This window comes from Pseudomonas sp. PDM27, assembly GCF_019219205.1.
Lineage (GTDB): Bacteria > Pseudomonadota > Gammaproteobacteria > Pseudomonadales > Pseudomonadaceae > Aquipseudomonas > Aquipseudomonas laurylsulfatiphila.
The window spans coordinates 57672-173014 of sequence record NZ_JAHUWF010000004.1 but is presented as its reverse complement, the minus strand read 5'-3'; the positions used below and the strand labels follow the sequence as shown (position 1 = coordinate 173014).

Annotated in this window: 92 protein-coding genes and 3 tRNA genes (2 of these 95 cut by a window edge); 33 read left to right on the top strand and 62 right to left on the bottom strand. The window is 59.6% G+C overall.

Going from position 1 to position 115343, the window contains the following annotated elements; translation table 11 throughout:
• The 8 genes from tldD to mreB form a co-directional block, all read right to left on the bottom strand.
• Positions 1 to 1380, bottom strand: partial view of a metalloprotease TldD gene (gene tldD, locus KW838_RS10910; RefSeq protein ID WP_007970251.1) — the 5' portion only. The gene continues 63 nt to the left of window position 1, outside the view; 1380 of the gene's 1443 nt are visible here — the first part of the coding sequence; the start codon lies at positions 1378 to 1380; its stop codon lies off the left edge, out of view.
• A 12-nt stretch (positions 1381 to 1392) separates the two neighbouring features.
• Positions 1393 to 2247 carry a carbon-nitrogen hydrolase family protein gene (locus tag KW838_RS10905; RefSeq protein WP_102702299.1) on the bottom strand — a complete coding sequence of 285 codons (855 nt, stop codon included), beginning with the start codon at positions 2245 to 2247 and terminating at the stop codon, positions 1393 to 1395.
• Between the two features lie 156 nt (positions 2248 to 2403).
• Positions 2404 to 6207 carry a YhdP family protein gene (locus KW838_RS10900; protein WP_218501078.1) on the bottom strand — a complete coding sequence of 1268 codons (3804 nt, stop codon included), beginning with the start codon at positions 6205 to 6207 and terminating at the stop codon, positions 2404 to 2406.
• A 75-nt stretch (positions 6208 to 6282) separates the two neighbouring features.
• Positions 6283 to 7740: a ribonuclease G gene (gene rng / locus KW838_RS10895; RefSeq protein ID WP_007970246.1), complete on the bottom strand. Its 1458-nt coding sequence runs from the start codon at positions 7738 to 7740 to the stop codon at positions 6283 to 6285.
• Between the two features lie 57 nt (positions 7741 to 7797).
• Positions 7798 to 8394 carry a nucleoside triphosphate pyrophosphatase gene (locus KW838_RS10890; protein WP_218501077.1) on the bottom strand — a complete coding sequence of 199 codons (597 nt, stop codon included), beginning with the start codon at positions 8392 to 8394 and terminating at the stop codon, positions 7798 to 7800.
• Positions 8395 to 8426: 32 nt separating this feature from the next.
• Positions 8427 to 8918 carry a rod shape-determining protein MreD gene (mreD, locus tag KW838_RS10885; protein WP_007970244.1) on the bottom strand — a complete coding sequence of 164 codons (492 nt, stop codon included), beginning with the start codon at positions 8916 to 8918 and terminating at the stop codon, positions 8427 to 8429.
• Positions 8918 to 10054: a rod shape-determining protein MreC gene (gene mreC, locus KW838_RS10880; RefSeq protein ID WP_102702302.1), complete on the bottom strand. Its 1137-nt coding sequence runs from the start codon at positions 10052 to 10054 to the stop codon at positions 8918 to 8920. Before mreC ends, mreD begins: the two co-directional genes overlap by 1 nt.
• Positions 10055 to 10197: 143 nt before the next feature.
• A complete protein-coding gene (gene mreB / locus KW838_RS10875) occupies positions 10198 to 11235 on the bottom strand; it encodes a rod shape-determining protein MreB (protein ID WP_002555108.1) in 1038 nt (345 codons plus the stop codon).
• 211 nt (positions 11236 to 11446) lie between these two features.
• Here mreB and gatC point away from each other — a divergent pair, with 211 nt between their 5' ends.
• The 7 genes from gatC to KW838_RS10840 all read left to right on the top strand — a co-directional run bounded on the left by gatC (position 11447) and on the right by KW838_RS10840 (position 18348).
• The gene (gene gatC, locus KW838_RS10870; RefSeq protein ID WP_007976465.1) at positions 11447 to 11734 is read left to right on the top strand and encodes an Asp-tRNA(Asn)/Glu-tRNA(Gln) amidotransferase subunit GatC; all 288 of its coding nucleotides are present in this window, start codon (positions 11447 to 11449) and stop codon (positions 11732 to 11734) included.
• A 16-nt stretch (positions 11735 to 11750) separates the two neighbouring features.
• Positions 11751 to 13202 carry an Asp-tRNA(Asn)/Glu-tRNA(Gln) amidotransferase subunit GatA gene (gene gatA, locus KW838_RS10865; protein ID WP_007976467.1) on the top strand — a complete coding sequence of 484 codons (1452 nt, stop codon included), beginning with the start codon at positions 11751 to 11753 and terminating at the stop codon, positions 13200 to 13202.
• A gap of 10 nt (positions 13203 to 13212) precedes the next feature.
• On the top strand, positions 13213 to 14658 hold the full coding sequence (gene gatB / locus KW838_RS10860) for an Asp-tRNA(Asn)/Glu-tRNA(Gln) amidotransferase subunit GatB (RefSeq protein ID WP_102702303.1): 1446 nt from the start codon (positions 13213 to 13215) through the stop codon (positions 14656 to 14658).
• Positions 14659 to 14806: 148 nt separating this feature from the next.
• Positions 14807 to 15181, top strand: coding sequence for a septal ring lytic transglycosylase RlpA family protein (locus KW838_RS10855; RefSeq protein ID WP_218501076.1), 375 nt, complete (start codon positions 14807 to 14809; stop codon positions 15179 to 15181).
• A 50-nt stretch (positions 15182 to 15231) separates the two neighbouring features.
• Positions 15232 to 16293 (top strand): calcium/sodium antiporter, encoded by a 1062-nt coding sequence (locus KW838_RS10850; RefSeq protein WP_218501075.1) that lies wholly within the window; start codon positions 15232 to 15234, stop codon positions 16291 to 16293.
• A complete protein-coding gene (locus tag KW838_RS10845; protein WP_007976475.1) occupies positions 16290 to 16670 on the top strand; it encodes a carboxymuconolactone decarboxylase family protein in 381 nt (126 codons plus the stop codon). The genes KW838_RS10850 and KW838_RS10845 overlap by 4 nt, the downstream gene beginning before the upstream one ends.
• 232 nt (positions 16671 to 16902) lie before the next feature.
• Positions 16903 to 18348: a PhoPQ-activated pathogenicity-related family protein gene (locus tag KW838_RS10840; protein ID WP_256358804.1), complete on the top strand. Its 1446-nt coding sequence runs from the start codon at positions 16903 to 16905 to the stop codon at positions 18346 to 18348.
• Here KW838_RS10840 and KW838_RS10835 read toward each other — a convergent pair.
• The 9 genes from KW838_RS10835 to KW838_RS10795 form a co-directional block, all read right to left on the bottom strand.
• Entirely contained in the window at positions 18345 to 19286 is a 942-nt protein-coding gene (locus KW838_RS10835) for an AEC family transporter (protein ID WP_102702308.1), read from the bottom strand. The two genes, KW838_RS10840 and KW838_RS10835, sit on opposite strands and share 4 nt — an antisense overlap.
• 159 nt (positions 19287 to 19445) lie before the next feature.
• A complete protein-coding gene (garD, locus tag KW838_RS10830; RefSeq protein ID WP_218501073.1) occupies positions 19446 to 20999 on the bottom strand; it encodes a galactarate dehydratase in 1554 nt (517 codons plus the stop codon).
• Positions 21000 to 21010: 11 nt separating this feature from the next.
• The gene (locus tag KW838_RS10825; RefSeq protein ID WP_218480192.1) at positions 21011 to 22453 is read right to left on the bottom strand and encodes an MFS transporter; all 1443 of its coding nucleotides are present in this window, start codon (positions 22451 to 22453) and stop codon (positions 21011 to 21013) included.
• Between the two features lie 128 nt (positions 22454 to 22581).
• Positions 22582 to 24027, bottom strand: a complete 1446-nt coding sequence (locus tag KW838_RS10820; protein ID WP_102702310.1) for an aldehyde dehydrogenase family protein — start codon at positions 24025 to 24027, stop codon at positions 22582 to 22584.
• Positions 24028 to 24086: 59 nt separating this feature from the next.
• Positions 24087 to 24998 (bottom strand): 5-dehydro-4-deoxyglucarate dehydratase, encoded by a 912-nt coding sequence (gene kdgD, locus KW838_RS10815; protein WP_102702311.1) that lies wholly within the window; start codon positions 24996 to 24998, stop codon positions 24087 to 24089.
• A gap of 413 nt (positions 24999 to 25411) precedes the next feature.
• Entirely contained in the window at positions 25412 to 26161 is a 750-nt protein-coding gene (locus KW838_RS10810; RefSeq protein WP_015093478.1) for a FadR/GntR family transcriptional regulator, read from the bottom strand.
• Between the two features lie 187 nt (positions 26162 to 26348).
• On the bottom strand, positions 26349 to 28076 hold the full coding sequence (locus KW838_RS10805) for an ABC transporter ATP-binding protein/permease (protein WP_218501072.1): 1728 nt from the start codon (positions 28074 to 28076) through the stop codon (positions 26349 to 26351).
• A gap of 97 nt (positions 28077 to 28173) precedes the next feature.
• A complete protein-coding gene (locus tag KW838_RS10800) occupies positions 28174 to 28734 on the bottom strand; it encodes a response regulator transcription factor (protein ID WP_007973041.1) in 561 nt (186 codons plus the stop codon).
• Positions 28727 to 29989, bottom strand: a complete 1263-nt coding sequence (locus KW838_RS10795; protein WP_102698840.1) for an ATP-binding protein — start codon at positions 29987 to 29989, stop codon at positions 28727 to 28729. Before KW838_RS10795 ends, KW838_RS10800 begins: the two co-directional genes overlap by 8 nt.
• 402 nt (positions 29990 to 30391) lie before the next feature.
• Between KW838_RS10795 and KW838_RS10790 the strand changes: the two genes are divergently transcribed.
• The 10 genes from KW838_RS10790 (at position 30392) to KW838_RS10745 (ending at position 43752) form a co-directional block, all read left to right on the top strand.
• A complete protein-coding gene (locus KW838_RS10790) occupies positions 30392 to 31108 on the top strand; it encodes an SIMPL domain-containing protein (protein WP_218501071.1) in 717 nt (238 codons plus the stop codon).
• Between the two features lie 447 nt (positions 31109 to 31555).
• Entirely contained in the window at positions 31556 to 33181 is a 1626-nt protein-coding gene (locus KW838_RS10785) for an ABC transporter substrate-binding protein (RefSeq protein ID WP_007973045.1), read from the top strand.
• 303 nt (positions 33182 to 33484) lie between these two features.
• On the top strand, positions 33485 to 35086 hold the full coding sequence (locus KW838_RS10780) for an ABC transporter substrate-binding protein (RefSeq protein WP_218501070.1): 1602 nt from the start codon (positions 33485 to 33487) through the stop codon (positions 35084 to 35086).
• 175 nt (positions 35087 to 35261) lie between these two features.
• Positions 35262 to 36695 (top strand): OprD family porin, encoded by a 1434-nt coding sequence (locus KW838_RS10775; RefSeq protein WP_102698845.1) that lies wholly within the window; start codon positions 35262 to 35264, stop codon positions 36693 to 36695.
• Positions 36696 to 36773: 78 nt separating this feature from the next.
• On the top strand, positions 36774 to 38369 hold the full coding sequence (locus KW838_RS10770; protein ID WP_102698846.1) for an ABC transporter substrate-binding protein: 1596 nt from the start codon (positions 36774 to 36776) through the stop codon (positions 38367 to 38369).
• 73 nt (positions 38370 to 38442) lie between these two features.
• Positions 38443 to 39453, top strand: coding sequence for an ABC transporter permease subunit (locus KW838_RS10765; protein WP_015093471.1), 1011 nt, complete (start codon positions 38443 to 38445; stop codon positions 39451 to 39453).
• Positions 39454 to 39463: 10 nt separating this feature from the next.
• Positions 39464 to 40375, top strand: coding sequence for an ABC transporter permease subunit (locus tag KW838_RS10760; RefSeq protein WP_102698847.1), 912 nt, complete (start codon positions 39464 to 39466; stop codon positions 40373 to 40375).
• Positions 40376 to 40385: 10 nt separating this feature from the next.
• On the top strand, positions 40386 to 41354 hold the full coding sequence (locus tag KW838_RS10755) for an ABC transporter ATP-binding protein (protein ID WP_007973051.1): 969 nt from the start codon (positions 40386 to 40388) through the stop codon (positions 41352 to 41354).
• Positions 41354 to 42334: a peptide ABC transporter ATP-binding protein gene (locus KW838_RS10750; protein WP_007973052.1), complete on the top strand. Its 981-nt coding sequence runs from the start codon at positions 41354 to 41356 to the stop codon at positions 42332 to 42334. Before KW838_RS10755 ends, KW838_RS10750 begins: the two co-directional genes overlap by 1 nt.
• A gap of 230 nt (positions 42335 to 42564) precedes the next feature.
• A complete protein-coding gene (locus KW838_RS10745) occupies positions 42565 to 43752 on the top strand; it encodes a hypothetical protein (RefSeq protein ID WP_218501069.1) in 1188 nt (395 codons plus the stop codon).
• A 199-nt stretch (positions 43753 to 43951) separates the two neighbouring features.
• On the opposite strand, the gene KW838_RS10740 is transcribed toward KW838_RS10745, so the two are convergent.
• The 3 genes from KW838_RS10740 to KW838_RS10730 form a co-directional block, all read right to left on the bottom strand.
• The gene (locus KW838_RS10740) at positions 43952 to 44206 is read right to left on the bottom strand and encodes a hypothetical protein (RefSeq protein WP_218501068.1); all 255 of its coding nucleotides are present in this window, start codon (positions 44204 to 44206) and stop codon (positions 43952 to 43954) included.
• A gap of 146 nt (positions 44207 to 44352) precedes the next feature.
• Positions 44353 to 45588 (bottom strand): MFS transporter, encoded by a 1236-nt coding sequence (locus KW838_RS10735; protein WP_218501067.1) that lies wholly within the window; start codon positions 45586 to 45588, stop codon positions 44353 to 44355.
• Positions 45589 to 45943: 355 nt separating this feature from the next.
• Positions 45944 to 47527: a peptide chain release factor 3 gene (locus tag KW838_RS10730; RefSeq protein WP_007973058.1), complete on the bottom strand. Its 1584-nt coding sequence runs from the start codon at positions 47525 to 47527 to the stop codon at positions 45944 to 45946.
• Positions 47528 to 47972: 445 nt separating this feature from the next.
• Between KW838_RS10730 and KW838_RS10725 the strand changes: the two genes are divergently transcribed.
• From KW838_RS10725 to KW838_RS10705, 5 genes are all read left to right on the top strand, one after another.
• On the top strand, positions 47973 to 48662 hold the full coding sequence (locus tag KW838_RS10725) for an ABC transporter permease (protein WP_218501200.1): 690 nt from the start codon (positions 47973 to 47975) through the stop codon (positions 48660 to 48662).
• A gap of 20 nt (positions 48663 to 48682) precedes the next feature.
• Entirely contained in the window at positions 48683 to 49576 is an 894-nt protein-coding gene (locus KW838_RS10720; RefSeq protein WP_102698852.1) for a glycine betaine ABC transporter substrate-binding protein, read from the top strand.
• A 12-nt stretch (positions 49577 to 49588) separates the two neighbouring features.
• Positions 49589 to 50242 (top strand): ABC transporter permease, encoded by a 654-nt coding sequence (locus tag KW838_RS10715; RefSeq protein WP_102698853.1) that lies wholly within the window; start codon positions 49589 to 49591, stop codon positions 50240 to 50242.
• On the top strand, positions 50239 to 51396 hold the full coding sequence (locus KW838_RS10710; RefSeq protein ID WP_218501066.1) for a betaine/proline/choline family ABC transporter ATP-binding protein: 1158 nt from the start codon (positions 50239 to 50241) through the stop codon (positions 51394 to 51396). Before KW838_RS10715 ends, KW838_RS10710 begins: the two co-directional genes overlap by 4 nt.
• A 655-nt stretch (positions 51397 to 52051) precedes the next feature.
• Positions 52052 to 53215 carry a type III PLP-dependent enzyme gene (locus KW838_RS10705; RefSeq protein ID WP_217837179.1) on the top strand — a complete coding sequence of 388 codons (1164 nt, stop codon included), beginning with the start codon at positions 52052 to 52054 and terminating at the stop codon, positions 53213 to 53215.
• 159 nt (positions 53216 to 53374) lie between these two features.
• Here the strand turns inward: KW838_RS10705 and KW838_RS10700 are convergent, their stop codons facing one another.
• Together KW838_RS10700 and KW838_RS10695 are read right to left on the bottom strand one after the other, a co-directional pair.
• The gene (locus KW838_RS10700) at positions 53375 to 54136 is read right to left on the bottom strand and encodes a tetratricopeptide repeat protein (protein ID WP_218501065.1); all 762 of its coding nucleotides are present in this window, start codon (positions 54134 to 54136) and stop codon (positions 53375 to 53377) included.
• Entirely contained in the window at positions 54137 to 54817 is a 681-nt protein-coding gene (locus KW838_RS10695; protein ID WP_007973074.1) for a Fe2+-dependent dioxygenase, read from the bottom strand. It abuts the gene before it with no gap.
• A gap of 207 nt (positions 54818 to 55024) precedes the next feature.
• Between KW838_RS10695 and KW838_RS10690 the strand changes: the two genes are divergently transcribed.
• Positions 55025 to 57349 carry a TonB-dependent siderophore receptor gene (locus tag KW838_RS10690; protein WP_218501064.1) on the top strand — a complete coding sequence of 775 codons (2325 nt, stop codon included), beginning with the start codon at positions 55025 to 55027 and terminating at the stop codon, positions 57347 to 57349.
• Between the two features lie 254 nt (positions 57350 to 57603).
• Complete coding sequence (locus tag KW838_RS10685) at positions 57604 to 60132, top strand: sulfite reductase flavoprotein subunit alpha (protein ID WP_218501063.1); 2529 nt, start codon at positions 57604 to 57606, stop codon at positions 60130 to 60132.
• Between the two features lie 38 nt (positions 60133 to 60170).
• Here the strand turns inward: KW838_RS10685 and KW838_RS10680 are convergent, their stop codons facing one another.
• From KW838_RS10680 to ptsP, 6 genes are all read right to left on the bottom strand, one after another.
• Positions 60171 to 61070, bottom strand: a complete 900-nt coding sequence (locus KW838_RS10680; RefSeq protein ID WP_218501062.1) for a hypothetical protein — start codon at positions 61068 to 61070, stop codon at positions 60171 to 60173.
• A gap of 105 nt (positions 61071 to 61175) precedes the next feature.
• Positions 61176 to 63422: an alpha-xenorhabdolysin family binary toxin subunit A gene (locus KW838_RS10675; protein ID WP_218501061.1), complete on the bottom strand. Its 2247-nt coding sequence runs from the start codon at positions 63420 to 63422 to the stop codon at positions 61176 to 61178.
• Between the two features lie 281 nt (positions 63423 to 63703).
• Positions 63704 to 65293: an alkaline phosphatase gene (locus KW838_RS10670; protein ID WP_218501060.1), complete on the bottom strand. Its 1590-nt coding sequence runs from the start codon at positions 65291 to 65293 to the stop codon at positions 63704 to 63706.
• A gap of 176 nt (positions 65294 to 65469) precedes the next feature.
• Positions 65470 to 67209 carry a PTS fructose-like transporter subunit IIB gene (locus KW838_RS10665; RefSeq protein WP_218501059.1) on the bottom strand — a complete coding sequence of 580 codons (1740 nt, stop codon included), beginning with the start codon at positions 67207 to 67209 and terminating at the stop codon, positions 65470 to 65472.
• Between the two features lie 11 nt (positions 67210 to 67220).
• Positions 67221 to 68162, bottom strand: coding sequence for a 1-phosphofructokinase (pfkB, locus tag KW838_RS10660; protein ID WP_218501058.1), 942 nt, complete (start codon positions 68160 to 68162; stop codon positions 67221 to 67223).
• Complete coding sequence (gene ptsP / locus KW838_RS10655; protein WP_218501057.1) at positions 68162 to 71023, bottom strand: phosphoenolpyruvate--protein phosphotransferase; 2862 nt, start codon at positions 71021 to 71023, stop codon at positions 68162 to 68164. The genes pfkB and ptsP overlap by 1 nt, the downstream gene beginning before the upstream one ends.
• 290 nt (positions 71024 to 71313) lie before the next feature.
• Between ptsP and cra the strand changes: the two genes are divergently transcribed.
• Both cra and KW838_RS10645 read left to right on the top strand, forming a co-directional pair.
• Positions 71314 to 72309 carry a catabolite repressor/activator gene (gene cra / locus KW838_RS10650; RefSeq protein WP_218501056.1) on the top strand — a complete coding sequence of 332 codons (996 nt, stop codon included), beginning with the start codon at positions 71314 to 71316 and terminating at the stop codon, positions 72307 to 72309.
• A 3-nt stretch (positions 72310 to 72312) separates the two neighbouring features.
• Positions 72313 to 73089: a TatD family hydrolase gene (locus KW838_RS10645; RefSeq protein WP_218501055.1), complete on the top strand. Its 777-nt coding sequence runs from the start codon at positions 72313 to 72315 to the stop codon at positions 73087 to 73089.
• Between the two features lie 116 nt (positions 73090 to 73205).
• On the opposite strand, the gene KW838_RS29875 is transcribed toward KW838_RS10645, so the two are convergent.
• From KW838_RS29875 to KW838_RS10625, 4 genes are all read right to left on the bottom strand, one after another.
• A complete protein-coding gene (locus KW838_RS29875) occupies positions 73206 to 73910 on the bottom strand; it encodes a methyl-accepting chemotaxis protein (protein ID WP_371317833.1) in 705 nt (234 codons plus the stop codon).
• 1638 nt (positions 73911 to 75548) lie between these two features.
• On the bottom strand, positions 75549 to 76385 hold the full coding sequence (gene ampE, locus KW838_RS10635; RefSeq protein WP_102698869.1) for a regulatory signaling modulator protein AmpE: 837 nt from the start codon (positions 76383 to 76385) through the stop codon (positions 75549 to 75551).
• A complete protein-coding gene (ampD, locus tag KW838_RS10630) occupies positions 76382 to 76942 on the bottom strand; it encodes a 1,6-anhydro-N-acetylmuramyl-L-alanine amidase AmpD (protein ID WP_102698870.1) in 561 nt (186 codons plus the stop codon). The genes ampE and ampD overlap by 4 nt, the downstream gene beginning before the upstream one ends.
• A gap of 62 nt (positions 76943 to 77004) precedes the next feature.
• Positions 77005 to 79191, bottom strand: coding sequence for a DUF1631 domain-containing protein (locus KW838_RS10625; RefSeq protein ID WP_218501053.1), 2187 nt, complete (start codon positions 79189 to 79191; stop codon positions 77005 to 77007).
• A 262-nt stretch (positions 79192 to 79453) separates the two neighbouring features.
• On the opposite strand from KW838_RS10625, the gene nadC reads away from it, so the two are divergent.
• The gene (gene nadC, locus KW838_RS10620; protein ID WP_218501052.1) at positions 79454 to 80302 is read left to right on the top strand and encodes a carboxylating nicotinate-nucleotide diphosphorylase; all 849 of its coding nucleotides are present in this window, start codon (positions 79454 to 79456) and stop codon (positions 80300 to 80302) included.
• A gap of 131 nt (positions 80303 to 80433) precedes the next feature.
• Here the strand turns inward: nadC and KW838_RS10615 are convergent, their stop codons facing one another.
• Complete coding sequence (locus KW838_RS10615) at positions 80434 to 80739, bottom strand: DUF6388 family protein (protein ID WP_015093442.1); 306 nt, start codon at positions 80737 to 80739, stop codon at positions 80434 to 80436.
• A gap of 302 nt (positions 80740 to 81041) precedes the next feature.
• On the opposite strand from KW838_RS10615, the gene KW838_RS10610 reads away from it, so the two are divergent.
• Entirely contained in the window at positions 81042 to 81368 is a 327-nt protein-coding gene (locus tag KW838_RS10610) for a hypothetical protein (protein WP_178085957.1), read from the top strand.
• Positions 81369 to 81380: 12 nt separating this feature from the next.
• Here KW838_RS10610 and KW838_RS10605 read toward each other — a convergent pair.
• From KW838_RS10605 to rlmE, 16 genes are all read right to left on the bottom strand, one after another.
• Positions 81381 to 81456: transfer RNA gene (locus KW838_RS10605), tRNA-Thr, on the bottom strand.
• Between the two features lie 139 nt (positions 81457 to 81595).
• Positions 81596 to 83701 (bottom strand): polyribonucleotide nucleotidyltransferase, encoded by a 2106-nt coding sequence (pnp, locus tag KW838_RS10600; protein ID WP_056854971.1) that lies wholly within the window; start codon positions 83699 to 83701, stop codon positions 81596 to 81598.
• A gap of 206 nt (positions 83702 to 83907) precedes the next feature.
• Entirely contained in the window at positions 83908 to 84177 is a 270-nt protein-coding gene (gene rpsO / locus KW838_RS10595) for a 30S ribosomal protein S15 (RefSeq protein ID WP_015093441.1), read from the bottom strand.
• Positions 84178 to 84320: 143 nt separating this feature from the next.
• On the bottom strand, positions 84321 to 85238 hold the full coding sequence (gene truB / locus KW838_RS10590) for a tRNA pseudouridine(55) synthase TruB (protein WP_007973105.1): 918 nt from the start codon (positions 85236 to 85238) through the stop codon (positions 84321 to 84323).
• 3 nt (positions 85239 to 85241) lie between these two features.
• Positions 85242 to 85643, bottom strand: a complete 402-nt coding sequence (gene rbfA / locus KW838_RS10585; protein ID WP_007973108.1) for a 30S ribosome-binding factor RbfA — start codon at positions 85641 to 85643, stop codon at positions 85242 to 85244.
• 159 nt (positions 85644 to 85802) lie between these two features.
• Positions 85803 to 88328, bottom strand: a complete 2526-nt coding sequence (gene infB, locus KW838_RS10580; protein ID WP_007973110.1) for a translation initiation factor IF-2 — start codon at positions 88326 to 88328, stop codon at positions 85803 to 85805.
• A gap of 27 nt (positions 88329 to 88355) precedes the next feature.
• Positions 88356 to 89837, bottom strand: a complete 1482-nt coding sequence (gene nusA / locus KW838_RS10575) for a transcription termination factor NusA (protein WP_007973112.1) — start codon at positions 89835 to 89837, stop codon at positions 88356 to 88358.
• A 59-nt stretch (positions 89838 to 89896) separates the two neighbouring features.
• Positions 89897 to 90355 (bottom strand): ribosome maturation factor RimP, encoded by a 459-nt coding sequence (gene rimP / locus KW838_RS10570; protein WP_007973115.1) that lies wholly within the window; start codon positions 90353 to 90355, stop codon positions 89897 to 89899.
• Between the two features lie 138 nt (positions 90356 to 90493).
• Positions 90494 to 90570: transfer RNA gene (locus tag KW838_RS10565), tRNA-Met, on the bottom strand.
• Between the two features lie 97 nt (positions 90571 to 90667).
• Positions 90668 to 90753: transfer RNA gene (locus tag KW838_RS10560), tRNA-Leu, on the bottom strand.
• Positions 90754 to 90775: 22 nt separating this feature from the next.
• Positions 90776 to 91159 (bottom strand): preprotein translocase subunit SecG, encoded by a 384-nt coding sequence (secG, locus tag KW838_RS10555; RefSeq protein ID WP_017336473.1) that lies wholly within the window; start codon positions 91157 to 91159, stop codon positions 90776 to 90778.
• A gap of 4 nt (positions 91160 to 91163) precedes the next feature.
• The gene (gene tpiA, locus KW838_RS10550) at positions 91164 to 91919 is read right to left on the bottom strand and encodes a triose-phosphate isomerase (protein WP_095965943.1); all 756 of its coding nucleotides are present in this window, start codon (positions 91917 to 91919) and stop codon (positions 91164 to 91166) included.
• A 66-nt stretch (positions 91920 to 91985) separates the two neighbouring features.
• Positions 91986 to 93323 carry a phosphoglucosamine mutase gene (glmM, locus tag KW838_RS10545; RefSeq protein WP_102698875.1) on the bottom strand — a complete coding sequence of 446 codons (1338 nt, stop codon included), beginning with the start codon at positions 93321 to 93323 and terminating at the stop codon, positions 91986 to 91988.
• A 16-nt stretch (positions 93324 to 93339) separates the two neighbouring features.
• Complete coding sequence (folP, locus tag KW838_RS10540; RefSeq protein WP_102698876.1) at positions 93340 to 94191, bottom strand: dihydropteroate synthase; 852 nt, start codon at positions 94189 to 94191, stop codon at positions 93340 to 93342.
• Between the two features lie 8 nt (positions 94192 to 94199).
• Complete coding sequence (gene ftsH / locus KW838_RS10535; RefSeq protein WP_015093436.1) at positions 94200 to 96110, bottom strand: ATP-dependent zinc metalloprotease FtsH; 1911 nt, start codon at positions 96108 to 96110, stop codon at positions 94200 to 94202.
• Between the two features lie 199 nt (positions 96111 to 96309).
• Positions 96310 to 96942 carry a 23S rRNA (uridine(2552)-2'-O)-methyltransferase RlmE gene (rlmE, locus tag KW838_RS10530; RefSeq protein WP_007988685.1) on the bottom strand — a complete coding sequence of 211 codons (633 nt, stop codon included), beginning with the start codon at positions 96940 to 96942 and terminating at the stop codon, positions 96310 to 96312.
• A 105-nt stretch (positions 96943 to 97047) separates the two neighbouring features.
• On the opposite strand from rlmE, the gene KW838_RS10525 reads away from it, so the two are divergent.
• Positions 97048 to 97356, top strand: a complete 309-nt coding sequence (locus tag KW838_RS10525; protein WP_007942889.1) for a YhbY family RNA-binding protein — start codon at positions 97048 to 97050, stop codon at positions 97354 to 97356.
• A gap of 9 nt (positions 97357 to 97365) precedes the next feature.
• On the opposite strand, the gene KW838_RS10520 is transcribed toward KW838_RS10525, so the two are convergent.
• The 8 genes from KW838_RS10520 to grpE all read right to left on the bottom strand — a co-directional run bounded on the left by KW838_RS10520 (position 97366) and on the right by grpE (position 107833).
• Positions 97366 to 97770, bottom strand: a complete 405-nt coding sequence (locus KW838_RS10520; RefSeq protein ID WP_218501199.1) for an MFS transporter — start codon at positions 97768 to 97770, stop codon at positions 97366 to 97368.
• Between the two features lie 28 nt (positions 97771 to 97798).
• The gene (greA, locus tag KW838_RS10515; protein ID WP_032829443.1) at positions 97799 to 98275 is read right to left on the bottom strand and encodes a transcription elongation factor GreA; all 477 of its coding nucleotides are present in this window, start codon (positions 98273 to 98275) and stop codon (positions 97799 to 97801) included.
• Between the two features lie 2 nt (positions 98276 to 98277).
• Positions 98278 to 101499, bottom strand: coding sequence for a carbamoyl-phosphate synthase large subunit (carB, locus tag KW838_RS10510; RefSeq protein ID WP_102698878.1), 3222 nt, complete (start codon positions 101497 to 101499; stop codon positions 98278 to 98280).
• A 117-nt stretch (positions 101500 to 101616) separates the two neighbouring features.
• The gene (gene carA, locus KW838_RS10505; RefSeq protein WP_095965946.1) at positions 101617 to 102753 is read right to left on the bottom strand and encodes a glutamine-hydrolyzing carbamoyl-phosphate synthase small subunit; all 1137 of its coding nucleotides are present in this window, start codon (positions 102751 to 102753) and stop codon (positions 101617 to 101619) included.
• 259 nt (positions 102754 to 103012) lie between these two features.
• Positions 103013 to 103816, bottom strand: coding sequence for a 4-hydroxy-tetrahydrodipicolinate reductase (gene dapB, locus KW838_RS10500; protein WP_007973131.1), 804 nt, complete (start codon positions 103814 to 103816; stop codon positions 103013 to 103015).
• Positions 103817 to 103826: 10 nt separating this feature from the next.
• The gene (gene dnaJ, locus KW838_RS10495) at positions 103827 to 104951 is read right to left on the bottom strand and encodes a molecular chaperone DnaJ (protein WP_007973132.1); all 1125 of its coding nucleotides are present in this window, start codon (positions 104949 to 104951) and stop codon (positions 103827 to 103829) included.
• A 296-nt stretch (positions 104952 to 105247) separates the two neighbouring features.
• Entirely contained in the window at positions 105248 to 107164 is a 1917-nt protein-coding gene (dnaK, locus tag KW838_RS10490) for a molecular chaperone DnaK (protein ID WP_102698879.1), read from the bottom strand.
• Between the two features lie 102 nt (positions 107165 to 107266).
• The gene (gene grpE / locus KW838_RS10485) at positions 107267 to 107833 is read right to left on the bottom strand and encodes a nucleotide exchange factor GrpE (protein WP_007973134.1); all 567 of its coding nucleotides are present in this window, start codon (positions 107831 to 107833) and stop codon (positions 107267 to 107269) included.
• Positions 107834 to 108073: 240 nt separating this feature from the next.
• Here grpE and recN point away from each other — a divergent pair, with 240 nt between their 5' ends.
• On the top strand, positions 108074 to 109747 hold the full coding sequence (gene recN / locus KW838_RS10480; protein WP_218501051.1) for a DNA repair protein RecN: 1674 nt from the start codon (positions 108074 to 108076) through the stop codon (positions 109745 to 109747).
• 180 nt (positions 109748 to 109927) lie between these two features.
• On the opposite strand, the gene fur is transcribed toward recN, so the two are convergent.
• Entirely contained in the window at positions 109928 to 110332 is a 405-nt protein-coding gene (gene fur, locus KW838_RS10475; protein ID WP_003197684.1) for a ferric iron uptake transcriptional regulator, read from the bottom strand.
• Positions 110333 to 110429: 97 nt separating this feature from the next.
• On the opposite strand from fur, the gene KW838_RS10470 reads away from it, so the two are divergent.
• Positions 110430 to 110957, top strand: a complete 528-nt coding sequence (locus KW838_RS10470) for an outer membrane protein assembly factor BamE (protein ID WP_057716485.1) — start codon at positions 110430 to 110432, stop codon at positions 110955 to 110957.
• Between the two features lie 64 nt (positions 110958 to 111021).
• Here KW838_RS10470 and KW838_RS10465 read toward each other — a convergent pair whose 3' ends face one another.
• Genes KW838_RS10465 through KW838_RS10455 form a run of 3 tightly spaced genes read right to left on the bottom strand, consistent with a single transcriptional unit; the run spans position 111022 to position 113171 of the window.
• Positions 111022 to 111333, bottom strand: coding sequence for an RnfH family protein (locus KW838_RS10465; protein WP_218501050.1), 312 nt, complete (start codon positions 111331 to 111333; stop codon positions 111022 to 111024).
• Positions 111326 to 111760: a type II toxin-antitoxin system RatA family toxin gene (locus tag KW838_RS10460; protein ID WP_046038689.1), complete on the bottom strand. Its 435-nt coding sequence runs from the start codon at positions 111758 to 111760 to the stop codon at positions 111326 to 111328. Before KW838_RS10460 ends, KW838_RS10465 begins: the two co-directional genes overlap by 8 nt.
• Before the next feature lie 7 nt (positions 111761 to 111767).
• Positions 111768 to 113171, bottom strand: coding sequence for a sodium-dependent transporter (locus tag KW838_RS10455; RefSeq protein ID WP_102698882.1), 1404 nt, complete (start codon positions 113169 to 113171; stop codon positions 111768 to 111770).
• Positions 113172 to 113289: 118 nt separating this feature from the next.
• Here KW838_RS10455 and smpB point away from each other — a divergent pair, with 118 nt between their 5' ends.
• Positions 113290 to 113772 carry an SsrA-binding protein SmpB gene (gene smpB, locus KW838_RS10450; RefSeq protein ID WP_007933497.1) on the top strand — a complete coding sequence of 161 codons (483 nt, stop codon included), beginning with the start codon at positions 113290 to 113292 and terminating at the stop codon, positions 113770 to 113772.
• A 116-nt stretch (positions 113773 to 113888) separates the two neighbouring features.
• On the opposite strand, the gene KW838_RS10445 is transcribed toward smpB, so the two are convergent.
• Positions 113889 to 114656: a GntR family transcriptional regulator gene (locus KW838_RS10445; RefSeq protein ID WP_102698883.1), complete on the bottom strand. Its 768-nt coding sequence runs from the start codon at positions 114654 to 114656 to the stop codon at positions 113889 to 113891.
• Between the two features lie 261 nt (positions 114657 to 114917).
• On the opposite strand from KW838_RS10445, the gene KW838_RS10440 reads away from it, so the two are divergent.
• Positions 114918 to 115343: the beginning of a lactate permease LctP family transporter gene (locus tag KW838_RS10440; RefSeq protein ID WP_102698884.1), read on the top strand. Its footprint extends 1269 nt past the window's final position; only the first 426 of its 1695 coding nucleotides appear in the window; it begins with the start codon at positions 114918 to 114920; its stop codon lies off the right edge, out of view.

Genomic DNA, 115343 nt, shown 5'->3' with positions numbered 1-115343 from the left:
CGGCACCGACTGCCCATCCTTGCCACATGTGCCCACGCCGCTGTCCAGCGACAGATCATTACCGACCATCGACACCTTGCTCATGGCTTCCGGCCCATTGCCGATCAGGGTCGCACCCTTGACCGGAGCGGTGATCTTGCCGTCCTCGATCAGGTACGCCTCGCTGGTGGAGAACACGAACTTGCCGCTGGTGATGTCCACCTGACCGCCGCCAAGGTTGGCGCAATAGATGCCGCGTTTCACCGAGGCGATGATTTCTTGCGGATCGCTTTCGCCGGCGAGCATGTAGGTGTTGGTCATGCGCGGCATCGGCAGGTGCGCATAAGACTCGCGACGACCGTTACCGGTACGCGCCACACCCATCAGACGGGCGTTGAGCTTGTCCTGCATGTAGCCCTTGAGTACGCCGTTTTCGATCAGCGTGGTGCACTCGGTCGGGGTGCCTTCGTCATCGACGCTCAGCGAACCGCGACGACCGGCCAGGGTGCCGTCATCGACGATGGTGCATAGCTTGGAGGCAACCATCTCGCCCATGCGACCGCTATAAGCCGAACTGCCCTTGCGGTTGAAGTCGCCTTCCAGACCGTGACCGACGGCTTCGTGCAGCAGCACGCCCGACCAGCCGGAGCCGAGTACCACCGGCAAGGTACCGGCAGGCGCCGGAATGGCTTCAAGGTTGACCAGCGCCTGGCGCAACGCTTCACGGGCATAACCCATTGCGCGGTCTTCACCAAGGAAATAGCGGTAATCGGTCCGGCCGCCACCGCCATGACCGCCGCGCTCGCGGCGACCGTTCTGCTCGACGATCACGCTGACGTTGAAACGCACCAGCGGGCGTACATCCGCCGCCAGGCCGCCGTCGGTGGACGCCACCAGAATCCGCTCCCAGACACCGGCCATGCTCACGGTGACCTGCTGGATGCGTGGGTCGAGGGCGCGGGTCGCGGCGTCGACGCGCTTGAGCAAATCGACCTTTTCGGCACGGGTCAGGACTTCCAGGGGGTTGTCCGGCGCATACAACTGCGCGACATCCTGGCTGGTGAATGCCTGCACCGTACCGTGCTGCCCGGCCCGGGAAATCGAACGGGCGGCACGCGCCGCCGCGCCCAGGGCTTCAAGGGTGATGGCATTGCTGTAGGCAAAACCGGTTTTCTCACCCGATTGCGCACGCACGCCAACACCCTGGTCAAGGTTGAAGCTGCCTTCCTTGACGATGCCGTCTTCCAGCGCCCAGGACTCGGAGATCTGCCCCTGGAAATACAGGTCGGCAGCATCGATGCCCGGCCCGGCCAGATCGCCGAGCACGCCTTGCAGGCTCTCGATCGTGACGCCACCGGGCGCCAGCAGGTGTTCACTGACTGAGGACAACAACTCGCTCATATGCTTTACGCCTTAAATTCGTGTTTCTGATGCAGGCCGCTGGGCGCCCTGCGAGAAAAAGCGCCGGTGACTGGACACCGGCATCCGCGCCCGGATGGACGCCTGTTCGCTGCTGTCGCGTTCGGCCAGCAGCACGGCCTCGCCTTGATCCTGTTGTGCCAGCACACGGCCCCACGGGTCGACGATGGCGGCATGCCCGAAGGTTTCCCGCGGTCCCGGATGCGTGCCGCCCTGGGCAGCCGCAAGCACATAACATTGGGTCTCGATGGCTCGCGCACGAATCAGCACATCCCAATGCGCCGCTCCGGTCACCGCCGTGAAGGCCGAGGGAGCGGTTATCAGCTCCGCGCCGGCAGCGCGCAGTTCGCTGTACAGCTCGGGAAAGCGCAGGTCATAGCAAACCGTCAGGCCGACCCGACCGACCGGTGTGTCCGCCACGACGACTGCGCTGCCATAAGCATAGTCATCGGATTCACGGTAACGGCCACGATTGTCCGCCACATCCACATCGAACAGGTGCAGCTTGTCGTAGCGCGCCACCGTTTCGCCCTGGTCATCGACCAGCAACGAACAGGCATGCGCCTTCGCCGTCGGCTGATCCACCGGCGGCAACGGCAATGTGCCGGCCACTATCCATAACTTGAGGTCGCGTGCGGTCTGTTTCAACCAGGGCAGGATCGGGCCTTCGCCCAAGGCTTCGGCGCGCCCGATGTCGGAAACGTCGCGCCGGCCCATGGCGGCGAAATTTTCCGGCAATACCGCGAGTTTCGCACCGCCAGCGGCTGCTTGTTCGAGCAGTCGACGGGCCTGGGCCAGATTGGCCAGCACATCGCTCTGGCTGACCATTTGAATCACCGCTACAGACATGGCCTTTTCCCTATTGAAACAATGCGTTCCTGTAGGAGCTGCCGCAGGCTGCGATCTTTGATCTTGAAAAATAAAGGTAAAAAGATCGCAGCCTGCGGCAGCTCCTACAGGTGAACCGTACGGCCATGCTACTCCATAGGTCTGGAAAATGGTTTTTCAAAAAGCCTTGTCGAAGGTGATTTTCGGTTCTTTCCACGGCCCTTTGACGGTGTACTTCACACTGGCGAAACGAGAGACCCGGTCACCGATCAGCTTGTCGATCAGGAACAACGCCCCGCCAACCGCCGGTGCGCCGACGATCAGCGCGGCAATCGGCAGGTTATTGGTCACCGGCAAGGTCACCATCAGTTTCGCATCGATCTGATCGGCCACCATGTTCAGCGTGCCGTCGAGTTCGATAGTGCTCGATGGGCCAGTCAGCTGGATCGGCTGACGGGTGACATACACACCATTCGTCCCGACCAGCAGCCCCTTGACCCGGTCATAACTCAGGCCTTTACCGAACAGGTCGGAGAAATCCAGGCGCAGGCGCCGGCCGATGGAGTTGAAGTTGAGCAAACCAAATACCCGCAGCGCCTGGGCACTGCCTTCGACTTCGACGAACTGGCCCTGATTGAGTGTCGCATCGAGCGAGCCGGAGAAACGCTTGGTCGCCACCCACGCCGGCGAACCGGGCCAGCGGCCATCGACATCCATATAGAAGTCCTTGCTGGTGACGCTCGGCGCAAAGCCCCAGCCCTTGAGCACATCGGCCAGGTTCTTGCCGCTGATGCGGCCCTTGTACCAGCTGTTGCTGGCGCCGGGTACGCCTTCCCAGCCACCACTGCCCACCAGCAGCATGCCCTTGAGTCCCAGATCCAGCGAGTTGAACACAATGCCCCTGGGCGTCGGGCGAACCTTCAGCGACCAGGTACCGACCAGATCCTGGCCCTGGAATAACTGATTGATCGCGATGTCCATCGCGGGGATTTTCGTCGGGTCCACCGACGCCAGCGGGTCCGGCGAGTTCTCATCGGCCAGTACGGTCGGGTCCGGTGCCGGCAGGCGCACGGTTTGCAGATTGATCGCGATTGGCGTGGCCTTCGAATCGGGCAGGTTGGCGCTGCCCTTGACCTGCTGGCTGTCGAGTTGCAGCGCCCAGGCGGAGGGTTTGCGCGCCAGCTGGATCGAAGCCTGATCGAGCGTGGTGCCGATACCGCTGAGTTTGCCCACCTTGAAATCCGCACCGCTGAGCAATTGCTTGGCGCTGCCGCCGGGGTCCTGCCCGGCGTATTTATCCACCAGATCCTTCCACGGGCCTACGTCCAGTTCCGACAACACGCCCCGTACTCGCAGGCCTTTGGTGCCCGGCAACACAGCCTCGCCGCCGCCGAGGAACAAGTCCCCGCGACCGTCGGCGAAATTGTTGGCCGGGGCCGCAAAGGTGAAACTCGCCAGATCCCCGTAGTTGACCCAATAGCGCCGCTCGTCGCCCTGCAACGTCATGCGAAACATCGTGTCGCGCCCGGCATCGGCGGCCATGCCGAAGGGCGCAGGCAAATCGACCGCCACGCCCCTGAGGTTGGAGTTGACCAGCAATTGGCTGTCGGGGCCAGCGAGGGTCAGTTGCAGGTGATAAGGGATCACGCCACTCACCGGCAGAGGCTGGGTCACCTTCAGCCATTCGGTCAATTTCTTCACCTCGACCTGGCCCGACGCGGTCACCCGGGTATTGAGCTTACCGGGGCTGCCATCGGCAAAAATCTGTGCGGTGACCGGCTTGTCGAATGCCCGGGCGCTGATGTGCTCCCCGCTCAGGCCTTTGGCGCTGTCGAAACGGAAGTCACCTTTGAGCTGGGTCAGCTCCAGCACCGGTTCGGCGAGTTTCAAGCGAGCCTTGGCCGTCTTGAAGTCGACGAGGATCTTCGGTTCCTCGCCTTTTGCCAGCGGAATATCCAGCTTCAACTTGCCTGTCAGCTCACCCTCGCCTTCCCAGCCGGCAAAGGTCGCCCCAGTGCCGATTGGCGCTTCCTGAAGGATTTTCAGGCCATCGCCCAAACCACCGGCAAATCCGCCATCGAGGAACAAATGAACGTTCTGCCCGGCAGGCACATGGGGGATGTTGACGTAAACATCCCTGACCTGGGTATCGAGCAATTGGCCTTTGCTGGCCAGGATCCGCACGCCGCTGTCTTCGACAAACACATCGCCGCTGACCTTGCTGACATGGGGCCAGCCCGGCTGGAAGGCCAGTTCGGCATCGTGAACCTTGAAGTACAGGCTGATGCTGCGATCGACGTCTGCGGCACCGTGGCTGAGCGACCCTTGATACTGGAAGAAGCCCTGGTCCACCGCGCCCTTGAGAATCGCCGTACGCAGCCATTCATCCAGCGCCGGGCTGAGGACCGTCGGCAGGTATTTGGCGGTGTAGCGACCGTCACCGTCCACCAGGCCAACCCGCAGGTCCATGTAGTCTTCCTGGGAGTCATCGAAATGCAGGCGAATCAGGAAGTCGCCGGCAATCTTGCCCTCCTCGCCCAGCACCTTCAGATACGGCGCAATCAGGGTGAAACCTTCTTTATCGAGTTTCCAGGTCAGCCGCGCGTTAGCCTGAATATACTGCCATGGCTTGGCGAAAATCGGGTCCAGGTGCAGCATGAAGTCCTTGCTGTCCATGCGCAGCTCGCCGTGCCCCAGGTCACCGCTGATGCTGCCGCTGACATTTCGCGCCGCCGGCGCACCGTGATAGGCATCGAAACCCACCTGGTCGAGGTTGGCGGCAAAGCTGAACTTGCTGTCGTCGGTGGCATTGGGTCGCACGTCGATCAATACATTGCGCAGTCCGCCCTGCACCTTGAGCCGCTCGACAACGGTGGCAAAGCCTTGCGGAAACGGCGCCAGGGCATTGAGCAGCGGCGTGAGCGGGGTCAGGTCGACCCGGTCGGCCTGTAGATGCCAGAGTTCTTCGGTCTTGTCGGTGGCGGCGCTTTGCTTGAGCTGCAAATGCGTTTCCCAGCGGACGTCGCCCAGATTCATTGCCAGGGAATCCAGGGTCACCTGCATGCCTTCGGCACTGCGCTGGAAGTAACCATTGAGCGCCAGGTTGTTGATCTGGATCGGCTTGCGCTCGGCGTAGGCGCCCTTGAGTTGTGGCGCGTTCAAGCGCACTGCAGCGCTTTGCAAGACGCCTTTGCCCCAGGTCAGCCAAAGCTCGCCGCCGGCCTTGATCTCGGAGAAATTCCATTGCTGGCTGACGCGCTCGGGCAGCCACTTCGACCAGTCGCTTTGCGGCAGGCTCAGGTAGAACTCGGCTTCACCGTCCTGCCATTGACTGGCTCGAATGCGGGTACGCAGGCTCATGGCCACAGGCTGGCCGTCGGGCAGGGTCAGGCGGGCGTCGAGACGCTGCCGCGACGCACCGGTTTTCAGATTCAGGCCGACGTAGGTCAGGGTCAGCGGCGACCGTGCAAAGGGCTGCAAGGTCACCTGGCTGTCGAGTACCGACAGTTGCTGGATCATCTGCATGCGATTGAGCAACTGTTGCGGATCGACCGGTTGATCCTGTTGCATCGGCAAACCTTCCAGCGCCCATTGACCATCGTCGCCCTCCTTGACGCTGATCTTCAGGCCACTGAGTTCCAGATGAGCGATGCGTACCTCACGCGCCAGCAGACTGGCCCAAAGGTCCGGCACCGCGCGCACCTGATCCAGGTGCAGGGCATTGGCGCCCTCGCCGACGGTCACGTCGTGCGCCATCAATATGGGGGCGAATCCACTCCAGTTGCCTTCCAGTTCGCCGATTTGCAGCGGCATGCCCAAGGCATCGCTGGCTTTGGTTTCGATATCGGCACGGTACTCGGCGACCAGCGGAGTCAGTTCCCGGCCAAGGCTGACGTAGAGCGCCATCAACACCAAAACCAACGCGCACAGGCCCAGACCCCAGCGGGTCAGTGCGGCCAAAATGCGTGTCAGACGGTCCATGTCAGATGGCCCCCATGGCAAAAGTTTTGCAAAAAGCCGAGGCCAGCCATTCTGGAATAATCAATACGAAATGCTTCAGAGCAGCACCACGTCGTATTGTTCCTGGGAATACATGGTTTCGACCTGGAAACGGATGGTGCGCCCGATAAACCCTTCCAGCTCGGCGACGTTGCCCGACTCTTCATCGAGCAGGCGGTCGACAACTTTCTGGTTGGCCAATACACGATAGCCCTCCGCCTGATAGGCGCGAGCCTCACGCAGGATTTCGCGAAAGATTTCGTAGCACACTGTTTCCGGCGTCTTGAGCTTGCCGCGCCCCTGACAGGCATTGCACGGCTCGCACAAGACCTGTTCAAGGCTTTCGCGGGTGCGCTTGCGGGTCATCTGCACCAGGCCCAACTCGGTGATACCGATGATGTTGGTCTTGGCGTGATCGCGTTCCAGTTGCTTCTCGAGCGTGCGCAGCACCTGGCGCTGGTGCTCTTCATCTTCCATGTCGATGAAGTCGATGATGATGATGCCGCCGAGGTTGCGCAGGCGCAATTGACGGGCGATGGCCGTCGCGGCTTCGAGGTTGGTCTTGAAGATGGTTTCTTCGAGGTTGCGATGGCCGACGAACGCCCCGGTATTGACGTCGATGGTGCTCATGGCTTCCGCAGGGTCGACCACCAGATATCCGCCGGACTTGAGCGGGACCTTGCGTTCGAGGGCCTTCTGGATTTCGTCTTCGACGCCATACAGGTCGAAAATCGGCCGCTCGCCCGGGTAATGCTCCAGACGGTCGGCAATCTCCGGCATCAATTCGGCGACGAATTGCGTGGTCTTCTGGAAGGTTTCCCGGGAGTCGATGCGGATCTTCTCGATCTTCGGGCTTACCAGGTCACGCAGGGTGCGCAGCGCCAGACCGAGGTCTTCGTAGATCACGCTGGGCGCGCTGATGGTTTTGATCTGGGCGCTGATCTGATCCCAGAGCCTTCGCAGGTAACGGATGTCCATGAGGATTTCATCGGCGCCGGCGCCTTCGGCTGCCGTACGCAGGATGAAACCGCCAGCCTCCTTGATACCTTCCTTGGCCACGCAATCGGTGACCACTTGCTTGAGACGTTCGCGCTCGGCTTCGTCTTCGATCTTCAGGGATATCCCGACATGGGCCGTGCGCGGCATGTACACCAGGTAGCGTGAAGGGATCGACAGCTGGGTGGTCAGGCGTGCGCCTTTGGAACCGATCGGGTCCTTGGTCACTTGCACCACCAGGCTCTGGCCTTCGTGCACCAGTGCGCTGATGCTCTCGACCGCCGGGCCTTCGCGCAGGGAAATTTCCGACGCGTGAATGAACGCCGCACGATCCAGGCCGATATCGACGAATGCCGCCTGCATCCCCGGCAATACCCGCACGACTTTGCCTTTATAGATGTTGCCGACGATCCCGCGCTTTTGCGTACGCTCGACGTGGACCTCTTGCAGGACACCGTTTTCGACCACCGCCACGCGCGACTCCATCGGCGTGATGTTGATCAGGATCTCTTCACTCATGGCAGGGTCTCGTTCAGGCATGTTCACGATAATGGCCGCATCTGTTCAGAACGTTGCTTAGTGTGCGTTCCGGGTTTGCCAACAGGGTATGCCGAAATGGCCGAGCAGTTCCGCGGTTTCGCAAAGCGGTAGTCCGACCACCGCTGAATAACTTCCATTGAGCCCGGCGACAAACACCGCACCCAGTCCTTGAATGCCATAACCGCCCGCCTTGTCCTGTGGTTCACCGCTGGCCCAGTAGGCCACGGCTTCATCGCGACTGATATCCCGAAAGCGCACGAGACTGGTGACAACCCGGGACTCGCAGCGTTCGCCATCAAGCACCGCAATCGCAGTCAGGACTTCATGCTCACACCCTGACAACATCATCAGCATGGCGCAGGCATCCGCTTGATCAACCGGTTTGCCGAGAATTTTTCCATCGAGCACCACGGCGGTATCGGCGCCGAGCACGCAGAACGGTTCGTCAGACACGACGCTGCCGCGCCCGGCCTCGGCCTTGCCGCGCGCCAGACGCTCGACATAGGCCGACGGGGATTCTTGATCTATAGGAGTTTCATCGATGTCCGCACTGACGGCGGAGAACGGAACGCCGATCTGCGTGAGCAATTCACGCCGGCGTGGCGAGCCAGAGGCGAGGTACAACCGTTTCATCAAGACCTCTCCCTGTCTAATGCCTGAGCGAATTAATTGATTTTGTAGCGTCGACGCAATCCGCGCAAACCGAAACTGATCCAGGGCCAGAGCAATGCACTGACCAGTGCCGGCAATACCAACGCCAGCGTCGGCTGACGATTGCCGGTCAAGGCACTGAGCCAGAGTTGTACAAGCTGGGCGAGGCCGAAGATCACCAGGATCACCAGGCTCTGCTGCCACATCGGGAACATCCGCAGGCGTTGTTGCAGCGCCAGCACCAGATAGGTGATGAGCGTCAGGATCAAGGCATTCTGACCCAGCAAGGTACCGTAGAGCACGTCTTCAGCCAGCCCCAGGCAGAACGCCGTCACCATCCCGACGGTCTGCGGCAGGTTCAACGCCCAGAATGCCAGCAACAGGGCCAGCCACAGCGGGCGCAGGATTTCCATGAATTGCGGCAAAGGCGAAACGCTGAGGAGTAGACCGACGGCGAACGTCAGCCAGACTATCCAGCCGTTTCGGGATGCTTTTACACCGCCCATTATTCTCTTCCCACTGGAGTGGCCGGCGCGGAGACTGGCGGTTTGGCGGCAGGCTTCGCGGCAGCGGGTTGCGCCGCCGGCGGTTTAGCCGCCGCAGGATGCGTGGCCGCAGGCTTGGCTGGCGTGGTGGCTGGCTTGGCGGGGGCAGTCGCTGCAGGCGCCGCCGTGGCAGGTATCGCCGGTGCGGCGGCCGGTGCAGCGGGGACCGCGGGGCTGACCAGCTTAGGAACCGTCGCCGGCATGGTCGGCCCACCGCCCTGTGCATCCAGGCTTTCCTGGGCCTGGGCGGCAGCGTTGACGCGCTCTTCGGCAGTCCGGTTGTCGCTGAACACCAGCAGCAGGTAGCGGCTGCGATTCAAGGCGGCGGTCGGAACGGCTCGGACAATGGCAAACGGCTGGCCGGAATCGTGAATCACTTCCTTGACCGTCGCCACCGGGTACCCGGCCGGAAAACGCTGACCGAGACCGGAGCTGACCAGCAAGTCGCCTTCCTTGATGTCGGCGGTATCGGCCACATGCCGCAACTCGAGGCGCTCCGGGTTGCCTGTGCCGCTGGCAATCGCCCGCAAACCGTTACGGTTCACCTGCACCGGAATGCTGTGGGTGGTGTCGGTCAGCAACAGGACACGGGAGGTGTAGGGCATCAACTCGACCACCTGGCCCATCAGGCCGCGGGCGTCGAGTACCGGCTGACCGAGGACCACGCCGTCGCGCTCACCTTTGTTGATGATGATGCGATGGGTGAAGGGGTTGGGGTCCATGCCGATCAACTCGGCCACTTCGACCTTCTCGTTGACCAGTGCCGAAGAGTTGAGCAACTCGCGCAGCCGAACGTTCTGCTCGGTCAGGGCGGCAAGCTTCTGCATGCGCCCCTGCAACAGCAGGTTCTCGGTCTTGAGTTTTTCGTTTTCGGCGACGAGTTCGGTCCGGCTGCCAAACTGACTGGCAACGCCTTCCCAGAGTCGTCCGGGCAGGTCGGTGATCCAGTAGGCGTCCATCAGCACCAGCGACATCTGGCTGCGTGCAGGCTTGAGCAGACTGAAACGGGCATCGACCACCATCAGCGCGACCGATAGCACGACCAGCACCAACAGGCGCACGCCCAGTGAAGGGCCCTTGGTGAAAAGCGGTTTAATAAGCCGCTCCTCCCAGGCAAATGTTCTGTTTATTCATACGGCAGCAATCCGGCCTGGATGCAGACTGACAGAAGATAAACGCGAACAGGCAGCACTGCAAAGTGCCGCCTGCGCGCTCAACAGCATAGAAGCGATCCGGCAACTTATTCGCTGGAAAGCAGATCCATGGTGTGTTTATCCATCATTTCCAATGCACGGCCACCGCCGCGAGCAACGCAGGTCAGCGGGTCTTCGGCAACGATCACCGGCAGACCGGTTTCCTGGGCCAGCAATTTGTCCAGGTCACGCAGCAAGGCGCCACCACCGGTCAGTACCAGGCCGCGCTCGGCGATGTCGGAAGCCAGTTCCGGAGGCGATTGCTCCAGGGCGCTTTTCACGGCCTGAACGATGGTTGCCAGGGACTCTTGCAGAGCTTCCAGCACTTCGTTGGAGTTCAGGGTGAATGCACGTGGAACGCCTTCGGCCAGGTTACGGCCACGAACGTCGACTTCGCGAACTTCGCCACCCGGGTAGGCCGTACCGATTTCCTGCTTGATGCGCTCGGCGGTGGACTCACCGATCAGGCTGCCGTAGTTGCGACGCACGTAGGTGATGATCGCTTCGTCGAAGCGATCGCCGCCAACGCGTACGGATTCGGCGTAAACCACACCGTTCAGGGAGATCAGCGCGATTTCGGTGGTACCGCCACCGATATCCACGACCATCGAGCCGCGGGCTTCTTCAACCGGCAGGCCGGCACCGATCGCAGCGGCCATTGGCTCTTCGATCAGGAACACTTCACGGGCACCGGCACCAAGGGCCGATTCACGGATGGCGCGACGCTCAACCTGGGTGGATTTGCATGGAACGCAGATCAACACGCGCGGGCTAGGCTGCAGAAAGCTGTTTTCGTGAACCTTGTTGATAAAATACTGCAGCATTTTTTCGCACACGCTGAAGTCGGCGATCACGCCGTCCTTCATCGGACGAATGGCAGCAATGTTGCCCGGAGTACGGCCGAGCATGCGCTTGGCTTCGGTGCCGACAGCAACGACACTTTTCTGGTTACCGTGTGTCCGAATGGCCACAACGGAGGGCTCATTCAGGACGATACCGCGCTCGCGCACGTAAATAAGGGTGTTGGCAGTGCCCAGGTCAATGGAAAGATCGCTGGAAAACATGCCACGCAGTTTCTTGAACATGGGAAAGGGACCCTAGGCAACGCGTGGGTAAAAAAGTGCGGCAAACTCTAACAACGACAGGGATTTTGGGCAAGGCGCCAATATGTTAAATTGGACGCTTTTCTGTGCACCAAGCCCCACAATCGCGGCCTTATGACCGTAGAAGTGCGGTAGTGTTCCGACAATCTAACACACGGACGCGGTCCGTTTTGTTTTCCACTGGAGAATCCCAATGGCGCTAGAACGCTCCGACGTGGAAAAAATCGCTCATCTGGCCTGTCTGGGCCTCAATGATGCCGATCTTCCACACATCACTTCGGCCCTCAACAGCATTCTCGGGCTGGTCGACGAAATGCAGGCGGTCAATACCGACGGTATCGAACCGCTGGCCCACCCGCTGGAAGCCAGCCAGCGCCTGCGCGCGGACGTCGTGACCGAGACCAATAACCGCGAGGCCTACCAGTCCATCGCACCAGCGGTCGAAAACGGCCTGTACCTGGTTCCGAAAGTCATCGACTAAAGGGAAAGAGCCTGCAATGCATCAATTGACTCTGGCCGAGATCGCCCGCGGACTCGCCGATAAAAAGTTTTCCTCCGAAGAGCTGACCAAAGTCCTGCTGGCGCGCATCGCCCAGCTCGATCCACAGCTCAACAGTTTCATCAGCCTCACCGAAGACCTGGCGCTGACGCAGGCGAAAGCCGCTGACGCCCGCCGGGCCAATGGTGAGAGCGGCGCCCTGCTCGGCGCGCCGATCGCCCACAAAGACCTGTTCTGCACCCAGGGCATTCGCACCAGTTGCGGCTCGAAGATGCTCGACAACTTCAAGGCACCGTACGACGCCACTGTCGTCGCCAAGCTGGCCGCCGCCGGGGCCGTGACCCTGGGCAAGACCAACATGGACGAATTCGCCATGGGTTCGGCCAACGAGTCGAGCTACTACGGCGCGGTGAAGAACCCGTGGAACCTGGAACACGTGCCGGGCGGTTCGTCCGGTGGTTCGGCGGCGGCGGTGGCCGCTCGTCTGTTGCCGGCAGCCACCGGCACCGACACCGGCGGTTCGATCCGCCAGCCGGCGGCCCTGACCAACCTCACCGGCCTGAAACCGACGTACGGTCGCGTTTCACGCTGGGGCATGATCGCCTACGCCTCCAGCCTCGATCAGGGTGGCCCGTTGGCACGCACGGCCGAAGACTGCGCGATTTTGTTGCAAGGTATGGCCGGCTTCGATCCGAACGACTCCACCAGCATCGATGAACCCGTGCCGGACTACAGCGCCAGCCTCAACGGCTCGCTGCAAGGCCTGCGCATCGGTGTGCCGAAGGAATACTTCAGCGCCGGTCTCGACCCGCGCATTGCCGAACTGATCCACAACAGTATCAAGGAGCTGGAAAAGCTCGGCGCCGTGATCAAGGAAATCAGCCTGCCGAACATGCAGCACGCGATTCCTGCGTACTACGTGATCGCCCCGGCGGAAGCCTCTTCCAACCTGTCGCGTTTCGACGGCGTGCGCTTCGGCTATCGCTGCGAAGACCCGAAAAACCTGGAAGACCTGTACAAGCGCTCCCGTGGCGAAGGCTTCGGCGCGGAAGTGCAGCGCCGGATCATGGTCGGTGCCTACGCGCTGTCCGCCGGTTACTACGATGCCTATTACCTCAAGGCGCAGAAGATCCGTCGCTTGATCAAGAACGACTTCATGGCGGCCTTTAATGAGGTCGACATCATCCTCGGCCCAACCACGCCGAACCCGGCCTGGAAGCTCGGCGCCAAGAACAGCGACCCGGTCGCTGCGTACCTGGAAGACGTCTACACCATCACCGCCAACCTCGCCGGCCTGCCGGGCCTGTCGATGCCGGCCGGTTTTGTCGACGGTCTGCCGGTTGGCGTGCAACTGCTCGCCCCGTATTTCCAGGAAGGTCGCCTGTTGAACGTTGCCCACCAGTATCAGCTCAACACTGACTGGCACACCCGCACCCCAACCGGCTTCTGAGGAGACACACATGCAATGGGAAGTCGTGATCGGGCTGGAGATTCACACCCAGCTCACCACCCGGTCGAAAATCTTTTCCGGTAGTTCCACCACGTTCGGTTCCGAGCCGAACACCCAGGCCAGCCTGGTAGACCTGGGCATGCCCGGCGTGCTGCCGGTGCTGAACCAGGAAGCGGTGCGCATGGCGGTGATGTTCGGTCTGGCGATTGACGCCGAGATCGGCCAGCACAACGTGTTCGCCCGTAAAAACTACTTCTACCCGGACCTGCCCAAGGGCTACCAGATCAGCCAGATGGAATTGCCGATCGTCGGCAAGGGCCACCTGGACATCGCCTTGGAAGACGGCACAGTCAAACGTGTCGGCATCACCCGCGCGCACCTTGAAGAAGACGCCGGCAAAAGCCTGCACGAAGAATTCAGCGGCGCCAGCGGCATCGACCTGAACCGTGCCGGTACGCCGCTGCTGGAAATCGTTTCCGAACCGGACATGCGCAGCGCCAAGGAAGCCGTGGCTTACGTCAAGGCGATCCACGCGCTGGTGCGCTACCTGGGCATCTGCGACGGCAACATGGCCGAAGGCTCGCTGCGTTGCGACTGCAACGTATCGATCCGTCCGAAAGGCCAGGTCGAGTTCGGTACTCGCTGCGAGATCAAGAACGTCAACTCGTTCCGTTTCATCGAAAAAGCGATCAACAGCGAAATCCAGCGTCAGATCGAGCTGATCGAAGACGGCGGCAAAGTGATCCAGCAGACCCGCCTGTACGATCCGAACAAGGACGAAACCCGTCCGATGCGCAGCAAAGAGGAAGCCAACGACTACCGTTACTTCCCTGATCCGGACCTGCTGCCAGTCGTGATCGAAAACACCTTCCTCGACGACGTGCGCGCCACCCTGCCGGAATTGCCGCCGCAGAAGCGCGAGCGTTTCCAGGCGCAGTTCGGTCTGTCGGTCTACGACGCCAGCGTCCTGGCCACCAGCCGCGAGCAAGCCGATTACTTCGAGAAAGTCGCAAGCATCGGCGGCGACGCCAAGCTGGCGGCGAACTGGGTGATGGTCGAGTTGGGCAGCCTGCTCAACAAGCAAGGCCTGGACATCGAACAGTCGCCGGTTTCCGCCGAGCTTCTGGGCGGCATGCTGCTGCGCATCAAGGACAACACCATCTCCGGCAAAATCGCCAAGGTGGTGTTCGAAGCGATGGCGAACGGCGAAGGCAGCGCGGACGAGATCATCGACAAGCGCGGCCTCAAGCAAGTGACCGACACTGGTGCGATCTCGGCGGTGCTGGACGAAATGCTCGCGGCCAACGCCGAGCAGGTCGAACAATACCGCGCGGCAGACGAAGCCAAGCGCGGCAAGATGTTCGGCTTCTTCGTCGGTCAGGCCATGAAAGCTTCCAAAGGCAAGGCCAACCCGCAGCAAGTGAACGAATTGCTCAAAAGCAAGCTCGAAGGCTGATGAGAATGGAGCCAGCCCTAAAATCTGGCTCCTTTCCCTGTGGGAGCGGGCTTGCTCGCGAATGCGGTTTGGCACTCAATTCAATGTTGACTGTCAGAATGCATTCGCGAGCAAGCCCGCTCCCACATTTGTTTTTTGGAACGCCCAAATGAAGCGTCTGTTCAGCGCCTGCGCCCTCCTCTCGCTCCTGGCCGGTTGCGCCAGCACCGACACCGTCGACCCGCACGGCTACGACAAAACCGGCGTGGCGTCGTACTACGGCTCCAAACACCAAGGCAAACGCACCGCCAACGGCGAGCGTTTCAACATGAATTCCATGACCGCCGCCCATCGCCAGCTACCCTTCGGTACACGGGTGAAGGTCACCAATCTGAATAACGACAAGTCCTGCGTGGTGCGCATCAATGATCGCGGTCCGCACACCCGGGGCCGCCTGATCGACCTGTCCAAGGAAGCCGCCGAGCGCTTGGGCATGCTGCGCAGCGGCACCGCGCGGGTTCGCGTGCAAGCCCTCGACGACTGACCGATGGAGCCCCGACCATTTTCGGACTAGCCGATTTACCCCTGATCAGCGTGATCGAATTGCTCAGCGGATTGCTCCTGCTGATTGTCGGCGCCGAATTGATGGTGCGCGCCGCTGTACGCATTGCCGCGCGGCTGCACATACGCCCGCTGATCATCGGCCTGACCATCGTCGCCCTCGGCAGCAGTGCACCGCAAATGGCGGTCAGCCTGCAGGCGACCCTGGCGCACAACGCCGACATCGCCGTCGGCAGCGTGATCGGCAGCAGCATTTTCAACATCCTCGTAACCCTCGGGCTGTCCGCCCTGATCATTCCTTTGCGGGTTTCCCGGCAATTGGTGCGCCTGGATATTCCACTGATGATCGGTGCCAGCCTGCTGGTGTTCGTGCTCGCCTGGAATGAAGAACTGACCCGTGTCGACGGCGTGATGCTGCTGACGGCACTGGCGATTTACCTGGGGTTGCTGCTGCGCCAGTCGCGACACTCGGCACGCCCGGTATCGAGTCACGACCATCATGCACAAGCGCCATGGCTGAGCAGCCTGCTGATGATCGTCGCCGGGCTGGCGATGCTGGTGTACGCCGGGCACTTGCTGCTGGGCGCCGCAGTTGCGGTCGCCACCGATCTTGGGTTGTCGGAGCGGATCATCGGCCTGACCATCGTCGCCGTCAGCACCTCACTGCCTGAGCTCGCCACATCGTTGATCGCGGCAATGCGCGGCGAACGCGATATTGCCGTGGGCAACGTGATTGGCAGCAACCTGTTCAACCTCCTGGGCGTGCTCGGCTTTACCGCACTGGTGGCGCCGTCGCCGCTGTCGGTGTCGCCCAATGCCCTGGATTTCGACCTGCCGGTGATGCTCGGCGTCGCGGCGCTGTGCCTGCCGGTGTTCTACTCCGGCTACCGGGTGACCCGCGCCGAAGGCCTGCTGTTTCTGGGTCTGTACCTGGCGTATGGGCTGCACGTGGTGTCGTTCACCACCGGCATGCCACTGGCCGGCAAGCTGGAACACCTGATGCTGTTTTTCGTCCTGCCGGTGCTGATGGCGTTTTTGCTGTTCACGTCGCTACGCGCCTGGCATCGCCAACACCATAAGAAGGAAGTCCCATGACCGAGAATAAAAAAACCGGCGTTGAAGTTCGTCGCCAAGTAATGGGCGACGCCTTCGTCGACCGCGCACTGGGCAATGCAACCGAGTTCACCCAACCGCTGCAGGACTTTGTCAATGAACACGCCTGGGGCGGCGTGTGGAATCGCGAAGGCCTGCCGCTGAAAACCCGCAGCCTGATCACCCTCGCCGCCCTGACCGCGCTCAAGTGCCCGCAGGAATTGAAAGGTCACGTGCGTGGGGCCTTGAACAACGGCTGCACCGTGGAGGAAATTCGCGAGGCGTTGCTGCATTGCGCGGTGTATGCCGGCGTGCCGGCGGCGATTGATGCATTTCGCGCGGCGCAGGAAGTGATCGACAGCTATCAGAAGCCGGAGTGATCACCCCACTCGGCAACGCTTGTGGTTGAACGGTTCAACCACATATTTCGATAATAAAAGCCCCCCTGCCAAACCTGTTCCCCCACGCCTCTTTTCGACACACTGCGCCGACAAAAAAAAACCGACGGGGAACAGTCGGTGCAGCTTCGCTGTACTCAGGATCAGGACCTTTCCCCGCATCACAAGGAAGGTTCCCATGGGATTGAACGCCAGGTTCGCATTGTCAAAATTGATGTTATCCAGCCTGCTCGTCAGCAGTTCGATACAGGCCTCAACCCAAGCGTGTTTCGACGCCAGCAACCAGGACTTCAGCGAAGTACTTGCTTGCTACAAAAAAGCCGAAGACGCCAACCCACTGGTTTACTCCGTCAAAGGCAACACGCCATATCCCGGTGTGGAGAAGCGCAGTTTCGACCTGTCCTCCCAGCAATGGTCGCCACAAGGACTGGTAAGCCCCATCCAGTGGAAACACACTGTGGACATCTACATCCCGGACAATGCCCTGCACGGCCAGTCGCTGCTGGTGGCCAACAACGGAACCCCCAACGCCGGGCCGGACAACGCCGACGAACCGACGGACTTTACCGAAGCCATGGCCCTTGAAGTGGCGCGTAGCACACGCACGATTGTCATTTCAGTCAGCAACGTCCCGAACCAGTACCTGACCTATGCCGATGACGGCATAGCGCGCACGGAAGATGCCAGCGTCGCCCATAGCTGGAAACTCTTTCTCGAAGACCCGCACCAGCGCCCGTACATGTCGGTGCGCCTGCCGATGGTGGTGTCGATGGTCAAGGCCATGGACCTCGCGCAAAAGGAGCTGCGCCCCTGGGGGATAGAGCATTTCATTGCCAGCGGCGCCTCAAAACGTGGCTGGACCACCTGGCTGGCAGCCATTGCCGATGACCGGGTCAAAGCCATCGTGCCATTTGTCATCGACGTGCTGGGCATGGATAACGTGCTTGAGCATACCTATCAAAGCTATGGCAAGAACTGGCCACTGGCGTTCTTTGACTACCATCACGAGGGCATCACCCAACAGATCAAGACTGAAAACTTCGCCCGATTAATGAAAATCGAAGATCCGCTGAAATACCTCAATACGGGCTATGCCGAACGTTTGGCGATACCGAAATACATCGTCAACGCCAGCAGCGACGATTTCTTCCTGCCAGATAACTCCAGGTTTTTTTACGATCAGCTACCCGGCCCCAAAGCCCTGCGAGTGGCACCCAATGCCAGCCACTACGGTATCAACCAATTCGTCGAGAACTCGCTGATTCCGGCCATCAATCGTTGGCAACAGGACAAACCTCTGCCAACCATTTCAGTGCGGCCGGGTCCGGATCTGGCCCCACAATCACTTGGGCTGCACTTTTCTGAATCACCGGTGCGGGTGGTTCAATGGACCGCGGTAAACCCGATTGCCCGGGATTTTCGATATCCCTGCGGCGTCCGTTACGAACCCGAGGACGTCAGACTGACGGGGCTGCTCAATACGCGAGTATTCATCGACAAACCGGAAACCGGGTGGAAAGCGACGTTTATCGAAGCAACCTTTGCCGATGGCTTTGTCGCGACCACACCCGTGCAGGTGATACCCACGGATTATCCCACCCAGGCACCTCCAGTCATCGAGCCTGCGTGCAGAACCATTGCCGAAGCTGGTCAGGGCTAGATCCACCCACCCCACTGCAACAAAAAGATCCCGACGTTGGTGGTGACCGCCGCCATCAGCGTGGTGATCACGATAATCGCCGCCGCCAGTTCATGATTGCCCTCGGCCGCCCGCGCCATCACAAAACTGGCAGCGGCGGTCGGGCTGCCGAAGTACAGAAACAGAATCCCCAATTCCGCGCCGCGAAAGCCCCACAACCACGCGCCCAGCGTCGCCAGTACCGGCAAGCCGATCATCTTCACCAGGCTTGAACTCAGCGCCATGTTGCCGCTTTTGCGCAGCGCCGCCATGGACAAGGTGCCACCGATGCAGATCAGCGCCAGTGGCAAGGTGGTTTGCGCCAGGTACTGGCCGGAGGTCTCCAGCCACCCCGGCAAGCCAATCTTGAAATAGGCGAAGGGCGCCGCCGCCATCACGCTGATGATCAGCGGATTGCTGAACACGCTTTTGCAGATGCTCCACGGATCGGATTTGATCACTGGGCTGTATACCGCCAGCACAATGGTCGAGAGGGTGTTGTAAAACAGGATCACCAGCGCCGCGAGGATCGCCCCGAGGGAAATCCCGTAGTCGCCGTACATGCTGGCCGCCAGCGCCAGGCCGATCACCCCGTTGTTACCGCGAAAGGCGCCCTGGGTGTAGATCCCCCGATCTTCCCGCGGACACTTCCAGATCGCCCAGCCCCAGGCGATGGCAAAGCCCACCAGGGTCGCGAGGGAGAAATAGATCAGCAACGCCGGCTGCAACGCCGCGTGCAGGTCGGCATGCAGGATGCCCAGAAACAGCAGCGCCGGCATGGTGACGTTGAACACCAGGGCTGATGCCGTGTGGATGAAGTTGTCGTTGATCCAGTCGATGCGCTTGAGCAGCACACCCAGAAACAGCATGGCGAATACCGGCGCGGTGATGTTCAGGGTTTCGAGGAAAATTGCCAGCATGCCGGAGAGGACCTTGGGGTGGGCGTCGTTAGGGGGCTAATGATAAGCCACCAAGTCCTTCGGTGTCTGGTCGACCGCCTTCGCGAGCAAGCCCGCTCCCACAGGTTCAGCGCAATCCTTGTGGGAGCGGGCTTGCTCGCGAAGAACGATAACGCGGTCTCAGGTGATCGGCGCCGGGTTGAACAGGGTGATGTCGTTATGCAGCTTGTGCTGCTCCGCCCAGGTCTGCTTCTTGCCGCTGGCCACGTCCAGATAGTAGTGGAACAGCTCCCAGCCCAGCTCCTCGATCGATGCGCGACCGGTGGCAATGCGCCCGGCGTCGATGTCGATCAGGTCCGGCCAGCGCTGAGCCAGTTCAGTCCGGGTCGACACCTTCACCACCGGTGCCATGGCCAGCCCGTATGGCGTGCCACGACCGGTGGTGAACACGTGCAGGTTCATCCCCGCCGCCAGTTGCAGCGTCCCGCAGACAAAATCGCTGGCCGGGGTCGCGCAGAAGATCAGGCCTTTACGCTTGAAACGCTCGCCAGGGCCAAGCACGCCGTTGATCGCGCTGCTGCCGGACTTGACGATCGAGCCCAGGGACTTCTCGACAATGTTCGACAGCCCGCCCTTCTTGTTGCCCGGTGTGGTATTGGCGCTGCGGTCCGCTTCGCCCTTGGCCAGGTAACGGTCGTACCAGTCCATCTCCCGCACCAGTTCCTGGGCGACGTCCTGGCTTTCCGCACGGGAGGTCAGCAGGTAAATGGCATCGCGCACTTCGGTGACTTCGGAAAACATCACCGTCGCACCGGCCCGCAACAACAGGTCCGAGGCGTAACCCAGCGCCGGGTTGGCGGTGATGCCGGAGAACGCATCACTGCCGCCACACTGCATGCCGAGAATCAGCTCGGACGCCGGCACGGTTTCCCGGCGACGTTGATCGAGTTTCTTCAAACGCGTCTCGGCCAGTTCCATGATCTGCTCGATCATCTCGGTGAAGCCGTGGCTGGCGTCCTGCAAGCGGTACAGCCATGGCTCGCTCAAATCCACCGAACTGTCGTTCTCGTGCATCACCTGCCCGGCCTGCAATTTCTCGCAGCCCAGGCTGATCACCAGCGCTTCGCCGCCCAGGTTCGGGTTGCGTGCCAGGTTGCGCACCGTGCGAATCGGGATGTACGCGTCGGTGGCGGTGATCGCCACGCCACAGCCGTAGCTGTGGGTCAGCGCCACCACGTCATCGACGTGCGGGTACTTGGGCAGCAACTCGGCCTTGATGCGCTTGACCGCATGATCGAGCACGCCGGTCACACATTGCACCGTGGTGGTGATGCCGAGAATGTTGCGCGTGCCGACGGTGCCGTCGGCGTTGCGATAACCCTCGAAGGTGAAACCTTCCAGCGGTGCTTGCGCCGCGGGCACGTCGGTGGACAACGGCAGGCTGTCCAGCGGTGGCGCGGTCGGCATGCGCAGTTGATCTTCCTTGACCCAACTGCCGCGGGGAATCGGCTGCAAGGCGTAGCCAATGACCTGACCGTAACGAATCACCTGGCCGCCCTCGGGAATGTCTTCCAGGGTGACCTTGTGGCTCTGTGGCACGAAGTCCACGGTGACCAGGCCGTCGGCAAATTCGGTACCGGCCGGTACGCCCTGATCGTTGACCACGATCACTACGTTATCCCGCTCGTGCAGGCGGATGTAGCGCGGCGAGTCGGAATGTTCAATCAACTGCATGACGCCGCTCCTCAGGAATGCGCTTGAGACAATTTGCCAGGGGCTTCAGTACCATTCGCGGGTGGCTCTTTGAGCACCACACGCTTGATCGGGCCTACGATCACCAGGTAGCTGAACACCGCGACCAGCGCGTTGCAACCGACGAACACCAGCGCCCACTTGAACGAACCGGTGGAGCTGATGATGTAGCCGATAACGATCGGGGTGGTGATCGAAGCCAGGTTACCGAAGGTGTTGAACAGGCCGCCACTCAGACCGGCGATCTGCTTGGGCGAAGTATCGGACACCACGGCCCAGCCCAGTGCGCCAACGCCTTTACCGAAGAACGCCAGGGCCATGAAGCCGACGACCATCCATTCTACGTCCACGTAATTGCACGCCACGATGCTGCTGGAAACCAGCAGGCCAGCAATGATCGGCGCCTTGCGGGCAAACGTCAGCGAGTGACCTTTGCGCAGCAGGTAATCGGAAATCACCCCGCCGAGCACACCACCGATAAACCCGCAGATCGCTGGCAACGAAGCAATGAAACCGGCCTTGAGGATGGTCATGCCACGCTCCTGCACCAGGTACACCGGGAACCAGGTCAGGAAGAAGTAAGTAATGCCGTTGATGCAGTACTGGCCCAGGTACACGCCGAGCATCATGCGGTTGGTCAGCAGTTGACGGATGTAGTCCCATTTCGGGCCGTCGGTCTTCTTGCCTTTGCCCTTGTCCTGGTCCATGTCGACCATGCCGCCGTTGTCGGCGATGTGCTTGAACTCGGCGTCATTGATCATCGGATGCTGGCGCGGGCTGTAGATCACTTTCAGCCAGATCCCGGAGAAGATGATGCCGATCACGCCCATGACGATGAACACATGCTGCCAGCCGAAGCTGTAGACGATCCAGCCCATCAGCGGTGCGAACAACACGGTGGCAAAGTATTGCGCCGAGTTGAAGATCGCCGAAGCGGTGCCGCGTTCAGCGGTCGGAAACCAGGCCGCCACGATGCGTGCGTTGCCGGGGAAGGATGGCGCTTCGGCCAGGCCGACCAGAAAGCGCAGCATGAACAGCGCAACCACCGCCGTGGACATACCGAACTCGCCGACATAACCCTGCAGGACGGTGAACAGCGACCAGGTGAAGATGCTCAGTGCATAGATTTTTTTCGAACCGAAACGGTCCAGCAGCCAGCCGCCGGGGATTTGCCCGGCCACGTAGGCCCAACCGAATGCGGAGAAGATATAACCGAGGGTGACCGCGTCGATGCCGAGGTCTTTTTGCAGGCTCGAGCCGGCGATGGCGATGGTCGCGCGGTCGGCGTAGTTGATCGTGGTCACCAGAAACAGCATGAGCAAGATCAAATAGCGGACGTGAGTCGGCTTGGTCGATTGCATGTAGATGTACTCCCACTGATTATTTTTATGCGCGGGTGAATCTTGTGTCCTGTAGGAGCTGCCGCAGGCTGCGATCTTTTGATCTTTAGCGCCATCAAAGGCACCGAAAATCAAGATCAAAAGGTCGCAGCCTGCGGCAGCTCCTACATGGGTTTGCGGTATCGGTGCCACCGGGGTGGCACCGGATACAGCGGTGTTGCGTGTTACGAACCGATGTAAGAGGTTTTCACGACTGTGTAGAACTCTTGCGCATAGCGACCTTGCTCACGTGATCCATAGGATGAACCTTTACGTCCACCGAACGGAACGTGGTAATCCACACCGGCGGTCGGCAGGTTGACCATCACCATCCCGGCCTGGGAGTGGCGCTTGAAGTGGTTGGCGTATTTCAGCGAGGTGGTGGCAATCCCCGCCGACAGCCCGAACTCGGTGTCGTTGGCCATGGCCAGCGCAGCTTCGTAATCGGCGACGCGGACGATGTTGGCCACCGGGCCGAAGATCTCTTCTCGGCTGATGCGCATCGACGCTTCGCTGTCGGCAAACAGGGTCGGCGCGAGGAAGTAGCCCTCGGTGTCGCAGGTCACCAGACCACCACCGCTGACCAGACGTGCACCTTCGGACTGGCCGATGTCGATGTACTTCATGTCCTGTTCAAGCTGCGCTTGCGAGACCACCGGACCGATATCGGTGCCAGCCTTCAACGCATGGCCGACCTTGATCGACTTCATGCGCTCGGCCATGGCTTCGACGAACTTGTCGTGAATCCCGGCGGTGACGATGAAGCGGCTGGATGCGGTGCAACGCTGACCGGTGGAGTAGAACGCGCTCTGTACCGACAGCTCGACCGCTTGCTTGAGGTCGGCATCGTCGAGAATGATCTGCGGGTTCTTGCCGCCCATTTCCAGCTGCACCTTGGCCTGGCGCGATACACAGTTGACGGCGATCTGACGACCAACACCCACCGATCCGGTGAAGCTGATGCCATCGACTTTCGGGCTGTTGACCAGCGCTTCGCCGACTACGCGACCGCTGCCCATCACCAGGTTGAACACGCCGGCCGGGAAACCGGCGCGGGAGATGATTTCCGCCAGGGCCCAGGCGCAACCCGGTACCAGGTCCGCCGGCTTGAGCACCACGCAGTTGCCGTAGGCCAGGGCCGGGGCGATTTTCCACGAAGGGATCGCGATCGGGAAGTTCCACGGGGTGATCAGACCGACCACGCCCAAGGCTTCGCGAGTGACTTCAACGTTGACGCCCGGACGTACGGACGGCAGGTAGTCGCCGGACAGACGCAGGCATTCACCGGCGAAGAACTTGAAGATGTTGCCGGCGCGGGTCACTTCACCGATGGCTTCGGGCAGGGTCTTGCCCTCTTCCCGGGCCAGCAGGGTGCCGAGTTCTTCGCGACGGGCGAGGATTTCAGTGCCGACTTTATCCAGGGAATCGTGGCGCGCCTGGATGCCGGAAGTGGACCACGCCGGGAACGCGGCACGGGCGGCGTCGATGGCTGCGTTGACCTGGGCCAGGTCAGCCTTGGCGTAATCGCCGATGGCATCGGTCAGTTCGGACGGGTTGATGTTGGTCGAGTAATCGCCGCCGGAAACCCACTCGCCGTTGATGTAGTTATCGAAACGCTTTGCATCTGCCACGAGATGTTCTCCTCACGCAAAAAGCCGCCGATTGCTCAGCGGCCCTGGTTTATCGAGTGTTACTGCGCGCCCTGCTTGTCGATCAGCGCGGCGAGCATTTCGTACTCTTCGCCGGTCAGATCGGTCAGCGGTGCACGCACGGGACCGGCGTCGTAGCCGGCAATTTTTGCCCCGGCCTTGACGATGCTCACGGCATAACCGGCCTTGCGGTTACGGATGTCCAGGTACGGCAGGAAGAAGTCGTCGATGATCTTGCCGACGGTGGCGTGATCTTCGCGAGCGATCGCGTGGTAGAAGTCCATCGCGGTTTTCGGGATGAAGTTGAACACCGCCGAGGAGTAGACCGGCACGCCCAGTGCCTTGTAGGCCGCGGCGTAGACTTCGGCGGTCGGCAAGCCACCCAGGTAGCTGAAGCGATCACCGAGGCGGCGACGGATCGACACCATCAACTCGATGTCACCCAGGCCATCCTTGTAGCCGATCAGGTTCGGGCAGCGCTCGGCCAGGCGTTCCAGCAGCGGCGCGGTCAGGCGGCAGACGTTACGGTTGTAGACCACCACGCCGATCTTGACCGATTTGCACACGGCTTCAACGTGGGCGGCAACGCCGTCCTGGCTGGCTTCGGTCAGGTAGTGCGGCAGCAGCAACAGGCCCTTCGCGCCCAGACGCTCGGCTTCCTGTGCGTATTCGATGGCCTGGCGGGTCGAACCGCCCACGCCGGCCAGGATTGGCACGCTGGTGGCGCAAGTGTCGACCGCCGTCTTGATGATTTCCGAATATTCGCTGGCCGCCAGAGAGAAGAACTCACCGGTGCCGCCCGCGGCGAACAACGCCGAGGCGCCGTATGGGGCCAGCCATTCGAGACGCTTGATATAACCCGCGCGATTGAAGTCGCCCTGAGCATTGAAATCGGTGACCGGGAAAGACAGCAGACCGGAAGAGAGGATGGACTTCAGTTCTTGTGGATTCATTATTCGAACACCCTGGATAGCGACGTTGTGTGAGAAAACCGTTCAGCCTGCGCTGAAGTTGTAGGTCATCGTACAACTTAAAATACAACCGTCAACTGCATTTCATCGCTGGGGGTGGAAATTGTTCGACACGAAAATGCAAAACCCTTGTTTTAAAGGGCTTACGCTGAAGGGAACAGGGATGATCACACCTCGAAAAACAGGTGCTCAGGAGATACGTTGTCGGAAGATTGTGGTGAGGGATAGAGGCTGACTGTAGGTTTTGTGGGATGGCTTACGGCCTCTTCGCGAGCAAGCCCGCTCCCACATTTGAATTTCTGCGAACTCACAATTTGTGAACGACACCGATCAAGTGTGGGAGCGGGCTTGCTCGCGAAGGGGCCGTAAGCCAATACCGCCTTGGATCAGAACACTCAGCCCCGCTGCGCCTCAGCCTCTTCATGGGCATGACGCAACCGCTCACGACTGTTGGTCAGGTGCAAACGCATGGCGGCCCGGGCCGCATCGGAATCCTGACGGGCGATGGCGTCGTAGATTTCCTCGTGCTCACGGCTCAGGCGCCCCATGTAGTGCTGCTGGTCGTCATGGGCCAGGCGCGCGGAATTCAACCGTGTGCGCGGGATAATGCTGGTGCCCAGGTGGGTCATGATGTCGGTGAAATAACGGTTGCCTGTGGACAGCGCGATTTCGAGGTGAAAGGCGAAGTCCGAAGCCACGGCGTCACTGGCGTGGGCGGCGCTTTCATTCAACGCATCGAGGGCGGCGCGCATGTTGGCCAGTTGTTCCGGACTGCGACGTTGCGCCGCCAGGCCGGCGGACTCCACTTCCAGGCTGATGCGCAGTTCCAGGATCGCCAGCACATCGCGCAAGGTCACCACGGTCGCCGGGTCGATACGAAAGCCACTCGGGCTCGGCGTGTCGAGCACGAAGGTGCCGATGCCATGGCGGGTTTCCACCTGGCCGGCCGCCTGCAGACGGGATATCGCTTCGCGCACCACCGTGCGGCTGACACCATGGGCATCCATGATGGCCGACTCGGTGGGCAACTTGTCGCCACGCTTGAGATGACCGTCGCGGATCTGCTCGGACAGCACCGTCACCAGTTCCTGAGCGAGGCTGCGGCGCTTGCGTGGGAGGCGTGGTGTGTCGATCGGGTTTTCCATGGTGTACATCGGTCTCGAAAAGTTCGGCGGCTGAAAGCGCATCATAGCGCAACGCGGTTGTACGATCACCCATCCCCCTGCCCCCCCTGTAGGAGCTGCCGCAGGCTGCGATCTTTTGATCTTGCTTCTTTAAAATCAAGATCAAAAGATCGCAGCCTGCGGCAGCTCCTACCAGGGGCGGAGGTGTTTACGCGGTCACGGCCTGGTCCACCAGATGGCCATTCTCGATACGAACATGCCGCGGATGGAAGCGCTTGAGGCTGCTGCGATGGCCGACGCTGACAATGCTCAGCCCCGGCAATTCATCGATCAACGCCTGGTACAGCGTGGCCTCGTCTTCTTCGTCCATCGCCGAGGTCGCTTCGTCCATGTACAGCCATTGCGGTGCATAAAGCAGCGCACGGGCAAAGGCCAGGCGCTGCTGCTCACCCGGAGACAACATGCGCTGCCAGTGGTTGGCTTCGTCGAGACGGGCAATCAGATGCGGCAAACGACAGGTTTCCAGCACCTGCATGTAGCGCTCGTTCGGATAGGTATCACCGGGCTGTGGATAGCTGAGGACATCACGCAGGGTGCCAATCGGCAGATACGGTTTTTGCGGCAGGAACAGGTAACGCGCCGATGGCAGGCGAATACTGCCGTGGCCGGCCGGCCACAGATGTCCCATTGCCCGCAGCAGGGTCGACTTGCCGCTGCCGGAACGACCGCTGAGCATCACACGCTCGCCCTCCTCCACGGTCATGTCGGCGTTGCTCAGCAGGTGACGACCGTCCGCCAGGTCGAGGCCGAGGTTGTGCACCTTCAGGACGGAACCCGAATTCTGCACGTCGATGGCTGGCGCACGCTCTTCGTTATCACGCATGGCCTGGTGGAAGCTCAGCAGACGATCACAGGTGGCGCGCCAGGAAGCGAGGCTCTGGTAGGCGCTGATGAACCAGCTGAAGCTTTCCTGCACATTGCCGAACGCCGAGCTGATTTGCATCAGTTCGCCCAGTTCGATCTTGCCGGAGAGGTAACGCGGCGAGGCAACGATGAACGGGAAGATGATGGCTGCCTGGCTGTAACCGGCGGTGAAAAACGTCAGGCGCTTGGACACCTTCATGATGTCCCAGAAGTTATGCCAGACCATCCCGAAGCGACTGCTCAACCGACGATTTTCGTTCGGTTCGCCGTTGTACAACGCGATGCTTTCGGCATTCTCGCGAATCCGCACCATGGAGAAACGCAGGTCGGCTTCGAAGCGTTGTTGTTGGTTGTTCAGACCGATCAGGCGACGACCGATCAAATGCGTCAGCCAACTGCCCACCACGGCGTAGACCAGCACGCACCAGAACATGTAGCCGGGAATGGTGATGCCGAACACTTCGATACTGCCCGACACGCCCCACAGAATGATCGAGAACGACACCAGGCTGACGATATTGCGCAGCAGCCCGATACCCAGTTCAAGGGTGTTGGAGGTGAAGTTGTTGAGGTCTTCGGAAATCCGCTGGTCCGGGTTATCGGTGTAACCGCCCTGCTCCAGCTGGTAGTAGTTTTTGTCCGCCAGCCAACGGCTGAAATGCTTTTCGGTGAGCCACGCCCGCCAGCGGATCGTCAGCATCTGCGTCAGGTAGAGCCGATACACCGCGCCGACGATCGCCACCGCCGCAATCGCACAGAAATACAGGATCAGTTGCCAGAACGCTGCCTCGTCCTTCTTTTGCAGGGCGTTGTAGAAGTCCTTGTACCAGGTGTTGAACCACACCGAGATCCCCACGCTGATCAGCGACAGCGCAATCACCGCGATCAGCAGTGTCCAGGCCTTGACCTTCTCTTCACTGCGCCAGTAAGGCGTGATCATCGCCCACACTTTGCGAAAAAACTGCCCGCGCACGGCGTCGTTGACCGCGGAATACTCAGCGTTCTGATTCATGGATAAGGCTCGATAAAGAAAAGTACACGCACGAACCGATCATAGATGATCGGTTCGGTTTGTCGCGAGATGCTGCCCGCATTCGTTCAGCGCTGGTTCAGCGGCGAACGGGGCGCTTCTGCAGTTTGCGCTGCAGGGTGCGGCGGTGCATGCCCAGGGCGCGGGCAGTGGCGGAGATGTTGCCTTCGTGCTCGGTCAGCACGCGCTGGATGTGCTCCCACTGCAGGCGGTCCACGGACATCGGGTTTTCCGGCACCAGGCTGTCGAGATCGGCGTGTTCGGACAGCAGCGCCGCCAGCACGTCGTCGGCGTCCGCCGGTTTGCACAGGTAGTTGCAGGCACCGCGCTTGATCGCCTCGACGGCGGTGGCAATGCTCGAATAACCGGTGAGGATCACCACGCGCATTTCCGGGTCCATTTCCAGCAACTTGGGCAGCAGCACCAGGCCCGAATCGCCGTCCATTTTCAGGTCAAGGGCGGCGTAATCCGGCAGATCGGCCTTGGCCAGTTCCAGGCCTTCTTCGGCGGAACCGGCAGTACTGACGCGAAAACCGCGGCGGGCCATGGCGCGAGCCATGACGCGGGTGAATGTGGCGTCGTCATCGACCAGCAACAAATGCGGCAGTTCTTCGCCTTCGACTTGGATCTCTTCACTCATGTTCGTCTCCTCGGGCGACACGGGGAAGGCGCAGCTCGGTGAGCGTGCCGCCTTCCTCATGACTGTAGAGTTTCACTGAGCCGCCAGCGCGTGTCACGCTGGCCTTGCTCAAAAACAGGCCCAGGCCGAAACCTTTGCCCTTGGTGGTAAAAAACGGTTTGCCGATTTGCTCGGCGATGGCCAGCGGCACACCGGCGCCATGGTCACGGATGCTGATGGTGAGGTTTTCCCAATCCCAGTCCAGCGTCACCTGCAGCCCTTCGGGGCAGGCGTCGGCGGCATTGTTCAGCAAATTCAGCAACGCCTGGGTCAAATCCGGCGGCGGCGCCATACGGGGTACCGGGCCCTGGCCGAGGCGCTGGAAGCGATAGCTGGCTTCCGGGCGCATCAGGTGCCAGCGATTGAGGGCTTCATCAAGCCAGTCGGTGACGTCCTGCATCTCCACCGCCAACCGGCGATTGGCCTCCGCGGCGCGCACCAGATGCTGCAAGGTCTCTTTACACAGCTTGACCTGATCCTGCAGCACGCTCAGGTCATCCTGCAACATCGGGTCAGGGTGGTCCTGACGCATTTCCTTGAGTAACACGCTCATGGTCGCAAGCGGCGTGCCCAGTTCATGGGCGGCTCCAGCGGCCTGGGTGGCAACGGCCAACAGTTGCTGATCGCGCAGGCCTTCCTCGCGACGAATGGCGCGCAGTTCTTCCTGACGACGCAGTTCTTCGGCCATGCGCGCGGCGAAGAACGTGATGACGGCAGCCGCGAGGGCAAAGCTCAACCACATCCCGTACACCTGCAGGTTTTCCCGGGCGATGGGGAAGGTTTGCAGCGGATAGAACTGCGCCAGCAGCAGTGTGTACATCGTCAGCGCGATACCCGAGAGGATCACCGAATAACGCCATGGCAACGTCACGGCGGCAATGGTCAGCGGCACCAGGTAATAGGAGACGAAGGGGTTGGTCGAGCCACCGGAGAAATACAGCAATGCGCTGTGGATAAACAGGTCGCAAGCCAGTTGCACGGCGTATTCGAGCTCGGTCACCGGCCACGAGGTACGCAGGCGAATCGCTGTGAACACGCACAACAGCATCGAGCAAGCGAGGGTCGCAGCCAGTTGAAACCAAGGCAGAGGCAACAGTTCGAGCCAGTAGGCCAGGCCCACGGAACCGGCCTGGGCGGCCAGCACCAATGTGCGGATGAATGTCAGCCGCCAGAGGTTCTGGCGAGTGGCGGAAGTGATTTGAACGGGGGCGAGCATGAGCTCTCCTGATGAGCGCTCCAGGCGGATCGCAGGGAGTATAACCAAGCGCGGGGGCTGACAGGCAAAAGTGCGGCAAACGGCCACAGTCATTGGCGTGGAACTGCGTGCAATGAACTCTGTGGCGAGGGGGCTTACCCCCGTTGGACTGCGAAGCAGTCCTAAAACCTGCCGCCGCATTTTATCGGTTGAAGCAAGTGAGGCAATCTGCGACTGCTTCGCAGCCGAACGGGGCGGTGCGGCGGTCCGACAAGCCCCCTCGCCACAGCAAGCTCGCTCCTGCAAAGGGCCGCGTGCATCTGTATAGAAGTTGTAACTGTGCGAACCAGAGCATAAAAGCTAGAGTCTGATGGTTTCACGCAGGCCCGGACCATACCCCTGCGCACCTTTCAAGGAGCCTTCATGCACACATTCCGCCGCAGCGCCGCCCTCCTCGCCCTGAGTCTCGGCACCGTCGCCAGCCTCCCGGCCCTGGCCGCCGACGAACTGCATTACAACCAGATTTCCCTGCGCGCCGAAGTCAGTCAGGAAGTGGCCCGCGACCTGATGATCGTGACGCTCTACACCGAAGAACAGAACAGCGACCCGGCCAAACTCGCCGCCGACGTCAGCACCACCATGAACAAGGCGCTGGCCCAGGCCAAGCAGGTCAAGGACATCACCCTGCGCCAGGGCAGTCGCAACAGCTACCCGATCTACGACACCAAGGGCCAGAAAATCACCGGCTGGCGTGAGCGCGCCGAATTGCGCCTGGAAAGCTCGAACTTCGCCGCCCTGTCGAAGTTGACCGGCGAACTGCTCACCGACCTGAAAATGGGCGGCATGGACTTCGCCATCGCCACCCCGACCCGCAAGGCCAGCGAAGACGCCCTGCTCAAGGACGCCGTGGCTGCCTTCAAGGCCCGCGCCCAACTGGCCACCGATGCCCTCGGCGGCAAGGGCTACAAAATCGTCAACCTGAACCTCAACAGCAACGGTTATCCACAGCCTTACCTGCGCGGGCCGATGATGATGAAAGCGGCCGCCATGGACGCCGCCCCCGTGACACCGGATGTCGAAGCCGGCACCAGCCAGGTCAGCATGACCGCCGATGGCTCGATTGAAGTGCTGATGCCTTGAATCGATAGCCCGTAGACAAAAACGGCGATCATTAAAATGATCGCCGTTTTTTTTGGCAGTTTTCAGGCATGAGCTATAACTGGATAGGTCCACCCGAGAAATGCCGTCGATTGGCCACTATCGGTGCAACAATAACCACTCTTATTCACGCCATGCCCACCCCACAATCCGGGGTATGAATAAGTAACACCCCCGCCCCACGCGGGAGCAACCCGAGTCAGGCGCGCACTGTAAAAGTGCGTCACTTGCACCGTAAAAACGCCGCGCAAACGGTCAAATGCGTCAGGAATTATACAAATGCGACATTAAGGTACGTTCGTGCCACCGTTTAAGGCTTGTAGTCACTCTGGATCTTGCATTGGGTATGGCCCCTGCATAAGTATCCGCAGGCACGACTCACGAGGTCGTCCTCTAATTCCAAAAATGACAACAAATCATGAGGCCACCATGCTTAAACAAGCGGTCATTCCGTTTTTAGTCGGCGCCAGCCTGTTGGCTAGTGCACCGTTCGCTCAAGCTGCGACTAACCTGGTGTTCTGCTCCGAAGGGAGCCCGGCCGGTTTCGATCCAGGTCAATACACCACCGGAACCGACTTCGACGCCTCTGCAGAAACCATGTTCAACCGCCTCACCCAGTTCGAGCGCGGCGGCACCGCTGTCATTCCAGGTCTGGCGACCAGCTGGGACGTCTCCGATGACGGCCTGACCTACACCTTCCATCTGCGTGAAGGTGTGAAGTTCCACACTACCCCGTACTTCAAGCCGACTCGTGAGTTCAACGCCGACGACGTGCTGTTCACCTTTAATCGCATGATTAACAAGGATGACCCGTTCCGCAAAGCGTACCCGACCGAATTCCCGTACTTCACCGACATGGGGATGGACACCAACATCACCAAGATCGATAAAGTCGACGACAAAACTGTCAAGTTCACCCTCAAGGACGTTGATGCCGCGTTCATCCAGAACATGGCCATGAGCTTCGCCTCGATCCAGTCCGCCGAGTACGCTGCCCAGCTGCTCAAGGAAGGCAAGGCCGCCGACATCAACCAGAAGCCGGTCGGCACTGGCCCGTTCGTGTTCAAGAGCTACCAGAAAGACTCCAACATCCGCTACACCGGGAACAAGGACTACTGGAAGCCTGACGACGTGAAGATCGACAACCTGATCTTCGCCATCACCACCGACCCGTCGGTACGTATCCAGAAGCTGAAGAAGAACGAGTGCCAGGTCACCCTGTTCCCTCGTCCGGCCGACCTGAAGGCGCTGAAAGAAGACAAGGACCTGAAACTGCCTGACCAGGCCGGTTTCAACCTGGGTTACATCGCCTACAACGTGATGCCCAAGGTCAAGGGTCAAACCGATGCCAACCCACTGGCCGAGCTGAAAGTTCGCCAGGCACTGGACATGGCGGTCAACAAGCAACAGATCATCGACTCCGTGTACCAGGGCGCCGGCCAACTGGCCGTCAACGCCATGCCACCGACCCAGTGGTCCTACGACACCACCATCAAGGATGCGCCGTACAACCCTGAGAAAGCCAAAGAGCTGCTCAAGGAAGCTGGCGTGAAAGATGGCACCGAAATCGTGCTCTGGGCGATGCCGGTACAGCGTCCATACAACCCGAACGCCAAGCTGATGGCAGAAATGCTGCAGTCCGACTGGTCCAAGATCGGCCTCAAGGTCAAGATCCAGAGCTACGAGTGGGGCGAGTACATCAAGCGCTCCAAAGGTGGTGAGAACCAGGCGATGCTGATTGGCTGGAGCGGTGACAATGGTGATCCGGACAACTGGCTGAACGTGCTGTTCGGCTGCGACTCGCTGGAAGGCAACAACTTCTCCAAGTGGTGCGACAAGAAGTTCGACGACATCGTCAAGCAGGCCAAGCGTACTTCCGACCAGGCCAAGCGCACCGAACTGTACAAGCAGGCGCAACACGTCCTCAAAGATGCAGTCCCAATGACACCTATCGCTCACTCGACGGTGTTCCAACCCATGCGCGCCAACGTGCAGGACTTCAAGATCAGCCCATTTGGCTTGAACTCCTTCTACGGCGTCAGCGTCAGCAAATAAGGTTTTGCAACGGCGACGTTTCTGACGTCGCCGTTGCTTTATCTACCGAGCAAGCAGGAATTTGCCTACATCCAAATCCGCAGCTGACTACAGCACCGGGTGAGGACGCGTTGCCATTTCCTACGAGTCTTTAGGACTCTACGCATTTACTGCCGGACCCGTGGCTCATACCGTCGGGATCCGACCAGTGCATGCGTGGGTCATCGGTTATTGCTGCGTGCATGGCTTGAAATCAGTGATGCCTCTACGTCCGCGGACGGGACGGCGGCTCATTGAAAACACTTTGAGAGAAAAGGGAGCGTTATGCGCCATACCTTGGTTTTATCCGCATTGCTGGGCACCGGCCTGCTGGCCGCCACTTCCATCAGCCAGGCCGCCAACAACAGCCTGGTCTTCTGCTCCGAAGGCAGCCCCGCCGGTTTCGACACGGCGCAGTACACCACCGCGACCGACAACGACGCCGCAGAGCCGCTGTACAACCGGCTGGCAGAGTTTGAAAAAGGCGCGACCAACGTCGTACCGGGCCTGGCCACGAGCTGGGACATCTCCGAGGACGGCCTAAAATATACCTTTCACCTGCGCGAAGGGGTGAAGTTTCATACTACCAAATACTTCACGCCGACCCGCGACTTCAACGCCGACGACGTGCTGTTCACCTTCAATCGCATGCTCGATCCGCAACAACCATTCCGTAAGGCTTATCCGACAGAATTTCCGTACTTCAACGGCATGAGCCTGAACAAGAACATCGCCAAGGTCGAAAAGACCGGGCCACTGACCGTGGTCTTTACGCTCAACAGCGTGGACGCCGCGTTCATCCAGAACATCGCAATGAGCTTCGCCGCCATCCTTTCGGCCGAATACGCCGACAAGCTATTGGCCGAAGGCAAGCCGAGCGACATCAACCAGAAGCCGGTCGGCACCGGGCCGTTCGTGTTCAAGAGCTATCAGAAAGACTCGAACATCCGCTACACCGGCAACAAGCATTACTGGGCTCCTGACCGGGTCAAGCTCGACAACCTGATTTTCGCCATCAACACCGACGCCTCGGTGCGCGTGCAGAAACTCAAGGCCGGCGAGTGCCAGATCACCCTGCATCCGCGCCCTGCCGATGTGCCCGCACTGAAGAACGACACGGCCCTGCAGTTGATCGAGAAGCCTGGCTTCAACCTCGGCTACATCGCCTACAACGTGCGCCACAAGCCGTTCGACCAGCTAGAAGTGCGCCAGGCGCTGGACATGGCGGTGAACAAGCAAGGCATTCTCAATGCCGTTTACCAGGGCGCGGGGCAACTGGCGGTCAACGCCATGCCGCCGACCCAATGGTCCTACGACGACACGATCAAGGACGCCGCCTACAACCCGGAAAAAGCCAGGGAATTGCTCAAGGCTGCCGGCGTCAAGGAAGGCACTGAAATCACCCTCTGGGCCATGCCGGTCCAGCGTCCGTACAACCCCAACGCCAAGTTGATGGCCGAAATGCTCCAGGCTGATTGGGCGAAGATCGGCCTCAAGGTCAAGATCGTCAGCTATGAGTGGGGCGAGTACATCAAGCGCACCAAAAATGGCGAGCACGACGTCAGCCTGATCGGCTGGACTGGTGACAATGGGGATCCGGACAACTGGCTGGGCACGCTCTACAGCTGCGACGCCATTGGTGGCAACAACTACTCGATGTGGTGCGATCCGGCGTACGACAAGCTGATCAAGCAGGCCAAGGTTGTCACCGACCGCGACCAGCGCACCCAGCTCTACAAACAGGCGCAGCAGTACCTCAAGCAGCAGGTGCCGATCACGCCAGTCGCCCACTCAACGGTCAACCAGCCGCTGAGCGCCAAAATCGAAGGGTTCAAGGTGAGCCCGTTCGGCCGCAATGTGTTCTCGGGTGTCAGCATAGAAAAATAACCGATTAGCCAGAAATGCCGGGGGGCGGATTTTCCGCCCTCACGCAGACGCTTTGGCGTTTTTTGCCAATTTGGCCGACAGCAAACGTTTGCGATGCTGTGAATGAGTTCTAAACCAATAGCCGGATCACAAAAAAAAGACCGGCATAAAAAAAAGAAAGTAAGGAGCTTTACCCATGAAACTGAGCAGCACCGCGTTATTGGCCTTGGCCATCAGCAGCGTAACCGCCACGGCTTACGCAGAAACCCAAAGCCAGGCTTTCACCCCGGTTACCGTGAACGAGAAGAGCGCCCAAAGCGAAGCCACCGGCTTTGTCGAAGGCCAGTCGATCACCGGCACCACGCGTAACTGGTACGCCAACGAGCAACTGAAACGTGGTGCAAAATTCAAATACAACGATCACGGCACGCTGGCCGAGACCGATCGTCGTATCAACTGGGTCCAGGGCACCATCGTCAAGTACAACTCGGGCTTCACCGAAGGGACTGTCGGTTTCAGCACCGAAGTGGCGGCCTACAACGCCATCGCACTGGACCAGGATCGTAAAGACCTGGCATCCGGCAACGGTGGCGCACCGGGTTCTCGTCCAAACGCGGGCAACAACCGTACCCTGACCAAAGAGGGCGGCGACGCTCAAGGCCAGTGGAGCAAAGTGGGCCTGGCCAACGTCAAGGCCCGTGTCTCCAACACCACCCTGACCGCCGGCCGCATGAACTTCAGCAGCCCGATGGTCGATGTGATCGGTAACCGTGCACTGCCTTCGAGTTTCGAAGGTGTGGCCATCCACAGCGAAGAGCTGAACAACCTGGCCTTCGACCTGGCCACCTTCGACCGCAACTCACCGCGTACCGAAGAAAGCCAGCGTAAATTCCGCACCGAATACGCCAACGGCATCGTCGAGACCGATCACGTCTACACCGGCGGCCTGACCTACACCCCATTTGCCAGCCTGACCACCAGCCTCTGGGCGACCCAGGCTGAAGACATCTGGAACCAGTACTACTTCGGCGCTTCCCACGTACTGGGCGACAGCCAGGTACTGAGCCTGACCACCGGCCTGAACTACTACAAAACCCAGGACACCGGTAAGGCCCTGATCGGCTCTATCGACAACGACACCTATTCCCTGTCGTTCGGCCTGACCCACCAGGCACACACCCTGACCCTCTCGTACCAGGAAGTGAACGGCAACGAGTACTTCGACTACCTGCACGAAACCAACGGCATCTACCTGGCCAACTCCCTGCTGTCGGACTTCAACGGCCCGAACGAGAAATCGTTCCAGGTGGCCTACGGTCTGAACATGGCCGAATACGGCGTGCCAGGCCTGAAGTTCAACATCTACCAGGCGCGCGGCTGGGGCATCGACGGTACTCACTACACCGGCAACGGCGGCGTACCCGGCAAGGGTTACGACGGCATCCAGTCCCAGGATGGCGAACACCACTATGAATACGGCATCGGCGCAACCTACGCCGTGCAGAGCGGCCCACTCAAGGCCACCACGATCCGCGGTACCTACACCGCTCACCGTGCCAGCGAAAACCAGGCTGACGGCAGCATCAACGAGTTCCGTCTCGTGACCACGATTCCATTCAACATCCTGTAATGCGCGGGCCTGACGGCTGATTCAATGACGAATCGGCCGTTGGGTTTTTGTCCTTTAACTGATTGCAGAGGGTTCTTGATGAAAATGCTTCCCCTACGTGCGGCCATTGCGGCTGCTTTGCTCAGTGTCGCTGTCGGCGTCTCGGCCAAACCCTTGGTGGTTTGCACCGAAAACAGCCCCGAAGGCTTCGACATGGTCCAGTACACCACTGCAGTCACCGCCGATGCCGTGGCCGAAACCATCTTCAATCGCCTGGCGGACTTCAAGCCCGGTACCACAGACGTGATTCCGGCACTGGCCGACTCCTGGGACATCAGCGAGGACGGTCTGACGTACACGTTCCACCTGCGTAAAGGCGTCAAGTTCCACACCACCGAATACTTCAAGCCGACCCGCGACATGAATGCCGACGACGTGGTCTGGAGCTTCCAGCGCCAGCTGGACCCGAACCACCCATGGCACAAGCTGTCGAGCGTGGGCTTCCCGTACTTTGAAAGCATGGGCTTCAAAGAGCTGCTGAAAAGCGTCGAGAAAGTCGACGACAACACAGTCAAGTTCACCCTGACCCGTCGCGAAGCGCCGTTCCTGGCCGACATCGCCATGGCGTTTTCTTCGATCTACTCCGCCGAATACGCCGACCAGTTGCTCAAGGCCGGCAAGACCGGCGATCTGAACAACAAGCCCGTCGGCACCGGCCCGTTCGTCTTCCAGCGCTACAACAAGGATGCCCAGGTTCGTTTCAAGGCCAACCCGGATTACTTCCGTGGCAAGGCACCGGCTGACTCATTGATCTTCGCCATCGCCACCGACAACAACGTGCGCCTGCAGAAGCTCAAGGCCAACGAATGCCAGGTCGCGCTGTACCCGAAACCGGACGACATCCAGAGCATCAGGAAAGACACCAACCTCAAAGTCGACGAACTGAATGCGATGACCGTTGCGTACATCGCCATCAACACCACTCACAAATACCTGAGCGACGTGCGTGTGCGTAAAGCCATCGACATCGCCTTCGACAAGGAAGCGGCCGTCAACGCGCTGTTCGGCAAAGGCAATGCGACCGCGGCGGTCAACCCGTTCCCGGACACTCTGCTGGGCTACAACCACGACCTGAAGAACCCGCCCCGTGACCTGGACAAGGCCCGCGCCCTGCTCAAGGAAGCCGGCGTACCAGAAGGCACGGTATTCACCCTGTTCACCCGTAACGGCGGTGGTGCCACCAACCCGAACCCGATGCTCGGTGCACAGATGATGCAAGCCGACCTGGCCAAGGTCGGGATCAAGATCGACATCCGCGTGATGGAATGGGGCGAAATGCTCAAACGCGCCAAAAACGGCGAGCACGACATGGTTTCCGCCGGATGGGCGGGCGATAACGGCGACCCGGATAACTTCCTGACGCCTATGCTCAGTTGTGAAGCGGCCAAGAACGGAGAAAACTACGCCCGCTGGTGCAATGACAAGTTCCAGGCGCTGATTGACCAGGCCCGGGAAAAAACCGATCCGGCCGAACGTGCAGCGCTCTACGAGCAGGCCCAGGTTATTTTTAACCAGGACCAGCCATGGATCAGCATGGCGCACACTAGAATGTTTACCGCAATGCGCAACAACGTAGAGGGCTATCACATTAGCCCCCTCACCACGAACAACTTCGCCACCACCCAGGTGAAGTAGATAAGAAAACTCCCGGCATTCCTGACGCAGGGATGCCGGGCACGCCTAACCGGCTGATGAGGTACACCTTACGATGTTTAGTTTTATTGCCCGCCGACTGGGGTTACTGATCCCCACGTTTTTCGGCATCACCTTGCTGACATTCGCGTTGATTCGCATGATCCCTGGCGACCCCGTGGAAGTCATGATGGGCGAACGCAGAGTCGACCCGGAAATGCACGCTCAGGCAATGGAACGCCTAGGTCTGAACAAACCCCTGTATGCCCAGTACCTGGATTACATCGGCAAACTGGCCCACGGCGACCTCGGAGAATCCCTGCGTACCCGTGAAAGCGTCTGGAACGAATTCACTTCCCTGTTCCCCGCGACCCTGGAGCTGTCCATGGCCGCCCTGTTGTTCGCCGGCATCCTGGGCCTTCTGGCCGGGGTGATCGCGGCACTCAAGCGAGGATCCCTGTTCGACCATGGAGTGATGGGTATCTCCCTGGCGGGATACTCGATGCCGATCTTCTGGTGGGGCCTGATCCTGATCATGTTCTTCTCGGTGAGCCTGGGCTGGACCCCGGTATCCGGACGGATCGACCTGCTCTACGACATCGAGCCACGCACCGGCTTCATGCTGATCGATACGCTGCTGGCCAACGAGCCGGACGCCTTCTTCGACGCCCTGCACCACCTGATCCTGCCGGCCATCGTGCTGGGCACCATCCCGCTGGCGGTGATCGCGCGGATGACCCGCTCCTCGATGCTCGAAGTACTGCGTGAAGACTACATCCGCACCGCCAAGGCCAAGGGCCTGTCGCCGTCGCGCGTGGTGTTCGTGCACGGTCTGCGTAACGCGCTGATTCCGGTACTGACCGTGGTCGGCCTGCAAGTCGGCACCCTGCTGGCCGGTGCGGTCCTGACCGAAACCATCTTCTCGTGGCCCGGCATCGGCAAATGGCTGATCGAAGCCATTGGCGCCCGGGACTATCCCGTCGTGCAAAACGGCATCCTGTTAATCGCCTGCCTGGTGATTCTGGTCAACTTCGTAGTGGACATCCTCTACGGCTTTGCCAACCCACGCATCCGTCATCAGCGCTGAGATCATGACCATGACCACTCCAATTCCATCGGTAGCAGTCGATCAAAGCCTGCTGTACCCGTCTCCGTACAAAGAATTCTGGCAAGCGTTCTCCAAGAACAAAGGCGCCGTCGCCGGCCTGATGTTCATGCTGCTGGTGATTTTCTGCGCCATCTTCGCCCCGTGGGTCGCCCCCCACAATCCGAGCGAGCAGTACCGTGATTTCCTGCTGACCCCGCCGGCCTGGCTGGAAGGTGGGCAGATCCAGTTCCTGCTCGGTACCGATGAACTGGGCCGCGACCTGCTGTCGCGCCTGATCACTGGCTCGCGCCTGTCCTTGATGATCGGCTTGTCGTCGGTTGTCATGTCGCTGATCCCGGGGATCCTGCTGGGCCTGTTCGCCGGGTTCTTCCCGCGCGTGCTCGGCCCGACCATCATGCGTCTGATGGACATCATGCTGGCCCTGCCGTCCCTGCTGCTGGCCGTGGCGATCGTCGCCATCCTCGGCCCTGGCCTGATCAACACCGTGATCGCCATTGCCGTGGTGTCCCTGCCGTCCTACGTTCGTCTGACCCGCGCCGCGGTGATGGGCGAGCTGAACCGCGACTACGTGACCGCCGCGCGCCTGGCCGGTGCCGGCCTGCCACGCCTGATGTTCGTCACCGTGCTGCCCAACTGCATGGCGCCGCTGATCGTTCAGGCCACCCTGAGTTTCTCTTCGGCGATCCTCGATGCCGCCGCACTGGGCTTCCTCGGCCTTGGCGTACAACCGCCAACCCCTGAGTGGGGCACCATGCTGGCTTCGGCCCGTGACTACATCGAACGCGCCTGGTGGGTGGTGAGCCTGCCTGGTTTGACCATTTTGCTCAGCGTGCTGGCAATCAACTTGATGGGTGACGGCCTGCGCGACGCGCTGGACCCGAAACTCAAGAACGCCGCCTGAGGAGATTCCCATGTCACTGTTAGAAATCAAGAATCTCAACGTTCGCTTCGGCGACAAGAACGCCACGCCCGTGGTCGACGGCCTCGACCTGAAAGTGGACAAGGGCGAAGTGCTGGCCATCGTTGGCGAGTCCGGTTCCGGCAAGTCCGTGACCATGATGGCGCTGATGGGCCTGATCGAGCACCCCGGCATCGTTACCGCCGACTCGCTCAGCTTTGACGGCAAGGACATGCTCAAGCTGAACAATCGCCAGCGTCGGCAGATCGTCGGCAAAGACCTGTCCATGGTCTTCCAGGATCCGATGACCGCGCTGAACCCGAGCTACACCGTCGGCTTCCAGATCGAAGAAGTGCTGCGCCTGCACCTGAAAATGTCCGGCAAGGCGGCCCGCAAGCGTGCGATCGAACTGCTGGAAAAAGTTGAAATCCCAGGCGCCGCCAGCCGTATGGACGCCTACCCGCACCAACTGTCCGGCGGTATGAGCCAGCGTGTCGCGATTGCCATGGCGATTGCCGGCGAACCGAAACTGCTGATCGCCGACGAACCGACCACAGCACTCGACGTGACGATTCAGGCGCAGATCATGGACCTGCTGCTGGCGTTGCAGAAAGAGCAGAACATGGGCCTGGTGCTGATCACCCACGACCTCGCGGTCGTGGCCGAAACCGCCCAGCGCGTGTGCGTGATGTACGCCGGCCAGGCGGTCGAAGTCGGTCAGGTGCCGCAACTGTTCGACATCCCGGCACACCCGTACAGCGAAGCGCTGCTCAAGGCGATTCCGGAACACAGCCTGGGTGCCTCTCGCCTGTCGACCCTGCCGGGCATCGTTCCCGGTCGCTACGACCGTCCGCAGGGTTGCCTGCTGTCGCCACGCTGCCCGTACGTGAAAGACAACTGCCGTCAACAACGTCCGGCCCTTGACCAGAAAAGCAACAGCCTCGCTCGCTGCTTCTACCCGCTGAACCAGGAGGTGGCGTAATGGCCGTCGTTCTTACCGCCCGCGACCTGACCCGTCACTACGAGGTGTCCCGAGGCCTGTTCAAGGGTCACGCCACCGTGCGCGCCCTCAACGGCGTGTCGTTCGAACTGGAAGCCGGCAAGACCCTCGCTGTCGTCGGTGAATCCGGTTGCGGCAAATCCACCCTGGCCCGCGCCCTGACCCTGATCGAAGAGCCGTCCTCGGGATCCCTGAAAATCGCCGGCCAGGAAGTCGCCGGTGCCGACAAGGCCCAGCGCAAGCAACTGCGCAAAGACGTGCAGATGGTGTTCCAGAGCCCGTACGCCTCGTTGAACCCACGGCAGAAAGTTGGCGACCAACTAGCCGAGCCACTGTTGATCAACACCAACCTGAGCGCTGCGGAGCGTCGTGAGAAAGTCCAGGCGATGATGAAGCAGGTGGGCCTGCGTCCCGAGCACTACCAGCGCTACCCGCACATGTTTTCCGGCGGTCAGCGCCAGCGGATCGCCCTGGCTCGCGCGATGATGCTGCAACCGAAAGTGCTGGTGGCAGACGAACCGACCTCGGCGCTTGACGTGTCGATTCAGGCACAGGTGCTCAACCTGTTCATGGATCTGCAGCAAGAGTTCAACACCGCCTACGTGTTCATCTCCCACAACCTGGCGGTGGTTCGCCACGTGGCCGACCATGTGATGGTGATGTACCTGGGCCGCCCGGTGGAAATGGGCACGAAAGAGGACATCTACTCCCGTCCCCTGCACCCCTACACCCAGGCACTGTTGTCGGCGACCCCAGCCATCCACCCGGATCCGGACAAGCCGAAAATCAAGATCGTCGGCGAGTTGCCCAACCCGCTGAACCCGCCACCGGGCTGCGCCTTCCACAAGCGCTGTCCGTACGCCACCGCGCGCTGCAGCACTGAAGAGCCGGCCCTGCGCTTGCTCGACAATCGCCAGGTGGCTTGCCACTACGCCGAGCAATTCCTCGACGGCGCGGCATAAAAAAACGCCTCGGTCATTGAGGCGCGCTTGAATCAGGCAAACCCCTTCTCTTGCGATTGCGCATCAATCGACGGAGGAGGGGTTTTCTTTTGATTGCACAAGCGCACGGCCATTTCTGACAGTTACGCACGCCCAGCTGCTTTGTTTGAATCCTGTCGGAGAGTCATGTGTCACGTGACACAAGGCGTAGACCCGGAAACATTCAAACTACAGGGACAGGTGCAAGCATCATGGAAATTCAAGCAACAGACGAAAACGCTGGTCAGCTAGACCCGGCATTTGGTGTTGTTGGCCAGATCCGGCCCAATTTTCTGACCGGCTCGGTCAGGGCCGTTGTGTTATCGGGTGAAGGCGAACTGACCTACGCCACTCGGCAGGGAGAGGGTTTCACGTTGTACCGCACCGACTCTGACGGCATCAAGGACCAGGCGTTTGGCAATGACGGGAACACGGGTGAGTGGCAGTTCGTCAGCGGTAAAAAGGCAAGTCCGTCGCGTTTGCTACTGCAAGAGGATCGCAAGATCCTGGTAATCGGAGATACCCGAGAACCCGACGGTATTGGCCGGGCAGCACTGAGACGCTTTCATGCCAACGGCAGCCCTGACCTGGACTTCGGCAGTGTCGTCATTCCTGTAGCACAGCATGATTATTCCCAAGTGGCGTTGATCGACGGCTGTCTGCAGGGGGATGGAAAAGTGCTTGTGGCGTTCAGCTATTTCATCAGTGAGTCCGAAGGGTCACTGCTGGTTCGCTTGCACAGTAACGGCAAACTCGATACCGGTTTCGGCAAAAGCGGTTTTGTCGAAATCGAAACCGCGGGCGACTTCATCCGGCTTTGCAGCGTTGTGATTCAAGAGGGAAAAATCGTTGTTGGCGGAACCACCACATCCGGTCAGCTCGTTCTTGCACGATTTGATCTGGAGGGGCGGGTCGATAGCCAATTTGGTGTCGATGGTTTTGCGTTCCTGGCAACAACGGATGGCTCACTCAAAATGAGTCAACTCATCGCACAGGCTGATGGCAAGCTGGCATGTGCCGGCGGTCTCCAGGAGAGCATGGGCATGGCGATGAGGTTTACCGCAGACGGTCACCCCGATAAGGAGTGGAATGGCGGGCTTCCTGTATTCACCAACACCGGTCCTGAAACCTTCTGGCGATCCCTGGCCCAGCAGCCGGACGGCAAGATTGTCGTGGTTGGTTACAACCGGGCACTCCATATCATCGCTGGCAGGTTGTTGCCCAATGGCGACTATGACACCCACTTCGGCGGGACTGGGGTCGGGTGGGTTTCTTTTGGTCCTTCAGGAGGATTGCCGTGGGATGTGAAGGTCCAGGGCGGTGCTCGCATTATCGTTGGCGGCGAGGCTTTCATTGAAGCAGGGAATCGCGGTCCGGTCGTCTACGGGCTCCAGGCCTGATCCCGTTCTCGACGGCGTGGCATAAAACAGTGGGAGCGGGCTTGCTCGCGAAGGCGTCAGGCCAGTCAGTATCAATGTCGACTGACAGACTGCTTTCGTCGGAACGCCGCCCGGAGCAAACCCGCTCCCACAGGGTTGGAGTTGTAACAGAACCCCCTTCTACCTCGACTGCCTATCAGTCATGCTCGGCATCGAGCGATTACGTCTGGCTATCGCCCTCTTCTTCATCGGAGTCCGGCTCGTCGGTGGTCGAGTCATCGTCGTTGTCAGCACCACCCTGCCCCAGATCTCCCGGTTCCGATTCGGATTTGGCGAGCATCAACCCCGCGTATCCCGCTTGCCCGCTCGAAGCCTGTTCCCCGTGATCGATGCACTCGGCCCACGCCGTCGACGTCCCGAGCGATAGCATCACCAACACTTTCAACAGCAGTAAAACGCGAAACAACCTGTTCATAGCCGATTCCTTCCTTTCGTGGAGTGCCTGTCTGGCGCTGAATGAAATCTAGTTCCGATCAGCCGGGTTCTCCAGATTGGACGCTGACGAGCGAGCAGAAATGCGCTCGGTAGAAAGACCGGTTTCAAATAAACCCAATAGCCGGATCAACTAAGCGAAACAGTCCGGCGAGGCTGCCCCTCAAGCTTGTCTGGAGCGCGAGGACGGGTAGCCTGATAAATCATGGGGATGGACAGCAGTGCCAGTGCCGCACTGACCAGCCACACACTGTGCCCGCCAAAGTGACCGTACAACTGACCGCTGAGCATCGGCGACAACAGTGCACTCGCACTCCAGCTCATGAAAAACACGCCAAAGTACTGTCCGCTTTTTCCACGTTGCGCGTGCTGCATGACCAGCGCATTCAGTGGCGGCATGAACAGCGCTTCGCCCAATGTCCAGACCACCGTCGACAGACAGGCATGGAACAGCCCGGAACCCAACGGCAACATACCGAGCCCACAGGCCAGCAACAGACTGCCCGCCACCAGTTGGCGACGCGTGCCCCAGCGTTCGCCCCAATGGGTCAACGGAATCTGTAACGACACCACCAATACGGCATTCAATGCGAACTGCCAGCCGATGGCTTCGGTGCTCAGGCGATAGTAATCACGCAGATAGTTACCCAGCGTGCTGTAGACCGTGTCGAATGCCATCCCGAGCAAGACCGTCGTCGCCAATAACCAGAGAAAGGGTTTGTCGCGATACGGCACGCATGTGCCTGAGCCGGTATCAGGTTTCTCGTCAGGCACCAGCACCGGTCGGCGCCATGTCGTGCGGACAAACCAGAGCAAGGCCAACAGGGTCATGGCTGCGCTGGCGAAGAACACCCAGCGAAAATCGGTCTGCGCCAAAACACCGCCCGCCACCCCGGCAGCGGCCATTCCGAGGTTCCTGGCTACCCGGCTCAAGGCCTGTGCCCGGGAACGCTGCGCAACCTCGCAATACTCCATGATCAGCCGCTGATGCAGCGTCCGGATCGCCCCGTCGACGCCCCCACTGAGCAGCAGCAACCCGGCCAGCAGCGGCACCTGCGTGACCAGTCCGAGCAGGATCAGCACCCACATCGACACAAAGAACAGCGCTGCGGTGAGCCGTGCCGTGCGTACATGGTCACTGAGCAAACCACCGAGCATCGAGCCGACCAGCAATCCAGCGCCGTATGCCGACAACAGCCAGCCAACGGTTTCAATGGCCAGCCCCAGCTCCTGACGCAGGTACAGCGCCATGAACAACTTGACCATGCTGCTCAGTCGATTGATGAACAACAGTGCCGCGAGCACCCAGGCCATCACGCCGAAATAGCCGTCCAGCCTCAGCAGATGAGTCAGCCGATGTGTCATTCCCTTGATCATCAAGATGGCCGCTATTTGCGAAATGTGTCTTGGACACTAAACGCCAACGACTGACTTGTCGCGGGCAAATCTCCCACACGGGGCAAAAGCAGAGGCAGGCTACAAACGCAAAGGAAAAGACCTACGCAATCGCCTCTAGCGCAAAATCAATCCAAAAAAAGGTTCATCACGCAATCCCGGGAAACTGTAGGAGCCAGCTTGCTGGCGATGGGCTCAAGTGCGCCACGTTTATCCAGTTTGCGCGTCATCGTTAAAGTCCATCGCGAGCAAGCTCGCTCCCACAGAACAGCAAAAAAAAGCCCACTGTTTTCACAGCGGACTTTCGGGTGTCGCCATTGAGCGCTTAGTGATGCTCGCGGGTCGCACGGAATTTCACGTCCGGCCAGCGCTCTTCCATCAGTGCCAGGTTGACCCGCGTTGGCGCGAGGTAGGTCAGGTGACCGCCGCCGTCCAGTGCCAGGTTTTCCACAGCCTTGTTGGAGAATTCCTCAAGCTTCTTCTTGTCGCTGCATTCGATCCAGCGCGCGGAATAAACAGTGATTGGCTCGTAGGAGCACTCGACCTTGTATTCCTCTTTCAAACGGCTGGCGACCACATCGAACTGCAGCACACCGACGGCGCCGAGGATGATGTCGTTACTGCGTTCCGGGAAGAACACCTGGGTCGCGCCTTCTTCGGCCAGCTGCTGCAAGCCCTGGCGCAATTGCTTGGATTTCAGCGGATCCTTCAGGCGCACGCGGCGGAACAGTTCCGGGGCGAAGTGCGGGATGCCGGTGAAGCCCAGGACTTCGCCTTCGCTGAAGGTGTCGCCGATCTGGATGGTGCCGTGGTTGTGCAGGCCGATGATGTCGCCGGCAAACGCCTCTTCCAGTTGCTCACGCTCGGAGGAGAAGAAGGTCAGCGCGTCGCCGATCCGCACGTCCTTGCCGGTGCGCACGTGGCGCATCTTCATGCCTTTTTCGTACTTGCCGGAGCAGATACGCATAAAGGCGATGCGGTCGCGGTGTTTCGGGTCCATGTTCGCCTGGATCTTGAAGATGAAGCCCGAGAACTTCTCTTCCACCGGCTCCACGGTGCGCTCGTTGGCCACCCGGGCCAGCGGGCGCGGAGCCCAATCAACGACGGCGTCGAGGACGTGATCAACACCGAAGTTGCCCAGTGCCGTACCGAAGAACACCGGGGTCAGCTGACCGTCGAGGAACTCCTGCTGGTTGAACTCGTGGCAGGCGCCCTGCACCAGTTCAAGCTGTTCGAGGAAACGTTCGTACTCGTCACCCAGGTGCGCACGGGCTTCATCGGAGTCGAGCTTCTCGATGATCTTGGTTTCGGTGCGCTCATGGCCGTGACCGGCGGTGTACACGATGATGTAGTCATCGGCGAGGTGATACACACCTTTGAAGTCACGGTAGCAACCGATCGGCCAGGTGATCGGCGCGGCCTTGATCTTGAGGACGGCTTCGATTTCGTCGAGCAGTTCGATCGGGTCGCGGATGTCACGGTCGAGTTTGTTGATGAAGCTGACGATCGGCGTGTCACGCAGACGGCAGACGTCCATCAGGGCGATGGTCCGTGGCTCTACACCTTTACCGCCGTCGAGAACCATCAAGGCCGAGTCCACCGCGGTCAGGGTGCGGTAGGTATCTTCGGAGAAGTCTTCGTGGCCCGGGGTGTCGAGCAGGTTGATCATGTGCTCGCGATACGGGAACTGCATGACCGACGTGGTAATGGAAATACCACGCTGCTTTTCCATTTCCATCCAGTCGGAGGTGGCATGGCGGTCGGATTTACGAGATTTCACCGTACCGGCTACCGCGATCGCCTTGCCCATCAGCAAGAGTTTCTCGGTGATGGTGGTCTTACCGGCATCGGGGTGGGAAATAATGGCGAAAGTGCGGCGTTTCGCGACTTCGGCGGCCTGTTTGGTCATGGGAAATCGCCTGGCAGGTGATTCAAAAAAGGGCGGCGAGTATAGCTTAAAAAGTGATCTACGAACCACCGTCCATACACCCCGATCCCCCTGTAGGAGCTGCCGAAGGCTGCGATCTTTTAGCGTTTTCAATGGCGCCGAAGATCAAAAGATCGCAGCCTTCGGCAGCTCCTACAGGTGGCCACATGGCATTTAATGTGGGAACCTTTTAAAGCACGGAGACGTCCACTCCCCCGTAACGACCACTCGTCGGGGGCCTGAAACACCTGCAATTCGGCCTGACGAGGCTGTGCTCATGGCTCGATTGAATGCCGTTTTACCGGCCTGTTCGAGCTGCTTCTCGCGATCATTTTTTCGGCAGCCAAGTAAGGCATTGCCACACGAAAATGTGTTCGCCGACTGAAAAAGGAGTCCGCCTGTGGCTATCCGCTATGGCAAAGGGCTGATGGGAGGCGCGTTGGTAATCGCCCTTCTGGCCCTGCTGATCCAATGGATCGGCATCAACACGATCGAACACTACCGCGACGATTTGCTGTTTTACCTGCAAGCTCATCTGATTCTCGTCCTCGCTTCCATGCTGGCCGCCCTTGTCGTGGGCCTCCCCGCCGGTATCTTCCTCAGCCGCCCGTCCATGGTCGGTCGCGCTGAACGCTTCATGCAGTTCTTCAACATCGGCAACACCGTTCCGCCCCTGGCCGTCCTGGCCATTGCCCTGGGCATCCTCGGCATCGGCAGCGGCCCGGCCATCTTCGCCCTGTTCCTCGCCTCCTTGCTGCCCATCGTGCGCAACACTTATGAGGGCCTGAAAAACGTTCAGGGCTCGCTCAAGGAAGCCGCCGTCGGCATCGGCATGACCCCGCGCCAGGTATTGTGGAAAGTCGAACTGCCGAACGCCGTGCCGATCATCATCGGTGGCGTGCGCGTGGCGTTGGCGATCAATGTCGGGACGGCGCCGCTGGCGTTCCTGATCGGCGCCAACAGTCTTGGCAGCCTGATATTCCCCGGCATTGCCCTGAACAATCAGCCGCAGTTGCTGCTCGGTGCCGCCTGCACCGCGTTGCTGGCCCTGTTGCTGGACGGCATGGTCACCCTTGGCAGTCGCGTCTGGCTCGAACGCGGCCTGCGCCCGTCTTAAGCCTCGGCAAAGGAACTCTCATGAAAACAACAAGCTTTTTACTAGGCTGCGTTCTGCTGTGCGCAGGATTTGCCCAGGCCGCGGAAAAACCGTTGATCCGCATCGGCGCCCGGGTGTTCACCGAACAGACCCTGCTGGCGGAAATCACCGCGCAATATCTGCGCACCAAGGGTTACGACGTGCAAGTGACCGGCGGTCTCGGCAGCAACCTCGCCCGCAGCGCCCACGAAAGCGGTCAACTGGACATGCTCTGGGAATACACCGGTGTGTCGCTGGTGGCCTACAACCATGTGACGGAAAAACTCGACAGCGAACAGTCCTACGCGCGGGTGAGAGAACTCGACGCACAAAAAGGCTTGGTCTGGCTCACTCCGTCGAAGTTCAGCAACACCTACGCCCTCGCCCTGCCGAAAAACGTCGCTGACCAATACCCGCAGATCAACACCATCAGCGAGCTGAACAAGGTGCTGCGCAAGGAGGCCAAGACCAACAATCTGGTGGCACTGGATACCGAGTTCGCCAACCGCTCGGACGGACTCGCAGGCATGGTGCAGCTGTACGACATGAACCTGACCCGCAACAACATCCGGCAGATGGATGCCGGCCTCGTCTATACCGCGCTGCGCAATGGCCAGGTGTTTGCCGGCCTGGTCTACACCACTGACGGTCGCCTCAATGCCTTCAAGCTGAAATTGCTGGAAGACGACAAGCACTACTTCCCCGACTACACCGCCGCGCCCGTGGTGCGTCAGGCCTATCTCGATGCGCATCCGCAACTGGCCGCACAGCTCAAGCCACTGGCGGAACTGTTCGACGACAACACCATGCGCGAGCTCAACGCGCGGGTGGACGTCGATCACCAGAGCCCTTCAGCCGTGGCCGCCGATTTCCTGCGCCAGCATCCATTGAACTGAGAAGGAGAAGTCATGGAATTCTTGAACGCCTTTTCCCATCTCGACTGGCAACAAGCGATGCATCTGACCGGGCAACACATCACGCTGGTCGGCATCGCCGTGACCCTGGCGATTCTGGTCGGTGTGCCACTGGGCATCCTGATGACGCGCTTCCCGAGTCTCGCCGGGCCTTTGCAGGCCAGTGCCACGGTGCTGCTGACGGTGCCGTCGATTGCCCTGTTCGGCCTGTTGCTGCCGTTCTACTCCAAATTCGGCCAGGGCCTCGGCCCGATGCCGGCGATCACCGCAGTGTTTCTTTATTCACTGCTGCCGATCATGCGTAACACCTACCTGGCCCTGACCAGCGTCGAGCCGGGCATCCGCGAAGCGGCCCGCGGCATCGGCATGACGTTCGGCCAGCGCCTGCGCATGGTTGAGCTGCCCATCGCCGTGCCGGTGATCCTTGCCGGCGTACGCACCGCCGTGGTCATGAACATCGGCGTCATGACCATCGCCGCCACCATCGGTGCCGGTGGCCTCGGTGTACTCATCCTCGCTTCCATCAGCCGCAGCGACATGTCGATGCTGATCGTCGGCGCCGTGCTGGTCAGTGTATTGGCGATCATCGCCGACCTGATCCTGCAGGTACTGCAACGCTCGCTGACTCCAAAAGGACTCCTGAAATGATCGAACTTCAAAACCTCAGCAAGACCTTCCAAAGCAACGGCAAGGACGTGAAAGCCGTGGACTCGGTGAGCCTGACCGTCAATGAAGGCGAAATCTGCGTGTTCCTCGGGCCATCGGGTTGCGGCAAAAGCACCACGCTGAAAATGATCAACCGCCTGATCAAACCCACCTCGGGCAAGATCCTGATCAACGGCGAAGACACCACCGGCCTCGACGAAGTGACGCTGCGCCGCAACATCGGCTACGTGATCCAGCAGATCGGCCTGTTCCCGAACATGACCATCGAAGAGAACATCGTGGTGGTGCCGAAACTGCTCGGCTGGGACAAACAGAAGTGCCACGACCGCGCCCGTGAGTTGATGAGCATGATCAAGCTCGAACCCAAGCAGTACTTGCATCGCTATCCACGGGAGTTGTCTGGTGGCCAGCAACAACGGATCGGCGTGATTCGCGCCTTGGCAGCAGATGCGCCATTGCTGTTGATGGACGAACCGTTCGGCGCGGTCGACCCGATCAACCGCGAGATGATCCAGAACGAATTCTTCGAGATGCAGCGGGCGCTGAACAAGACCGTGATCATGGTCAGTCATGACATCGACGAGGCGATCAAGCTCGGCGACAAGATCGCGATCTTCCGCGCCGGCAAACTATTGCAGATCGATCACCCGGACACCTTGCTCGCGCACCCGGCAGACGACTTTGTCAGCAACTTCGTCGGCCAGGACAGCACGCTGAAACGCCTGCTGCTGGTGAAGGCCGAAGACGCGGCGGACAACGCGCCCTCCGTCAGCCCGCAAACCCCGGTGGCTGAAGCGCTGGAGTTGATGGACGAGCATGACCGACGCTATGTGGTGGTCACTTGTGCCGAGAATAAAGCCCTGGGTTACGTAAGACGTCGCGACCTGCACCGTCAGACCGGCACCTGCGCGCAGTACCAACGCGAGTTCAACGCCACGGCGGCGTACGACGAGCATTTGCGCATCCTGCTGTCGCGCATGTACGAGTTCAATCGTTCGTGGTTGCCGGTGATGGATGCCGAGCGGGTGTTTTTGGGTGAGGTGACGCAGGAGTCGATTGCGGCCTACCTGAGTTCGGGACGTTCGCGGGGGATGAAAACCAATATTGTCTCGCCGGCCGAGGCAGTAGTCGCCTGACAGCTTGCTTGGTAAAAATACAAAACCTGTGGGAGCGAGCTTGCTCGCGATGGCGCCATTTCAGGCAACTACGATGCCGGCTGTGAAAATGTCATCGCGAGCAAGCTCGCTCCCACAGGTTCTGTGCGATTTTCCAGTGATTCGCAGGCCGGAAAAAAATATCAACAGTAGCGACTGCAAAACCTGTCCGGCAACACGCTCCGGAACAGTCAATTCCCCTCTCATTCGACCTTTCCGCAGCCAACGTCGCCGATGTTGACGCCATCGTAGTTACTAGCGAGTTGGCGTACAACAGCATCGAACGTGCAGGTATTTTTAACACTTCGCAATTCTTCGGGAACATCCGACTGTCATCTGAGTCGGTTACAAAGAGTGATGCCCGCAACGCGCGTCAGAAGAGTGCAAAAACGCGACATTTTTTGTTGATCTCAAGCCCCTCACGCCCTAAAGTTCGCGCCGAACGTCCATGCTGGAAACGATCCATCCGGCTCAAGTACTGACGACGAGACAGCAAGGCCAAGGGAAAGCTGCACTTCCCATGGCCTTTTTGCTTTCGGCGACATGCCTTGGGAAGTAGGCGAACCAAAGTGGGGATACGGAGGACGTTCATTTGCACCCATTGATTACTAACGTTTGCCAGTAGGAGCTCCCAGGTATGTCGATCCAGGTCGAAGACTATTTCGCGCGCGAAACTTTTCAGAAAATGAAGGCGTTCGCCGACAAACAGGAAACCCCGTTCGTGGTGATCGACACCGCGATGATCGCCCAGGCCTACGACGACCTGCGCGCCGGTTTCGAATTCGCCAAGGTCTACTACGCGGTCAAGGCCAACCCGGCCGTCGAAATCATTGACCTGCTCAAAGAGAAAGGCTCGAGCTTCGACATCGCCTCGATCTATGAACTGGACAAAGTGCTGGGCCGTGGCGTCAGCGCCGACAACATCAGCTACGGCAACACCATCAAGAAATCCAAGGACATCCGCTACTTCTACGACAAGGGCGTGCGCCTGTTCGCCACCGACTCCGAAGCCGACCTGCGCAACATCGCCAAGGCCGCCCCGGGTTCGAAAGTCTACGTGCGTATCCTGACCGAAGGCTCGACCACCGCCGACTGGCCGTTGTCGCGCAAATTCGGCTGCCAGACCGACATGGCCATGGACCTGTTGATCCTCGCTCGTGACCTGGGCCTGGTGCCTTACGGCATCTCGTTCCACGTCGGCTCGCAGCAGCGCGACATCAGCGTCTGGGACGCGGCGATCGCCAAGGTCAAAGTGATCTTCGAGCGCTTAAAAGAAGAAGACGGCATCCACCTGAAGCTGATCAACATGGGCGGCGGCTTCCCGGCCAACTACATCACCCGCACCAACAGCCTGGAAACCTACGCGGAAGAAATCATCCGCTTCCTCAAGGAAGACTTCGGTGATGACCTGCCGGAAATCATCCTGGAACCGGGCCGTTCGCTGATCGCCAACGCCGGCATCCTGGTCAGCGAAGTGGTGCTGGTCGCACGCAAATCCCGTACCGCGGTAGAGCGTTGGGTGTACACGGACGTGGGCAAGTTCTCCGGCCTGATCGAAACCATGGATGAAGCCATCAAGTTCCCGATCTGGACCGAGAAAAAGGGCGAGATGGAAGAAGTGGTCATCGCCGGCCCGACCTGCGACAGCGCCGACATCATGTACGAAAACTACAAGTACGGCCTGCCACTGAACCTGGCCATCGGTGATCGTCTGTACTGGCTGTCGACCGGTGCGTACACCACCAGTTACAGCGCCGTCGAGTTCAATGGTTTCCCGCCGCTGAAATCGTTCTACGTGTAAATACTGCGTAGAAAACAAAAAGCCCACGACATGTCGTGGGCTTTTTTGTTTTACGCCCCCCCCCTGTGGGAGCGAGCTTGCTCGCGATGGCGACAGGTCAGTCAACATTGATGTTGAATGTCATGACGTCATCGCGAGCAAGCTCGCTCCCACAAAGATTCAAGAGACCGGGGTCAATTCGACGACTCGATGATGAAATTCGTTGGCCAGCGCATGAATCCTCGGATCGGTCGCGCCCATCAACGCCTGACTCGCCACTCGCAGAAAATTCAGGTTGCCACCGGCCAACGCCTTGCGTAGCCAGACCAACGCATCCTCGATATTCCCTTCGTCGGTCAAGACCGCTGCAAAGCTGAACTGCCCGCGAAAATCCCCGCCCTCGGCCGAACGTCGATACCAGTCGCGGGCCGCGCGCAAATCCATGGGACACACCCGCCCTTCTTCCAGGTATCGACCCAACAGGTTCATTGACTTGGCATGACCCAAGTGTGCTGCGCGTTGATAGAAGCTGAACGCCAGCGCTGGATCCTTGTTTAACCCCCGCCCGGTCGCCAGCAGGTTGGCGTAGTTGTACATCGCCCAATCCAGTCCGGCCTGCGCCGCGACTCGATAATGCCGTGCAGCAAGCGAGGCATCGGCAACACACCCCCAGCCATGTTCATGACAACGGCCGAGCATATTGCGTGACATCAGGTGCCCCTGGCGCGCGGCAATGCCAAACCAGCGCAACGCCAGCGGCCGGTCCTGCGTTATTCCCTGGCCGTCGAGCAGAATCTGCCCGAGCAAGGCCTGGGCCTCGACTTCACCTTCACGTGCGGCGATCAGGATGGCCTGGGCGGCGCGGGCCGGACTTTCGTCGAGCATGGCGCGCAGGCGCTCGCCGTCGAGCATTTCCTCTCGGCGTAAACGAAAATCCGCCACTTACACCTCGACCCAGCGACGCAACAGATTGTGATAGGTGCCGGTCAGGCGAATCAGCGATGGATGATCAGGGACATCGCGGGTCAGTTGCTGGATGGCCCCGTCCATCTCGAACAACAAGGCGCGCTGGCTGTCTTCACGCACCAGGCTTTGCGTCCAGAAAAACGAGGCAAGTCGCGTTCCGCGTGTCACCGCGTTGACCTTGTGCAGGCTGGTGCCGGGGTACAGCACCATGTCGCCGGCGGGCAGTTTCACTCGCTGGGTGCCGAAGGTGTCCTGAATCTCCAGCTCGCCGCCGTCGTAATCCTCAGGCTCGCTGAAGAACAGCGTGGCGGACAAATCCGTGCGCACCCGCTCGATGCTGCCTTTGGGCTGACGCACCGCGTTGTCGATATGGAAATCGAAACTGCCACCGGCGGTGTAACAGTTCACCAACGGAGGAAAGACTTTGTGTGGTAGTGCCGCCGACATGAACAGCGGATTTTTCCACAGCCGCTCCAGCATCGCCGCGCCGATCTCCTTGGCCAACGGATGCCCTTCAGGCAGTTGCAGATTGTGCTTGGCCTTGGCCGACTGGAAGCCGGCGGTGATCTTGCCATCGGCCCAATCGGCCTGTTCCAGAGCCTCGCGAATGCGCTGCACCTCGTCTTTCTCGAACAGGCCTGGAATGTGCAGCAGCATGACAAGACACCTGAATACAAAGGGGGTGCCAATGGTATTGATTCTTATTGCCTGTGTAAAACACATCTGACGAATGAGTCAGCAGAAACCGTAAGGTTAAATTGTAAAGATTGTAAATTCAGTGCGAATAGTAATGTTTCGCAATTGTTACGAATACCTATTTACCCTATATTCCGCGGCCTCAAATCCTTGGGGAGGGGAATTCAAATGTCGCGTCAACAACCACAAGTACCGGTCAGTTCACCACGTCTGCTCGCATCGGCCATCGGCATGGCGATTACTGCCGGCTCTGCGGGCCACATGGTTTTCGCGGCGGAGAAAACCGACGGGAAAGCACCGGACAATGTGATTTCGCTGGGCGCCACCGCCATCACCGGCGAAGCCCAGGACGAGACAACCTACAACGTAGAGAAAGCCTCCTCGCCCAAGTACACCGCACCGCTGATCGACACGCCGCGCTCGGTGACCGTTGTTCCGCAACAAGTCTTGAAAGACACCGGTTCGCTCAACCTGCAGGACGCGCTGCGCACGGTTCCAGGCATCACCTTCGGTGCCGGTGAAGGCGGTAACCCGCAAGGCGACCGTCCGTTCATCCGTGGTTTCGACGCCCAGGGCGACACCTATCTGGACGGCGTGCGCGATACCGGCTCTCAGAGCCGCGAGATCTTCGCCGTTGAATCGATTGAAGTCAGCAAAGGCCCGAACTCCGCGATCGGCGGCCGTGGCGCAGCGGGCGGCAGCATCAACCTGGTCAGCAAGAAAGCGCACCTGGGCGATTCGCTCGACGGTGGTTTCACCTGGGGTTCCGACCAGACCCAGCGCTACACTTTCGACGGCAACTACCAGTTCACCGACACCGCCGCTGGCCGCCTGAACCTGCTGAGCCACGAGAGCAACGTCGCCGGGCGTGACAGCGTCAACTACGACCGCTGGGGTGTTGCACCGTCCCTGGCCTTCGGCCTGGGTACGGACACTCGCGTCAACCTCGACTACTACCACCTCGAAAACAACGACACGCCGGATTCGGGCATTCCTTACTCCATCCCGACCGGAGGCTCGACTGCCCGTACCAAGGCCAATCCGGACAAGCCGAATGATGGCGGCGACAGCAGCAACTTCTATGGTCTGACCGACCGTGACTTCCGCAAGGGGCGCACCGACACCGCGACCTTCGCCATCGAGCACGACCTGAGTGACGCGCTGACCATCAAGAACACCCTGCGTCACGGCACCAGCATGCAGGATTACATCCTGACCCAGCCGGATGACAGTAAAGGCAACGTCAACAATGGCAGCGTCTGGCGCCGCGCAAACACCCGCGTGAGCAACACCGAGACCACCACCAACCAGACCGACCTGTTTGGTGACGTCTACATCGCCGGGTTCAAGAACAGCTTCTCCACCGGTGTCGAATACACCCACGAGGAAAATGAAAAGTCCTCGTACAACGTCAACACAGACACCACCCCGGGAACAGCCGCGGTAACCACCAACTGCTCGCCGGCCCTGATCGGCGCACCAAGCGGCTACAACTGCACCTCGCTGTCCAACCCGACCCCGAATGATCCGTGGAGCGGCGCCATTTCGCGCAACTACGCCGGCACCGACACCAAGGCCGACACCTACGCACTGTATGTGTTCGACACCCTGACGTTGTCCGAGCAGTGGCTGGTGAACATGGGCCTGCGCTACGACCATTTCGACACCAGCTACAAAACCTTCAACGGCTCCAGCGTGACCACGTCCAAGGGCGATGACACCAGCGAATTCATTACCGGTCAGTTCGGCGTGGTGTACAAACCGGCGGAAAACGGCAGCATCTATGCGTCCTACGCGACGTCTGCCACTCCACCGGGCAACACCCTGGGTGAAGGTTCGGAAGGCAACCCGTTGGGTGGCACGCCGGATCGCAACGGCAACCTGCTGAAAAGCGACATGGAGCCGGAAACCACCAAGAACTACGAAATCGGTACCAAGTGGGACCTGTTGAACAATCGCCTGTCCGTGACCGCCGACATCTTCCGCACCGAGAAAGACAACGCTCGGGTGCAAACCAACACCACCACTTATGAGAACGCCGGCAAAACCCGCGTTCAAGGTATCGAACTGTCGGCCAGCGGCAAGCTCACCGACAAATGGCAAGTGTTCGCCGGGTACGCCTACATGGACAGCGAACAAGTCGATGGCGGCGATCTGCCGGCCAACAAAGCCAACGATGGCAACGAACTGCCTAACACGCCGAAGAACAGCGCCAGCCTGTGGACGACCTATCAGGTCACGCCGAAGCTGACCATCGGTGGCGGTGCGTTCTATGTCGATGACGTGTTCGGCAACGTAGCCAACACCACCATGGTTGATTCCTACGTTCGTTACGACGCGATGGCAGCCTACAAGCTGAGCAAAAACGTCGACCTGCAACTGAACGTGCAGAACCTGACCGACGAAACCTACTACGACAAGGCATTCTCGACTCACTTTGCCAACCAGGCGGCCGGTCGTACCGCGTTGCTGAGCACCAACTTCCACTTCTGATTGCCACTCACACTGCAATCCCTGTGGGAGCGAGCTTGCTCGCGATGACGGCGCCACATTCAACATTTATGTTGGCTGACACACCGCTATCGCGAGCAAGCTCGCTCCCACAGGAGAGGGTGAAAGCGAAATCAGACCCGGCCCCGTTCATTCACATGAACGGGGCTTTTGTGCGTAAAAAAGAATGCTTCTCGACAACCCCACGGCATAATGCGCGCCGTGATGAATCAACTTGAACGAACAAGGCGAGCGACGTGTTGAAGAAAACCCTGTTCCAGTTGCACTGGTTTTTCGGCATCAGCGCCGGACTGGTCCTGGCCCTGATGGGCATCACCGGGGCGATGGTGTCGTTTCAGGATGAAATCCTGAGCACACTCAACCCTTCTGTATTGCAGGTCGAAAAACAGGTCGCCGGTGTGCTGCCGCCTGCCGAACTGGTGGAGCACATCGAAGCCGCTTCGGGCAAAAAAGTCTCGATGCTCACCGTGGAAACCGACAGCGGCAACGCCGCCAAAGTGTGGTTCACCCCGCCGCCGGGTGAGCGCCGTGGCGAGATGCGCTACTTCGACCCGTACACCGCCGAATTCCTCGGCGACGCCGCCGGCCAGGATTTCTTCGGCCTGATGCTGCAACTGCACCGCTTCCTCGCCATGGGTGACACGGGTCGGCAGATCACCGGTGCGTGCACCTTGATCCTGGTGTTCTTCTGCCTGTCCGGCCTGTACCTGCGCTGGCCTCGCCAGTGGAGAAGCTGGCGCGCCTGGCTGACCCTGGACTGGAAGAAAAAGGGTCGCAGCTTCAACTGGGACTTGCACTCGGTGGCCGGCACCTGGTGCCTGGTGTTTTATCTCCTGGCAGCGCTGACCGGGTTGTCCTGGTCCTACGAGTGGTACAACAAGGGCCTGACCCGGTTGCTCTCCGACTCACCGCAGAACGAACGCGTTCGTGGCGGACGTGGCCCTGCGCCGCAAGGTCCGGCACCGACGGCTGATTACGCGGCGATGTGGAGCAGCATCTACAGCGCGGCCGGCCCGCAACTCAGTTCCTATAACGTGCGCATGCCGCCAGTGGCCGGCCAGCCTGCGACCGTTTATTTCCTGCTGAAAACCTCGCCCCACGACCGGGCGCTGAACCAGATCACCCTCGACCCGGCCACGGGCGTGGTCAAACGGGTTGACCGCTACAGCGACAAGAGTCTCAAGGCGCAACTGCTGACCAGCATCTATGCACTGCACGTCGGCAGTTACTTCGGTATCGTCGGGCGCATCCTCCTGACCCTCACTGCGCTGAGCATGCCGCTGTTCTTCGTCACCGGCTGGATGCTGTACCTGGATCGTCGCCGCAAAAAACGCCAGATCAAGGACGCTCGCCAAGGTCTCGTAACACCCACTGATGACGCACCGGCCTGGCTGATCGGTTTCGCCAGCCAGAGCGGGTTTGCCGAACAACTGGCCTGGCAGACCGCCGGGCAATTGCAGGCCGCGGGCCTGCCAGTGAAGGTGCAGCCGCTGGCGGACGTCAGCGAACAGGATTTGCAGGACTCGAACAACGCACTGTTCGTCGTCAGTACCTTCGGTGATGGAGAAGCGCCGGACAGCGCCAGGGGGTTCGAACGCAAGGTGCTGGGCCGTACGCCAAGCCTGGAGCGCCTGAACTATGCGGTCCTCGGCCTCGGCGACCGGCAATATCAACACTTCTGCGGATTCGCCAAACGCCTGCACACCTGGCTCGGCGAACACGGCGGCACGACCTTGTTCGCCCCGGTGGAAGTGGACAGCGGCGATCCCTACGCGTTGCGTCACTGGCAACAGCAACTGGGCCTGCTGACCGGCCACGCGCCCGTCGACACCTGGCAAGCGCCGAGCTACGACAACTGGACCCTCGCCCGTCGTGAACTGCTGAACCCGGACAGCAGCGGATCCCCTGTGTACTTGCTGGGCCTCAAGCCACCCACCACCAGCAGCTGGCTGGCCGGTGACCTGGTGGAAGTCTTGCCGCGCAATTGCCCATGGGCGATCGAGCACTTCCTCGACGGCCTGGGGATTCACGGTGAGACCAAGGTGCAGCTCAACGGCCTGGAGGAAACCCTCGAACAGGCCCTGGCCAGCCGCCAGTTGCCGGAGAACCGCGCCCATCTGGTCGGCCTGCACGCGCAGGCGCTGGCAGAGGCCCTAGTGCCGCTGGCCATGCGCGAATACTCCATTGCGTCAATCCCGGCCGATGGCGTGCTGGAACTGATCGTGCGCCAGGAAGTGCATGCCGATGGCAACCTCGGCGTCGGTTCTGGCTGGTTGACCGAACACGCCCCTGTGGGCAGTTCCATCAGCCTGCGCGTGCGGCGCAACAGCGGTTTCCATCTGCCGACCCAACCGGTGCCGATGATTCTGCTGGGTAACGGCACGGGTCTGGCCGGGTTACGCAGTTTGCTCAAGGCGCGGATTGCTGACGGTCAACAGCGTCAGTGGCTGCTGTTTGGCGAGCGTAATCGTGAGCACGATTTCCTCTGCCGCGCGGAACTGGAAGAGTGGTTGATCAACGGTGATCTGGCGCGTCTCGACCTGGCCTTCTCGCGGGATCAGGCCGAGAAGATCTACGTGCAGGATCGTTTGAAGGAGTCGGCCGAGGAACTGAAAAAATGGCTGGCAGAGGGTGCGGTGATTTATATCTGCGGCAGTATGCAGGGGATGGCCACCGGGGTTGATCAAGTGTTGCAGGAAGTCCTCGGAGCATCGCAGGTAGAAACGCTTATCGAACAAAACCGTTATCGCCGCGACGTCTACTGAGTGCAGCCGGATCTCATCCGGCTACAACTCCACTTTGCTCATTGCTCTTCAACAGCATACTTACCTTTATGGCGCATGAAGTCTGACCACTCCTGCAACCTGTCTATCCGCAGTTGCAGTGGGGTCAGCAAGCTGGCAACCAGGTTCAGTACCAAGAGCAATGTCGAATACGTCGATGAAGCTGATATCGAGGAAAGCCTGTCAATCATCACCGTCAATAACAGCTGAATCCTGTTCAGAAAATTGCCGAAGTTGAAGAGTGCGGAAGAGGAGGACGCGTAAATGCCTGTCAAACGATACAGCTCCAGCGTTTGCGGTTCAGGATCGCCTTTGTACGGCCTCCTGAAATCGAAGGGGGAGGTCCCGGAACCCGAAGGAGCCTTATGCGGTGAGTAGCCGTACGCCTCTATTTTTTGTTTTCTTGCGGCAACGATGCGGTAGAACATTGGATGAATCCCTCGCTCCATCGAGGAGACATTCAATCTGTACCGTTCAACTGTTTTCAGGTGGGTGCGGCACTCGTCAATGAAAAAGCTCACGACTCCGGAAACGTTGTAAAGGCTGCAAATGGCAAGGTGAGGTTGGTGGAGGTCGAACGGAGCGCACCCCAAAGTATCAACAGGCACCCGTCGATAACGCGTCACGCCTGGCTTGGCCTCGATGAAAACCTGCCGAAGATCTCGGGCTTGATCGACGCAGGCCAGCACTCCCGCCCGTAGCGGCTCCACATCATCCACCAGGGACTGAAATCTGGAGAGATCGGCGTCAGCCTCTTCACTTAACTTCTGCGCATAGGCGCCTAGCACCTTTGATGTCTCTGGGGTGGAGTGAGTGATGAAATCCTTGTGGAGCACCTCGTTCAAGAACAATTTATATGCGCGCAACGAAATAAAATCATCTTCCTGAAAAAACAAGACATCCCTGCTCTCGTCGCTCATGGGCGTCTCCTGCGAATATTCAATCCCGAGCAATACAATCATTAAGATGCCGTGCATCGAGAGGCTTGACGCACGGCCATTCAAGGTCGGTGTGAAACGTAATACTTACAGATAAGAAAGCTGATTCAGGTAACCGACAAAACCATTGGCGGTAGAGAAAAATTCTGAAATCTGCTTACTCAATGGCATAGCCTGATGAGCCTTCATCGAGCTCAGGAAACGCGACACTGTTTTGTCGATCTTGTCGAACTCTGCCACGTAGAGCTTGCGCTGCTCATTCATCTCGCCAAAAACTTCGATCAGCTTGATCTTGTCGGCAGTGATTCGTGCGCTGTGTTTTTCGGCAGCGATTTGCGCCTGCACCTCCAACGTCTTATCACGAAGTACCTGATTCTGTTTTACCATCAAGACAAAGGAAACACTCCTGACTGCGCCCTCCAGGTCCTGTTTCACTTTTTCGATCGCTGCCAGCACAAGATCAAGCTGAGATGGCTTGGCACCGAGTTTCTTGACCGCCTCGACACTCAGTTCGATATTTTTGGTAATACCGGAAATTCCGAGTTTATTGAGTTCATCCACTGCTTCGTTGATGACTGCACGTTTTTCTTCAAGATCAGTCAGGCTGGAATTCAAACGTTCCAGTACGACTTCACGCTCTGACACGTCATTCATCAACGAGGCCTTGAATCCCTGCACCGTCGTCTCGTCGTAGTCTGCGTTGATATTCTTGAGGCTCTCACTCAACGAGTTGGAGATTTCACCGACGGATGCCTGTGCCTCGTTTAACAACACAGCCTGCTCCCCATGAATTTCATCGACCTCTTCGGAACCTTCTTGCAGCTCTTCATCGAGCGACATCAACTGTCCAAGCGTGGACTTAAGTAGAAATTCGGTTTTCAGAGCCTTTTCCCTGACCACATTGGAGCAGCTCGAAATATCGACCGAAAGTGCTTTAAACTTTTCACTCAAGTCCGGAAGATAATCAGTTTTCATAAACAACAACTTTGCTTCCACTGCACTGTTACGCAGTTTCGAACTGCTGCCCTGCAAGACATCGGTTTGCACGCCAGGGTACATATCACTTTGCATTAAAGACCTCCTTGATCTTTTTCCTTGAAAACCGTGCTCCCTCATGTATTCCACTTCCGCCTCACGGAATAATTCAACTAGCTCATCAGCATTGTCGTGGATTGCGCGCCATGGCGCAGCGACCAAGCGAAATTGAGTAATGAAGGCTAGCAACCGAACGCCGCCTTCGATCTTCGAGATCGCTTTTCCGGAGCTTTCGATGTAGGTATGGAGCACATTCCAAGTATGAACCACGTTATTTGTCGCCACTTCAGCATCCAGAGCGACCGTTTGCATATCCTGCATGTCACTTCTGATCCGTGCGATCGAGCCCAGGGTCTTGGACTTGCTCTCAAGGCTCTTGATGGCCGCTTCCTGGAGGCGGCTCAGATCATTGCGCCGGGATCGAACACTTTCAGCTTCGACTCCGATATAGATGGCAACCCCCAACCCTATGGGCGAAAACTTGCTCGCCGACTCAAGCGACTTCATGACCAGCGCCTTGTACTCTTTATTCAACTCATCAATCTGATTAGCGCGCTCCTTGATCTCGTAATTCAAACTCTCGATATCCGCCGCGTACGTATTGCTCTCGAGAGCCAGTGCCAGCAACTTGATCGTGGGAATGACATCATTAGTCAGTTGCCGACTAAACGTATTCAGATCGGTTTTGATTTCAACGGCCGTCTGCAGATGCTCCTTGACCTGTTCGAAGATCAGATCCAGAACATCCCCCAGATTCGGGATGGTGTCCTCTTCCAATGCAAGATCCGGGAACGGTTTGCCTTCTTTCACTTCCCAGTCACGCAATTCCTTGTAGTTGGTGATTTTGTGTGTGCCCAACGCCTTTGCAAGCTTGATATCAGCGAAAATCTCCTCGACCGACGTAAGGTATACCTCCATGCTCAAAGCAAACACATTCAAATGGGTTCCCGTCAGCATGATGCGAGAGCGCAGGGGGGACCACAAACTGGCATGCGAGTTTATCTTCGTAAAAGACGCGAGAAAGTCTTCGGTTGTGAAACCCTTGCCACCGTCTTCGTCGCCAAAACTCAGATAGGTCGCAAGGGATCGCTCGTTGGTCGGAAGTGCCAACCCTACGGCTTCGTACTTTCGCAGTGAAATGATTTGGGCTTTGGTCAGTATCAACCCCTTTGGGCGGGTAATGTCACTCGTGGCCCCGGTCGACAAGGACATCAGCGATTGGGGGACGACGGCTGCAAGATTTGCAACTTCATCTTCATTTTTGCCCTCCAGGCTCTTTTCCCACAATACAGCGGACATAGCGATTCCTCTCTAAAGTTTGACGCTTAACCAGACCTTTTAACGTTCATAGCCTGCTTATTCGCCATCAAATTAAGAAAAGAAAGTAAGCAACCCTCCAATATCGATCAAGAAATGAAATATATGAAAATGTGATAACCAGCAAACCAGAATAAAACCCCAGCAAAAAACATCTAACTCAGCGAATAACGAGAATCACTGAAACTTCAATCAACATCTACACTTCAACACCCAGCCCACGTACTCGACAGTAATAACAAATATCCCCTCAACTTCCAGCATCAGCTTTTTGTGCGAAAATCATTTCCCACATAGTGAGCAACTACCGAGTCACGCGGTGCCAGTTTTTGCTCGAACACCGACACGCCATCCAGATCGCGCAACACCACGTTCAACTCCCCCGTCTGTCCATCGATATTCACCTCGCCGAAAAACTGAAATCCGGCAAATGGCGAGGCGTCTTGCACAGGGGAGGCCTTCTCGAATACCACTTCAGGGCCAAAGGTCTTATCCAGCGAGTCAGGCCCGAAACTGCCCGCATTCAACGGCCCTGCAACGAACTCCCAGAACGGTTCAAAGTCCTGGAACGCCGCCCGATCCGGGTGGTAATGATGGGCCGCGCAGTAATGCACATCCGCCGTCAGAAACAGAAAATTGCGCACCTGTCGCGCCCGCAGGAAACCGAGCAATTCGGCGATTTCCAGTTCGCGCCCCTGGGCCGGACCGGGGTCACCGTTGGCCACCGCCTCCCACCGCGTGACACCGGGACTCACTTCACCGTCAGGCGCGCCAAGACCGATGGACATGTCAGCGGCGATGACTTTCCATTGCGCGTTCGAGGCCTGCATTTCGCGCTTGAGCCAGTCCAGTTGCCCACGCCCGAGAAACGGCCTGGCTTCGCCAAGGTTGTCGTCGTTGGCTCCGCGATAACTGCGCATGTCCAGCACGAACACATCCAGCAGCGGCCCGTAACCGAGCTTGCGATAGATCCGCCCGCCACCCTCGGCACTCTGCACGCGCATCGGCGCGTATTCGAGCCAGGCCTGGCGTGCGCGGTCCACCAGGCTGTGGATATCTTTGCTCTGGTATCGTGCATCCGGCTTTTTGCCCGGTGACCAGTTGTTCATCACTTCGTGGTCGTCCCACTGCCAGATCTGCGGGACCTCGGCATTGAAACGGCGAATGTTTTCGTCCATCAGGTTGTAGCGGTAATTGCCGCGATACTCATCGAGGCTCTCGGCGACTTTGCTCTTGGCCTCGGTGGTGATGTTGCGCCACACCCGGCCGCCTTCCGTGCTGAGCTGCGCCGGGATCGGGTTGTCGGCGTAAATGGTATCGCCGCTGTGGATAAAGAAGTCCGGCAGGCGCCGGCGCATCGCCTCGTAGATGCGCATGCCGCCAATGTCCGGGTTGATACCGAAGCCCTGGCCGGCTGTGTCGCCACTCCAGACAAACCGGATGTCGCGCCGGGTCTGCGGCACGCTGCGCAAGTGACCGAACCAGGGTTCGCTGGCAACGCCGCTCTGGGCGTCTTCAAATTGCACTCGGTAGAAAATTGCCTGGTCGGCGGGCAGCCCGGTGAGTTCGACCCGGGCGGTAAAATCGGTGCGAGCATCGGCCAGGGGCGAGACGAATCGCCGAGGGTCGGGAAACAGGCTGCGGGTGTCCCACTCCACCACCATCCGTGCGGGGCGGTCGCAGCGGCTCCAGATGATCGCCCGGTCACCCAGCAGGTCGCCGGACTGCACGCCGTCGGTGAGTTGCGGCCGATCCTTGACCGAAGCGATCACCGCCGGCGCCAGCCCCGGCAACAACAGCCCGGCGCCGACCGCTTGCATGACACGACGGCGCTCGAGGTTGAAATCGCTCATGGTGTCCCCCCCTTCAGTGGAAAACCAAAGCATCGCTGGATGACTCGGGGATGACACAAAAACTGCCAACATCATAGATCCCTATGGGAGCGAGCTTGCTCGCGATAGCCGTCTCACATTCAACATTTATGTCGACTGAAACACTGCAATCGCGAGCAAGCTCGCTCCCACAGGGGTCAGGCGGCGACCGGTTCTACCACCAGCTCCACCGTTTCCGGCCGTTTGACCAGCGCATACACCACCGCCGTCAACAGACTCCCCGCGACAATCGCCAGCAGATACAACAGCGCATGGTTGATCGCATTCGGGATCGCCAGCACGAACAAACCTCCGTGGGGCGCCATCAATTTACAGCCGAAATACATCGACAGCGCACCGGTCAGCGCACCGCCGGCGATGCTCGCCGGAATCACCCGCAACGGATCTTTCGCGGCAAACGGAATCGCCCCTTCGGAGATAAAGCACAGCCCCAGCACCAGCGCCGCTTTACCGGCTTCGCGTTCAGTCTGCGCAAACTTGCGTCGGGCAATGAACGTGGCGATGCCCAAGCCAATCGGCGGCACCATGCCGGCGGCCATGGTCGCCGCCATCGGCGCGTAACTCTGCGAGGCCAGCAAGCCGACCGAGAAGGCATAGGCCGCTTTATTGATCGGCCCGCCGAGGTCGACGCACATCATGCCGCCCAACAAAACACCCAGCAAAATTGCGTTGGTGGTGCCCATGCTGTCGAGGAAATGCGTGAGCCCGGCGAGCATCCCGGCCACCGGCTTACCGACCACGTAGATCATCACCAGACCGGTAAACAGACTCGCCAGCAACGGAATGATCAGGATCGGTTTCAGCGCCTCAAGGCTCTGGGGCAAACGCGCGTATTTATTGATCGCCCTGGCCGCATAACCGGCGAGGAAACCGGCGATGATCCCGCCGATGAAACCGGCACCCAGGGTGCTCGCCAGTAGCCCGCCGATCATCCCCGGTGCGAGGCCCGGACGGTCGGCGATGGAATAGGCGATATAGCCTGCCAGCAGCGGCACCATCAGCTTGAACGCAGTGTCGCCGCCGATCTGCATCAACGCCGCCGCCAGCGTACCCTCTTCCTTGAACGCGGTGATGCCGAAGACGAACGACAAGGCGATCAGCAAGCCGCCCGCGACCACCATCGGCAACATGAACGACACGCCGGTCAACAGGTGTTTATAGACGCCCGTCTTCTCCTGTTTGACCGTTGTGTTGGCCGCGCTTGATGCGCTTTCCTGCTGGCCTTCGGCCAAGGCCTTTTTCAAGGTTGCTTCGGCTTGCTTGAGGGCAATACCGGTGCCACAGCGATAGATTTTCTTGCCGGCGAAACGCTCAGTGGCGACTTCGATATCGGCCGCCAGCAGCACCACATCGGCCTCGGCAATCGCCGCTGCGCTCAGTGGATTGCGCGCACCGACCGAGCCCTGGGTTTCCACTTGCAGGTCATAACCCAGGCGTTTGGCCGCTTGCTGCAAAGCCTCGGCGGCCATGAACGTGTGCGCCACGCCAGTCGGGCATGCGGTGACGGCCACCAGTCGCGGCGCGTTCTGGGCTACAGCCACTGGTTCAACGACCGCTTCAGAAGCGGCGTAAACCTGCGCTTCCCGGGCACCACGTCGCAGCACGGCTTCCACGTCTTGCAGGGCCTGGGCCGGGGTGCTCTGGAACACCCGCTTGCCAACAAATCGCGCCATGTCCACGGGCGCGCTGGTCACCAGCAGCACCCACTCGGCTGTGTCGAGGGTGGCCGCCGACAGTTGCTTTTCCGGATGTGCGGCATCGTTGATTTCGACACTGGTGCTCCAGCCCTGACGCTGGGCCGCGGCATCGAGCAGCCGGGCACACAGCACACTGGTGACCATGCCGTTCGGGCAGGCCGTAATGATGGCTAACTTCATGACAAACCCTCTTATTGTTCTGTCAGGGGACGCACGCGCACACCCTGTTCGAGCTGCGCCAGTTGCGCCGCATCGCCAATGCCGAATCCGATCTGGGTCACTGCCATCGCGGCAATCGCCGTGGCAGTGCGCAAGGTTTGCTCCGGCGTATCGGCACTGAGCAAACCGTGGAGCATCCCCGCCAGCAACGAATCACCCGCACCCACCGTGCTGGCGACGCTGACCCTGGGTGGCGTGGCATGCAGCGCCGAGCCGACGCTGAACCAGTTCACGCCTTCGGCGCCGTGGGAAATCACCACGTGCTCGATGCCCTGGGCGTGCAAACGCTCCGCCGCCAAGGCCTGGGCACTGACCGACACGACCTCGCAGTCCAGCACCTCGGCCAACTCTTCGGCGTTGGGTTTGATCAACCAGGGTCCCGCCTTGAGCGCTGCACGCAACGCATCGCCGCTGGTGTCGAGGGCAACGTTCAGGCCCAGCGTCTTCAAGCGCACAATCAGCGCCTGCAACCACTGCGCGCTGACGCCCAAGGGCAAGCTTCCGGCGACCACTACCGCATCGTGACCCGGGGCAATCTGCTCCAGTCGTTCGATCAAGGCCTGCTGTGCCGCTTCGCTGACCTGCGGCCCCGGTCCGTTGATGTCGGTGATGCGTCCGTCGCTTTCCGCCAGTTTGATGTTGCTGCGGGTTTCTCCGGGAACGCGGATGAAGGCGTCGACAAAACCGCGTTTGGCAAACAGCGTTTCAAACGCTTGCAGGTTGTCTTCGCCAAGGAAACCACTGACGGTCAACTGATGCCCGAGGTCGGCCAGTACTTGCGCCACGTTCACACCTTTACCGGCGGCGTGGGTGTGCATGACATCGCTGCGATTGACCTGGCCGGCTTCAAGGCACGGCAACTGGACGGTCAGGTCCAGCGCCGGGTTGAGGGTCAGGGTGAGAATCCGTGCCATTACAGGGCCTCCACGAGTGCGCGCACTTCATTGGCGCTGCCCACGGCCAAGGCCTGTCGGGCAAGGGTTTGAGTCTGAGTGAAGCCCAGTTCGCGAATCCGCGCCTTGACCTCGGCAATACTGCGCGCGCCGACACTGAGCTCATCCACCCCGAGGCCGACCAGTACCGGCACCGCCAGCGGGTCGGCTGCCAGCTCGCCGCACACGCCGACCCATTTGCCGTGGGCATGGGCCGCGCGCACGGTGATGTCGATCAGTTGCAGCACCGCCGGATGCAAGCCATCGGCCTGGGCCGACAGCGTCGGATGGCCACGGTCGATGGCAAGCGTGTATTGGGTCAGGTCGTTGGTACCGACGCTGAAAAAGTCGACCTCCTTGGCCAGCACCGGCGCCAGCAAGGCCGCCGACGGCACTTCGATCATAATCCCCAGTTGCAGGTCGGCAACCGGGATTTCCAGGCGCAGACGTTCGGTCATGTCACGGGCCTGGCGCCACTCGTCAACGCTGCCGACCATCGGGAACATGATCCGCAGCGGACGGTTGTCGGCAGCCCGCAGCAAGGCACGCAGTTGCGCTTCCATGATCTGCGGGCGCTGCAAGGTCAGGCGAATGCCACGCACGCCGAGAAAGGGGTTTTCTTCCTTCGCAATCGGCCAGTACGGCAGCGGTTTGTCGCCACCGACATCGAGGGTACGCACCACCAGCGGCCGCCCGGCCAAGCCGTCGAGGACGCGGCGGTACTCGGCTTCCTGGGTCGCCTCGTCGGGCGCTTGCGGGTGGGCCATGAAAATCAGTTCGGTGCGCAACAGGCCGATACCTTCGGCGCCCTGCTCCACCGCACTGGTGACGCCGGCACTCTCGCCGATATTGGCGAACACTTCGACGGCATGGCCGTCGGTGGTCAGTGCCGGCTGGTGGCGTTGCTCGGCCGCTGCCTTCAAGCGCTGCTCGCGGGTATCGCGTTCGGCCGTGGCGCGTTGCAAGGTCGCCGCATCTGCGTCCACATGCAGGCGCCCACGCTGGCCATCGAGCAGCAGTGGCGTACCCGGGGCCAGCAGCAACACGCCGGGGCCGGCGCCGACCAGTGCTGGAATGCCCAGGGCCCGGGCAACAATCGCACTGTGCGCCGTAGCCCCGCCCCGTGCGGTGAGAATCCCGGCCACGCGAGCCGGGTCCAGACGCGCGACGTCGGACGGGCCGACCTCGTCCATCACCAGAATGTACGGCTGATCCGGTTCGCTCGGGGTTTCGATACCACCGAGTTGCAGCAAAACCCGACGCCCAATGTCGCGCAAGTCGGCAGCGCGCTCGGCGAGCAAGGCATCCTGCAACGCTTCCTGCTGCCGGGCCGCCGCTTCAATCACGACCATCCACGCCGCCTCGGCACTTTCGCCCTGCTTGAGACGCGTATCGACTTCGTCGGTCAGTTCCGGGTCGTCGAGCATCTCCTGGTGGGTGATGAAGATTTCGCGAATGGCTTTGCTTTTGCTGCGCTCGATCAATCCCTGGATGTCCCGGCGCACCTGCGCCAGTGCGTGCTGGAGACGTTCACGCTCGATGGCGGCGGATTCACCGCGCAACGGGTAATCGATGGTTTGCAGGACTTGAATATGCGCCGGACCGATGGCGATGCCCGGGGCGGCGGCAATGGCCTGGACCACGCTGCCGGATAGCGGGGCGAGGATCACTTCGGCCATATCGGCAACGACCTCCCGTGCCTGGCTGACTGGCGGCAGCGGCTCGACTTCCTCACCGAGGCCTTCTTCGATGGCGGCCAACAAGGCCGGCAACGCATCCGCCGCGATGCCCGGTTCGGCGATGAACTCCAGGACCTGCCCGCGACGGGCGCCGAGGCTGAGCAGTTTGCTCAGGCTCTTCACCGACACCGCGCTGTCGTGGCCGTCGACGATGCGCACGCGGATGTCACCCTCAAAACTTTTCGCCAGTTGCGCGAGGATCTTCGCCGGCCGCGCATGCAAACCGTGGGCATTGGCCAAGGCAATGCGCGCACTGGGCCAGTCGGCGGGCACTTCACCACCGAGCACTTCGAGGACTTTGCGGCTGCTGGTGGCGCGCCCCAATTCATGGCCACGCCCTTCGATCAACAAGGCGCACAGGCGCTCGAGCAGGGTTTGATGGGCCTCACCGAGGCTGGCCAGGCAGAACAGTCCATTGAGTGGCTGGCCGAGATAGCGCAGCGGTTTGTCCGGGGTGACGAAGGCCAGGCCGGGGCGCTTCACCGTTTGCTCGCTGTGCAGCCACCACAGGCCATCACCCAACGGCAGCGCTTCGACCTGTTGCAGCACGGCGGAAAAACCATTGCTCACGCAGTCGGCCTGCCGCAGCAAACGTGCGCCGCGCCACACCAGCTCTTCGAAATCTTCGGCCGCCACACCAAGGCCGATCATCTGCGCATCCAGCGCCAGCTCCTGCGGCGCGCCTTGCAGCAATTTCAGCAGCGCTTCAGCGGAACCGGCGCGACGCAGGGCCTGGCCCAGGTCAGTCTCACCGAGCGCGCGGGTGAGCAATTGCAACAGACGCAGATGCTCATCGGATTTGGCGGCGATACCGATCGCCAGGTAAACGATATGACCGTCACCCCAGTCCACGCCATCGGGGAACTGCATCAGGCGCACACCGGTGGTGAACACCAGGTCGCGGGTTTCGGGGGTGCCGTGGGGGATGGCAATACCTTGACCGAGAAAGGTCGAGCCCTGGGCCTCCCGCGCCTGCAAACCGGCCAGATAGCCCTCGGCAACCAGGCCGTCGGCGACCAGATGCCGGGCCAGCAATTGCAACGCTGCGGACTTATCCACGGCCGACTGGCCCATGGAAATCTGCTCTACAGTGAGCTCGAGCATGCTTTCTCCTTTTTGGCGCCTTGGGGTGCCAGGTATTGTTTTGAATGAGTCAGCTCAGGCGCTTGGTCGTCACTTTTGGCGGTTTCACGGCAGAACCGGCCAAAGGCGCCTTTAACGTAGAAAATACGCTTGCTGAAACGTTTAATCTAGAATGAATGGCACGTTACTCGATAATGTCCCATCCTTGAAGCTCAACTTGTCGGATGCGTTGCGACAATGGTCGCCTGCCTTAATCGGTTAGGATTGACGAAAATGTCGAGGCAATCTCGAAAAAACAAGGAAACAGCGGGTTGAAACTCAGTGATATTGCCCAGTTGGCCGGTGTGTCCGTCACCACCGCCAGCTATGTCATCAATGGCAAGGCCGAACAACAGCGCATCAGTAGCGCCACCGTCGAACGCGTGCGCGCGGTCGTCGAACAACATGGCTTCACGCCTAACCCACAGGCCGCCGGCTTGCGCAGCCGACACACGCGCACGCTGGGGTTCATTCTGCCGGATCTGGAAAACCCCAGTTACGCGCGAATCGCCAAATTACTGGAACAAGGCGCCCGCGCCCGCGGTTATCAGCTGCTGATCGCCAGTTCCGACGATGCCCCGGACAGCGAACGGCAATTGCTGCAACTGTTCCGTGCCCGGCGCTGCGACGCGCTGATCGTTGCCAGCTGCCTGCCGGCCGGAGATGACAGCTATCACCAGTTGCAAGCCAAGGGCATACCGATCATTGCCATCGACCGGGTCATGGAGCCCGAGCATTTCTGCTCCGTGATCAGCGACGACCGCGAGGCCAGCCTGCAACTGACCCGCAGCCTGCTGGAGCCGCTGCCCAAACAGATCGCCCTGATCGGTGCCCGCCCGGAACTGAGCATCAGCCGGGAACGTGCCGCGGGCTTCAAAGAGGCCCTCACCGGGTTCAACGGCGAAGTACTGATCGAAGAAGGCGAATCCTTCAGCCGCGAGTGCGGCAAACAATTGATGGAAGAGTTGCTGCTGCGTCTGGGCCATTTGCCCGATGCGCTGGTGACCACCTCCTACGTGTTGCTTCAGGGCGTGTTCGATGCGCTGCACGACTTCCCGTTGAAGAACCGCCCGCTGCGCCTCGGCACATTCGGTGACACCCAGCTGCTGGACTTCCTGCCGCTGCCGGTCAACGCCATGGCCCAGCAACACCAGTTGATCGCCGACAAAGCCCTCGCGCTGGCACTGGCAGCCATCGAACAGTCGGACTACCGGCCCGGCGTACAAGCCATCCCGCGCACGTTCAAGCAGCGTATTCTTCAGGAATGAGCCGTGGAGCTGATCGACACCCATACCCACCTGGATTTTCCGGACTTCGACGCCGATCGCCAGGCGCTGCTGGCCGACAGCCGTGCCCTCGGGGTGCGGCGGATCGTGGTGCTGGGGGTTTACCAGGCCAATTGGCAACGGGTCTGGGAGCTGGTACAGAGTGACCCCGACCTGCACGCCGCATTCGGGCTGCATCCGGTGTATCTGGACGATCATCGCCCGCAACACCTGAGCGAACTCGGTGACTGGCTGACCCGTCTGGCCGACCATCGGCAGTTGTGTGCGGTGGGCGAGATCGGCCTGGACTACTTCATCGAATCCCTCGACCGCGACCGCCAACAGAAGTTGTTCGAGGCGCAATTGCAACTGGCGGCGGACTTCAATCTTCCGGCATTGATCCATGTGCGGCGTAGCCATGCGGCGGTGATTGCCACGCTCAAACGGTTTCGCCTGAGACGTGCCGGGATCATCCACGCTTTCGCCGGCAGCAAGGAGGAGGCCCGGGAATACATAAAGCTCGGTTTCAAGCTCGGCCTTGGCGGCGCCCCGACCTGGCCGCAGGCGCTGCGCATGCACCGCGTGCTCGCTGAGCTGCCTCTGGATTCGGTGGTGCTGGAAACCGACTCGCCGGACATGGCGCCCGCCATGTTCCCCGGCCAGCGCAACAGCCCGGCACACTTGCCGGCGATCTGCGCGGCACTGGCCGACATCATGGCGATCAGCCCCGAGCAATTGGCCGCGGCCAGCACGGCCAATGCCTGCGAGTTGTTTACCTGGTGAATCAAATCCTGTGGGAGCGAGCCTGCTCGCGAAGACGGCGGCACATCCAATACGGATGTGACTGACAAACCGCTTTCGCGAGCAGGCTCGCTCCCACTGGTGGTATCAGGCGACCGCTACACTCGGAACGCACTGATCAACTGTTTCAACTCCACCACCTGAGCCGACAACGCCCGGCTGGCGTCTTCGGTCTGATGCGCACCTTCAGCGGTACGCTCACCGGCGCGATTGATCTCGACGATGTTCTGGTCGATGTCGTGGGCGACGGCGGTTTGTTGCTCCACTGCGGCGGCAATCTGCTGGTTCTGGTCGACGATCATGCCGACCGCACCCAGGATGTTTTCCAGCGCCCGCTGGACCTTCTCCGACTGCCCCACCGTGCCGTTGGCCATCTCATGGCTGGTGCCCATGGCCTTGACCGCCGCGCCGACTCCGCCATGGAGCTTGGCGATCATCTGCTCGATTTCTTCGGTCGATTGCTGGGTGCGCTTGGCCAGGGTCCGGACTTCATCGGCGACCACGGCGAAACCACGCCCCTGCTCACCGGCCCGTGCGGCCTCGATAGCGGCATTGAGCGCCAACAGGTTGGTCTGCTCGGCGATGCTCTTGATCACTTCAAGAACGCGGCTGATGGACTGGCTGTCGCTGGCCAGTTGATTGATCACCCGCACCGACTGATCGATTTCGTTGGCCAGGGCGGCAATGCTGCCTTGCTGCGACTCCACCAGACCGCGACCGCTGACGGTTTCGTCGTTGACGCTGTGGGCGCTGCTCACCGCCGCTGCAGCACTGCGCGCGACCTCCTGGGAAGTGGCCGACATCTGGTTCATCGCCGTGGCCACTTGTTCGATCTGTGTACGCTGCCCGGCGACAGCCTGGTTGCTTTGCGCGGAAACGCTTTCCACCTGACCGGCCTGGCGCTCGACTTCGCTGACGGTCTGCCCCACCCGCTCGATCAGGTCATGGATTTTCTTCACGGTGCCGTTGAACACCTCGCCCAACTCGCCCAGCTCGTCACGGCTATGGGCGCTGAAGGTCACGGTCATATCGCCGGCCGCCACCTTGTCCATCACTGCTCCAAGGCGCTTGAGCGTGGTGCGGGTCGAGACATAGAAAGCGCCGTAGAGATAAAAGATCAACACGAATACGACTGATAATGCCACGGCCTGCAAGACCATATGCGTGCGGTTCTGGTCCAGGCGTTGCTGCAACTGCGGGCCCAGATACTTGAGGGTTGCTTCGTTGAGTTGGTAAGTCTGGTCCATCAGGGCGCTGACCTGATCGTAAAAGCCCTGCCACGGCGCATCGAGGGTATCGGCCATGACCACTTGCTCCTCGAACAGCTCGCTGGCTTTCTTCAAGGATGCCCGGCTGCTATCGGCCTGAGCGGCCAGGGTATCGCGGGCGGCTTTGCTGGAACCCAAGGCGTCCTGCAACTTCAAGCCATATTCGGCCTGGAGCTTTTCAATCTGCGCCAGCAATTCATCGAAGCGGGTACTCGACGCCGAGTTGATGAAACCCTGCCCCAACGAGTAAGACCCCATTGCCCGACCTTCGCCCAGAATCTGGGTGACACGTGGGGTGACGAGGGTGACGAGCTCACTCAATTGGCGCATGTCGCTCTGGTTGTCGCGACTGAGGCCGGACTGGCTGGTGATGAGCTGGCCGAAAATCTGCGCGCTGCCCACCAGCTTGCCGATCAGGGCACTTTTGCTTTGCAGGGAGTTTTCCGTTTGCTGGGCCTTGAACGCGGCGATCATCTCATCGCGTTTGCCATCAAACACCGCGACCTGCTCCGGGTCGCTGGTCATCGCCGTCAGCCCTTGCAGGCGAGTCAGAATATTCTGCTCGAGGGTACTGATTTTCGATTCGACATTGCCGGCCTTGCCGGATTGGCCGAGGCTGACATTGATCTGCACCAGGTTGTTCAAGGTTTCCAGATCACGCCGTAACGTCAGGCTGCTGCCCAACAGGTCGAGACTTTGCAGTTCGATGCGCGTCCCCTGGAACTCGCGGTAGGAGTCACGCACCAGATAGAAGTTGGTCACCAGCATCGGCACCAGGAACAGTACGCTGATCAGGCTGAACTTCATGCCGAAGCTCAGGCGATTCATCAGTGCGACAGCGGGATAGAGCAAGCTCTTCACTGGATGTCTCCCTTCAATTTCTTATTTTTTTTATTGGCAGGCGCAGACAGACAGCAGATAGCCACTATGCGGCGCTATCTCTGTATAACTTAAATCGGCAGGAAGTTTTGTAACTTAAGGTTAACGACAGGGCGAAGCACTTCCGGCAAGTGATCACCCTGTGGCGAGGGGGCTTGCCCCCGTTGGGTGGCGAAGCCGCCCCCGGCGATTTATCAGTTAAAACGGGTACTCCTGATTTACGACTGCTGCGCAGCCGAACGGGGCGATGCGGCGATCCGACAAGCCCCCTCGCCACAATGGCTCAGTGCAGGCCTAGTGCAGGACCGTCCACAACGCAAACCCGGCGTACCAGAGCACCGCCGCACGCAGCAGCAGCGCCCAGATGCGGTCCAGGTTGTTGATACCTTCCACGCCGGCCACCGGTGCCGGAATTTCACCGGCCACCAGCCCGACTTTCACGATCAATTGCGCGGCGCTGATGTTCCAGTTCAGCAGTTCATGCAGCATCACCCGACTGACCGCGACAAAATTGCCGACCAACGCCAGGCTCGCCGCCAGCAGACGCACCGGCAACCAGTCGAAGGCGTGACGCAGTTGCCCGGCGCGCTCGACCAGCGCCGGGTTTTTGCCGTGCTCTTCGGCCAGTGCCAGCAGCCGATAACTCAGCGCCGCGACCGGACCCAACAGGAAGTACCAGAAAATCACCGCGAAAAAGCTCTGGTAGGCCTCCCACAGCAAATGCCCTTCGACCTGCTCCAACAACTGCTCGCCACTGTCTGCGCAGATATCCAGATCGCGCTTGGCGACAAGGGCCGCTGCTTGCAGATCCTCCCGACGCCAGGCATCGCGGAACGGCCCGAGATCGCCCAGCAGATCACCGCGCCCCAGGCTGTAGATCACGACCAGCAAATGGATCGGCAACGCAAGCAACCCGTAGGCCACCGGCTCGATGACGACCAGCAGCAAACCCAGCAACGCCACCGGCAACAAGACCACTACCGACAACACCAGCCATGGCCGGCCCGAAAGCCGTGGGCTGGCCTCAAGCTTGTTCAGCTCGTGTATCCAGCCACTGTCACGCTGAACCCGATGACGCAGGGCCGAGAACTTTTCGATCCACACCGCCAATAGCAACACCAGAAAACTCATTGCCCATCCTCTTGTGCCAGAGCGGCGCGATAACGTGCCCAGTCGAACGCCGGCCCCGGATCGGTTTTGCGCCCGGGTGCAATGTCGCTGTGCCCGCAGATACGCTCTGTAGTGATCGCCGTGAACGTCCGTTGCAACTGACGGGTCAGGGCCGTCAACGCGCCGTATTGCGCGTCAGTGAACGGCAGATCATCGGTGCCTTCGAGCTCGATGCCCACGGAAAAATCGTTACAGGTTTCCCGCCCCTCGAAGCTCGAGACCCCCGCATGCCACGCACGCTCAAGGCATGAAACAAACTGGGTGACCGTTCCGTCACGCTCGATCAGGAAGTGCGCGGAAACCCGCAAATCCGCAATCCCTTCAAAATAGGGATGTTCGGTGACATCCAGGCGATTCTGGAAAAATTCCTGCACCTTGCCAGTGGCGAACTGCGCCGGTGGCAGGCTGATGTTGTGGATCACCAGCAGGGAAATCTCGTTTGTGGGGCGCGCATTGAAGTTGGGTGAGGGGCAGACATGCACACCCTGAATCCAACCGCTCGCGGGGTCCAACTGCATACCGATTCCTTCAACGTCGACTGTGTTGGCACAGTATGCCGCGATATTCCCCCAAGGCGCGATCACTTGCCGCGCTTGAGGCGCTTGAGGTTGCCGATCACCGACGCCAGGGCCCGTTCGAACAGCAAGGTGTCGTCAAGCACTCGCGCCACGCCATTGCGCAGCTCCAGGGCCAGGTCAGGGCGACTGCGCTCGAGCACTTTCATGCCGGTGCGGTTGACGAAGATGTATCTGCCGGTGGTTGCAATGATGGCCACCAGTTTGCAGCGAAGGCTGTTTTCCGGGTCTTCCTGAAACTCGACCCAACAGCCCGGAAGCATTTTATCGACCTGGCGCAAACCCGCATCGTCCGCCAGCAAACGTATCGGCTCACTGTGCACCTGACTTTCGTCGGCCAAGTGCAGTACGACAGGCGTCAGCACCTCGATCATCAGCGACGCACTGGCGGGTGCCCCTCCCGCTGCCTGAACGTGCAGGTTTTCCAGCTCGCTGAAAAATTCGCTGGCGGCAAACGGATCGAACGCCGACGAGTTCAGCCCGTCGCGCAACGACTTGAGCAAATCCGGTATCAGGGCCAACATCCTGGTCGCATCGGACTCGTGGTGGCGCTGAACGCTCCAGACCAATTGCTCCAGGGTACGCACATCGGCATGCCACTCTGCCGACTGATCGCCATGTTTGAGGTACGTCAGCAGCAGTACTTTGCTCCAGGCCTCCTGGACAAACCCCAGCACGCCTTGCGGTAGGAACTTGCCAATCAACGCCTGATTCAGCACCTGCTCGACACGCTGGCGGGCCAGCCCGGTCTTGGCCCGTCCTTCCTCGGCATCACGAATGCGTTGCTCGAGCAACTCGCTGCGCCGGCGCTCATCCTGGGTAAACGCGAGAAAGTCAGCCAGCAGTTCGGAAAATATCGAGGGGTCATCGATAAAGTCATTCAACAAACGCTGTACGACCTGATCGATGCGCACGTACAGGCTGTCACGCTGATGATCGTCACAGGCGTCCCAACCCATTGCCGCGCTAGCGATTTCGTTGAGCAGGCGTCGTGCCGGATGACTGCTGCGACTGAAGAAACTCTTGTCGAGCACCGCCACCTTGACCAATGGAATCTGCAATCGGCCGATCAGCGCCTTGAGCGGATCCGGCAGATTGCGATCATCGAGCATGCATTCGAACAGCATCGCGACCAGGTTGATCACATCTTCGTCGGCCTCCCCGAAAACCCGCGACCTGCCACTTTTGACGCTGACCCGGGTCAGTAACTGTTCGAGCTGGTTGCGCAGGTCAAAATCGTCCACGACTTCCGGAGCCGGCACGTATTGCTGCAAATGCGACAGCAGGCGCAACAGATCGCGCGTGGAAATCGGCAGCGCAGTGGCACTGACCTCCAGCGTTGGCGACAGGCTGCCGCGAACGTTGAACAGCAGGGCCTGCAACGCAGCGAAAACCTCCTGGACATTGTCATCGATGGGCAAGCAGGCCGGAATAGCGCCCTCATCCGTCGATTCGACGGGGGCGCTGTCAGGCCGGTCCATGGTATGGCGCACCGGGGCCGGTTTCAGGTCGGGCAACACACCGGTAGCCAGCAGCAGTTGATTGGCTTCGGCGTAAAGCTGACCGGTCTCGCTGAGGACATAACGCTCGAACAACCCGAGGATAATCAGCTTGACCTTGATCTCCAGCCCCAGCTGGCGTGCAGCCTGCAAGAAGTATTCGCAGAGCATCGCCGGGCTCAGGGGGTTGTGCAGATCGCCCAACGCCTTGCCCGACAAGGCGCAGAGTCGGGCAGTCAGTTGATCCAGAGCCAACCCGTCGCGGCCCAGCACCCGGCTGACCATCGCGTCCACCGCGACTGTACGCTCGCGCTCGTCATCGGTTTGCGCCAAGGATGACTCGGCCGCCAAGGCCTGGGGCATGGCCGCAATGGCGGGGTCGTATTGGGCAAGCCGGATGAACGCACCGAAAAACTGCTCGAGAAACACTCGCTCGATGCTTTTGTGCTTGAGACGCAAATCGCGCATTGTTTGAAAGAAGATGTTCTGCTCGACGTCACAGCGGGCTCGGTCGGCCATTTCAAAGAGGGTGTCGTCGGCGTTGTCGAACAACGCCTGCAATCCGTGTCGCAGCTGTTGCGCGGCCTTGTCGCGAACCTGGAGAAGAATCGCTGGCAGTCGGGCGAGTGGCGAGTGAGCCACCTGGTCGGTAGTTACCTTGTGTAAAGGCACTACATTCCCGTCGTTGTGCATTCGGCCTCCCTGGAACGGTGATGCTTCGACTCGTCAAACCGATGACGTCAAATACAAGGCGAATTATCTTGTAAAAGCTCACCTTTGCGCCAGAAGACTCTGCATCTCATCTCAAACAGGCGTTTGCTCGGTATCGATGCCCCACTGACACCCTCAGGGATTCGACCAAATGCAGGCGCCATTGCCAACGTAACGCTCTGATGCCTTGGGTTGGTCCGTGCCATGGCCCTATAATCGAGCCACTTTGTTTGTGGAGTCCGTTATGCCGAATCTACGTCTCGCCGATCTGACCGCCGAAATCGAAGCCAACGTGCGCCGTGCGTTGCGTGAAGACATCGGCAGCGGCGACATCACCGCGCAGTTGATCCCGGCTGAACGCCTGGCCAAAGCCACCATCATCACCCGCGATGCAGCCGTCATCAGCGGCACCGCCTGGGTGGATAACGTGTTTCGGCAACTGGACCCACGGGTGGCAGTGCACTGGCAGGTTGCCGACGGCGAACGGGTAACGCCCAATCAGGTGCTGTTCCACCTCGAAGGCCCGGCGCGCTCACTGTTGACCGGCGAACGCAGCGCCCTGAACTTCCTGCAACTGCTCTCCGGCGTGGCGACCCGCGCGCAATACCTGGCGGACTTCGTCGCCGAGACTCAGGTCAAGCTGCTCGACACCCGCAAGACGCTGCCGGGGCTGCGCCTGGCGCAAAAGTATGCCGTAACCTGCGGCGGTTGCCACAACCACCGCATCGGCCTGTATGACGCCTTCCTGATCAAGGAAAACCACATCGCCGCCAGCGGCGGCATCGCGCAGGCCATCGCCGCCGCGCACAAGATCGCCCCGGGCAAACCGGTCGAGATTGAAGTGGAAAGCCTGGAGGAACTGAAGGAAGCGCTGGCGGCCGGTGCGGACATCATCATGCTCGACGAACTGAGCCTGGACGACATGCGCGAAGCCGTGCGCTTGAATGCCGGCAAGGCCAAGCTGGAAGCCAGCGGCGGGATCAACGAGAGCACGTTGCTGCCGATTGCCCGGACCGGGGTGGATTACATTTCGATCGGTGCGATGACCAAGGATGTAAAGGCGATCGATCTGTCGATGCGCTTGAGTATCTGATCACACGTATGTGAGTTGCCAAAACTGTAGGAGCGAGCTTGCCCGCGGTGTAACTGAGAGCGCCATGTTTAACCAGTAAACACGCGTTATCGTTAACGACCATCGCGAGCAAGCTCGCTCCTACATGAGCGTCAAACCACCAGATTGTTCATCTCGCAGTACTCTTCCCACTCGACGCCCAGCACCTCGGCCGCTTCTTTGTGCAACTTGAGGCGTTCTGTCTCGTACTCCTCCGGGGTCGAGGTGTACTTGAGCGTCAGTTCCCACGGCTGCAAACCCTGGGCTTCGGCTTCATCCTCGAAGGCCCATTGAATCTGGTCTTTCTGATCATCCGGACTCAAGTCCTTGATCTCGTCCATCAATTCGGGCGCGTCCAGCACGTACTTCTTGAGGGCTTCTTCGTGTCTTTCTTCTTGGCTCAATTCTTTTACGGTCATGTTGTTCTCGCTGATCTGGGGAATGGAAGATGGATCTGGATCATCAAGGATCTCTCTGACGCAGAAGAACCGCTTGTAGTCCGGTCTGTCTGGCCTTCGGAACCATTCGGGATCATCTGAAAACTGCTGGGCGAAGCTCATGCAGGCTCCGAATATAGGATGTTTGTCGGACGATTTGCACGTCTCTTTACATCTCCCCACAAAAAGTTGTGCACAGGATGTGCTGATGGCGGCGGGAACATAAATTCAAATCCCAAGTCATAGCAATGTGCCACGTCGGCACTTCACAAGGAACCTCAGTGATGCGCAGCATTTCCAAGTCTTCGTCTGTTGTGCTTACAACCGCATTGTTCGCCAGCCTGGCACTACCGTTTCCGGTGCTGGCCGCTATCGAAGTGAACACCGACAACCCCTCGTTTGGCGACAAGATCCCGGCTCTCCACTACGAGTACGACAAGTACACCCTGGTCAAAACCGGGATAAGTGCCGATGACCTGCAAAGCATGCAAAAGTCGCTGAAGGACACCTCAGGGAATGTCGAAGACCTGAAGAAAACCGTCAGCGAACAACAACGCACGATTGAGGATCTCAAGCGGACCGTCGAGGACTTGAGCAGAAAGGTGAAATAACCAGGGGGGAGATGGTGCCCGAGACAGGAATCGAACCTGCGACCTTCGCGTTACGAGTGCGCTGCTCTACCGGCTGAGCTACACGGGCGGTGGGCTAAACCTAGCATTGCTATCGAGGTCCGGCAACTTCGCGCAATGTCTCGATGTTTCGCAGACAAAAAAATGCCCCGCCGTTTTCACGGCGGGGCATTTTTTACAACGTTGAAGCGGTCAGGCGTGAGGCGCGATTAAACGCCCGAAGCCTTGGCCGCTGCCACGTCTTTGATGGACAGCTTGATACGGCCGCGGTTGTCCACGTCCAGTACCAGCACTTCCACTTCCTGGCCTTCTTTCAGGATGTCGGTCACTTTCTCTACGCGAGCGTCGCTCAGCATCGAGATGTGAACCAGACCGTCCTTGCCTGGCAGGATGTTGACGAATGCGCCGAAGTCGACGATGCGCTCAACCTTGCCGACGTAGATCTTGCCGATCTCGGCTTCAGCGGTGATACCCAGAACGCGCTGACGTGCAGCTTCAGCAGCTTCCTTGGTTTCGCCGAAGATCTTGATCGAACCGTCGTCTTCGATGTCGATCGAAGCCTTGGTTTCTTCGCAGATCGCACGGATGGTCGCGCCGCCTTTACCGATGACATCACGGATTTTGTCGGTGTCGATCTTCATTGCGATCATGGTCGGAGCGTTGGCCGACAGTTCGGTACGCGACTGGCCAATGATCTGGTTCATCTGGCCGAGGATGTTCAGGCGCGCTTCCAGGGCTTGGCCCAGAGCGATCTCCATGATTTCTTCGGTGATGCCCTTGATCTTGATGTCCATCTGCAGCGCGGTGACGCCTTTAGCGGTACCGGCTACCTTGAAGTCCATGTCGCCCAGGTGGTCTTCGTCACCCAGGATGTCGGTCAGGACGGCGAACTTCTCGCCTTCTTTAACCAGACCCATGGCGATACCGGCAACCGGCGCTTTCATTGGAACGCCAGCGTCCATCAGGGCCAGGGAAGCGCCGCAAACGGAAGCCATCGAGCTGGAACCGTTGGATTCGGTGATTTCCGAAACCACGCGGATGGTGTACGGGAACACGTCAGCGGCAGGCAGCATGGCCGAAACCGAACGACGGGCCAGACGGCCGTGACCGATTTCACGACGACCAGCGCCACCCATGCGACCACACTCGCCCACCGAGAACGGAGGGAAGTTGTAGTGCAGCATGAACGGGTCTTTTTTCTCGCCTTCCAGGGTGTCCAGCAGCTGTGCATCACGGGCAGTACCCAGCGTTGCAACGACCAGAGCCTGGGTTTCGCCACGGGTGAACAGGGCCGAACCGTGGGTCTTTGGCAGAACACCGACTTCGATGTTCAACGGGCGTACAGTCTTGGTGTCGCGACCGTCGATACGTGGCTTGCCGTTTACGATGTTTTCGCGAACGGTGCGGTATTCGATTTCACCGAAAGCCGCTTTGACGTCGGAAGCGGAAGGCTGGCCTTCTTCACCGGACAGCTTGGCAACGACCTGGTCCTTCAGCTCACCCAGGCGAGCGTAACGGTCGGCCTTGACGGTGATGGTGTAGGCCTGGGAGATCGCTTCGCCGAACTCGGCACGGATAGCGCCCAGCAGTTCGGTGGCTTCTGGCGCAGGAGCCCAGGTCCAGGTTGGCTTGGCAGCTTCGGCAGCCAGTTCTTTGACCGCGTTGATCACAACCTGGAACTCGTCGTGAGCAAACAGTACCGCGCCCAGCATCTGGTCTTCGGTCAGCTCTTTGGCTTCCGATTCAACCATCAGCACGGCGTCCGAAGTACCGGCAACGACCATGTCCAGGCTCGAAGCAGCTTGCTGCTCGTAAGTCGGGTTCAGCAGGTAGCCGGTGCTTTCGTGGAAAGCAACGCGGGCAGCACCGATCGGGCCATCGAAAGGAATGCCGGAGATCGCCAGGGCAGCCGAGGTACCGATCATCGCAGCGATGTCCGGATCGGTCTTCTTGCTGGTGGAAACGACGGTGCAGACAACCTGCACTTCGTTCATGAAGCCTTCAGGGAACAGCGGACGGATCGGACGGTCGATCAGTCGGGAAGTCAGGGTTTCTTTCTCGGAAGGACGGCCTTCGCGCTTGAAGAAACCGCCAGGGATCTTACCGGCAGCGTAAGTCTTTTCCTGGTAGTGAACAGACAGAGGGAAGAAGCCCTTGCCTGGATCGGCTTGCTTGGCACCGACTACGGTCACCAATACGCTGACGTCGTCGTCAACGGTGACCAATACTGCGCCGGAGGCCTGACGGGCGATACGGCCAGTCTCGAGGGTAACGGTCGACTGACCGAACTGGAATTTTTTGATTACCGGGTTCACGGTGTCCTACCTTCTTTGTGGCTCTTGGGGGAACTGGTTTCTTGCGAAATTCTTGGGCAATGCCGGGAATCGGCCCGACCGGTTTGTCCAGGTGTTACTCAGGCAAAGCAGGTATCCAGATAAAACTTGAGGCTGGGAGCCTGCCATGCACCAGCGGGAAACCCGCTGGTGCACGACAGACAACCAACCTCTAGCGCAATCGCTTATTAGCGACGCAGACCCAGGCGACCGATCAGAGTCTGATAGCGACCCAGATCCTTGCCTTTCAGGTAGTCCAGCAGCTTACGACGCTGGTTAACCATGCGGATCAGACCACGACGGGAGTGGTGGTCTTTACCGTTGGCCTTGAAGTGACCTTGCAGCTTGTTGATGTTGGCGGTCAGCAGTGCAACTTGCACTTCTGGCGAACCAGTGTCACCAACAGCTTGCTGGTAGTCAGCAACGATTTGAGCTTTTTCTTGAACGTCGAGAGCCATGAGGCAATCCTTTTATCAGGAAACTGTTTGTCGAAAAACAGTTTCAACAGGCCAGGGACAAATCCCTGTATCTATAAATGAGCAGTGACCGTGCCTGTTAACAGCCACCCTCGCCAGCCCGGTATTACGCGGACTGGTTTCGGTCATTCTGACCGAATCAAACGACGCGGCGCGATGCGCCCGTCTTCGCTCACTTCACCGATACCGATGAAGCGACCATTGTGATCCTGTACCCGCACCATGCCGAACTTCGGAGCATCCGGGGCGCGTACCGGCTGGCCGTTGAGCCAGTAGAACGCACTCGCTTCCGAGAACTGCAACAGTGGCCAATCCAGCAGGCCGCTGTCCGATGGCATCAGGAAGCGATCGACCGCTTCGTTGCCGCCTTCGGCATGTACTGCTTCCAACTCTTCGAGAGTAACCGTCTGCGCCAGGGTGAATGGCCCGGCCTGGGTACGTCGCAGTTCAGCAACGTAAGCGCCACAACCGAGTTGCTCACCGATATCCTCCACCAGGGTACGGATATAGGTGCCTTTGCTGCAATCCACCGCCAGCCGCGCAGTATCTCCTTCGAAGGCCAGCAATTCCAAGCGCGTAATAGTAACAGAACGCGGTTCGCGCTCCACTACTTCGCCTGCACGCGCCAGCTTGTACAGCGGCTGGCCATCACGCTTGAGCGCCGAGTACATCGGCGGTATCTGACTGATTTGCCCACGAAATTTCGGCAGTACAGCCTCGATATCGGAGCGACCAACGGTCACCGGGCGCTCCTGCAAAACTTCACCTTCGGCATCCGCCGTGGTGGTGGTCTTGCCCAGTTGCGCCAGGGTTTCGTAACCCTTGTCGGAATCGAGCAGGTATTGCGAGAACTTGGTGGCCTCGCCGAAGCACAGCGGCAACACGCCGGAGGCCAAGGGATCGAGACTGCCGGTATGACCTGCCTTTTCGGCGTTGAGCAACCAGCGAACCTTCTGCAAGGCCGCGTTGGAGGTGAACCCCAGCGGCTTGTCGAGAAGGATAATGCCGCTGACGTTGCGACGGATACGTTTGACCTGAGCCACCGGTTACTCCTTGGTGTCTTCGGCTTCTGCCGCAACCGGATGCTGATTGTCTTCAGCCACTGCGCGCTCGATCAATGCCGACAGATGCGCACCACGCACGACGCTTTCGTCGTAGTGGAAGTGCAGCTGTGGAACGCTGCGCAGCTTCATCTCGCGAGCCAGCTGCATGCGCAGGAAACCGGCGGCGGAGTTCAGCACCTTGATGCTTTGTGCGATTTCTTCGGCGCTGTCCTGCCCCATCACGGTGATGAAGATCTTGGCGTGACCGACGTCACGGCTGACTTCCACTGCGGTAATGGTGACCAGGCCGACGCGCGGGTCTTTGACTTCACGACGGATCAGTTGTGCCAGCTCACGCTGCATCTGATCGCCGATACGTTGGGTACGGCTGTATTCTTTTGCCATGTCTTGTTACCTGTAACTGCCCCACGGTGAAACCCGCAAGGTCTGAAAGCGGCAAACGCCCGGCCTGACAAAAGCCAGACCGGGCGTTGCGTTTAGAGTCCTGGTGACGAATTGCGCATTTGCACGCGGCTACCCGTCACGGCTCCTGAAGTGCGCGAATTAGAGGCTGCGAGCAACCTGCACCTTCTCGAAGACTTCGATCTTGTCACCGACCTTGACGTCGTTGTAGCTCTTCACGCCGATACCGCATTCCATGCCGGCACGTACTTCGGAAGCGTCATCCTTGAAGCGGCGCAGGGATTCCAGCTCGCCTTCGAAGATAACGATGTCTTCACGCAGTACACGGATTGGACGGTTACGGTGCACGACACCTTCGATAACCATGCAACCGGCGATCGCGCCAAACTTCGGCGAACGGAACACGTCACGCACTTCGGCGATGCCCAGGATGTTCTCGCGAACATCGCTGCCGAGCATACCGGTCAGGGCTTTCTTGACGTCTTCGATGATGTCGTAGATCACGTTGTAGTAACGCATATCCAGACCTTCCTGCTCGACGATCTTGCGCGCGCCGGCATCGGCACGCACGTTGAAGCCGAACAGTACAGCGTTGGAGGCCAGTGCCAGGTTGGCATCGGATTCGGTGATACCACCGACGCCGCCACCGACCACACGCACTTGCACTTCGTCGTTACCCAGGCCGTTCAAGGCACCGTTCAACGCTTCCAGCGAACCACGGACGTCGGATTTGAGGACGATGTTGAGCGTCTTCTTCTCTTCCTGACCCATGCTTTCGAAGATGTTTTCCAGCTTGCCGGCGTGAGCGCGAGCCAGTTTGACTTCGCGGAACTTGCCTTGACGGAACAGAGCCACTTCACGGGCTTTCTTCTCGTCGGCAACCACGCTCATCTCGTCGCCAGCGTCCGGGGTACCGTCCAGGCCGAGGATCTCGACAGGGATGGCCGGACCGGCTTCCTTGATTGGCTTGCCGTTCTCGTCGAGCATGGCACGCACGCGGCCATAGTTCGAACCGACCAGGACCATGTCGCCCTGACGCAGGGTACCGTCTTGAACCAGCACGGTAGCCACCGGGCCACGGCCCTTGTCCAGGCGGGATTCAACCACGACACCACGGCCAGGAGCCGATGGGGTTGCAGTCAGTTCCAGGACTTCGGCTTGCAGCAGAACGGCTTCGAGCAGTTCGTCTACACCGGTACCCATCTTCGCCGAAACCGGTACGAATGGAGTATCGCCACCCCACTCTTCCGAGGTCACGCCGTGTACCGACAGTTCGCTACGGATGCGATCGAGGTCAGCACCTGGCTTGTCGATCTTGTTCACAGCGACAACCAGCGGAACGCCAGCAGCCTGGGCATGCTGAACAGCTTCGATGGTTTGCGGCATCACGCCGTCGTCCGCTGCAACCACCAGGATCACGATGTCGGTCGCCTTGGCACCACGGGCACGCATCGCGGTAAACGCGGCGTGACCAGGGGTGTCGAGGAACGTCACCATGCCACGGTCGGTTTCAACGTGGTATGCGCCGATGTGCTGGGTAATACCGCCGGCTTCGCCAGCAGCAACCTTGGCACGACGGATGTAGTCGAGCAGGGAAGTCTTACCGTGGTCAACGTGGCCCATTACGGTCACGACCGGTGCACGGGAAACGGCTTCGCCTTCAAACTTCAGGGACTCGGCCAGGGAATCTTCCAGGGCGGTGTCACTGACCAGGGTCACTTTGTGGCCCAGCTCTTCGGCAACCAGTTGGGCAGTTTCCTGATCCAGTACCTGGTTGATGGTCGCTGGAGTACCCAGTTTGAACATGAACTTGATGATTTCAGCAGCCTTGACCGACATCTGCTGGGCCAGATCGCCCACAGTGATGGTCTCGCCGATCTTCACTTCGCGCACGACAGGGCCGGTTGGGCTCTGGAAACCGTGGGCGTTGCGCTTCTTCAGCTTGGCCTTGCCGCGACCACCACGACGGAAGCCATCGCTTTCTTCGTCGGTAGTACGTGGGGCAACGCGTGGCGCAGGCGCCTTTTCCTTGACCGAAGCACGATGCGGAGCGTTTTTGCGCTCGCCATCGCCGCCACCGCGACGATTGTTGTCGTCGGCACGTGGCTTGTCCGGACGGCGTTGCTCGTCACGCTTGCGAGTGTCCGCAGCAGGTGCCGGAGCGGCAGCTACAACCGGTGCGCTTTCACGCACAGGTTCGGCTACCACAGCAGGCGCTGCAACAGGTTCGGCTGGAGCGGTCGGCGCAGCAGCAGGCTGGCGACGCGCTTCTTCTTCGGCGCGACGCTTGGCTTCTTCTTCAGCCTTCTGACGTGCAGCATTTTCTACTGCGCGACGTTCATCCAGTTCACGCTTGCGCTCGGCTTCGATTTCTTCCGGGCTGCGCTGTACGAAGACTTTCTTCTTGCGCACTTCAACGCTGATGCTTTTGCTGCCGGCAACCCGCAGGGTGCTGGTGGTTTTACGCTGCAGCGTAATCTTGCGTGGTTCTTCCACTTTCGCCTTGTGGCTGCTTTTCAAGTGAGTCAGCAACGATTGCTTCTCACTGTCAGTCACACTTTCTTCGGCGGCGGTGTGCGGCAGACCTGCCTCACGCATCTGCTGCAACAGGCGCTCTACCGGTGTTTTGACCTCATCGGCCAGTTGTTTCACCGTGACTTGCGTCATGCACTTCTCTCCTCAGGCCGCGCCTAATTACTCGAACCAGTGGGCTCGGGCGGCCATGATCAACTTGCCGGCACGATCATCGTCAATGCCGTCGATGTCGAGCAGGTCGTCAATAGACTGCTCGGCCAGGTCTTCGCGGGTAACTACGCCGCGCACCGCCAGTTCCATCGCCAAATCCTTGTCCATACCCTCAAGCGAGAGCAGGTCTTCGGCCGGATGGGCGTCTGCCAGCTTTTCCTCAGTAGCGATGGCTTTGGTCAACAAGCGATCCTTGGCACGAGCGCGAAGCTCGTTGACGATTTCCTCGTCAAAGCCGTCGATGTTGAGCATTTCTTCCAGCGGTACGTAGGCAATCTCTTCCAGGCTGGTGAAGCCTTCATCTACCAGCACCTGAGCCAGTTCTTCGTCGACTTCCAGCTCGTCGATGAAGTTGCGCAGGATGTCGCCGGTTTCTGCTTGCTGCTTAGCCTGGATGTCCGATTCGGTCATCACGTTCAGGGTCCAGCCAGTCAACTGGCTGGCCAGACGCACGTTCTGACCACCGCGACCAATGGCCTGAGCCAGATTGTCTGCGCCAACGGCGATGTCCATTGCATGGGCATCTTCGTCAACGATAATTGCCGCAACCTCGGCCGGGGACATGGCGTTGATCACGAACTGAGCCGGGTTGTCGTCCCACAGAACGATGTCAACACGCTCACCGCCCAACTCACCCGACACTGCCTGGACGCGCGAACCGCGCATACCGATGCAAGCACCTTGCGGGTCGATGCGTTTGTCCTTGGAGCGGACGGCGATCTTGGCGCGGGATCCCGGATCACGGGACGCAGCCATCACTTCGATCAGGCCTTCGGCAATTTCCGGCACTTCGATGCGGAACAACTCGATCAGCATTTCCGGCGCGGTACGCGACAGGATCAGCTGCGGGCCGCGGTTCTCGGTGCGGATTTCCTTGAGCAGCGCACGCAGACGCACGCCAACCCGGAAAGTTTCGCGAGAAATGATGTCTTCACGGGCCAGCAACGCTTCGGCGTTGTTGCCCAGATCAACGATCACATTGTCGCGGGTGACTTTTTTCACAGTGCCGGAGATGATTTCACCCAGGCGCTCGCGATAAGCGTCAACAACCTGAGCGCGCTCGGCTTCGCGAACTTTCTGCACGATGACTTGCTTGGCAGTCTGTGCAGCAATGCGGCCGAATTCGATGGACTCGATTTTCTCTTCGACAACGTCACCGACCTTGGCGCCAGGGTGCGTTTCAGCAACCTTGCTCGGCCAGGTTTCGATGGCCGGATCGTCCAGGTCTGCCTCTTCGACGACCGTCCAGCGACGGAAAGTCTCGTAGGCACCCGTGTGGCGATTGATTTCCACACGCAGATCAACTTCGTCTTCGAAACGCTTTTTGGTCGCAGTGGCCAGGGCCAGCTCCAGCGCTTCAAAAATCACGTTTGCCGGTACACCCTTTTCGTTGGATACCGACTCAACAACCAGCAGTACTTCTTTGCTCATCGTACGCCTCGCCTTTCGCAAGCCATTGGATCCGCGGGATCCGCAGTATCTGGCACGCCTCAGTCAAAACTGGGAATAATGTTGGCCTTGTCGATCATATCGATCGGCAACAGGAACTCATGGTCTTCTACCTGCACCACGACATCCTGCTCTTCTACGCCGCGCAGAAGGCCCTGAAAGTTGCGTCGTCCTTCAAAAGGCGAGCGCAGCTTGATCTTCACTTGTTCACCGGCAAATTTTGCAAACTGCTCAAGAGTGAACAGAGGGCGTTCCATGCCAGGCGAGGAAACTTCAAGGGTGTATTCAACGGAGATCGGATCTTCAACATCCAGCACACCGCTGATCTGACGGCTGACGATGGCACAATCGTCCACCAGCACGCCGCCTTCTTTATCGATATAAACGCGCAACATCGAGTGACGACCCTGAGCCGAAAACTCGATACCCCAGCATTCATAGCCTAGGGCCACGACCACCGGGGCCAGCAAGGCCTGCAACTCTTCTAGCTTGCTCGACACCTGAACCCCCTAGTGCATGTATGTGCATGCTATGCAAAATAAAAAAATGGGCGAAACGCCCATCCTTGAAACGCCGTCGAACAGCGGCGTAGAAAGTGTCCAGCTAACAAAAAGCCCCTTAAAAGGGGCTCCTTAAACTGGTTGCGGGGGCCGGATTTGAACCGACGACCTTCGGGTTATGAGCCCGACGAGCTACCAGACTGCTCCACCCCGCGACAAAGCTGGGGCGGAAGTATACGACCGATCCCCTACAGGGTCAATGTAACCTTCCACCTGCAAGAAAGCCCGCAACAGCGGGCTCTCCTGACTAATTGGTACCGAGAAGGGGACTCGAACCCCTACACCCTATGGGCACAACCACCTCAAGGTTGCGTGTCTACCAATTCCACCACCTCGGCAATACTACGTTTGAAACCCTTCTTACTTCTGCTCTTGAGCTGGAGGTACGTCAGTCGCTGGAGTAGCCGACTTTTGCTCTTGAAGCACCGGGACATCATCAGAAGCCGGTTGTTGCTTTGGAACTTCCAGTACCGCTGGATTTGGGAGACCTACTTGAGTCAGCTGGTGAGCCTTCTCTTTAGCAAAGTAACCTAACCCCAAGCTGGTTATGAAAAAACCTGCGGCAAGTATAGCAGTAAACTTACTAAGAAAGGTAGAGGAACCTTGGCTTCCGAACACAGTATTTGAAGCACCTGCTCCGAAAGACGCGCCAGCGTCCGCACCTTTACCCTGCTGCAGCAAAACCAGAGCCACTACGCCCAATGCACCCAGCAGATGAAAAACGACTACGACTGTTTCCAGCATTTTTTCAGTTTCCCGCGGCGCGACAAATCGCACCGAACTCATCTGCATTCAGGGAAGCCCCACCAATGAGGCCCCCATCGATATCCGGCATGCCGAACAGTTCGACCGCATTGGCCGCCTTCACGCTGCCGCCGTATAGAAGTCGCACACCTTGTGCGACTTCAGAATTCTCTGCCGCCAACTGGGCGCGAATGGCTGCGTGCACATCCTGCGCCTGTTGCGGCGTTGCAGTCAGCCCGGTGCCAATGGCCCAGACCGGCTCGTAAGCGATCACTGCCTTGGCAAAGGCACCGACACCCAGCTCCTCTATGATACTGCCCAGCTGACGCGAGACAACCTCAAGAGTTTTTCCGGCTTCACGCTGCTCAAGGGTTTCCCCTATGCACAACACCGGAATCAAGCCACATGCCTGTGCCGCTGCGAACTTGCGGATCAGCATTCCGTCCTGCTCGCCCATGATCTGGCGGCGTTCGGAGTGCCCGACAAGCACCAGGGAACAACCTGCATCCACCAACTGACTCGGTGCAACTTCACCGGTCAACGCACCTTGCCCGGACTCCACCGCAGAATTCTGCGCGCCGACCGAAATCGACTTTCCTTTCAAGCCATCAATCACTTGATTGATATGCAGGAAAGGCGGGAATACCGCGACATCAACACCGCTCGGCAAGGCCAAGTCACGAAGGCCGTTGATCAGCTCAGCGACGCTGGCGCGGGTACCGTGCATCTTCCAGTTACCAGCTACCATAGGGCGACGCATGCTGTACCTCGTCGGTCAAAGTGGGCGCAGATGTTACCCAACACAATCAAGGCTGGCAAGCCGAATTCAGGCAGAAACTTCAGTAACCAGTTTTGCCAGCTCTTCGGCATAGCCGCGAACCAGGGTTTCGTCTTCGCCTTCGACCATCACGCGCACCAGCGGCTCGGTTCCGGACTTGCGCAACAGCACACGCCCACGCCCTGCCATGGCCTTGGTCACACGCTCGCTGGCTTCCTTGACCGATGGATGCTCGAGGGGATTTGCACCACCGCCAAAACGCACATTGATCAGCACCTGAGGGCACTTGCGCAGCGCCTGACGAGCCTGCGCCAGACTTTCATCCCGCCTGCGCAGCCCCATCAGCACCTGCAGTGCAGCAATGATTGCATCACCGGTGGTAGTGTGACTGAAGCACACAACGTGTCCGGAGTTTTCACCACCCACGATCCAGTTGCGCTCCAGCAATTCGGCAATCACATAGCGGTCACCGACATTGGCACGCACGAACGGAACACCGAGGTCAGCCAGGGCCAGTTCCAGCCCCAGGTTACTCATCAGGGTTCCGACCACGCCGCCCTGCAGCTTGTCGCGCTCATGCAGGTCACGGGCAATGATGAACAGCAACTCGTCGCCATCGACCACCGCACCCGTGTGGTCGACCATCTGAACGCGATCGCCGTCACCATCAAAGGCGATGCCCAGATCGGCATGCTCTGCCACGACGGCAGCCTGCAGCTGACCCATGTGGGTCGAACCGCAATTGTCGTTGATGTTCAACCCGTTCGGCTGCGCCGACAGCACGACGACTTCCGCGCCCAGCTCACGGAACACACTCGGCGCCACTTTATAAGTCGCACCGTGAGCGCAGTCGATCACGATCTTCATGCCGGTGAAGCTGGTGCCGGTGGGCACGCTGCTCTTGCAGAATTCGATATAGCGTCCCGATGCATCGTTGATTCGCGACACCTTGCCGATCTTGCTCGACTCCACCACGGTCATTGGCGTATCGAGCAATTCTTCGATCATCAGCTCAACCTCATCCGGAAGCTTGGTGCCTTTGCCGGAGAAGAACTTGATGCCATTGTCATCATGCGGATTGTGCGACGCACTGATCACGATGCCAGCCTCGGCATGAAAGGTGCGCGTCAGGTAGGCAATCGCCGGGGTCGGCATTGGACCAAGAAGCATCACATCGGCACCCGCGGAGGTAAGCCCCGCCTCAAGTGCAGACTCGAACATGTAGCCGGAGATCCGGGTGTCCTTGCCTACCAATACCTTGCAGGCGCCCATCTTGCGGAACGCCATGCCGGCAGCCCAGCCGAGCTTGAGCATGAAATCAGGAGTAATCGGGTATTCACCGACACGCCCACGAATACCATCGGTGCCAAAATATTTTTTGCTCATAAGTGCTCCATCATTCTTATTCGGCTGATTCCACTGCGGCGATCATCCGCACCACATCCACTGTTTCGGCTACATCATGGACGCGCAATATACGCGCACCTTTCGCCGAAGCCAGCGCCGCGAGCGCCAAACCGCCATACAGCCGGTCTCCCACCGGACGATTCAATGCCTGGCCAATCATGCTCTTTCGCGAAACCCCGACCAACAGGGGCCGCCCCAGGGCATGCAGGGCTTCCATATGTTTGAACAAGCTCAGATTGTGCTGCAAGGTCTTGGCGAAACCAAAGCCGGGGTCAAGAATGATCCGTTCCGCCGGGATACCCACCAACGAACACTGAACCATGCGCTCGGCGAGAAACTCACCGACTTCCCTTGTAACGTTCTGATATTGCGGATTGTCCTGCATATCGCCCGGCTCGCCCAGCATATGCATCAGGCAAACCGGCAGACCGGTGGCCGCCGCGGCATCCAGCGCACCATCGCGACGCAACGAACGTACGTCATTGATCAACCCGGCACCCAGACGCGCCGTTTCACGCATGACGGCTGGCGTTGAGGTGTCGACCGAGATGATGACGTCCAGCTCGCGAGCAATGCGCTCGACAATCGGCGCTACGCGCTCCAACTCCTCCAGCGGCGATACCGCCCTGGCACCAGGACGGGTGGATTCGCCACCGACATCGATCAGCGTCGCGCCGGCCGCCACCATGGCTTCGGCGTGGCGCATGGCCGCGTCGAGCTGGCTGTATTGGCCACCATCGGAGAACGAATCAGGAGTGACATTGAGGATACCCATGACATGCGTCTGGGCCAAATCAAGAACCCGGTTGCCGCAAGGCAACCGGGTCGAGGACTGAACAGAAGTCATTTCAAACCTTATACGTCAGCAGCAGGACCGCCGATCGGTGTTTCCGGACGCTCATCCTGTACCACCGGCGGGGTGCCGGAAGTACCCGTGCCACCCGACCAGTCCCGTGGCTCGCGAGGCGTACGCCCCGCCATGATGTCGTCGATCTGCTCGGCATCGATGGTTTCGTACTTCATCAAGGCATCAGCCATGGCATCGAGCTTGTCACGGTTGTCGGTGAGGATCTGCTTCGCCGTGCCGTAGCACTGATCGATGATGCTGCGCACTTCGGAGTCGATCAGCTTGGCTGTCTCACCGGAGAAGCTTGCACTTTGACCGCCACCGCCGCGACCGAGGAACACTTCACCCTCTTCTTCGGCATACATCAACGGACCGAGTTTTTCCGAAAGCCCCCACTTGGTCACCATGTTCCGCGCAATCTGGCTGGCACGCATGATGTCGTTGGAAGCACCGGTGGTCACGCCATCGAAGCCCAGGGTCATTTCTTCGGCGATACGACCGCCATACAACGAGCAGATCTGGCTGATCAATGCACGCTTGGACAGGCTGTAACGATCCTCTTCCGGCAGGAACATGGTGACACCCAACGCACGACCGCGCGGGATGATCGACACCTTGTACACCGGATCGTGCTCAGGCACGACGCGCCCCACAATGGCGTGGCCCGCTTCGTGATAAGCCGTGTTCTGCTTTTCTTTCTCGGACATGACCATGGACTTGCGCTCGGCGCCCATCATGATCTTGTCTTTCGCCAGTTCGAACTCTTTCATTTCAACGATGCGCTTGCCGGCACGGGCAGCGAACAGCGATGCCTCGTTGACCAGGTTGGCCAGATCGGCACCGGAGAAGCCTGGAGTACCACGAGCGATCACGGCCGGAGCAACGTCGTCACCCATTGGCACTTTGCGCATGTGAACCTTGAGAATCTGTTCGCGGCCACGAATGTCCGGCAGACCGACCACAACCTGACGGTCGAAACGGCCTGGACGCAGCAACGCAGGGTCCAGCACGTCAGGACGGTTGGTCGCGGCAATCACGATGATGCCGTCATTCATTTCGAAGCCATCCATCTCGACCAGCAACTGGTTGAGTGTCTGCTCGCGTTCGTCGTGACCACCACCCATGCCAGCGCCACGATGGCGACCGACCGCATCGATTTCGTCAATGAAGATGATGCATGGAGCGTGTTTCTTGGCCTGTTCGAACATGTCGCGAACACGGCTGGCACCCACACCGACGAACATCTCGACGAAGTCGGAGCCGGAAATGGTGAAGAAAGGTACTTTGGCTTCGCCGGCGATAGCCTTGGCCAGCAGGGTTTTACCGGTACCGGGAGGACCGACCATCAGCACGCCGCGAGGAATGCGGCCACCCAGGCGCTGGAACTTGCCCGGATCGCGCAGGAACTCGACCAGTTCACCGACTTCTTCCTTGGCTTCGTCGCAACCGGCAACGTCAGCCAGGGTAGTTTTCACCTGATCCTCGGAGAGCAGGCGTGCCTTGCTCTTGCCAAAGCTCATCGGCCCGCCCTTGCCACCGGCACCGCCCTGCATCTGCCGCATGAAGAACATGAACACGGCGATGATCACCAGGATCGGGAAGCTGGCAACCAGGAGTTGGGTCCAGATGCTTTGCTGCTCAGGCTGCTTGCCTTCGACCACGACGTGGTTGTCCACCAGGTCGCCGATCAGGCCGTTGTCCTGGATCGCCGGGCGAATGGTCTTGAAGCTGTCGCCATCGTTGCGCTTGCCGGTAATCACGTAGCCATCAACCGCCACGCGCTCGACCTTGCCATCCTTGACCTGCTGGATGAAGTCGGAATAGTTGAGGGTCTGCGGCTCGTTAGGGCTGGAGAAGTTGTTCATCACCGTCACCAGGACAGCCGCGATGATCAACCACAGGATCAGATTCTTTGCCATATCGTTCAATTAACTACCCTCTGAAGCAAGCTCCGCTACTGGCGCGCGCTTCGCATGATATTCACCGGCCTAACTTACTACATTACCTACAACTTGGCAGGCGCCGTCTGTAACCCTTTGTGAAACACTTCCTACACAATATTCGCTAATTCTGACAAGGCGTAATACAAAAATCCTATCACCCCGATCGAAAATTCACTCATTCCTCACTGCGACCGCGGAAACCGCGGCCCAGCAGGTACTGCTCGCGAGAACGGTCGCGCGACGAGGTCGGTTTGCGCATCTGCACCTTCTCGAACTGCTGGCGAACGCTCTTGTGGAATTCGTCGAAACCTTCGCCCTGGAAGATCTTGATCAAAAAATCACCACCGGGCTTGAGCACCCGCGTCGACAGATCCAGTGCCAATTCGCACAGGAACATCGCGCGCGGCATATCAACGGCCGGCAATCCACTCATATTGGGGGCCATGTCGGAAATCACAAGGTCTACTTCTTTATTTCCGACGGCGTCGAGGATCTGGGCAAGCACGGCATCCTCGGTAAAGTCGCCTTGAATAAAGGTGACGTCGGGGATGCTGTCCATTTCAAGAATGTCAGAAGCGATCAGTGTGCCCTGCCCGCCAATCAGACGACTGGTCACCTGCGACCAGCCACCCGGAGCCGCACCCAGGTCGATTACGCTCATGCCAGGGCGGATCAAACGGTCCTTTTCCTGGATCTCCAGCAGTTTGTAGCTGGCACGGGAACGGTACCCGTCTTTCTGTGCCATTTTGACGAATGGGTCGTTGAAATGTTCTTGCAGCCACTTAAGGCTTGTCTTGGAACGGGCCACGGGATACCTCGGAATTAAAACGGGTCGTGATTAACTGGGCGGTCCCGGACTCGCTCGGGTAAACTGGCCGCCGCTTTTTACAAGATCAGACGCAGGGGTCAGATTATGCCGCTCACTCAAGAGCAGAAGAAACAGTACAAATCCATTGGCCACCATCTGAAACCGGTTTTGATTGTGGCAGACAATGGTTTGACTGAAGGTGTGTTAGCCGAACTCGAACGCGCGTTGGCGGATCACGAGCTGATCAAGATCAAGCTCAACATCCTCGATCGCGAATCGCGCCTGGCGTCCATTGCAGAGCTCTGCAAGGTCGGCAAAGCGGATCTGGTTCAGGTCATCGGCAAGATGGCGCTGATCTACCGCAAGAACTTCAGCGTCAACAAGCAGCTGTCGAACGTCCATCGCTTCAAGTGATGGCAAGGGTCAAGGGTGTGCTTCGCGCACCCTGCCACTCCATCCCGGCACCGGCTGCAACACCAGCACCAGCCCGGAAAAGCCCAGAACAAGATAGCTGAACGCCTGCCAACGCAGAGCATCCGGCCAACCGAAACGCACCACGAAGTACATCGCGCACGCATACAGTGCCATCAACAGCAGTTGCCCGCGTATATCCCGCCATAGACTGACAAGGCCCTCGGCCTTCATCAGCACCAAAGCCTGAAAAATCAAACACGCCGTAGCGAATCCCACTACCAACGCATTGAGCGTGCCTGCAATTTCGTCGATCAGCAGCGGCGCCAGGCCAATTCGGCCCAGCACCGGCAACAGACCCACCTGTAACAGCCACAAGCCACCGACCCACAACATCTGGGTCAGTTGCCAAAGCATGGCGCCCGCACGAAACGGGCGCCGGCTTTCAGACGTGGCGAACTTCGACAATCTCGTACTCGATAACGCCGCCAGGCGTTTTGACGGCAACCACATCACCCTCTTCCTTGGCAATCAAGGCGCGAGCGATCGGCGAGCCGACAGAGATCTTGCCGAGCTTGATGTCAGCCTCGTCCTCACCAACGATCTGGTAAGTCACGCTTTCATCGGTTTCGACGTTGGCGATTTCGACGGTGGTGCCGAAAATCACCTTGCCGGTGTGAGGAATGGTCGTCACATCGATGATCACCGCGTTCTGCATGCGGCCTTCGATGTCACGGATCCGCGCCTCGACCATACCCTGCTGCTCACGGGCAGCGTGGTATTCGGCGTTTTCCTTCAAGTCACCCAACTCGCGGGCCGTACCGATGTCCTGGCTGAGCTTCGGACGAACGACCTTGGTCAGGTGAGTGTGCTCTTCTTCCAGGGCGCGAGCGCCCTGAACGGTCATTGGGTACTTCGTTATGCTCATGCCTTCAATCCTGCGTGTAGATCCTGCAAGCGGCGCACGGTCTTCTCGGGACCGAACTTCAGCGCTTCGCAGATGGCTTCGCCAGCAGCAATGGTGGTGGTGCAGTAAATCTTGTGCTGCAGGGCATTACGACGAATGGAGTACGAATCAGCGATCGACTGACGACCTTCGGTGGTGTTGATGATCAGCGTGACTTCGTCATTCTTGATCATGTCGACCACGTGCGGACGACCCTCGGTCACCTTGTTCACACGGCGCACTTTCAGGCCTGCAGCCTCGATCAGCTTGGCAGTCCCGGCAGTGGCAACCACTTCGAAGCCCAAGTTGATCAGATCACGGGCCACGCCTGCAACCAGCGGCTTGTCGTCGTCACGTACGCTGATGAACGCAGTACCGCCGGTCGGCAACACTTCGCTGGCACCCATCTGGGCCTTGGCGAATGCTTCACCGAAGGTGTCGCCCACGCCCATCACTTCACCGGTCGACTTCATCTCTGGGCCGAGGATCGGGTCAACGCCAGGGAATTTGGCGAATGGGAACACCGCCTCTTTCACGCTGTAGAAGTTCGGAATGATTTCCTTGGTGAAACCCAGTTCCTTCAGGGTTTTACCGGCCATCACGCGTGCTGCGATCATCGCCAGGGAAACACCGATGCACTTGGACACGAACGGTACGGTACGGGAAGCACGCGGGTTGACTTCGATGACGTAGATGTCTTCGCCTTGCAGCGCCAACTGCACGTTCATCAGGCCGACCACGCCCAGTTCCAGGGCCATTTTCTTGACCTGTTCGCGCATCTCGTCCTGGATGTGCGCCGGCAGCGAGTACGGCGGCAGCGAGCACGCGGAGTCACCGGAGTGAACCCCGGCCTGCTCGATGTGCTGCATGATCGCGCCGATTACCACGTCCTTGCCGTCGCAGACCGCATCCACGTCCATCTCGATGGCGCAGTTGAGGAAGTGGTCCAGCAGCACCGGGCTGTCGTTGGACACTTGAACCGCTTCACGCAGGTAGCGCTTGAGTTCTTCTTCTTCGTAGACGATTTCCATCGCACGACCGCCCAGTACGTAGGACGGGCGCACCACCAGCGGGTAACCGATCTTGGCCGCGGCACGAATGGCTTCGTCTTCGCTGCGCACGGTGGCGTTTGGCGGCTGACGCAGGTTCAGGCGCTGGACCATTTGCTGGAAGCGCTCACGGTCTTCGGCGCGGTCGATGGCGTCAGGGCTGGTGCCGATGATCGGCACGCCAGCAGCTTCCAGGGCGCGAGCCAGTTTCAGCGGGGTCTGGCCGCCGTACTGGACGATCACGCCCTTTGGTTTCTCGACGCGAACGATTTCCAGCACGTCTTCCAGGGTCACTGGCTCGAAGTACAGGCGATCGGAGGTGTCGTAGTCGGTGGAAACGGTTTCCGGGTTGCAGTTGACCATGATGGTCTCGTAACCGTCATCGCGCAGGGCCAGTGCCGCGTGTACGCAGCAGTAGTCGAACTCGATGCCCTGGCCGATACGGTTCGGACCGCCACCCAGGATCATGATCTTGTCGCGACCCGATGGCGCGGCTTCGCACTCTTCCTCGTACGTCGAGTACAGGTAAGCGGTATCGGTGGCGAACTCGGCAGCACAGGTGTCAACGCGCTTGTAGACCGGGAAGATTTCCAGCTTGTGACGGTGAGCACGCAGGGCCTTCTCGGTCACACCCAGCAGCTTGGCCAGACGCATGTCGGAGAAGCCTTTGCGCTTGAGACGGAACATCAAGTCACGGTCGATGCTGGTCAGACCCAGGGTCTTGACCTTCTCTTCGTCCTTGATCAGGTCTTCCATCTGCACCAGGAACCAAGGGTCGATCATGGTCATGCCGAAGATGTCTTCAACGGTCATGCCGGCGCGCATGGCGTCCGCCACGTACCAGATACGCTCGGCGCCCGGCACGGTCAGCTCGCGCTTGAGTACGCTCATGCTTTCCGGGTTGCTCAGGTCAACCTTCTCGTCCAGGCCGCAAACACCGACTTCCAGGCCGCGCAGGGCTTTCTGCAGGGATTCCTGGAACGTACGGCCGATGGCCATGACTTCACCCACCGACTTCATTTGCGTGGTCAGGCGCGCGTCAGCCTTGGAGAACTTCTCGAAGGCGAAACGTGGCAGCTTGGTCACGACGTAGTCGATGGACGGTTCGAAGGACGCCGGGGTCTTGCCGCCGGTGATGTCGTTCGACAGCTCGTCGAGGGTGTAGCCCACAGCCAGCTTGGCCGCGACCTTGGCGATCGGGAAGCCGGTGGCTTTCGAAGCCAGCGCAGAGGAGCGGGATACGCGCGGGTTCATCTCGATCACGACCATGCGGCCGGTGTTCGGGCAGATACCGAACTGAACGTTGGAACCACCGGTTTCCACGCCGATCTCGCGCAGCACCGCCAGGGAGGCGTTACGCAGGATCTGGTATTCCTTGTCGGTCAGGGTCTGTGCCGGAGCCACGGTGATCGAGTCACCGGTGTGCACGCCCATCGGGTCGAAGTTTTCGATGGAGCAGACGATGATGCAGTTGTCCTTCTTATCGCGGACAACCTCCATCTCGTATTCTTTCCAGCCAATCAGCGATTCGTCGATCAGCAGCTCTTTGGTCGGCGACAGGTCCAGACCACGGGCACAGATTTCTTCGAACTCTTCACGGTTGTAAGCGATACCGCCACCGGTGCCGCCCATGGTGAAGGACGGACGGATGATGCACGGGAAGCCGAGCTTCTCGAGGACCGCGTTGGCCTCTTCCATGCTGTGGGCGATACCGGAACGCGGGCACGCCAGGCCGATGGACTTCATCGCCTTGTCGAAACGCGAACGGTCTTCAGCCTTGTCGATGGTATCGGCGTTGGCACCGATCATCTCTACGCCGAACTTCTCCAGAACGCCTTCGCGCTCCAGGTCCAGGGCGCAGTTCAGGGCGGTCTGGCCACCCATGGTCGGCAGCAGCGCGTCCGGACGCTCTTTCTCGATGATCTTGGCAACGGTCTGCCACTTGATCGGCTCGATGTAGGTGGCGTCGGCCATGGCCGGGTCGGTCATGATGGTGGCCGGGTTGGAGTTCACCAGGATGACGCGGTAACCCTCCTCGCGCAGGGCTTTACAGGCCTGGGCGCCGGAGTAGTCGAATTCGCAGGCCTGGCCGATCACGATCGGGCCAGCGCCGAGAATCAGGATGCTTTTAATGTCTGTACGTTTTGGCATGGGTTTGTCACTCAAATCCGCAGGTCAGTCGGCAAGCCGTCTTGTTCAATCTCTGAAGACTTGAGGGGGCCGCCGGTGCGGGGCCACCCTCAAGCTTTGCTACATCAAGGCGAGCGATCAGCGTCGCTTGGCCATCTCGTTGATGAAGCGATCGAACAATGGCGCTACGTCGTTCGGGCCAGGGCTGGCTTCCGGGTGACCCTGGAAGCTGAAGGCGCTCTTGTCGGTACGCTCGATCCCTTGCAGGGTGCCGTCGAACAGCGATTTGTGGATCGCGCGAACGTTGGCCGGCAGGGTGGCTTCGTCCACGGCAAAACCGTGGTTCTGGCTGGTGATCATCACCACACCGGTGTCCAGGTCCTGGACCGGGTGGTTGGCACCGTGGTGACCGTGACCCATTTTCAGGGTCTTGGCACCGGAGGCCAGGGCCAGCAGTTGGTGACCGAGGCAGATACCGAAGACCGGGATCTCGGTTTCCAGCACATCCTTGATCGCCTGGATCGCGTAGTCGCATGGCTCCGGATCACCAGGGCCGTTGGACAGGAACACGCCGTCCGGCTTCAGCGCCAGCACATCGGCAGCAGGCGTCTGGGCAGGCACTACGGTCACGCGGCAACCGCGCTCGACCAGCATGCGCAGGATGTTCACCTTGACGCCGTAGTCGTAGGCAACCACGTGGTACGGCAGCTCGGAGGCTTCGATGGTCGCGTGGCTGTCGGTTTTCAGGTCCCAGACAGTCGAACGCCATTCGTAGCTGTCCTTGGTGCTGACAACCTTCGCCAGATCCATGCCTTTCAGACCAGGAAAACCCTGGGCGGCGGCGATGGCGGCTTCTTCGGAAATGTTGTCACCGGCCATGATGCAGCCGTTCTGCGCGCCTTTTTCACGCAGGATGCGCGTCAGGCGGCGGGTGTCGATACCGGCGATGGCCACAACATTGTTGGCCTTCAGGTAGTCGGACAGGGACATCGTGTTACGCCAGTTGCTCGCCACCAGTGGCAGGTCACGGATGACCAGGCCAGCGGACCAGACGCGGTTGGACTCGGCGTCTTCCGGCGTGGTGCCGGTATTGCCGATGTGCGGATAAGTCAGGGTAACGATCTGTTGGGCGTAGGAAGGATCGGTAAGGATTTCCTGATAGCCGGTCATTGCGGTGTTGAACACCACCTCACCAACGGTCTGACCGTCGGCTCCAATGGCTTCGCCGCGAAAAATGCTGCCATCAGCAAGGGCGAGTATGGCTGGCTTAGTCAAGAAGACCTCCCGTAAATAAAGCCTGAAAGGGCGATCGCAGGTTGTAAAAAAGCGGAGTGACGTATGGACACGTCACTCCGCTTCTTCACTGAATTATTCTGCGCGCTTTTAGTGGACACACTAAAGCTGTAGCTTACAGAAAAAGGCCTTTTTGGTCTACCGCCAATGAGCCTTAAAGGCTGGAGAATGCGACAGGACGTCGCCTGGCGGAACAAAACCGGGCTCAAACGCGGTGCGCGAGCCCGATTTCGGGTGCATCTTAACGCAGATCGAGCACGTCTTGCATGTCGTAAAGGCCAGGCTCGCGCCCGTCCAGCCACAATGCAGCACGTACCGCACCCTTGGCGAAGGTCATGCGACTGGACGCCTTGTGGGTGATCTCGACACGCTCGCCGTCGGCGGCGAACAGCACGGTGTGATCACCGACGATGTCGCCGGCACGCACAGTGGCGAAGCCGATGGTTTCACGATCACGCGCACCGGTCTGGCCTTCACGGCCATACACCGCCACTTTCTTCAGGTCACGACCCAACGCATCGGCAATCACCTCACCCATGCGCACGGCAGTGCCGGACGGCGCGTCGACTTTATGCCGATGGTGAGCCTCGGTGATTTCGATATCGACATCGTCACCCAATACGCGAGCGGCCGTGTCGAGCAACTTCAGGCACAGGTTGACCCCGACACTGAAGTTGGCCGCGAAGACAATCGGAATGTCCTTGCCCGCTTCCGCCAGCAACTGCTTTTCTTCAACACTGAAGCCCGTGGTCCCGATGATCATGGCCTTGCCGTGTTTACGGCAGAAAGCCAGGTTCTTCAGGGTCACCGTCGGGTGCGTGAAGTCGATCAGCACGTCGAACTCATCGACCACCCGATCCAGATCGCCGGACAGCGGCACGCCGATGCGACCGATAGCTGCCAGTTCACCGGCATCCGCACCGACCAGCGTGCTGTCAGGACGATCCACTGCCGCCGTCAACCCGGCACCTGGCGCCTGTTGCACCGCTTCAATCAGGGTCTTGCCCATGCGCCCGGCGGCGCCCATCACTGCAATACGTCGCATGCCTGTCTCCTTACAAATCGCCGAAGAAGCGTTTCACGCCTTCGAACCAGCCTGTGGTTTTCGGCGAATGGCTGTTGTCGTCCGCCAGCGAACTGCGGAATTCCTCGAGCATTTCGCGCTGGCGACGACTCAGGTTGACCGGCGTCTCGACCGCCACACGGCACATCAAGTCGCCCGCACCACCGCCACGCACAGGCGCGACACCCTTGCCACGCACACGGAACTGCTTGCCGGTCTGGGTCCCCTCGGGGATCTTCAACTTGACCCGGCCATCAAGGGTCGGAATCTCCAGCTCGCCACCCAGCGCCGCATCGACGAAGCTGATCGGCACTTCGCAGAACAGGTGCTTGCCATCACGCTGGAAGATCGAGTGCTCGCGCACGTTGATCACCACGTACAGATCGCCAGTCGGGCCACCCTGGGCACCCGCCTCGCCTTCGCCGGACAGACGAATGCGGTCACCGGTATCGACACCGGCCGGCACTTTCACCGACAGGGTCTTGTACTCTTCGACGCGACCTTCGCCGTGGCAGGAATCGCACGGATCGGAAATGATCTTGCCCTGGCCATGGCAGCGCGGGCAGGTCTGCTGCACCGAGAAGAAACCTTGCTGCATGCGCACCTGGCCGATACCGCCGCACGTCGGGCAGGTCACCGGCGAAGAACCTTTCTTGGCACCGGAGCCGTCGCAAGGCTTGCAGTTGACCAGCGTCGGAACGCGGATATTCACGGTCGTGCCGCGTACCGCTTCTTCCAGGTCCAGCTCCAGGGTGTAGCGCAAGTCACTGCCGCGCTGAGCGCCGCCACGGGAACCGCCGCGACCGCCACCGAAGAAGTCACTGAAGACATCGCCAAAGATGTCGGAGAAGTTCTGGCCACCGAAACCGGCACCGCCGCCACCCATGCTCGGGTCGACACCGGCATGGCCGTACTGGTCGTAGGCTGCGCGCTTGCTGGAATCGGAAAGCACTTCGTAGGCCTCGTTGGCCTCCTTGAACATCTCTTCCGACGCTTTGTCATCGGGATTACGGTCCGGGTGGTGCTTCATCGCCAGGCGACGGTAAGCCTTTTTCAGGTCCGCTTCGCTTGAGCCACGCTCAACACCCAACACTTCGTAATAGTCACGCTTTGCCATAAGTCTTTGCACTCTTGAGGACGTCCGGCAAAACCCTCCTGAGTCTGCCGAACTCGTTGAGCCCCAATACAGGCCCGGACCCAACTCACGTCAATTCAACGATCCTGGTCTTTGTTTCAAAGTGGCACTTTCGGCTCGGAAAGCAGGAGCATTCCCGGCCATGCCAGCAGTACGCGAGCGCTGTCGCATACTGTAAAAATTCGCGTATTCCAGATACGCCAACGCGGGAGCAAGCTCCCGCGCGGCGACATCCTACCAGTCACCGCCTAAAGGCAGTCAACCGGCCGACCAACAACTTACTTGTGGTCTTTGACTTCTTCGAACTCGGCATCGACAACGTCGTCAGCCTTCTCAGCCGATTCGCCCTGCGGTGCAGCGCCTTCAGCAGGCTGAGCCTGTTCGGCGTACATCTTCTGCGCCACTGGAGCGGAGACTTTCGACAGTTCTTCAACCTTGGCGTCGATAGCAGCCTTGTCGTCGCCTTTGACGGCGGCTTCCAGGGCAACTACGGCGGCTTCGATTGCAGTCTTCTCTTCGGCAGTCACTTTATCGCCGGCATCGGCCACCATTTTGCGCGTCGAGTGAACCAGTGCGTCGCCCTGGTTACGGGCAGCGGCCAGCTCTTCGAACTTGCGGTCTTCCTCGGCGTTCGCCTCGGCATCACGCACCATGCGCTCGATTTCCTCGTCGGACAGGCCGGAGTTGGCCTTGATCACGATCGACTGAGTCTTGCCGGTAGCCTTGTCTTTCGCACCGACGTGCAGGATGCCGTTGGCGTCGATGTCGAAGGTCACTTCGATCTGCGGCACACCACGTGGAGCCGGTGGAATGTCGGCCAGGTCGAACTTGCCCAGGGACTTGTTCTGAGCAGCTTGCTTACGCTCGCCCTGCAGCACGTGAATGGTCACTGCGCCCTGGTTGTCGTCGGCGGTCGAGAACACTTGCGACTTCTTGGTAGGAATCGTGGTGTTTTTCTCGATCAGCGCGGTCATCACGCCACCCATGGTTTCGATACCCAGGGTCAGCGGGCTGACGTCGAGCAGCAGAACGTCTTTCACGTCACCGGCCAGTACCGCGCCCTGGATGGCAGCACCCATGGCAACCGCTTCGTCCGGGTTGACGTCTTTACGCGCTTCTTTGCCGAAGAACTCGGTGACCAGCTTCTGAACCAGTGGCATACGGGTCTGACCGCCCACCAGGATCACGTCGTTGATCGCGCCAACGTCGATACCGGCATCTTTCATTGCGATGCGGCAAGGTTCGATGGTGCGCTGAACCAGGTCTTCCACCAATGCTTCCAGCTTGGCGCGGGAGATCTTCACGTTCAGGTGCTTAGGACCGGTGGCGTCTGCAGTGATGTACGGCAGGTTCACGTCAGTCGACTGGCTCGAGGACAGTTCGATCTTGGCTTTTTCAGCGGCTTCTTTCAGGCGCTGCATGGCCAGCGGGTCACCCTTGAGGTTCATGCCGCTTTCTTTCTTGAATTCGTCGACGAGGTAGTCGATCAGACGAATGTCAAAGTCTTCACCGCCCAGGAACGTATCACCGTTGGTGGCCAGTACTTCGAACTGGTGCTCGCCATCGACTTCAGCGATCTCGATCACGGAAACGTCGAAAGTACCACCGCCCAGGTCGTAAACGATCACGGTGTGATCGCCCTTGGCCTTGTCCATACCGTAAGCCAGAGCAGCGGCGGTCGGTTCGTTGATGATACGTTTTACGTCCAGACCGGCGATGCGGCCGGCGTCTTTGGTCGCCTGGCGCTGGCTGTCGTTGAAGTAGGCCGGAACGGTGATCACCGCTTCAGTCACGGTCTCGCCGAGGTAATCTTCGGCGGTTTTCTTCATTTTCTTCAGGATTTCAGCCGAGATCTGTGGCGGTGCCATTTTCTGGCCGTTCACTTCAACCCAGGCGTCGTTGTTGTCAGCCTTGACGATCTTGTAAGGGACCATCTGGATGTCTTTCTGCACGACTTCTTCGTCGAAACGACGACCGATCAGACGCTTCACCGCGTACAGGGTGTTGTGCGGATTGGTCACAGCCTGACGCTTGGCCGACTGGCCAACCAGGATTTCGCCATCGTTGGCGTAAGCGATGATCGACGGCGTGGTACGCGCGCCTTCAGCGTTTTCAATAACTTTTGCCTTGCCGTTTTCCAGCACGGAGACGCAGGAGTTGGTAGTCCCCAGGTCGATACCGATAATTTTGCCCATGTTCACTCTCCCGAAACTTTGGATTTTGTTGCCGCAGCAGTGGTGGCTAACTGCGGTAGCACTTAAACGCTTGACTTATAAATGGGGGCCTTGCGGCGGATTTCAAGCCTGCTCGTCAATCGAAGGCGAAACCGGCGCAGGCGCCTTGCTGACCACGACCATCGCCGGGCGCAGCAGGCGACCATTGAGCTGATAGCCCTTCTGGAACACCTTCAGAACGCTGTTCGGCTCGACATCGGCGCTTTCCTGCATGGCCATTGCCTGATGGTGAACTGCATTGAACGGTTCGCCATGCGGGTCGATCGCTTCAAGCTGATAACGCTTGAGAGTGTCGTGGAACATTTTCAGGGTCAGCTCGATGCCTTCGCGCATCGGACGGATGCTTTCGTCGTCCGGGCTGGACAGCTCCAGGCCGCGCTCCAGGCTATCGACGATCGGCAGCAGGTCGCCGGCGAATTTTTCCAGCGCGAACTTGTGAGCCTTCTCCACATCCTGCTCGGCGCGACGGCGGACGTTCTGCAGATCGGCGGCTACACGCAAAGCCTGATCCTGAGCGCCTGCCAGTTGCTCTTCGAGCACTTGTACACGAGCCGCCAGGTCTTCACCCGAAGCCTCGGGCGCCTGGTTGGCGTCTGGGTTTTGCGTATCCACTGTCTGTTCGTCAGCCATAGATTTCTCCTTTCAATATCGTCCGCGAGCTCAACTCGCGCTTCTGCCCAGCTATATGGGGCCGCAAAATCCGGCTTCAAGGGGCGCCGATGATTAACCCTACAAAAAACAATCGCATTGTCATGCCGGCTCGCGATAAGGGATTGGTCGGACCGATCGAATCGAGCTAACGGAGGGCATTGTCAGCCAGAAACAAAACACTGTATAAATAACCAGACCTAACACCTGGGAGCGGCCCATATGCTGGTGCACCTGTCCGTACATAACTACGCCATCGTTGAACATCTCGATCTCGAACTCGATCGCGGGATGAGCGTGATCACTGGGGAAACCGGCGCGGGCAAGTCGATCATGCTCGACGCGCTGGGCCTGACCCTGGGCGATCGTGCCGACAGCGGCGTGGTCCGCCCCGGCGCCGACAAGGCCGATATCCTGGCTACCTTCGATCTGGCCGACATCCCGGAAGCCAGCGCCTGGCTGGCCGAACGCGACCTCGAAAACGACGGCCCGTGCATCCTGCGCCGGGTGATCACATCCGAAGGTCGCTCGCGCGGCTACATCAACGGAACGCCCTGCCCGCTTGGCGACCTCAAGGCGCTGGGCGAACTGCTGATCGACATTCACAGCCAGCACGAACACCAATCCCTGCTCAAGACCGATACCCACCGTCGCCTGCTCGATGAATATGCCGGCGCGACGGATCTGGCCCGCCAGGTTCAACTGGCCGCCCAACGCTGGCGCCAGACCCGCCAGGAACTGGAGCGGCTCTCCAACTCCGGGGACGAGCAACGCGCCCGCCATCAGTTGCTCAGCTATCAACTCGAAGAGTTGGAAAACCTCGGCCTCGGTGACAATGAGCTGGAGCAGCTGGAACAGGAACACAAGAACCTGACCAACGCCGAAACCCTGCTGGGCATTTGCCGGCAAGTCGTCGAACAATGCAGCGAAAGTGATTCTGGAAATGTACTCAACGCCCTCACCGCCAGCCTCAACCGCCTGTCGAGCGTGAACAGCTCGATCGGCGCCCTGGGCGAAGCCAGCAGCTTGTTGACCAGTGCACAGATCCAGGTTGAAGAGGCCGTGGGCGAACTGAACCGTTTCCTCGACAATTTCGACGCCGATCCATCGCGCCTTCAATACCTGGAAGAACGCCTCGATGCGATCTACACCCTGGCGCGCAAACACCGCATCCAGCCAACTGAAGTGGCCGAGATGCAGCAGAAACTGCTGGATGAAATCGAAACCCTGAACGCCAACGACGAATCCATCGAGCGCCTGAGCGATGAGCTGTCGTCCTATGCCCGGCACTACCAGGAAAAGGCCCGGGAACTGAGCGATCTAAGGCATCAAGCCTCGAGCAGCCTGGCCAGCGCGGTGGAGCAGGAAATCCAGCGACTGGGCATGCCCGGTGGCCGCTTCACCATCGAACTGCGTCCGAACAGCGGCAACGAACTGCTGCCAAACGGGCTCGAACAGGTAGAACTGCTGGTCAGCGCCAACCCCGGCCAGCCACTGAAGGCCCTGGCGAAAGTGGCGTCCGGCGGCGAACTGTCGCGGATCAGCCTGGCGATTCAGGTGATCACCGCACAAACCTCCCGTGTACCGACCCTGGTGTTCGATGAAGTCGACGTCGGCATTGGCGGCCCGACCGCAGAAATCGTCGGCCAGTTGCTGCGCAGACTCGGCGAACGTGGGCAGGTGCTGACCGTGACCCACTTGCCGCAAGTGGCAGCTCAGGGCCATCAGCATCTATTTGTGCATAAAGTGCGCGGCGAAGATGCCACCCGCACGGCGGTTTCCAAACTGAGCAAAAACGACCGCGTCGAAGAAGTCGCACGAATGCTGGGCGGCATCGATCTCACCAAAGAGTCCCTGGCTCACGCCAAGAAAATGGTCGTCACCGCAAAAATCTAAGCGAACCCTGTAGGAGCCGCCGCAGGCTGCGATCTTTTGACTTTGCCCTTTCTAAAAGCACAGATCAAAAGATCGCAGCCTGCGGCAGCTCCTACAGGAACCATGTGCACCACAGAAAGCACGAAGGCGACCCTGGGGTCGCCTTCGCTCGTTTCGCGAACCGAGGTTCGCGCGACATGCTTACTTTTTCTTGCGCACGTACAGCACCAGATTGTGATCAACCATCTCGAAGCCATACTTGTCGACGATTGCTTTCTGAAGCCGCTCGATTTCTTCGTCGAAGAATTCGATCACTTCGCTGGTTTCGACGTTGACCATATGGTCGTGATGCTTCCCGTCGTCCAGTTCGAAGACCGCGTGGCCTCCGTCGAAGTTGTGCCGCACCACAAGGCCAGCTGCCTCGAACTGGGTCAGAACACGGTAAACCGTGGCCAGACCGACGTCCTCACCAGCCTCCATAAGGGCCTTGTAGACATCCTCGGCACTCATGTGGCGTTGCTCGGCGGAGTCGAGCATTTGCAGAATTTTGACCCGTGGCAGGGTCACTTTGAGGCCGGCTTTGCGTAGTTCGCTATTTTCAACCATGGTCAGCTTTCTCGCGATGCTGCTTCGCAGCTTCTCTTAATGCGGGTATGATCGGCGTTTACGTTGTCCCAGCCAAGATAGTGGAAGTCGCCCACCGATGCAAAACACCAAGCTCTTGCTAACCAGTTTCACCTTTGTGGGACTGCTCGCACTCGCCGGTTGTTCATTCCCCGGGGTTTACAAAATCGACATCCAGCAGGGCAATGTCGTCACGCAGGACATGATAGACCAGTTACGCCCGGGAATGACCCGCAAGCAAGTACGGTTTATCATGGGCAACCCTCTGCTGACTGACACGTTCCATGCCGATCGCTGGGATTATCTGTACAGCCTGCAACCGGGTGGCGGTGAACGCCAACAGGAACGCATCAGCGTTATCTTCAACCCAAATGATCAGCTTGTCAGCCTCTCTGGTGATTTCATGCCAGGCGTGAGCCGTGACGAGGCCATTCTCGGCAAGGACAGCGGCACGACAGTGGCTGCCCCGGCAGAAAACGTCGAGAAGCCGAAACCGGAAAAACCGGTCAAGCCAGGTTCGCTGCTGGACCAGATCCAGAAGGACGTCGACGGCGTAGAAACCGTTCCGGTCCCAACGCCAGAACCACTGGACACCTCGCCGCAATAATTTGCGACGCAATAAAAAGCCCGGCATGTCCGGGCTTTTTATTGTCTGGCGTTCAAGCCACTCACTAATTCCGGGCTTTGGCCTCGGCAGCTTTTGCCGCGCGCAGTCGGCGTACCTCTTTCGGGTCGGCCAACAGTGGTCGGTAGACCTCGATACGATCTCCTGCCTGAACAGGCCGACGCTCTGGATCCGCTACAACCTTGCCGAAGATCCCTACGGGACAATTGGCCAAATCCAGCTCCGGAAACTCCTCAGCCAGGGCAGACCCGAGCAAGGCCGCACGCACAGACGTTCCGACAGGCACTGCCACTGTCAGCAGCACCTGACGGTCCACGGCTGCGTAGACCACCTCGATTTCAATCATGACCTCAACCATGTATCTGCTTGGCGCGCTGGCAGAACGCATCCACCAAGGTGTTGGCCGCCTGATTGAACAGCGGCCCCAAGGTGGCACGAACCAGCGGCCCGGCGTAATCGAACGACAAATCGAGACTGATCTTGCAGGCTTTGTCGGTCAGCGCCTTGAATACCCAGATGCCATGCAATTGGGTGAACGGGCCCTCTTCGAGGTTCATTTCGATGGACTGCCCAGGAACCAGGGTGTTGCGCGTGACGAAATGCTGGCTGAGGCCGCCCTTGGCCACCCCAACGCTCGCCCGCATATGCTCAGGGGAGCTCTCCAGGACTTCGGCCGAAGAGCACCACGGCAGAAACTCCGGGTAGCGCGCCACGTCGTTGACCAGGTCATACAGCGCTTGAGCCGGGTACGGCAGCAAGGCCGAACGTGAAATGTGTGTCGTCATGTCAGCGTCACTTCCACAGCTGGGCGGCAAACACTACGAGGATGCCGATCGGCGCCACATAGCGCATCAAGAACAAGGACAGACCAAACAGCGCCGGGTTGCGGATCGACAACTCGTCGCGCACCGCTTCACGCCCCATGATCCAGCCCGCAAACACCACGAAACACAAACCGCCAAGCGGCAACATGAGTCGCGAGGTGAAGAAATCGATCACGCCAAAGAAGTCGAGACCACCGGTTGCTCCCCATTGGTAGAGGTGGAACACCCCGCCTTCGTTCACGAAGAACTTGGCCTCCTTCCAGATATTGAAGGAAAACACCGTACCCAAACCGACAAACCAGCAGCTGAAAGCCAGCCAGAAGGTGACCCAGGCACGACTCACTTTAGTGCGCTCGACCAGATAGGCCACCATCGGTTCAAGCAGGGAAATCGCCGAACTCCAGGCAGCGACCGCCACCAGCACGAAGAACACCACCCCCATCAATTGCCCGAACGCCACGTTGCCGAAGGCAAACGGCAGGCTGACGAACATCAGCCCCGGCCCTTCGCTCGGGTTCAGGCCCGCCGCGAAAACAATCGGAAACAATGCCAGGCCGGCCACCAGGGAAACGAAGGTGTCGAGCAGCGCCACACCAACGACAGTCCCCGATATCGACGAACTCTTCGGCATGTAGGCGCCATAGATCATGATCGAGCCGACGCCCACGCTCAGGGAAAAGAACGCATGCCCCATCGCGGGCAACAAACCGTCCAGGACCTTTTCGGGGTGGAAGTCGAACATGAAATGCACGCCCTCCATGAAATGACCGGTGGTCATGCTGTAGCCCAGCAGCACCAGGACCATCACGAACAACAACGGCATCATGATGCGCAAACTGCGCTCAAGCCCGGCGACCACACCCTTTGCGATCACCACCGCTGACAGCAGCATGAAAATCGTGTGCCAAAGTGTCAGGCGCCAGGGATCGGCAATGACATTGCCGAAGTAAGCCCCCACTTGATCCGCCGTCACACCCTGAAAATCGCCACGCCCCATGTCGATGATGTAATCCAGCGACCAGCCGCCCACCACACTGTAGAACGACAGGATCAGCAACGCCGTGATCATTCCGGCAAATGCGCCCCAGGACCATTTGCCCGAGTGCCCCGCCTCGACCGCCAGCGTCTTCAAGGCGTTGGCCGGGCTCTGCCGTGCACGCCGGCCGATCAGCGTTTCGGCCAGCATGACCGGCACGCCAATCAGCGCGATGCAGGCCAGGAACATCAGCACGAAGGCACCGCCGCCATAGACGCCGACCATGTACGGGAATTTCCAGATACTACCCAGCCCCACGGCCGAACCGGTCGCGGCGAGTATGAAGACCCAGCGGCTAGCCCAACTGCCGTGGACAGAAACCTTGTCTGTCGACATCGTTATCACGCCCAAGCGTTCAAAAAAGAGGCCGCATTGTCCGGGATTCAATCAACCTGCTCAAGCACGTAGCAACCCCGTAGCCGACTCTGTTGTAACTCCCTATAATGCCGCCCCTATGGCTAAACAGAAGAAACACCCAACAGGGACCATCGCGCAAAATAAAAAGGCGCGACACGATTACTTCATCGAGCACAAGTTCGAGGCTGGTCTGGTCCTGGCCGGCTGGGAAGTAAAAAGTCTGCGGGCAAGCAAGCTGCAACTGGTTGACAGTTATGTCCTGCTCAAGGATGGCGAAGCCTGGCTGCTCGGCAGCCACATTACGCCCCTGACGACCGCCAGCACCCACGTCATCGCCGATCCGGTGCGCACCCGCAAGTTGCTGCTCAACCGGCGCGAGCTGGAAAAGCTGGCCGCTGCGGTGCAGCAAAAGGGTTACGCCTGCGTGTGCCTGTCCTGGTACTGGAGCAAGCACATGGTCAAGTGCGAGATCGCCCTGGGCAAGGGCAAGAAGGAATACGACAAGCGTGATACCGAGCGCGAACGCGACGCCGGTCGCGAGTTGCAGCGTGCGGTGCGCAACAAGGGCAAGGAAGACTGATTTTTCTGCCTGAGTTTCGCCGCGTCAGCGAAAAGATCGCAGCCTGCGGCAGCTCCTACAGGGAACGCATTCCAATGTAGGAGCTGCCGAAGGCTGCGATCTTTTGCTTCAAAAGGTCACATCCCCTTGCGCCGCTCCGCCCGGGCCACGCGCTGCACTTCCTGACGCACTTCTTCGAGCACCTCCTGCACATACAGAATGTGCCGGCTGGAAACTTCCCGCGCCTGCTCCGCCCGCCCTTCGATAATCGCCTGGTACAACTCCCGATGCTGCGTGATCAGCATGTCGCGGGTTTCAGTGCGCTGCTTGTACATGCCACCGATGTTGGTCACCACGTTGCGCTTGAGCAAGTCGAACAGCCCGCGAATGGTATGCAGCAGCACGGCATTGTGGCTGGCCTCGGCGATCGCCAGGTGAAAACTTGCGTCCGCGGCCCCCTCTTCGGCACGGCTCACCTCTTCGTGACGCGAATAGCAGTCCTGCAACGTGTTGAATGCCGCGGTCAGCCGCTCGCGATCCACATCAGTGGCGCGCAACGCAGCGTAGTAGGCGCAGGACGCTTCCAGCGTATGGCGAAACTCGAGCAGATCGCGCTGCGCCTCGGGGTTGCTTTCCAGCAGATGCAACAGAGGATCACTGAAGGTGGTACCCAGTGATTCCACCACATAGTTGCCGCCGCCCTGGCGACTGACCAGCAGCCCCTTGGCGGTCAGCTTCTGAATGGCTTCACGCAACGAAGGGCGGGACACGCCAAATTGTTCGGCCAACGTGCGCTCGGCCGGCAAGCGCTCTCCGGCCTTCAGCGTGCCCTCGAGGATCATGCCCTCAAGCTGCTCGACAATATCGTCAGACAAACGGCGCTGACGAATCTGATCAAACCCCATAACTCGATTTCTCCACGACCCGACGGCTCGCCGGGGCTCTATTCTGGCCTATCGGCGCCGCGCCAGCACCTGCCACAGCGCATTTGGTCATACCAGACGGACGACCTGCGCACTTTGCATTCGACAAAAGTTTTAGGGCGGCAAATTGACACACCGCCTACAAGGCTTTTACCCTAGCCAACAGCGATTGTAAATTGGTCTTACCAATTATCCAAGAACGCTGATCAGTGCCTGACCAACAACAATTAGGGGCCACCCCATATGCAAACCTGGCAACAGCTCTATACCCCGCTCGGCAGCCTCGGCCTGTCCGCACTCGCAGCCGTCATCCCCATCGTGTTTTTCTTCCTGGCCCTGGCCGTGTTCCGCCTCAAAGGGCACGTGGCCGGCAGCATCACCCTGGCGTTGTCGATCCTGGTGGCGATCTTCGCTTTCCAGATGCCGGTCGATATGGCGCTCGCCGCCGCCGGGTATGGCTTCGCCTATGGCCTGTGGCCGATTGCCTGGATCATCGTGGCAGCGGTGTTCCTCTACAAGCTGACGGTCAAGAGCGGCCAGTTTGAAGTCATTCGCAGTTCGGTCCTGTCGATCACCGATGACCAACGCTTGCAGGTGCTGCTGATCGGCTTCTGCTTCGGTGCATTCCTGGAAGGTGCCGCCGGTTTCGGCGCGCCGGTGGCGATTACC

What these genes read in the sequence shown, in the direction of transcription:
- gatB (WP_102702303.1), top strand. Translation starts at nt 13,213, where the DNA reads ATGCAATGGGAAGTCGTGATCGGGCTGGAGATTCACACCCAGCTCACC.
- KW838_RS10775 (WP_102698845.1), top strand. Translation starts at nt 35,262, where the DNA reads ATGAAACTGAGCAGCACCGCGTTATTGGCCTTGGCCATCAGCAGCGTA.
- mreB (WP_002555108.1), bottom strand. Translation starts at nt 11,235, where the DNA reads ATGTTCAAGAAACTGCGTGGCATGTTTTCCAGCGATCTTTCCATTGAC.
- glmM (WP_102698875.1), bottom strand. Translation starts at nt 93,323, where the DNA reads ATGAGCAAAAAATATTTTGGCACCGATGGTATTCGTGGGCGTGTCGGT.
- KW838_RS10615 (WP_015093442.1), bottom strand. Translation starts at nt 80,739, where the DNA reads ATGACCGTAAAAGAATTGAGCCAAGAAGAAAGACACGAAGAAGCCCTC.
- KW838_RS10625 (WP_218501053.1), bottom strand. Translation starts at nt 79,191, where the DNA reads ATGCACAACGACGGGAATGTAGTGCCTTTACACAAGGTAACTACCGAC.
- ampD (WP_102698870.1), bottom strand. Translation starts at nt 76,942, where the DNA reads ATGCAGTTGGACCCCGCGAGCGGTTGGATTCAGGGTGTGCATGTCTGC.
- fur (WP_003197684.1), bottom strand. Translation starts at nt 110,332, where the DNA reads ATGGTTGAAAATAGCGAACTACGCAAAGCCGGCCTCAAAGTGACCCTG.
- KW838_RS10760 (WP_102698847.1), top strand. Translation starts at nt 39,464, where the DNA reads ATGACCACTCCAATTCCATCGGTAGCAGTCGATCAAAGCCTGCTGTAC.
- KW838_RS10795 (WP_102698840.1), bottom strand. Translation starts at nt 29,989, where the DNA reads ATGCTCGCCCCCGTTCAAATCACTTCCGCCACTCGCCAGAACCTCTGG.
- KW838_RS10855 (WP_218501076.1), top strand. Translation starts at nt 14,807, where the DNA reads ATGAAGCGTCTGTTCAGCGCCTGCGCCCTCCTCTCGCTCCTGGCCGGT.
- dapB (WP_007973131.1), bottom strand. Translation starts at nt 103,816, where the DNA reads ATGCGACGTATTGCAGTGATGGGCGCCGCCGGGCGCATGGGCAAGACC.
- KW838_RS10520 (WP_218501199.1), bottom strand. Translation starts at nt 97,770, where the DNA reads ATGCTTTGGCAACTGACCCAGATGTTGTGGGTCGGTGGCTTGTGGCTG.
- KW838_RS10900 (WP_218501078.1), bottom strand. Translation starts at nt 6,207, where the DNA reads ATGGACCGTCTGACACGCATTTTGGCCGCACTGACCCGCTGGGGTCTG.
- KW838_RS10785 (WP_007973045.1), top strand. Translation starts at nt 31,556, where the DNA reads ATGCTTAAACAAGCGGTCATTCCGTTTTTAGTCGGCGCCAGCCTGTTG.
- KW838_RS10680 (WP_218501062.1), bottom strand. Translation starts at nt 61,070, where the DNA reads ATGAGCGACGAGAGCAGGGATGTCTTGTTTTTTCAGGAAGATGATTTT.
- ftsH (WP_015093436.1), bottom strand. Translation starts at nt 96,110, where the DNA reads ATGGCAAAGAATCTGATCCTGTGGTTGATCATCGCGGCTGTCCTGGTG.
- KW838_RS10745 (WP_218501069.1), top strand. Translation starts at nt 42,565, where the DNA reads ATGGAAATTCAAGCAACAGACGAAAACGCTGGTCAGCTAGACCCGGCA.
- ampE (WP_102698869.1), bottom strand. Translation starts at nt 76,385, where the DNA reads ATGAGTTTTCTGGTGTTGCTATTGGCGGTGTGGATCGAAAAGTTCTCG.
- rng (WP_007970246.1), bottom strand. Translation starts at nt 7,740, where the DNA reads ATGAGTGAAGAGATCCTGATCAACATCACGCCGATGGAGTCGCGCGTG.
- pfkB (WP_218501058.1), bottom strand. Translation starts at nt 68,162, where the DNA reads ATGGCACGGATTCTCACCCTGACCCTCAACCCGGCGCTGGACCTGACC.
- tpiA (WP_095965943.1), bottom strand. Translation starts at nt 91,919, where the DNA reads ATGCGTCGCCCTATGGTAGCTGGTAACTGGAAGATGCACGGTACCCGC.
- KW838_RS10755 (WP_007973051.1), top strand. Translation starts at nt 40,386, where the DNA reads ATGTCACTGTTAGAAATCAAGAATCTCAACGTTCGCTTCGGCGACAAG.
- recN (WP_218501051.1), top strand. Translation starts at nt 108,074, where the DNA reads ATGCTGGTGCACCTGTCCGTACATAACTACGCCATCGTTGAACATCTC.
- dnaK (WP_102698879.1), bottom strand. Translation starts at nt 107,164, where the DNA reads ATGGGCAAAATTATCGGTATCGACCTGGGGACTACCAACTCCTGCGTC.
- kdgD (WP_102702311.1), bottom strand. Translation starts at nt 24,998, where the DNA reads ATGAATCCACAAGAACTGAAGTCCATCCTCTCTTCCGGTCTGCTGTCT.
- grpE (WP_007973134.1), bottom strand. Translation starts at nt 107,833, where the DNA reads ATGGCTGACGAACAGACAGTGGATACGCAAAACCCAGACGCCAACCAG.
- KW838_RS10835 (WP_102702308.1), bottom strand. Translation starts at nt 19,286, where the DNA reads ATGCTGGCAATTTTCCTCGAAACCCTGAACATCACCGCGCCGGTATTC.
- nadC (WP_218501052.1), top strand. Translation starts at nt 79,454, where the DNA reads ATGCCGAATCTACGTCTCGCCGATCTGACCGCCGAAATCGAAGCCAAC.
- KW838_RS10670 (WP_218501060.1), bottom strand. Translation starts at nt 65,293, where the DNA reads ATGAGCGATTTCAACCTCGAGCGCCGTCGTGTCATGCAAGCGGTCGGC.
- KW838_RS10725 (WP_218501200.1), top strand. Translation starts at nt 47,973, where the DNA reads ATGGGAGGCGCGTTGGTAATCGCCCTTCTGGCCCTGCTGATCCAATGG.
- KW838_RS29875 (WP_371317833.1), bottom strand. Translation starts at nt 73,910, where the DNA reads ATGTCGGCCACTTCCCAGGAGGTCGCGCGCAGTGCTGCAGCGGCGGTG.
- KW838_RS10810 (WP_015093478.1), bottom strand. Translation starts at nt 26,161, where the DNA reads ATGGAAAACCCGATCGACACACCACGCCTCCCACGCAAGCGCCGCAGC.
- rpsO (WP_015093441.1), bottom strand. Translation starts at nt 84,177, where the DNA reads ATGGCTCTCGACGTTCAAGAAAAAGCTCAAATCGTTGCTGACTACCAG.
- KW838_RS10840 (WP_256358804.1), top strand. Translation starts at nt 16,903, where the DNA reads ATGTTATCCAGCCTGCTCGTCAGCAGTTCGATACAGGCCTCAACCCAA.
- smpB (WP_007933497.1), top strand. Translation starts at nt 113,290, where the DNA reads ATGGCTAAACAGAAGAAACACCCAACAGGGACCATCGCGCAAAATAAA.
- garD (WP_218501073.1), bottom strand. Translation starts at nt 20,999, where the DNA reads ATGCAGTTGATTGAACATTCCGACTCGCCGCGCTACATCCGCCTGCAC.
- KW838_RS10730 (WP_007973058.1), bottom strand. Translation starts at nt 47,527, where the DNA reads ATGACCAAACAGGCCGCCGAAGTCGCGAAACGCCGCACTTTCGCCATT.
- secG (WP_017336473.1), bottom strand. Translation starts at nt 91,159, where the DNA reads ATGCTGGAAACAGTCGTAGTCGTTTTTCATCTGCTGGGTGCATTGGGC.
- KW838_RS10765 (WP_015093471.1), top strand. Translation starts at nt 38,443, where the DNA reads ATGTTTAGTTTTATTGCCCGCCGACTGGGGTTACTGATCCCCACGTTT.
- nusA (WP_007973112.1), bottom strand. Translation starts at nt 89,837, where the DNA reads ATGAGCAAAGAAGTACTGCTGGTTGTTGAGTCGGTATCCAACGAAAAG.
- KW838_RS10665 (WP_218501059.1), bottom strand. Translation starts at nt 67,209, where the DNA reads ATGAAGTTAGCCATCATTACGGCCTGCCCGAACGGCATGGTCACCAGT.
- KW838_RS10800 (WP_007973041.1), bottom strand. Translation starts at nt 28,734, where the DNA reads ATGAGTGAAGAGATCCAAGTCGAAGGCGAAGAACTGCCGCATTTGTTG.
- KW838_RS10675 (WP_218501061.1), bottom strand. Translation starts at nt 63,422, where the DNA reads ATGTCCGCTGTATTGTGGGAAAAGAGCCTGGAGGGCAAAAATGAAGAT.
- KW838_RS10905 (WP_102702299.1), bottom strand. Translation starts at nt 2,247, where the DNA reads ATGTCTGTAGCGGTGATTCAAATGGTCAGCCAGAGCGATGTGCTGGCC.
- gatC (WP_007976465.1), top strand. Translation starts at nt 11,447, where the DNA reads ATGGCGCTAGAACGCTCCGACGTGGAAAAAATCGCTCATCTGGCCTGT.
- rbfA (WP_007973108.1), bottom strand. Translation starts at nt 85,643, where the DNA reads ATGGCAAAAGAATACAGCCGTACCCAACGTATCGGCGATCAGATGCAG.
- KW838_RS10690 (WP_218501064.1), top strand. Translation starts at nt 55,025, where the DNA reads ATGTCGCGTCAACAACCACAAGTACCGGTCAGTTCACCACGTCTGCTC.
- infB (WP_007973110.1), bottom strand. Translation starts at nt 88,328, where the DNA reads ATGACGCAAGTCACGGTGAAACAACTGGCCGATGAGGTCAAAACACCG.
- KW838_RS10805 (WP_218501072.1), bottom strand. Translation starts at nt 28,076, where the DNA reads ATGAATCAGAACGCTGAGTATTCCGCGGTCAACGACGCCGTGCGCGGG.
- KW838_RS10455 (WP_102698882.1), bottom strand. Translation starts at nt 113,171, where the DNA reads ATGTCGACAGACAAGGTTTCTGTCCACGGCAGTTGGGCTAGCCGCTGG.
- KW838_RS10465 (WP_218501050.1), bottom strand. Translation starts at nt 111,333, where the DNA reads ATGGTTGAGGTCATGATTGAAATCGAGGTGGTCTACGCAGCCGTGGAC.
- KW838_RS10470 (WP_057716485.1), top strand. Translation starts at nt 110,430, where the DNA reads ATGCAAAACACCAAGCTCTTGCTAACCAGTTTCACCTTTGTGGGACTG.
- ptsP (WP_218501057.1), bottom strand. Translation starts at nt 71,023, where the DNA reads ATGCTCGAGCTCACTGTAGAGCAGATTTCCATGGGCCAGTCGGCCGTG.
- KW838_RS10720 (WP_102698852.1), top strand. Translation starts at nt 48,683, where the DNA reads ATGAAAACAACAAGCTTTTTACTAGGCTGCGTTCTGCTGTGCGCAGGA.
- KW838_RS10610 (WP_178085957.1), top strand. Translation starts at nt 81,042, where the DNA reads ATGCGCAGCATTTCCAAGTCTTCGTCTGTTGTGCTTACAACCGCATTG.
- KW838_RS10890 (WP_218501077.1), bottom strand. Translation starts at nt 8,394, where the DNA reads ATGAAACGGTTGTACCTCGCCTCTGGCTCGCCACGCCGGCGTGAATTG.
- KW838_RS10750 (WP_007973052.1), top strand. Translation starts at nt 41,354, where the DNA reads ATGGCCGTCGTTCTTACCGCCCGCGACCTGACCCGTCACTACGAGGTG.
- mreD (WP_007970244.1), bottom strand. Translation starts at nt 8,918, where the DNA reads ATGGGCGGTGTAAAAGCATCCCGAAACGGCTGGATAGTCTGGCTGACG.
- KW838_RS10735 (WP_218501067.1), bottom strand. Translation starts at nt 45,588, where the DNA reads ATGACACATCGGCTGACTCATCTGCTGAGGCTGGACGGCTATTTCGGC.
- KW838_RS10710 (WP_218501066.1), top strand. Translation starts at nt 50,239, where the DNA reads ATGATCGAACTTCAAAACCTCAGCAAGACCTTCCAAAGCAACGGCAAG.
- gatA (WP_007976467.1), top strand. Translation starts at nt 11,751, where the DNA reads ATGCATCAATTGACTCTGGCCGAGATCGCCCGCGGACTCGCCGATAAA.
- KW838_RS10790 (WP_218501071.1), top strand. Translation starts at nt 30,392, where the DNA reads ATGCACACATTCCGCCGCAGCGCCGCCCTCCTCGCCCTGAGTCTCGGC.
- KW838_RS10705 (WP_217837179.1), top strand. Translation starts at nt 52,052, where the DNA reads ATGTCGATCCAGGTCGAAGACTATTTCGCGCGCGAAACTTTTCAGAAA.
- carB (WP_102698878.1), bottom strand. Translation starts at nt 101,499, where the DNA reads ATGCCAAAACGTACAGACATTAAAAGCATCCTGATTCTCGGCGCTGGC.
- dnaJ (WP_007973132.1), bottom strand. Translation starts at nt 104,951, where the DNA reads ATGGCAAAGCGTGACTATTACGAAGTGTTGGGTGTTGAGCGTGGCTCA.
- KW838_RS10445 (WP_102698883.1), bottom strand. Translation starts at nt 114,656, where the DNA reads ATGGGGTTTGATCAGATTCGTCAGCGCCGTTTGTCTGACGATATTGTC.
- KW838_RS10525 (WP_007942889.1), top strand. Translation starts at nt 97,048, where the DNA reads ATGCCGCTCACTCAAGAGCAGAAGAAACAGTACAAATCCATTGGCCAC.
- KW838_RS10695 (WP_007973074.1), bottom strand. Translation starts at nt 54,817, where the DNA reads ATGCTGCTGCACATTCCAGGCCTGTTCGAGAAAGACGAGGTGCAGCGC.
- KW838_RS10845 (WP_007976475.1), top strand. Translation starts at nt 16,290, where the DNA reads ATGACCGAGAATAAAAAAACCGGCGTTGAAGTTCGTCGCCAAGTAATG.
- folP (WP_102698876.1), bottom strand. Translation starts at nt 94,191, where the DNA reads ATGACTTCTGTTCAGTCCTCGACCCGGTTGCCTTGCGGCAACCGGGTT.
- KW838_RS10740 (WP_218501068.1), bottom strand. Translation starts at nt 44,206, where the DNA reads ATGAACAGGTTGTTTCGCGTTTTACTGCTGTTGAAAGTGTTGGTGATG.
- KW838_RS10780 (WP_218501070.1), top strand. Translation starts at nt 33,485, where the DNA reads ATGCGCCATACCTTGGTTTTATCCGCATTGCTGGGCACCGGCCTGCTG.
- KW838_RS10460 (WP_046038689.1), bottom strand. Translation starts at nt 111,760, where the DNA reads ATGACGACACACATTTCACGTTCGGCCTTGCTGCCGTACCCGGCTCAA.
- KW838_RS10715 (WP_102698853.1), top strand. Translation starts at nt 49,589, where the DNA reads ATGGAATTCTTGAACGCCTTTTCCCATCTCGACTGGCAACAAGCGATG.
- KW838_RS10770 (WP_102698846.1), top strand. Translation starts at nt 36,774, where the DNA reads ATGAAAATGCTTCCCCTACGTGCGGCCATTGCGGCTGCTTTGCTCAGT.